We start from the raw sequence: 90026 nt of genomic DNA on the forward strand, positions 1-90026 counted from the left end.
GCGCCGCCGCGCGCTCGCCAACCGCAAAGCGCGGCACACCGCCCGTATCGCGAACCACGATCTGCGCGAGTTCCGGATGCTGCCGCCGCACCTCGGCCAGATAGGCCTCTACCCCCACCAGTTCGGGCATCGCAATGCCGTGGCCGATCGCCCGCGCCAGCAACTCGCTGACGGAACCGCCCACCACCACTGCCTTGCGCGCGAGTTCAGGCTGCAGATTGCGATCGAAGGCGTGCTGCGTGGCCCACGACACGCAGCCCAGGCCAAGCATCACCGCCAGCAGCATCGCCGCGATCAGGCGGCCCTGCGAAGACGCGACGGCGCCCGCGGTGCGCGCGCCCAGTCCACTGCCATGCGGCGGCTTGTGCCCCGTATTCAGCGCGCGCCACACCACCAGCATCGCAAGCAGCGCGCTGCCAAGACTTCCCCAGATCGCAATCGGCAGCAGCGCGCCGCGCATGCGCGCCAGCGCCTGGTGCTGATCGGCGAGCCCGTAGCCAACTGCGACATGACCCAGCGTCAAGTCGAAGCTGTTGCGCAGGGCCAGGCCTTGTACTGCCTCATCGGACGCGGTCAGATGCCATGCGTCGTTGCCAGCGGCGGCGGCCGTCGCCTGCCATGCAGCGGGCACTACCGTGCCGACGGCACGCGGATCGGAGCTGAAACGCACCCGGCCACTGGTGTCGAAGATCGAAATCGTGCGAATCGCGCCGTCGGCCTGGCGCTCGCGCGCTAGCAGATCCGGCACCGCGGCCGCGCTCGCCAGCGGCAGACCGAGTGCGAGCGAAGCCTGTACCCCCTCGCGCACCGCCATCACTGGCACCGCCATGCGCGAACGCGCGGCCGACTCGAGTGCGGATTTGAACTTGAAGTAGTTGAGGAATGCGCTCATGCCAACGCCGAACAACGCCACCAGAATGGCAACGGCGAAGAGGCGGCGCAGCGGTGCGGTGGCGGGCTCGGCGATTTCGGCGGACTCGCGCTTCGCGCGCATGGAACGCACTCCCGGTGCAGGTTTGAACTATCGTAGCACCCGTGCCGCCACCCACCGGAAGCCGCGACGCGAGATGGACGACCAGAAAACGGTACTGCTCACGCCCGAAGCGCTTGCTGCCGAACGGCAGCGTGCGATCGCTTCATCCGCCACCGTAGCCGACGACTCGACGGTCGTGCTACCCGCCGGTGCAGCCGCCGACGCGGTGCATGCCGCGGGGAGCCCCGTGCCGATCGCGCTGCCGGCCGGCTACCGCTTGCATGAGTATCGGATTGACGCGGTGCTGGGCCAGGGTGGCTTCGGCATCACCTACCTCGCAACCGACGTAAACCTGCATGCATCGGTTGCAATCAAGGAATACCTGCCGGCGCAGTTCGCCCATCGCGCACGCGACAGTACGGTGCGCCCGCGCCGTATCGACAACGTGCGCACGCTGCTCGACGGGCTTGACCAGTTCCTCGTCGAAGCGCGCACGCTGGCTACCTTTCGCCATCCGAACATCGTACGGGTGGCGCGCTTCTTCGAAGCCAACCGCACCGCCTACATGGTGCTCGACTACGAGCGGGGCAAATCGCTCACCGACTGGTGGCAGGGGCGTGGCCGCGCCACGCCGGCGCTCAGCCGCCTGCTCGGCGCGCGCAAGGCGGGCCAAGGGTCGGAGGCCGGCGCACCGACGATCTCGGAACCCGATCTGCTGCTGTTGCTCGCGCCACTGCTCGACGGTCTCGCGCTGGTCCACCGAAGCGGAGTGCTGCACCGTGACATCAAGCCGGACAACATCAGCGTGCGCGACGAGGACGGCAGCCTGGTGCTGCTCGATTTCGGCGCCGCGCGGCCCGCAAGCGGCAGCGCGGTGGACGCGCCCGCAATCCTGACCCCCGGTTATGCGCCGATCGAGCAGTACCTCGGCGATCACCAGGGCCCGTGGACCGATCTTTACGCCTTTGCCGCAACCCTTTACTGGATGGTGAGCGGCCAGCGCCCGCGCGAGGCGCCGGATCGCCAGGCGGCCCCGCAGGCCGACCTGAGCGCCGAAACGGCCGGCGCAGGCCGCTTCAGCCCGGCCTTCCTGCGCGCCATCGACTGGGCACTGCAAGTTCGCCCGGAGGACCGCCCGCAAAACGTCGAGGCGTTCCGCCGTGCGCTGTTCGCCGCACATGCGTCGAGCCTCGGCCTGCAGGAAGCGCTCGCGGCCGGCAGCGATGCGACGCGGCCTGAGGAGCGCAAGCGCCTGCGCATCGATCGCTGGATCTGGCATCCGGGCGCCTGGCCGCTTGCGGTCAAGATGAGCCTCGCTCTGGTGTTCGCCGCGCTGGTGCCGATGAGCATTACCGGCTACCACAACTACAGGGGCAGCATGGAGGCGCTCGCGCAAGCCGAACGCCGCAGCCTCGAACATCTCGCATTGAGCACCGCGGGCCGCTTGTCTCAGTTGATCGAAGATAGCCGCCGCGTGACGGCCTTCGTGGCGAACGACCAGGACGTCGTCGCAACCCTGGAGAACCCCAACGCCGCAGCGTTGGAGCGTATCCGCACCCGGCTCGCCGCGCTGGTCGCCACAAACCCTGATGTACACCTGCTGACGCTGATGGACGGTGCCGGAACCGCCTTGATTTCCACCGCGCCGGAAGTGGTCGGTGGCAACTATGCCTTTCGCGAGTATTTCAAGACGGCAATGTCGGGCCGCCCCAACGTAACGAGCCTTATCGTCGGTGCCGTCGCCGGGCGATCGGGCGCCTACCTGGCGCACCCGGTGCGCGCCCCAGGCGGGCGAGTCATCGGCGTCATCGTTCTGCGTATCCGGGCAGAGACGATCGGCGCGATCGTGGACAGCGCGCACAACGCGAGCCGCAACGCCTTCCTGATCGACGGCGACGGCGTGCTGATCCATCACCGCGATCCTGGCCTGATCTTCCACAGTCTCGACACGCTCTCGCCCGCGACGCAGGCCACCATCGCTGCCGATCAGCGCTTTCGGCGCCGCCACATCGATAGCCTCGGCATGCCTGCACTCGCCCGCGCCATGGTCGGCGCGCAGCGTGAAGGCAACATCGACTACGCCTCCAGCATCTCGAAAACGGCCGAGGTGGCCGGTTTTGCGCCGGTGGCGGGCCACAACTGGGTTGTCGGCGTCAGCGAGACGCACGACAGCTTCGAGGCCCCGCTTCGCCGCATGTTCAGGCAAGTGCTCTACAGCCTCGCGCTTGTCGGCGTGGTTTTCGTGCTGCTCGCGCTGGTCTTCGCACGCAGCATCGTGCGACCGCTGCACCGGCTGATCGACGCCACGCACGCCCTCAAACGGGGTGACTACGACGCCGCCCATGTGCGCGTCACCTCAGGTGACGAGATCGGCTCGCTGGGCCGCACGTTCAACGTGATGATCGACGTGCTGCGCCAACGCGAGCGCGAGCGTGGCTTGCTCCGCCCCAAGGCCGACTCGCAGGATTGAACCCGGCGAATCGCGCCAGCCTGGCCGGTCGCGCCGGTCTATGCTGAGAGCAGCCAATCACCAACGGGAGCCATCATGCATACCCGCTCGATCTGCCTGCTCACCCTCCTCGCCGCCTCAGCGGGCGCCGCCGTGGCCGCCGACATGCCGCAACGCAAGGAGGGGCTCTGGGAAATCAAGGCCGAAAGTGACGCCCGCAACCGCGAAATGCCACCGATGAAGCAGTGCATCGACGCCAAGACGGACGCCGAACTGCAGAAGCACGCGATGCGCGGCGAAGGCGGCCCGGGGCGCCAGGAATGCGCGAAACAGTCATTCAAGAAAACCGCCACCGGCTGGGAGGCCGATTCCGTGTGCAAGCACGGCAACACCACAGCAACCACCCATGCCGTGATGAGCGGCGATTTCAGCAATGCCTACACGATCGACTCGCAGACCCACTTCGATCCGCCGATGAATGGCACGGCCGACGCGCGCCACAAGGTCAGCGTCCGCTGGCTGGGCGCCTGCCCAGCCGGCTGGAAGGGCGGTGACATCGAAGTAGGCGGGCGTCGCTTCAACACCCTCGAAATGCAGAAGATGCAGGCCGGCATGCCACCAGGCGGGAAAATGACGCCCGAACAGATGAAGCAGATGATGGAAGCGATGAAGAAGCAGCAAGGCGGCGCGAACTGACGCGCCAGCTCAAAGCCCCAAAAGGCGCCGGTGTAGCTTGACGACGGCCTTGCGCACTGGCGCCGCCTCACCTGCAGCGACGCAGGGGCGGTGCAGGTCGCCGGGGTAGAAGATCGCGAACTGTCCGGGCGCGAGGTCGACAAACCACTCATGGCGCGGCGTCGGGTAGAACGCGATGTCGCGCGCCTCGAACATCTCCTGCACTGGCTGCAGCGCCGGATCGGGCGGCGCGATGCCAAAGCGCTCCAGGCCGCTCAATACCAGCTGAATATCCGTGTGATCCCGGTGGGCCTCGGGCCGGGTGGCGGCTTCGGCTTGCGTGGTGACCTGCTGGATCAGCAGGAACATCCCCTCCTCGTCGAGCGGATAGCGGCCAGGCTCCAGCGCGTCGAGATCCCGCCTCTCCAAGGCCTCAAACGCACGCACAATCGCTGCAGGTAGCACGGCGGCGCGCTTGCGCCAGGATGAGAGATCGGAGAGGAACATCGCAGCAGCCATCATCAGGGGGAGCGCACATTGTGCCGCCGCGCGGGGCGCGAAGCGAGCGCCGCCATGCCATGAATCAGGGCTCAGGTCCACGTAGGCTGCGACATATTTACGCCGGCGTCGCGTGTTCGCCACGTCGCGTACGCGATGCGGGCGGTTTCGCGATAATGCTGGAAACATCCGGATTGCATTGAACCCTGAAACACGGTTGGAACAGTATGACAAACGCGGCGCAAGGCCCAGGTTCGCCCCGGCGCAAACGCCGGAGCCGCATCCTGAAGGGGATCGCAGGCGTAGTGGTTTTGGGCGGCGCCGCAGTCGGCGGCCTTGCCTGGTACGAGGCGAGTACCTCGTACTTTCAGTCTCGCTACCTCACCGAGTGGGGTCAGCGCATGTCGTTCAAGGTGGCACCGGGCAAGAGCGACGCGATCCGCTTTCCGGCCAACGGCCCCTTTGATCAGCGCCTCGGGTACAGCGCGCTCCCGCAGTTGATGCCACGCCTTGCTGCGCGTGGCTATGTGGTGACGGAACAAGCGCGGATCTCCGCCGATATGGCACGCGCGGTCGACGCCGGGCTGTTTGCGCCGTATCGCGAAAAGACGCAAGGCGGCCTGACGATCACCGATTGCAACAACCAGGCGCTATTCACCTCGCGCTTCCCGGAACGCGTGTACGACCGTTTCGAGTCAGTGCCGGACCTGCTCGTGCGCAGCCTGCTGTACATCGAAAACCGCGAGCTGCTGAGCCCCGAGCACGCCACGAAGAACCCCGCAATCGAGTGGGACCGCTTCCTGAAGGCCGCCGCGGATCAGCTGATCCGCAAGATCGACGCGGACCACGATGCGCACGGTGGCAGCACGCTGGCAACGCAGATCGAGAAATACCGTCATTCACCCGAGGGCCGTACCAGTTCGCCGCGCGAAAAGCTGCAGCAGATGGCCTCTGCCTCGCTGCGGGCCTACCTGCAGGGCGAGGACACAACGGCTGTACGGCGCCAGCTCGCACTCGACTACCTCAACACCGTACCGCTCGCCGCGAAGCCGGGCTACGGTGAGGTGATCGGCATTGGCGACGGCATGGCGGCGTGGTACGGGCGCGACTTCGGCGAGGTCAATGCGCTGCTGCGTGACCCGAACGCGAATCCCGCGCAGCGTGGGCTGGCCTACAAACAAGCCTTGTCGCTGATGATTTCGCAGCGCCGCCCAAGCGGCTTCCTGGCCGACCAGAAGGCGCTCGAATCGCTTACCAACGCGCACCTGCGGCTGCTGACGAGCGAAGGCATCATCCCGGACGCGTTGCGCGACGCGGCACTCTCGCAGCCCTTGCGCCTGCAGCGCAGCGCGCAAAGCGTGGCAACGCATTCCTTGGGCGGGCGCAAGGCCGCGGTAGTGACGCGCACGCAGCTGTCCAGCCTGCTTGGTGTGCCGCGGCTCTATGACCTCGACCGCATGGACATGAGCGCAACCAGCTCGCTCGACACCGCACTGCAGCGCAAGGTGACGGAAACCCTGCGCGCGATCTCGAACCCCGAGGCCGCCAAGGAAGCCGGGCTGGTTGGCGAACGCATGCTCGGCGGCGGCGATCCGTCGAAGGTGATCTACAGCTTCACGCTGTTCGAGCGGGCCAACGGCGCCAACCTCGTCCGGGTACAAACCGACAACTTCGATCAGCCTTTCGATATCAACGAGGGGACAAAGCTTGACCTCGGCTCGACCGCCAAGCTGCGCACGCTGGTCTCCTACCTCGAGATCATCGCCCGCCTGTACGACAAGCTTGAGCCGCTGGAGCGCGAAGCCCTGCTGAAGATGCCGGTCGCGCAGCAGGATCATCTGACGCAATGGGCGGTTACCTACCTCGCCGACGCCAAGGATCGCAGCCTTGAAGCCATGCTGCAGGCCGCGATGGATCGCAAGTATTCAGCCAGCCCTGCGGAGAGCTTCTTTACCGGCGGCGGCCTGCTGACCTTCGAGAACTTCGACAAGCGCGATAACGACCGCATCGTGACGGTGCGCGAATCGCTGCAGCGCTCGATCAACCTCGCGTTCATCCGGATCATGCGCGACATCGTGCGACACACGATGTTCAACATGCCCAGTTCCAGCGCAACGCTGCTCGACGATCACAAGGATCCTAAGCGCCAGGAATACCTCGCCCGCTTCGCCGACCGCGAAGGCAAGGAATTCATCCTGCGCTTCTACAAGAAGTACCAGGGCAAGAGCAGCAGCGAAGCGCTCGAAAGCCTGCTGCAGGGCATCCACCCGACGCCCAAGCGGCTGACGACGATTTTCCGGTCGCTCGATCCCGGCGCCGATGCCGCACAGCTGGGCGCTTTCCTCGAACAGAACCTGCCCAACGCGTCGGTTGAATCGTCCAGCATCGAACGGCTCTACGAGGCCTACTCGCCCGATCGCTACGACCTCGCTGACCGCGGCTACCTCGCCGGGGTGCACCCGCTCGAACTGTGGCTGGTCGGCTACCTGCGTACGCACCCGAAGGCAACGCTGTCGCAGGTGATTGCCGACAGCGCCGACGAACGCCAGAACGTCTATCGCTGGCTGTTCAAGACGCGTTTCAAGAGCGCCCAGGACGTGCGCATCAAGCAACTCGTGGAGGTCGAGGCCTTCCTCGAGATCCACAAGATGTGGAAGCGCCTGGGCTACCCCTTCGACACCCTGGTGCCGTCATACGCGACGGCGCTCGGAAGCTCGGCAGACCGCCCCGCAGCGCTGGCCGAACTCGTCGGCGTGCTGCTCAACGATGGCGTCCGGCTGCCCACCGTGCGGCTCGACCAGATGCAGTTCGCCAAAGGCACCCCTTACGAGACTCGGTTGGCCTACGTGCCGCCGAAGGGCGAAAGGGTGCTGCCGAGTGAAGTCGCTCGCATCGCGCGCGAGACGATGGCGCTTGTCGTCGAGAACGGCACGGCGAAGCGCCTCAGCGGCGTGTTCAAACGCCCGGACGGCTCGCCGATCACCGTGGGTGGCAAGACCGGCACCGGCGACCATCGTTTCGAGGTGTACGGCAAAGGCGGCGTGCTGATTTCGGAACGCGTCGTGAGCCGCTCGGGCACGTTGGTGTTCTATATCGGTGAGCGGCACTTCGGCACCGTCACCGCCTACGTCAAGGGGCCGGAAGCAGCGAACTACAGCTTTACCAGCTCGCTGCCGGCGCAGCTCCTGAAAGTGCTGGCGCCGCAACTGATCGGCGAGATCAACCGCAGCGAGAACATTGGCACCGGCAGTTGCAAACCCGCACCGGTGGCCGCCCCTGAGGCGGCGCCCGCAGAAACGAAAACGGCCGGTTGAACCGGCCGTTTTTCTTTGCTGCACGGGAGTCAGTTGATCGCGATCGATTGCAGGTTCAAACCCCCTGTCACCACTTCGAGCCTCACCACAACAAGCCCCGCAGGTATCGCGACGCTCAAGGGGGTGCTCTGCAGCAGCGTGCCACCGGTCGCCAGCACCACCTGGCCCTTCTTCACGCCGTTGATCCACACGTTGATCGTCGCGCCGGTGTAGGACACGCCAAAGACACTGAGCGCGCCGCTGAAAGCCTTTGCTGCGTGTGCCGGTGCAGCGACCCACTCGCCGGCATCGTTGCCGCCGAGGCAGGGCTTCGCATCGCAGGTCGTCACGTAGTCGTAGCCTGAGCGAATCCTGTAGTCGATCTGGTCGGTCGGCACGATCGTGCCGGGCAACGCCGCACCCAGGGTGACGGCCGCGCGCGGCTGGCTCTGCAGCTGGTCGAGCGCTTTGTACTTGGGGGTCGCCAGCGTCGTGATGTCGGGCGTGAACTCCCACTTCGGCGTTCCGCGCGCCACGTAGTACACGAGCAAGTCGCCGCCCTGCTGCGACCACGCGTCGTGCGTCTTCACGACCATGTCCTGCATCCGCGGGTCGGCATTCAGCGCGCGTGCGTCGGTGTCGCCATAGTTGTCGAGGCTGGGCCCGCCCTCGTAGGCGATGCGCTTGAGGCCGTAGTTGGCGGCCCAAACCGCGTCGACGCCGAATCCTTTGACGTTTGCTGCGGGCGGGTAGTTGCCGGCGGCGAAGTAGCCGTCGCGATCGGTCTTGTCCGCCGGCTCGTTGGTGGCACCGTAGTAGCCCGAGCCCCCCGCGCCGTAGAGGTAGTCGGACACCTGACGGGCCGGCGACTGGCCTCGTGCATAGCTATCCAGCCAGTTCAGCGCCTGCGACAGCGTCATCTGGCCATCGCCCTGCTGCGTCATCAACACCGGGCGAACGCGCGTCATCATCGAGGCGTCGCCATACACGCCACGGAAGATGTCGCTGACCAACGCCATGCGATAGGCCGGGTAGCGCCACATCTTGAACCAGATGCTGGATTCCGCCGGTGTCAGCAGCGGATGCCCCGCAGGCAGCGCACCGACGATGTCCTGGATCACGCCGAAGCAGCGGAAGCCGCCTGCCGAGTTCCAGATCTCGTTGGCGTATTCAAGGTAGACCCGCAAGCCCGGATCCAGCGGCGGGTAGACCGGGTTCGTCTGCGCGCTCGTGTAGGGGTTCGTGCCGTCGCTCCCGTAACGGAGCGTCAGCGCCACCTTGCGCACATAGTCATCATCCGCGGCCACCGGGATGTTGATCCAGCAGTCGGCGTGCACCGCGTTGCAGAGCTGAATCTGGTGCTCAAGCGCCACGCCCAGTGCAGAGCTGTCGTACACCAGCCCGCCGGGGCCGGTGTAGGGGCCACCCTGGCGCGAGAAGTGCAGCGGCGTCATGCGGTCCGCCCAGTGCTGCACCAAATTCGAGTTGGTCGCCGTCCAGTCCATCATGCGGACGGCGTGGGTCTTCGCAAGGGCCGCCACGTAAGGCGCGGTAAACACGACGCTGCCGTCGGCGGGGTAGCCGGGCCGATAGAGCCGCATGTTGGTAAAGCCGGAATTCAGCGCACTGCCCGCGGTGCGCCGCGTGTTCTTCAGGATGATGCCGACGCTACCCGTCGCAGTCGCAGCGTAGGTCACGTCGGCCGTCGTGGTGTTCGTGGCGGCGTCATACTTCTTGTTGCTCACCGTGCCGCCCACCCACATCAGCGAAACGTCCGCCTGGCCGTTGAAGATAAGCTTGTAGGTGCCATTGATCTGAGCCGGTGTCCCGGTCAGCACCACCGTCGAGGCATCCGCGGTTGGCCAGCCGAGCGCATCGATGCCACCCACGGGCTTGCTCCAGTCAATCGCGTCCTGCCACGGACGCGCCTGCTTCATCGCATCGGCGAACGCGAGGCCGCCGTCCCAATCGCTGAGGAACCAGGTATTCATGCCGAAGCGGTTGCGCGTCGAATCCTCGGCCGGCAGTACCGGCAAACCGGCGCTTGGCGTGGCCGAGACCTCGGCGCTGTCCGCGCTCTCGCCCTGCGCAGTCACGACAGACACAACGTAGTAGTACGGCGTGCCATTGCTGCGGCCGGTATCGGTGAAGTGGGCAACGGTGGGCGAGGCCACCAGGGTGTAAGGGCCGCCCGCGTTGGCGGCACGCTTGACGTGATAAGCCACCGCAGTTGCGACTGCGTTCCAGCTCAGCGTGACCTGGGTATCCGCACCCAGGGCACTAACCCCCGTGGGCGGCGCCAAGGCCGCCACCGGCGTCGCCGAAACCTCCGCGGAGCGCGCGCTTTCACCAGCCGCGTTGCTGGCGCTGAGCACGTAGTAGTAGGTAATGCCGTTCGACAGTCCGCTATCGGTGTAGGTCGCGGCGCTGGGCGACGCAACCGCGGTGTAGGGCCCGCCGGCGGTCGTCGAGCGCATCAGGCGATAGCTGGTCGCGCCACTGCTGGCAGTCCAGCTGATCACGACCTGCGCGTCACCTGCGCTTGCAACGACACCAGTCGGTGCGACCGGCGCAGTGCCGCCACCGCCTCCGCCACCATCGCCGCCGCCTCCACCGCCACAGGCGACAAGCAGGACTGACAGGCACATCAGAAGCAGAAAGCGCAGGGTTCGCATGGCGAGTCTCGGTGAGTGCAACGGGCAAGGAGTGGCAGATATTCGCCCATCATATCCGCGCAACACCACGCCGGTTTGACGGCATCGGGGTGAGGCCCCGATTTGCGCGCTGTGGGCACGCCCGCAACGCGGGTGTTCCGGCGGCAGCCGTTTGGTGGGTGCGCCGGCCTCTGGTATACACGCCCGGGGCCACAAGCCCATCCCAGACCCAGCCCGGAGAACCCCGTGTCAGCGCTCAGAGCCCGACTGTCGAACATCCCCGAGGGCGCAGGCGCGCTCTTCTTCATCCAGATCTTCGCGACGCTCGGCTTCGCGGTGCTCTATTCGACGCTGGTGCTGTACGCCACCCAGCATCTGAAGTTCACCAACGCGCAGGCGGCGGCGACGATGGGCGTGTTCGGCGCCTTCAACTACGGCCTGCACCTGTTCGGCGGCTACCTCGGCGGGCGCTTCCTCTCGAACCGCAACCTGTTCGTCGGCGGCATGGTGCTGCAGGTGATCGGCTGTGCGGCGATCGCCGGTGGTACGACAGCACTGTTCTATAGCGGACTTGCGCTGTTCCTGACCGGCAGCGGCCTCAACGTGACCTGCCTGAACATGATGCTGACGCAGCGCTTCCACCCGGACGACATCCGTCGTGAGGGCGCCTTCCTGTGGAACTACGCGGGCATGAACGTCGGCTTCTTCGTTGGCTTCACCGTGGCGGGCCATTACCAGCTCACCGGGGACTACCCCAGCCTGTTCATCTTCGCGACGATCGGCAATGTGCTGGCAATCGTGATCGCCGGCATCAACTGGCGCGTGCTGGCGGATCTCGATACGCCGCTGCTCAAGGCCACGCCGGCGCACTTCCGGCTGCGGGCATTGGCGGGTCTCGGGATTCTGGTCGGCCTGGTGCCAGTGGTGTGGATCATGCTGCAGCACACCGATTCCACCGGCTGGCTCGTCAAGGGGATCTGCACGCTGGTGGGCGTCTGGCTGCTGGTGCTCACCCTCAAGCACCGCGACGAGCGCGAGCGCAACAACATGAAGGCCTATCTGATCCTCGCGCTCGGGTCGCTGGTGTTCTGGACGCTCTACCAGATGGCGCCGAACGGCCTGCAGTTGTTCGCGCTCAACAACGTGGACCGCATGGTCCTCGGCATCGAGATCGCACCGCAGTGGATCCAGAACATCAACGCCGCGGTGATCGTGCTGGGCGGCCCGCTGATGTCGGCGCTCTTCGTGCGCCTGCGCTCACGTGGCTGGACGATCGACATCCCGAAGCAGTTCGCGCTCGCGCTGGTGCTGATGGGCTTGGGTTTCCTCGCCCTGCCCGCTGGCATCTCGCTTGCCGGTAGCGACGGCCGCTCCGCGTTTGTGTGGCTGTTCTCCAGCTATGTGCTGCAGAGCGTCGGCGAACTGCTGATCTCGCCGATCGGCTACGCGATGATCGGCCAGCTGGCGCCACGCGCCTACCAGGGGGTGATGATGGGCAGCTGGATGCTGGTCACCGGCTTGGCCTCGCTGTTTGCCGGCGACTTCTCCGGCATGATTCCCGAGCCGAGCGAAGGCGCCGCGCTATCGACGAACCCGGCGTATTCGGCGCTGTTCCTGGAGCTAGGCCTCGGCAGCCTCGCCGTTGGCATCGCGCTGTTCCTGCTGATGCCGACACTACGCCGCCTGATCCGCGCCGCGGCGTAAGGCGCCGCTCAGAGCGGCAGCACCTGTGCTGGGTCGGGCTTCTCGACCCAGCGCGCAAAGGCTTCGGCAATCCGCTCGCATTCGCCCATCGCACGTCGCCAGGCGGCCTCGCGCGCATCGTGATCCAGCGCGTAGCGATAAAAGTCGTTGCGATCCGGCAGCTTGCCGTTGGGCAGTTTGGCCAGCAAGGCCGGGCTGGGCGCGATCAACAACATGCTGGAAAGCCACTCTGGCCCCTTGCCGAAACCCTGCTTGCGCCACGGCAGAAACTTGTCGAGCCAGCCGGGCACTACGCCTTCCACAAAATGCGGGTAAAGGGTCAGCCCCGGCAGGCGGTGGTAAGGCAGATGAATGTGGTAGTCGATCAGGCCACCATCCCAGTAGTGGGCATCCGGTACACCGGGGATATGACCCACCGCATCGCAGATCAGCGGAATCGAACCGGACGCGGTGAGCGCCGCGACACAGTTGTCCGCACCCAGCGGATGATGCTGGGTTGCAAACGGGTCCTGCCACAGTGCATCGAGTGGGCTTACCGGGCCGCTCGCGAACACATGCCGATCAAGGTGCCTCGCCAGCCGCGCGCGCGACAGTGCATTCGATACCGCAATCCGCGCAAACGCCGTGCGCGAGGTACGCCCGGCAAGCGGCCCGACCGCGCGCGACACAATCACCCGCAAGGGCACATCAGGGCGCGCCGCCCAGGGTTGCGCAACCGACTCGGCCAACCCGACGATCTTCTGCGCCACTTCCGAGGGCGTTACGCCGACGCGATAGCGCTGGCTATGCACATAGGCCTGCGCGAGGCGATCGAGCGCCGCCAGCGGATCAGCCTGCGCGCCCGCACTCATGCGCCAGGCGCCGATCGAAGCGCCCACCAGCGTCGGCATCGACTTGCCACGCGGCAGCCATTCGCCGAACAGCCAGCGGTCCAGCGGTATCAGCGCGAGGCCCTTGGGCCCGCCCGCGGCCGCAGGGATGCAGGCAATATCGTCAGGCGACAAGCCGTTGCGGCGGATATGTTCAAGCGCGCGTGCGCCGGCTCGCAAACGGAAGACAGGATCAGTCATAGCGAAAGACCCCGCCGAGCGCACTGCCCGGCGGAGGAATCCTCAGATTGAAGAAACAGGCGCCGCCGGCCAAGGCGAGGCGCCAAACACAGCGCACGCACAGTGACGTGCGCCTGAACGCTTACTCGCGCACCCAGGTCTGGCTGCGGCCGAACAGCGACACTCCGATGAAGCCACGCACCTCGAGCGACTTGCCGTCGGGCGACAGCGTCATCCTGGCGCGATAAACCTTGCCGTTGTCCGGATCGAGGATCTCGCCCCCTTCGTAGCGCAGTCCATCACGCTTGAGCCCGTTCATGATCTTCAGGCCGATGATCTTCTGCCCTTTGCGTGCATCGCTGCATTTGTCGCAGACCGGATCGGTGTTCTCTCCCGGCTTGAAGAAGACCTTCTCGATCACCGCCTCGAAGTTGCCGGCGTGGTCCTCGATACGCACGATCGAACGCGGCTTGCCATCCTCATCGCTGATGGTCTTCCAGCGACCCTCGGCGCTGGGCTCATTCGCCCAGGCACCACCCGCCACCAGCACGGCCAGCCAGATTGCTGCTTTCATGCTCCCCCCTCAGGAAACAACGATCGAAATCGACCCCACCCCCTCGATGTGGCCTTCCATGTGATCGCCCGGCGCCACCGGCCCAACGCCTTCAGGCGTGCCGGTGAACACCAGGTCCCCCGCCTTGAGCGTCCACAGGCGCGAAAGATGAGCGATCACTTCCGGAATCGACCATGTCATTTCGGATAGATCGCCACGCTGCCGCGTCTCGCCGTTGACCTTCAGCACGATCTCGCCAGCGGTCAGCAGCGGCGCATGACCGCGATGCAGAATGTGCGAGATCGGCGCGGCGTAATCGAAGGCCTTGCCGGAATCCCAGGGTTGGCCTTTCTCCTTCGCACGCGCCTGCAGGTCGCGCCGGGTCATGTCGAAGCCGCACGCATAGCCCCACACGCAGTCTGCCGCCTGTTCGGGTGTCAGATCACGCCCGCCCTTTCCAAGCGCCACCACCAGTTCGAATTCGTGATGCAGGTTCTGTGTGGCGGGCGGGTACGGCAACGCCCCCAGCACGCCGGAAGCCACCGGCAACACCGCATCCGCCGGCTTGCAGAAGAAGAATGGCGGCTCACGCTCCGGGTCGTGGCCCATTTCGCGTGCATGCGCCGCATAGTTGCGCGCCACGCAGAAGATCCTGCGCACCGGGAACAGCGCCTCGCTGCCCGCCACTGGCACAGCCGGGCGCGCCGGCGGCTCGAAGACATAGGTCATTTTCTTGTGCTCTCGTCGGGTCGGAAGCGGCGCATTCTGAACGGCGAGGCGCCGAAGCGCCACCGCCTTACCTGGCAGGGCAGAGCCCCACCAGCAGCGCTCCCGCGCGGGGTGTTGTCAATTCGCCACAACATCGTGCCCGCAAGTCTCCCGGCGCAAGATGCGAACGACATGGCCTTCAGAAATCGCCTTGACGTCCGACAATGCTTCTGAGGCCGGGGGGATTTGCCTGCCACTTATGCGGACGGATTGGCGCCACCCTTGCAGTTTGAAACCGCCCGCTCGCCCTTGTGCGCCATACGGTTCCGTCTGCCCGCATCGAAACGGATGACGTCAGTAGAAAAAGGGTCTAAGTTCCATTGCGGGGGCATGCCAAGTTGTATCCATTTGTTTTAAACATTTCCGACAAAGGCCTTGCGCCTTCACGCAAACCCGCCTCGGAATTGGCTTGGAGCGCTTGCAGCCGCAGCTGGATCGCAGCGCCTTAATGATCTAAATCAGAAGAATTATTGTGTCGACACGTAGATTCGGGACACAAAGCGAGGGACCGGGTGGCGCATTGATCACCGGCATCCCCTCTGAAATTGATGCGTCTTGAGTTGCACCATTTGGGTGGACGTCGGGGAGAAGATTCATGGACAAGAAAAAAGGCCGCGTTTGGCTCGGCTACCTGCTCGCAGGCTTGCTAGCCACCACGCTGATTGGTTGTGGTGGTGGTGACAGCGGCCCCGCGGGCCCAACCGGCCCTCAAGGCCCCAGCGGCCCGTCCGGCCCGTCGGGTCCGTCAGGCCCATCCGGCCCCGGCGCAGGCGTTGTCCTTGTCCCCAGCAACAGCGCCACCCCGACCGACACCGCTTCCGCAGCGTGGGCTGCGCTGGCCCCGCAAGTCACCGTCACCGGCGTGACCATCTCCAGCCCGCCGGTGGTGACCTTCAAGGTGACTGACGCCTCCGGCTACCCGGTGGTAGGTCTTGGCAATACCTCGAAGAGCAGCACCGCAACGGTGGCCGGCCTCACCAACCTCGCCTTCTCGATCGCGAAGATGGTACCGGGCACCAACGGCGCGCCGGCAAAGTGGGTCAGCTACATCGTGACCACGGTTCCGACCACCACGGCTGCTGCAGCACCAACCCGCCCGACGACCGACAACACCGGCACCTTGGTGGACAACAAGGACGGCACCTACACCTACACGTTCTATCGCGACATCACCAAGATCAAGGCGGATGTCGACGCAATGACCGTTGCGGCGCCGAACAACAAGGCGGATCTCGGTGATCTGACCTACGAACCGAACCTCACCCACCGCCTGACGATCCAGGTTTCCGGCAACGCTCCGGGCACCGGCACCAACACGCCTACCGGCGCGACTTCCGTCTACCCGGCTGTGCCGATGACGAAGCCGACCGATTACATCTACGACTTCGTGCCGGCCACGGGTCAGAAGGTGACGGAATCGGGGCGCGACATCGTCGCAACCGCTAAGTGTAACGAGTGCCACCGCCAGCTTGGCGGCATTCCGGGCGACAGCACCGAGAGCTCCGGCGCTGGCTTCCATGGCGGCAACCGCAACAACGTGCAGTACTGCGTGGTCTGCCACACCGAACAGCGTAAATACGGCAAGGTTGAAGCAACGATCAATTCGGCAACGCTGACCTTCACATCGAAGTCGACCGACATCGTGGATGGCCGCGCCGTTGGCAACCTGCCCAACTACATCCACAAGATCCACAACGGCAAGCTGCTTGCCAAGAAGAACTACAACTACGCGGGCGTGCTGCCCAATGAGGTGGGCTACCCGCAAGACATCCGCAACTGCACTAAGTGTCACGACGGATCCGCCACCTCCACCGCGAAGACTTCGCAGGGTGACAACTGGAAGGCGATGCCGAACCGCTTGGCCTGCGGCTCCTGCCACGACGGTATCAACTTCGCGACCGGCACAGGCGTCACGCTTGCCGATGCGGCAAAGGGTCTGACCTCGACGACCAACGCCCACCCGGCCGGTCCGCAGTCTGACGACTCGATGTGCAGCACCTGCCACAAGCCCGACGGCATCGACATCGCGCATACGCCGGTGACACCGCCGAACCCGACCAACTCGCTGCTGGCGGGCGGCACCAACGCCAACACCAACGCAGCGTGGATTGCATCGAACACCAGCCGCCTGCCGGCCGGTGCAATCAAGGTGAGCTACGACATCAAGAGCGTCTCGGTCAATGCCAGCAAGCAACCGGTGATGGTGTTCCGCATGTTGCAAGACGGTGCTCGCGCTGACTTCAACACCTTCGATTCGACGAAGCCCGTCGCCACCCAGGAGATGTGGACCAACTTCTTCGGCTCGCCGAGCGCGTACTTCGTGTTCTCGGTGCCGCAAGATGGCATTGCCGCGCCGGCTGACTTCAACGCCTCGGTGTCCGGCTATCTGCGCAACATCTGGAACGGCAAGGCAACTGGCACCGGTGCCGGTACGCTGACCGGGCCGGACGCAGACGGGTACTACACCGTCACGCTGACTGGTGTGGTGATTCCGACCACAGCGAAGATGCTGACAGGCGGTATCGGCTACTCCTACAGCCTGTCCAGCGCACCGCCGCTGACGCAAGCCAACCTGGCCGCCTACCCGACGGCCCCCGCAACCGGCACCCCGGTCGCGAACATGCCCAACCTCACAGGTGGCCTGATCGTGATCACGCCGAACGTGCAGAAGGTTGCTGCCGGCTACACCGGCCGCCGCGCGATCGTCGAAGACAAGCGTTGCAATGCCTGCCACCAGGAGCTGGGCACCTTCACCGAGGATGCCTTCCACGCGGGTCAGCGCAACGACGGCACGACCTGCTCGTGGTGCCACACGCCGAACCGCACCAGCAGTGGCTGGTCGGCCGACTCGACAAGCTTCGTGCATTCGATCCACGCAGGCTCCATGCGTGACGTCAAATTCACCTGGCACGCGTCGAGCACGACCGAATCGTTCGCCGATGTCGGCTACCCCGGTGTGCTGAAACAATGCGAGACCTGCCACCTGCCCGGCACCTACGACTTCAGCGCAGCGGACTCCGCCGCGGCTGTGCCGAACCGCCTGTATCGCACGGTTGCAACCGGCAAGTTCAACGGAGCCTCGGCCGATCCGGTTGCGAATTTCTCGCTGTCGCCCTACGTGACCAAGGACAACGTATACAACTACGGATCGGGCTTCAGCTACAGCGCCGCCACCGGTACATCGACCGCAGCCGCGGCGACCACCGCAGTGATCTCGCCGATCACCACGGCCTGCTTCGCTTGCCACGACTCGTCGCTCGCACAGACCCACATCACCGCGAACGGTGGTTCGGTCTACGCAGCGCGCAGCACGGGGCTGGTGACGACCGAGACCTGCATGGTCTGCCACGCAACCGGTCGCGTTGGTGACATCAAGGCGATGCACGCGAAGTAACCGATCGTCGCGCAAGCACCACGGATGCGGCGGGCAGCCCGCCGCATCCGGTTCCACCCAGGCGGAGCTGTTTCGCGAAATGCGTGGCAGTCAAAGCCAAACAAGCAAAGATGAGCATGGCCAAAGAGACCCACAAATCGTGTCGTGCGGGCCGCAGCGTGGTGATTGCCACTAGCTTGTGGTTGATGGCTGGCACCGGGTTCGCAGCAACGGCCAGCACAAGCACCGAGGCCCTGCCCGCGGGCCACCCGCAGCAAGCTCAGAGCAGCAAGAAGGCAACACAGAAACCCGCGCCGCTGATCGACATCAACAGCGCAAGCAAGGCACAACTCAAAACGCTGTATGGCGTCGGGGATGCGGAGGCGGATCGGATCATCGCCGCGCGTCCGTTCAAGACAAAGACCGATCTGGTCACGACAGCCGGACTACCCACCGGCATCTACGTCGCCAACAAACACAAGATCATCGCGATACAAAAGACCAAGTCGAGCCCCAAAGGCTAGGCGACGCCGTATCGGAACAAGACAAACCAAGACGAACGGGCAGACATCGATGAACATCGCAAAATCAGTGTTCTCTACCGCGCTTGTGCTCGCTGGCCTGGCGTGGCAAAGCCTGGCCTTCGCCGAAGAGGCCGCGCCTACTGCATCAGCCGCGCCCGCCGCGATTGCCAGCCCCGGCACCGAGTACAGCAAGAAGGGGGCAGACACCTGCCTTGAGTGCCACGACGCCGACAGCGACACCGCAACCTTCACGACGGCCGGCATCTTCAAGTCCAAGCACGGTCAGCGCGGCGACGCGCACAGCCCGTTTGGGCCGAAGGGTCTGCAGTGCGAAGCCTGCCACGGCCCTGGCGACCGGCACTCCACGCAGAAGAGCAAGAAGATCCAGACGATCAACAGTCTCAAGGCGAACTCGTTCTACACGCCCGCCGAGCGCAACGCGGTGTGCCTGTCATGCCACCAGAACCGCTCGCGCAACGCTTGGCACGCGGAAGCGCATGACCGCAGCCAGCTGGCATGTACTGACTGCCACAAGCTGCACGTCGAAAAGGACCCGGTGCTGGCGAAGAAGACCGAACCGGATGTCTGCTTCCGCTGCCACAAGTCTGAGCGCGTCGACTTCCAGAAGGCATCCTCACACCCGGTTCGCTTCGGCCTGATGGCGTGCAGCGACTGCCACAACGCGCACGGTTCCGGCACGCAGGCGATGCTCAAGAAGCCCACGCTGAACCAGACCTGCTACAGCTGCCACGCAGAAAAACGTGGCCCGTTGCTGTGGGAACACGCACCCGTCACGGAAGACTGCGGCCTCTGCCATACCAGCCACGGATCAGTTCGCCCGGCCATGCTGACGAAGAGCACCACCAGCTTGTGCCAGACCTGTCACTCGGTGGCGGGCCACCCAGCGGTGCCGCGCACCGGCGCAGCCCTGCCCGGCAACGGCGGCGGCGGTTCAATCTTCGTCGTCGCGGGCGGCTGCACGAACTGCCACGCCCAAGTGCATGGTTCCAATCACCCGGCAGGCGCCAAGCTGCTGCGTTGAACGGCGATCAGACTTTCACCATGAGTACATGCGTAACCTCTCAGCGAGAACGGACGCGGCCATGAAACCATTTAGTCCCTTGTTCCTGCTCTGCGCCCTCGGCGCACTGACGATCACGACCAGCGGCACCGCCCTGGCGGTCGACACCTCGCAATGGACCTGCGAGTCGTGCCCATTCGAGAAGGCCAGCTCCAGCACCACGGTGGAGGCTGGGCTCGGCAGCGTCACCGAAGATTCAAAGACCTTCGGCAACTACACCGGCCTCGACCGGCAGGGCCCCTACGTGATGGCTGGCGGCGAAGGCCGTTATCGCAACGACACCGGGTTCAGCGGCAGCTTCCAGGCAACCGACCTTGGCATCGATACGCGGGCCATTGACGCCCGTGTGCGGCAGGAGGGGCGCTATTCGGCCCGCTTTGGCTATTCGGAGATTCCGCACTACACCTCCGATACTGGCGCGACGCCCTTCCTCGGTGCGGGTAGCGAAGTGCTGCGCCTGCCGGCGGGCTTCCCGATCTCGACCACGGCCGATCTTCCCGCCGGCAGCCTCAACACGGTAGACATTGGCTTCAAGCGCTCACGGCTCGACGCCGAGGCGAGCTGGTTGGGCGACGAACACTGGACCAGCAGTATCAAGGTGCGACACGACGTCCGCGACGGCACACAGCGCATCGCCGGATCGTTCTACAACACCTCCTCGCAACTCGTCGCGCCAGTCGACCAGACGACCGATCAGATTGAAGTCTCCGCCGGCTACGTCACGCAGAAATGGCAGTTGTCGCTCGCCTACCATGGGTCGCTGTTCCGCAATAACGAGAACGCGCTGACCTGGGCGAATCCATTCACGCCGGTTGTTGCCGGCGCGACCACTGGCCAGCTGGCACTCGCACCGGACAACCAGTTTCATCAGCTGCTCGCTTCCGGCACCTACGAAATCCTGCCGCAATTGCGCGCCAGTGCCGACGTCGCCTTCGGCCGCATGACGCAGGATTCCTCTTACCTGCCGATCACACAGAACGCAGCACTGGCGCCGACGATACCCGCCCTGCCGGCTTCGTCACTCAACGGCAAGGTCGGCACGTTCAACGGCAGCTTCCGGCTGGCCTACAACCCGATCGCGCAGCTACGGGTCAACGCGGTGTATGCGCGCGACGAGCACGACAACCAGACCGACAGCTTGGCCTACCCAGCGGTGGCGACCGACATGTTTGTTGGCACCACGACGCGCAGCAACCAGCCCTTCTCGTACAAGCAAGATCGCTACAAGATCAATGCGGACTACCTCGGCCCGAGCTGGCTGAAGACGTCGATTGGCTTCGATGAAGACGATCGCATGCGCACCTTGCAGGACACCGTGAAGACGCGCGAAGGCACGGTCTCGGGGCGCGTCGCTGCGCAAGTCCAGGAATACCTCTCGGTTTCGCTGCGGCTGGCACATGGCGAGCGCACGAACTCCGGCTACGGTTCGGCCACCTGGGTGTCGCCAGCCGAGAATCCGTACATGCGCAAGTACAACCTTGCGGATCGCTGGCGCGACACGGCCGGCGTACGTGCCGACATCACGGCGATGGAAGGCCTCACGATTGGCCTGCACTACGACTACTCGGAAGACGACTACCGCAACTCGCTGGTCGGCCTGACGGATGCACGCAGTGAGAGCTATGGCGCCGATCTGTCGGCCGCGCTCGGCGAACGCACGCAAGTGCAGCTGTATGCGGCATCTGAGCGGCTACGTTCCAACCAGGCCGGCAGTTCGACCGCTACGCTGCCTAACTGGTGGGCACGTAACAGCGACGAGATCGACGTTATCGGGCTCGGCATCAAACATATGGCAATGGATGGGAAGCTCGAACTGGGCGCCGATCTGACCCATACCAGCTCGCGCAGCGACGTGGTCGTGAATGCTGGACCAAGCGATCCCCCGTTCCCGACAGCAACGACGGATCTCGATAGCGTGAAGGTGTATGCCACCTACCGCCTGCAGAGCAACATCTCGATCACCGGCGGTGTATGGCATGAAGAATACCGCTCGCGCGACTGGCGCTACGACGGTGTAACGCCGACCACGGTGCCGAACCTGCTGGCGCTCGGAGAAGAAGCCCCGCACTACAACGTTAACGTCGTTCGTATGGCGGTGCGCTACAGCTTCTAAGGCGATATCGGCGCAATACCGACACGCCCGCACAGTCCGCTGTGCGGGCGTTTGTGTTTCGACGACCAGAGTGGTTTGCCCGTTCGTACGCTCACCGAACGTCGCGGTCACTGCGCGCAGACAAAAAAAGAGCCCGTCGGGTGATTCCACCCGACGGGCTTCTCGTTTGACGCTTCGGATTACTTGAGCGACAGGATCCAGGCGATCAGGTTCTTCTGTTCCGCCACGTCCTTAGTCTTGATGATCTTGTGGTCTTCCTCGGTGCCGTCTTCCATCTTCACCTTCTCGCCGGAGGTGATGTGGTGCAGCAGCTTGGCCTCGGAGTCGGCCTTACCGGCGTACTTCTTGCCGATGTCGGTGAAGGACTTGGCTTCCTTCTTCTTATCGATGGCATGGCACTTCAGGCAGCCTTCCTTCTTCGCCAGCGCCTGAGCGGCATCGGCATCCGCAGCCTGCACCACCGGTGCGAGCGCAAACGCGCCAACCAGGCCGACAGCCACCGCGATCAATTTCGTCTTCATCCTTGCTCTCCTATGGGTGTTTGCAAACATACCGGCTCAGTGTTCGTGCCAGCCGGTAATCATGGTCTTGAACGTGGTGCTGATTTTCTTGCCGAAGGTGCAGAGATACACATGCGCCACGATGAAGGTCGCGACGATCGTGGCGCACACGTAATGCACGACCGCGATCGGGAACAGCCCATCGACGCCGAACATCTCTTTCGGCGCGTATTGCGGGTACAGAAAGATCAGCCCGGTCAGAACCAGTAACGGCATCACGATGTAGATCATGAACCAGTAGGTGATCGCCTGGAGCGCGTTGAAGTTCTCCTCCGGCGTGACCGGATACGGCTCATGCTCACCTTTGAACACACCCCACATGTAGTAGCGGGTCTGCTTGATGCAGCGCTCCAGGATGCCCGGCGGCTTTGGTACGAACTGCCACCAGTTGCCCGTTACCGCATTGGCGATAACAAAGAAGCTCCAGAGCGCGACCAGCAGCACGCCAGCAGTGTTGTGGATGCGCACGGCGAGTGAGAACTCGACCACCGGAATCTTCGCGTCCGCGTAGTGCAGGCTGAAGCCGGTGACGATCATCGTGAGGATCAGGATCGCATTCGTCCAGTGCCAGGCACGCACCCAGCCCGGGAGAATGTAGATCCGCACCCCCTCGCTGCCGCTGCGGCGATCCCCAATACGGCGCTCTTGGTGCCGGCGGTCATCATGACGGCGTTCATCAGTCATTCTTGTTTCTCCGGCGCAGGAAGTGCATCACAACGCGCAGGGCAGCATGGCCCAATACGCCCAACAGGGTCAAAGCAGCCAAACCAAGCATCAGCTTGTCGACAAGCGGATTTCGCGTCGCGCCGATCACGTAGTTCTCGTTCAGCACCACGCTGTTGGCGAAGCCGAATTTGTTTTCTTCCTCGCTCGCCAGATGGCGGTAGAGGCGAACCTTCAGCTGCGTATCGCGGCTATGACAAGCCACGCACTTTTTCTCGGCGCGCTTCTTGTCGAGAATTTCATGCGAGATCGGCTCATTGGCCGCCACCACCGGCGTATGGCACTCCACGCAGCGCACTGCTTTCCAGTGAGCCCGCGTGTTCGGCAGCCACTTGTGGATGTCGTCGATCAGCGGGCGATCCTTCTTCTCCGGCGCAAACTGAGCGAATCGCTCGTCCGAATCGTGACAGCCCAGGCAAACGCGGTTGTCCTGCTCAACAATCTTCTTCGGATCACCCAGCTTGTCGGCACGCCGCATCACGTGCGGGTTGTGGCAAGTCGTGCAGGTGAACTTGTCGGAAAGATTCTTCGCATGCACCGACTTGTCGAACTGCGCTTGCGCGTGATCCGCCTTCTTCTGATGGCAGTCCGGGCAGCTGCTGGTCGAATCCTTCGCGTCCGGCTCGTGCGGGAAATCGTCGTAGCCTTCGTTGTGGCACTTGGTGCAAGCCAGGCGCTGGTGATCGGAGGCATGGAAGGCCTCCTTGTCGCGCAGCAAGCCGCGCAACTTCTTCAGATCCATGCCTTCCTGCGGCGGGTGCTTTAACCCTTCTTCGCTGTGGCAAGCGAAGCACTCGTCGTTCTTCTTACGAATCTTCTCCAGCATTTGTGGAGAAGGCCCCTTCGGTTCGTTCTCTTCCGCAATCGCGGTGAAACTGAGCATGGCGGCACACGCCAGCACCACAATTTTCCCGCAGGCATTCCATGACATGGCGAGGCCTTCAGCACAATGAATCGTGGGCGGATTACAACAAGGTTGAACCTCAATATCAACACACTTTTGAGGGTTAAATTCGATGGTCTGATTTAGGTCAGCCGTACTGGTCCGTACGCTCAAGAAGTTGCTCGCCACGGCCGCGTTCAGCCACTGCTCGCGCGGGGTTCAGACCCCCTCGCCGAGCCGCCGACCACTGGGGCTGAATGTGGGTCGCGATCGCACCGGGCCGACGGGAAACACGCCAGCGACGGCCCGACCCGCTGAGGGTCAACATTGCGACGGAGACGTCGCCTCGCCGCCGCTCAACGTCGACTAGCTCGCCTTAGGTACGATGCTGATTCGCCGGCTCGCGACGCGTTGTTCGCGCTCGGCGCGGCCCTTGGCGATTTCGCGGGCGCGGAGCTGGCCGCAGCCACCGTCGACATCCTGCCCGGCCGAGTTGCGCAGCTTGGTCAGCACGCCACGCTGGTGCAGCGTGCGAGCGATCGCGGTGGCGCGCTCCCAGGCCGGACGCTTGAATTCGAGTTCCGGCACGGTGTTGTACGGAATCATGTTCATAATTGCGTACTTGCCCGCCAGCAGCCGGACGATGCCGTCGAGTTCGTCGTCGCCGTCGTTGACGCCATCGATCAGCGTCCATTGGTACTGAATCGGGTACCCGGTGCTGCGGGCGTATCGCTCGCCCATCTCCACCAGGTCTGCCGGATCGATGCGCGGCGCGCGCGGCAGCAACTGCGCGCGAAGGTCCGCCTTCGTCGTGTGCAGCGACAGTGCCAGTGCGGGCTTCACGCGCCCCTGCGGCAGACGTTCAAAGACGCGCGGATCGCCGACGGTCGAGAACACCAAGTTCTTGTGGCCGATGCCGCCCGCCGTGCCAAGCAGATCGATCGCCTCGAGCACGTTATCGAGATTGTGGGCCGGCTCGCCCATACCCATGAAGACGACCTTCTTGACGAAGCGCTTGCTGCGGGCAAGGACGACCTGCGCGACGATCTCGGCACTACCAACCTGGCGCAGCAGGCCGTCGCGGCCGGTCATGCAAAACACGCAACCGACAGCGCAACCGACCTGCGTCGATACGCAGAGGCCGTCGCGCGGCAGCAGCACGCTCTCAACCGTCTGGCCGTCGGCAAGCTCGACCAGAAGGCGTGCCGAACCATCCTCGCCCGGGTGCTCCGAGCGCAGGCGCGCGAGGCCGGCGAGGTCTGCGCTGAGGGCCGGCAGATCGTTGCGCAGCGCGAGTGGCAGGAAGTCCTCGGCCTTGTGCGGGCCGCTGTCGATCGGCTGCGCGTTCGCCCACGCGCGCAGCAAGCGCTGCTCGTGGATCGGTTTGGCGCCGTGCGCCAGAAGGCGCGCGCGGATGTCTTCGATACGCATGGTCGGTAATGCTTGAGTGGCTGGCGCGCCGGGAGCGATCGCGCAAAGGGCCACTTTAGCGCGGGATCAGAAGGGTGGGTTGCCCTCGCCCTTGAGCGCGAGGAATTCGTCGATCAGGCGATCGAGCACCGCCTCCTCGTCGCCCGCATCAAGGCCGAGAATCTGCGCCACCATACGAACCTTGCCGGGATTCACGCGCCGCCCGCTGCTCGCCGGCACGGCCACAGTGCTGACCGGCGAAACGACGCTCGGTGCGGCAGCAACCGTTTGCGGCGCTGGCTCGATCGTGTCTGCATCGGCCTTCTTCTTGCCACGCTTCACGCCCTCTTGGACGAGCACTGCTTCGACCACCTTCTTGGGCAATTTCTCGCCCTGTTCCAGCTCGGCGACCAGCGCATCGAGCCGCGCCTCGTTCTTCTGCGCGAGTTTGTCGAGCTGGACTGCAGTCGTGCAGCTCGTGATCTGGCCGGATTCGAGCAGCGCCTCGACTTTGGGCGACAAGTTCGCCGGCGCGGTCTTCTGTTCCAGCCAGGTCGCCGGCTGGCCGAAGTGTTCGGCCGCTGCCTCGGGCGACTCAAAACCGCCGGCGATCGTTTTCAGTGCCTGCGCCATCTCGCGCGGCGCCAGCGGCAGGCGAACGCCCTGGCCCAGGTTTTCAAAGACCTGCACCTCCAGCGTTTCGTTCGGGGCGCAGGCTCGCACGAGCGCAGGGATCGACGCTTCGCCCGCCAACAATGCCGCGCGCAGACGGCGCTCGCCGACGATCAGACGATGCTTGCCGTCGGCGTCGGCCGGCTGCACCAGCACCGGCTGGATCAAGCCGACACCGGAAATTGAATCGGCCAGCCGCTTGATGCCCGCCTCATCGAACTGACGACGCGGGTGTGCCGGGTCCGGCACGATCTTCGCCACGTCGATCATCTTGAATTCGGGAACCGTCTCTTTGAAGCCCATCGCCTTGTCCGCCTGTTCGCTGCATGCTGGCCAACGCGTGCGTCGACCAAAAGGGCGGGGATGTTCCGGGTTTTTGCCCTGCGGGGCAACTGCGGCGATCGCGCCCTTCGGCAAGCCGCGCGCCGTCTGGATGTTGCATGCCTGACTCTGCATTCGCGAGCGACAACAGTGCGACCTCCGCGCTGTGCCCCGGTTCGTCAGCGCAAAAAAAGAAGCGCGTCCGGCCGTAGTCGGAACGCGCTCACTCTCCTTCCAAAACGGTCTAGTCGAACACGCTCGTGCTGTACTCCTTCTCGCGCAACTTCGCCTGTGCCGCGGCGAGGCGAGCGATCGGCACCCGCGGCGCGGAGCACGACACATAGTTCAGGCCGATTGCATGGCAGAAGCGCACGGAATCCGGCTGGCCGCCCTGCTCGCCGCAGATGCCCACCTTCAGATCTGGGCGAGCTTCACGCCCCCACTGCACGGCCATCTGCATCAGGCGACCAACCCCTTTGACGTCCAGCACCTCGAATGGGTTTTCGCGCAGGATCTTGGACTCCTGATAGAAGGGCAGGAACTTGTTCTCCGCGTCCTCGCGCGAGAACGAGAAGGTGGCCTGGGTCAGGTCGTTGGTGCCGAAGCTGAAGAACTCGGCCACGCGTGCAAGGCTGCCAGCCCGCACGCAGGCGCGCACCACCTCGATCATCGTGCCGAAGCGCACATGCGGGCGTTCACCCAGCAGCGCCGCGACGCGGTCGAGTTCGGTGTCGAAGATCGCCTTCACGCGAACCAGCTCTTCCTTGGTGCATACCTGCGGCACCATGATCTCGGCGTTGACCGTCACGCCTTCGCGCAAGCTGCCCGCCGCCGCTTCGAAGAGCGCACGGATCTGCATCGTGTAGATCTCGGGATTGGTCAGCCCGAGACGCACGCCGCGATGGCCGAGCATCGGGTTCACTTCGTGCAAGGCATGCACCTTGCGCAGCATCGCCTCACGCCGCGCGATCAGGGCATCGAAACGGTGCTGCTGCTCGTACTGCACCAGGTTCGCGTTGAGGTGATCGAGGCTGTCCACATACGCGTGATGCAGCTCGGGGTCGAGCATGCGCAGCGTTTCCGGCAGCTCGTTCATGCCGCGTACCGCACGTTTGAGGTTGCGCAGGTGATCGATCTCGAATTCAAGCTGCGATGCGGTTGGCAGGAATTCGTGGATCGGCGGATCGAGCAGCCGCACCGTCACCGGCAGGCCATCCATCGCGCGGAAGATGCCCTTGAAGTCTTCGCGCTGGAAGGGCAGCAGGCGATCGAGCGCGTCCTGCCGTTCTTCCGGTGTGTCGGCCAGAATCATCTCCTGCACCACTGGCAGACGGCCGGGGTCGTTGAACATGCGCTCGGTACGGCACAGGCCGATACCCACTGCGCCGAAGCGGCGCGCGCGCGCTGCATCGTTTGGCGTGTCGGCATTGGCGCGCACCTTCAGTGTCGCGGCTTCGTCGGCCCATTCAAGCAGGGTCTGCAGCTCGTCGAAAAACTCTGCTTCCACCGTCGGGATACGGCCGGCGTAGACCTTGCCGGTGCTGCCATCGATCGTGATCACATCGCCTTCGACAAACTCCGCGTCACCGACGCGCGCCTTGCGCGCATGCACATCGATCTGGATCGCGGCGCAACCGGATACGCAGGGCTTGCCCATGCCGCGCGCGACAACTGCCGCATGCGATGTCTTGCCGCCGCGCGCAGTCAGGATGCCCTGCGCAGCGAAGAAGCCATGGATGTCTTCCGGCTTGGTCTCCTCACGCACCAGGACGATCTTCTCGCCAAGCTTGCCGCGCGCTTCCGCGGTATCCGCATCGAACACGACGCGCCCGGATGCGGCACCTGGCGAGGCCGGCAGCCCGGTCGCGAGCGCCACTGCATTGGCGCCAGGTGCGAGCGTGGGCACCATCAGCTGTTCAAGCAGGGCCGGGTTCACACGCAGCAGCGCCTGCTCGCGAGTGATCACGCCCTCGCTGGCCATCTCGACCGAGGTCACCACCATCGCGCGGGCGTTCATCTTGCCGTTGCGCGTCTGCAGCGCGTAGAGGCGGCCCTTCTCGATCGTGAATTCGAAGTCCTGCACTTCCTTGTAGTGGGCTTCGAGCTTGTTGCGCAGCTCCATCAACTCGGCGTGCAGGCGGGGCATCTCCTGCTGCATTTCGGCGATCGGCTTGGGCGTGCGGATGCCGGCAACCACATCTTCGCCCTGCGCGTTCGTGAGGTATTCGCCGAAGATCACGTTCTCGCCGGTGGCCGGGTTGCGCGTGAAGCCCACACCGGTGGCCGAGTCGTTGCCCATGTTGCCGAACACCATCGTGCACACGTTGACCGCGGTGCCGTTGGCCATCTCGGGAGTGATCTTGAATTGCCGCCGATAATCGACCGCGCGTTTGCCCATCCAGGACCGGAACACGGCGGCGATCGCCATCTCCAGCTGCTGCATCGGATCGGTCGGGAACGGATGGCCGGTGTGCTGCTCGACAATGCCGATATAGGTCTGCGCCAGATCCTTCAATTGCGGCGCGGTGAGGTCCACGTCCTGCGCGGCACCCACCTTCGCCTTCAAGGCGTTCATCGCCTCGTCGAAGAGTTCGTCCGGCACACCCAGCGCGATCTTGCCGTAGAGCTGGACGAAGCGGCGCCAGGCGTCATAGCCGAAGCGCGGGTTGTCGGTCTGGTGGATCAGCCCTTCCAGCGTCGCGGGGTTGAGGCCCAGGTTGAGGATCGTGTCCATCATGCCGGGCATCGACATCGCAGAGCCCGATCGCACCGACACCAGCAGCGGATTCGTCGCGGAGCCAAAGCCCTTGCCGGTCTTCTGTTCGAGTTCGCGCATCGCCGCGCGCACTTCGTCCATCACGCCGTTGGGCAGCACGTCGTGCTCGAGATAGGCGAGGCAGGCTTCGGTGGTGATCGTGAACCCGGGCGGAACATTCAGCCCGATCTGCGTCATCTCGGCAAGGTTTGCGCCCTTGCCGCCGAGCAACATCTTGTTCTTGCCGTCGCCGCATTCGAACGAATAGACATAGGTGGTCATGGCTCCCTCTCCCTGAAGGGCACCTGACACCATCTGGCCGTCCTGGCGTTGGACGTGGGGGGCGAATTCGGAGACTGAGCCCCGGCGCGTGCGAGCGTCACTGACGGTCGATCCGTCAGGCGCCAGTTGGCGTGATGACGAAACACCGTTGCGCTGACGATAGTCCTCGGGTTGGCCGCCCCTTTTAAGCGAGGTCAACAGTCAGATGTAAGACCTGATTCAATCGCATGGCTCATTGCGCTACATCTTCGCGACCGGCGCCCCGGTCGGTGCCGTGGATGGCGCCGCCTCCATCCGCACGCCGGTCGCCAGTCGGCGGAACTGCGGCACGAAGCTGCGCACAGCGGCCAGATCAAAACGCTTGGCATGCGCGTCGAATGCCGCCTTCAGCGCGTCACGCAACTCGGTCGATTCGACGCGCGCAAGGACTTCGGCCGGGCTGCCGGCCGACTCCCAGCCCGCCACTGCTTTGTCGAGCGCACCGATTGCGACCAGTTCCGGCGACGGATCGCTGCTCGCCAGCGGCACGAGCGCCTCGTGGCGTCGCAGCAACCACATGCGCAGTTCGTCGCGCAGCGTGGGCGCGCGGCGGCTGTTGCGCGCCATCATTGCGAGGTAGCGCACGCGGTTCTGGTAGCGCTTCACCGCGCGCGGCGTGCGCAGCGCCGTCGCAACCACCGGATTCCAGATTGCCAGCGCGTCGCGGAAGGCAGGCGAATCGCGCACCACCGGGCTTGGGCGCCGCACCAGGCCGAGGCCCGCCATCACGGTCGTGATCAGCAACAGCAGCGCTGCGCTGCCCCACGCCTTCTGCGGCGTTGTGGCCGCGATGAAGAACACCGGCCCCTGTGGCTGCTCGGTCGGCAGCGCTACGCTCGCTGCCGGCGGCTTCGCAGATGCCGGCGTGCCCGCCACGACCTTGACCACCGGTGCCGATGCAAGATCAGGCGTGCGCTGCACCGCCGCAGGCAGTTGTGAGCCCAACCATGCGCCCGCCCAGATCGCACAAACACCGATCAGTACCGGCCACAAACGACACACGCGGCGCGCGGCCTGGGGCAGCGCGAAGCCGGTGGCGTCTGCGCGATCTTCATCCTGCAGATGGGCACTACGTGTCGGGTCAAGCCTCGGAACCGGCACCTCGATGTTGATGAGCTTTTCGAGGTACTGCTGCGCGTATTCACGCCGCACCCGGCGTGCGCGCGCATCCTTGTCCTCGCCCGGCAACTCGGCCGCGGCCTTGGCGCTTTCGGCTTCGACCAGTTCATGCGCGACCTTCTCGAACGCGAGCCCGACGCAGGCTTCGACGCGCGCACGGGCCATGCCGAGCACCACGTACACGCGCCCGGACGAAACGAGGAAGTTCACCGCCTCCATCACCTCAAGCACGGCTTCAGGTTTGCAGCGATCAAGGTCGTCGATCAGGACCAGCATCGTGCGCGGTTCCAGCGCGGCAGTCACCTCACCAAACTGCTCTGCGAACTTCTGCCGGAAGCTCGCCTGGGAACCGAGATCCTTCACCGAGGCGCGCGACGAGATCGACGCCGCGAGCGAGGCCGGGTCCACGCCGAATGCCCGCATCCGCAGCAGCGCGCCAACCAGCGGGGCGAACGCACCGGCCGCAAGGCCCATCGCACGCAGGCGAGACACGAAGGAATCCGGGTCAGGTTTGACCTTGTCGTCGCTCAGCGCGAACCACAGGTCGTTGGCGAGCGTGAGCCAGTTGTCGAGCACCGTGCCGGGGTGGGTCAAGGTCCACCCGAACAGCCCGACCGAGAACGCCACCGCGAGCGACATCGGCCAGTAGCGGCGGCCGCGGGTCCACAGCAGACGCACGCGATATTCGAAGCCCTCGAGACTCAACCAGCCGGGAATCGCCTGATCGCGAATGGACGTCAGCAGCGCCGCCAGCAGCGCCTCTTCCTTCTGATGGTGCCAGGCGTTGAACCACACGCAGCGCACACCGAAGCGCGACAGATCCTCCTTCAAGAGCCCCATCAAGGAACTCTTGCCGCTCCCCCAATCGCCGGTGATCGCGATCGTCAGCGGCGCATCGGTCTTCTCGTTGCGCAGGAAGGCCGACAACCCCCACGCCAGCGGCGCAAAGTCGAGGCGGTCCTCGCGTGCGGCGGCGAGGGGCTTGTCGGACACGAAAGCGTCCGCCGCCGTGTCGGTCACTGCGTTCGACTGTGGTGGCGGGCGTCGCAGCGCGGCGGCGGCGAGCCCCAGCAAGCCAACCACCCATGCCACCCACAGCCAAGGCGCCGGCCAACGCTGGTAGCGCGCCCCCTGCGGCTGCCAGTGCAGCCCGCCATCCAGCGTGGTGTAACGAATGCCGCCGGCACCGACGGCGCTGCCCGCACCCCCGGCCGTGACACGGATCTCGCGCAGCGCCCCCACCGCGCCGGCCGACAGCGCCTGCCACTGGGCTGCCCCCTGCAGCTGGCGGAAGATGCTGCCGGACTCGCCCACGGCGAACATGCGACCACCACCACTGCGTACCGCACGCAGTGCCACATCCGGCACTTGGGTGCCAACCGGGGCACCCAAGGCATAGGGCAGGGCCGCGCTACGCACCAACCAGACACCGCGTTGCCCACCCCAGGTTTCGCCATCGGCACGCAGTTGCAGGATGCGGCCGCGGCCACCGAGTGGGGCAGCCGCTTCGCGCCAACTCGCACCGCCGTCGACACTGTCGAAGATGCGAGCCCCCTGCGTGAGCATCAGCACCCGTCCGCTCGCTGCGTCGATCGCGGCGTCCGCCAGCGCGCCCAACTCGGCACGCACACGCCAGCTGTTGCTCGCGGCCTCGAATAGATACAACGCCCCGCTGCGACTCACCATCCATTGCTGCCCGTCGGGCCGCAGCGCTACGGCCAGGATGGCGCTGCCGATCTTTACCAGCGGTTCCCAGTTGGTGCCGCCGTCCCGGGTGCCGAACAAAGTCCCGTCGGCGGCGCCCAGCAAGCCGCGCCGCCCGCTCGCATCGAAGGCGATCGTGTTCAGATCGGGAGGCAATACCACCACAGGGCGTTCGGCCGCGCGCTGCGGTGCCGATTGCACCGCGGCGGGTGCGACTTGCTGCTGTACCGGCGGCGGTGTGACGGTGGTTGGGGCGTCTCCCGCCTTCGGGTTCTTGCGCGGCGCGGCGTTCGGCGATACCGGCTCGCCCAGCAAGCGGATCTCGCTCTCGTTCAACAGGGGCCCTACGACACCGCCCTGCGCCTTGTCGGGCGCCTTGCTCTGCAGCGCGCTGTCGATCGGTTGCTGCGCGGATTGTTGTTTCGGATCGTAGGCGTTTGCGGCGGCGTTCGCGCTGCCAATCACGCCGAGCCATGCCCCCTTGGCGGCCGATCTTTCGCTGCCGGGCTCCGGCGCGCTGGTGTCACCCGGCAAGCGCTGGCGCGACCAACTGGCACCGGCGTCGATGGAATGCAGGATCAGACCGGCGTCGCCGACCACCCAGAGTTGCTCACCATCGCTGGCGACATGCAGGCCACGCAAGGTGCCGCCGATCAGTGGCAAGCGCAGCGCGGCGTTGCGCTCGACTGGATAACGCCACCAATCCAGCGTCATGAACTCCGGTGCGGTGAGCGGATCGGGCCGCAGCGACTGGGTAAGCCCGAGCGCGGTGCTCGCCACCAGCCACACGAGGCTGAACACGAACAGCACGCCGCGTGCGGAAACGCGCGAACCGCTTGATGCCGTGCCCGATGCGGGCGCCGCGTCGCCTTTGAGCATGTGTGCGTCTGCCGGGGAGGGGATTCTCCAAGCTAGACCCGATGCTCACGGAATGCAAAGCGAAACAACGCCGCCACGCCGCGCGGCCGCGGGAAACGCGCTTACTGCGGACGTGTACCGACGTAGCGGGCGTACGGCTTCAGCGCGCCTTCGCGCGTGAAGCTGACGACCTCGTACGGCGGCTCGGCGCCGCCTTCCATGCCGGGTGAGCCAGCCGGCATACCCGGCGCAGCGATGCCGGTGACCTTTGGCTTCTCGGCAAGCAGGCGTTTGACGCTGGCAGCGGGAACATGCCCCTCGACAACATAGCCCCCGACAGTGGCGGTGTGGCAGGACGCGGCGGCGGCCGGCACGCCAAGGCGCCGCTTGATCGCGTCCATGTCCTCGACTGGTTTCTCGGTCACCTTGAAGCCGGCCTGCCGCATATGCGCGGCCCATCCGCCGCAGCAACCGCATGACGGATTCTTGTAGCTGATTACTTCGGGCAGCGGCGCAGCCACGGCCACGCCGACGAGTGCGGCAAGAGTGAGGGCGATCAGTGCGTGCTTCATCTTAGTGCTCCGTTCGTTTGCATGGCGGCAGATCGCAGTGTCAGTGCGCGGTGGCGTCGCGCAACTTGAGCCAGCGCTGCGTCAGACTGATCCCTAGCGCGAGCAGCGTCGGGCCGAGGAATAGTCCAACGAGACCAAACGCCAGCACGCCGCCGAACACCCCGAGCACCGCGACCAGCAGCGGCAGGCTCGAAGTGCGCGCGATCAGCAATGGCTTGACGATGTTGTCGACCGAGCTGATCGCCAGCACGCCGTACAACACCATGAAGATCGCCCAACCCAGCTCGCCACGGTCGTAAAGCCACAGCGCCGCACCCCCCCACACCAGGGGCGGACCGACCGGCACCATCGACAGCAGGAAGACCAGCGAGGCCAGCAACACCGGCGCAGGCACGCCAGCGATCGTGAAGCCGAGCGCCGCGACAAGCGCCTGGGCGAGCGCGGTGCCAACCATGCCCAGCATCACGCCGAATACCGTCTTCTGTGCAGTGGTGAGCAGCTCGCGGCCCGTCTCGCCGTAGAGTCGTTCGACCATGCGTTCGATTGCATCACGCAGCGCCAGACCGTCGCGGTACAGGAAGAACAGTACGAACACCGCGAGCGACACCTGTACGACACCCACACCGAGCGCAGCGATGACCTTCAAACCGAATGCACGCGCCGGCTCCATGAGCTTCTGCCCGAGGCCGACCATGGCTTCGCGGCTGCTCAGGAGTGCCTGCAGGTAGGTCGCCAACGAGTCCCCCAGCAGCGGCAGGCTACGCACCCATTGCGGTACTTGCAGCGGGCCGTTGTCCAGACGCAGCCGAATCAGGCCGAACAGCCACTGGAACCCATCGGCCGCCGAACTGGTGACCACCACCACCGGCACCACGATCGCCAGCACGCAGGCGATACACATCACGGCCGCCGCCACCGCGCGCCGACCGCGCAGCACGGACAGCACGCGCGCGTAGAGCGGCCAGGTCGACAGCGCCACCACCGTGGCAAACAGGATCGTGACGATGAAGGGGGCGAGCACGAGCCAGCAGCCGGCGACGAGGCCGATTGTCAGCGCAAGCTGCGCGAAGTTTTCAAAACGCTGGGCGGGATGTGTGGACATGGGCTCACCGGCCGGGGGTAAGCGTCGATCTTACCGGCCGCAGCGACGTACCGCGCGGGGCTCAGTCAAGTTCGCGCACGCCAGCGGTGCCGTCCGGGTTGCGACGCGCATGGTCGAGCGCCGCTTCGGCACTGAGCATCAAGGCGTCGGTCGTCGACTCGCTGCGCACGGAACAGGCAACCCCGGCACAGGCGGCGATCTCGATGTCGAAGTGGCCGAGTTCGAGCGGGCTGAGGCTGATCTCCAGCACGATGTCGCGCGCCAGCCCCGCACCGATCTCCGGCCCGGCATCGGGCATCACCACGATGTAGCCCTTGCCACCCCATCGTGCGAGCAGGCAGCTGCGCGGCATCACGTTGCGGATGCAGGTGGTGACATGGCGCAGCACCGCGTCGCCCACATCGTGGCCGTACCAGTCGTTGAACTGGCGGAAGTTATCCAGATCCACCCGCACTACGGTCGTCGGCCGACCGCGTGGTGCATTGCGCTCGAGCGCCGCTTCGATCGCCTCGTCGGCGGCAAGGCGGTTGGGCAGGCCGGTCAGCAAGTCTTCACGGCGAGCGTTCTCGCGCAGGCGTTGAAGCGCACGCTCGCCGAGCAGCATCATGCACATCAGGATGCCCAGCACCAGTGTGATCATCACCACCACCAGCAGCAAGGGCTGCAGCGGCGAGTCGGTATAGAAGCGGTCGAAGTCGTCGCGGAACACCCATACCGACGCGGCGCGCAAGGCAAGGGTCGCGGCCAGAACACCGAGGGTGACGATCAACCCCAGGGTCACGACCGAGCGGCGCAGGCGCAGGCTGCAATACAGTTCCCACAAGGTCAGCAAGACCGTGACCAAGAGGCCGACGCTGAGTACCGCGACACGCCCGATCAAACTGGGCATCGCGAAGGTGTACCAGACCGACGCGATGAAGCTGCACGCCAGCACCGCGCCGATATAGGGCAGACGCGCGTGACGATCGATCAGGCGACAGAGCCCGACGTGTATCAGCCCCTGACTGGCGAGCGTGCCAAAGTTGCCCAGCACGATCGCGAGCGACAACCACGCCGGCCCGAGCACGCGCAGCGCACTCGCCGCTGAACCACACGCCAGCATCAGGCAGGCCCACGCAATCGGGCGCGCACCGCGCATCAGCGGATCGAAACCACGAATGAAGACGCGCAGCATCAGCCCCATGCACAGCGCGACCAGCGTGGTGGCAAAGAGAATCGACGTGAGATCAAGCATCGCTGGCCACCGTTTCGCGCTGCGGCAACCAGCGCGAAAGCACTTCCAGCAGGGTCTTGAGCACCACCGGTTTGGCGAGGAAGTCATCCATGCCGGCGGCAAAGCACTGCGCACGGTTCTCGGCGAAGGCGTTGGCGGTCAGCGCGACGATCGGCACGCGTTCGCGACCGAGCGAGGACTCCCATTCCCGGATGCGCCGCGTCGCCGCGAAGCCGTCGAGCACCGGCATCTGGCAGTCCATCAGGATCAGATCCGGCGAGTGACCCTGTGCGAGCAGGTCTGCCGCCTGCAGTCCGTCGCCGGCAACCATCACGCGATAGTGCCGATGCAGCAGCATCGTCTCGATCACCTTGGCGTTGGTCGGACTGTCTTCCACCACCAGGATGAGTGGCGCCTCATCCTCGCCGTGTGAATGCGGCAGCGACTGCAATGCCGGGCGCAGCGCCGGGCTGGCGGCGGCGGCCGCGCCATGCAATCGCGCCTGGATGCGGAACCAGAAGCAGGCGCCCTCGCCGGGCTCGCTCCTCACGCCCACATCGCCATCCATCAGCAGAGCAAGACTGCGCACGATGGAAAGCCCCAGTCCGCTGCCACCCGCCGAACGGGTCGCCGCGGTGTCGACCTGACTGAACGGCTGAAACAGCATGCCAAGTTTGTCCGGTGCGATGCCGATGCCGCAGTCGGTCACCGCAAAGCGCAATTGCACGGTATCGGACTCACGCGACAGCACTTCGCCCTCGACGCGAATCACACCGCGGACACTGAACTTGATCGCGTTGCTGATCAGGTTCGAGAGCATCTGGCGCAGACGTACCGGATCGAGCCAGAAGGTATCCAGCGCATCGCCCGACCAATGCGTTTCGATGGAGAGGCCCTTGCGTTGCGCGGCATCAGCAAACAGCGCCGAGGTCTCGTCGAGCAGTACGGCCGGCATGCACGCAGTCGGGTTGAGGTCCATCCGCCCCGCCTCCACGCGCGACAGGTCGAGGATGTCGTTGAGCAAGGTGAGCAGCGTTTCGCCGGAGCTCAGCACGGTGCGGGCGTACTCCTCGCGTTCGGCGTCGCTCAGGTCCGGCATCTGCAGCAACTGCGCCATGCCGAGGATGCCGTTCATCGGCGTGCGGATCTCGTGCGACATGGTGGCGAGGAAGTGGCTCTTCGCGCGGTTGGCGGTTTCGGCCGCCTCTTTTGCAGAGCGCAGCGCGGCCTCGCTGCGATGGCGCTCGGTCACATCGTTGAACGTGCCGATGTAGTTGCACACGCGCCCCTGGGCATCCTTCACCGCCGAAATCGCGAGATGCTCCGGGTACAGCTCGCCGGACCGGCGACGATTGATCAGTTCGCCCTGCCAGCGGCCCTCGCGGTTGATCGTTTGCCACAGCTCGCGGTAGAAGTCCGCCTCGTGCAGGCCCGACGACAGCACATGCGGCGTACGGCCGACCACTTCGCCTTCGGTGTAGCCGGTGATCTGCGTGAAGGCGCGGTTGACACGCAGGATCCGGCACTGCGGATCGGTGATCATGATGCCGTCGAAAGCGGCGTCGAACACACTGGCCGCCAGCTCCAGCGCATCCCGCGCGGCCATCTGCTCACGCTCGCGGCGCACCTGCAGCCGGTGCACCAAGCCGCCGAACACCAGCACGAACACCAGGGCGCCGATGCTCATCGCGGCGAGGTTGCCCATCTCGCGGCGCCAGTCGTGCAGGATCGTGTCCTGCGTGAAGCGGACCTGCAGGACCAGCGGATAGAGCCGCGAAGCATGGTATGCGCGGGACACCGCAGGGTCGGCCCCCGTGGCGAGGCCGATCTCGCGGTCCAGCAGCAGCTTGCTGAAAAGTGGGTCCGCGGACTGGTCGGTGCCGGGCGCCGCTTGCTCAGGTGCGGTCGACAGAAGCATCAAGCCGTCGTAACGCGACACCGACACGAGAAAGTCCTCACGCGCAGCAGCGCTGGCCAGCTGATTGACGAAGTAATCGGGATTGATCGTTGCAACGACGTATCCCTCGTCATGAGCATCGACCAGCGGCCGCGCGACGGTAAAGAAATACGCCGATGCGCGCGCATCGACCGGGCCCGGCGACGGCTCGCCGTCGCCCAGGTCGCGCCCGATCCACACGCCGGAAACGCGCAACAGCGTCGCGTCGCTGGCGCCGCCGATCGCCCTCACCGCCGCCGCGTCGAGTCTGCGCCCGCGCACCCCAGGCGCAGAGCTGGCGAGGATGCGGCCATCCTTGGCAACGATCGCGAGCGAACGAATCGCCGGCAAGCCGTTGATCGCGCCCTGCAATTGGGCCTCGAAGGCATCCGCCTGATTGCCCGGCTGTTCGCGCCAGCCGACCAGGCTTGCGTCGAGCTGGCGGTCGATCATCTGCATCATCAACGTGACCTGATACTCGCCCACGCGGGCCACGTTGCTCGCGAGCGTACGATGCGTGAGCACCGCCTCGTTGCGCAGCCGGTTGGCGTGATACAGCACCGCGATCAGGCCGAACAGGCAGAAGGCGACCAGCACCGCACCGATGCCACGCGGCAGGCGTATCGCGCGCAAGCCCTGTCGCGGCTCAGTGCTCATCGCCAACTCCAGCACAGCTGCGGCGTGGGTCGGAACGCCATGCCGGCGAGCGCAGAAGGTTGATTTGCGACACCCGATCAGTCCTTGATCATCATCGGCTCAAGCCCGTACCGCTGCGCGGCGGCGAGGAGCCGGCCATCCGCGCGGATGGCGCTGACAAAGGCGTCCACACGCTGCAGCCAGGCGCTGTCGCCCTGCTTCACCGCGTAGGCGGCATTCACCATGAAGTAAGGCGTCGGCGGCGCAAACACGCGCACCCAGTCGTGGTTGTCGCGCATCTTGCGGGTGAAGGGAAAGTCCGACATGAACACGTCAACGCGCCCAGCCTCCAGCTCCGCCTCACGCGTCCGCGGCGGCACGATCACGACCAGCTCTGCCTGCTGCAGGCGCTCCCGCATCAGCGGCTCATGATAGGTCCCGGCAAGCACGGCGACGCGGGTGCCCGGGCGATCGATATCCTGCCAGCTCCGCACGCGCGTGTTGTGCCGCGTTGTCACCGCATAGACATCGCCGCGCAGGTAGGGCCGCGAGAGAGCGAGCTTCTCGACCCGCTGAGGCGTCACTGCCACCCCCATCATCGCGATGTCGCAGCGGTCGCCATCCAGGTCTTCGATAAAGCGGCCGAAGGTGGTGTCAACGAACTGCAAAGTCACCCCGAGGTCGCGCGCGAATTCGCGCGCCATGTCGGTATCGAGGCCGCTCAGTACGCCCGACTTCGGGTTACGGAAACTGAGTCCGTAATAGTCGGGCCAGATGCATACCCGCAGGGTCTTGCTCGCGCGAACCTTGTCCAACTGCGACGCGGCCGCCGCGCCCACCACGGGTGCTAGCAAGCCGCCGCACAGCGCCAGCATGCCGCAAACCCTCACCCCCCATCGCCACCCCAAGTGCATCACGCCTCCGCAAACACCCCAGCGTCGGCCACCGCGAAGCATGCTGCCACACCCGAATCAGTCGGACCGGAATGCGATCACATGATCCGCATCGAGGCGGATCCCGATCAGCTCACCGAGGGCATGGTTGTGGTGCGAGGGCACCAGCGAGAGCACTTCGCGTCCGCTCGCCAGACGCAGGGTGTAGAGAATATCGGCACCGCGGAACGCTTTCTGAACCACTTCCGCGCGCAAGTCGCTCGCATCGTCGTGCACCACGTCGTCCGGGCGCAACAGCAGATCCACCTGACTGTCGATTTCGCACAGCGCCCCGTCGCGCGAACACACGATCGGCTCGGCTGCACGCAGACGGCCAAGCTCGATGTCGACGCTGCGCGCATCCACCACACGGCCTGGCAGGAAGGCGCCCTGACCAACGAAATCCGCAACGAAGCGATCGCGCGGGCGGTGGTAGATGTTGTAGGGGGTGTCCCACTGGCGCAGCGTGCCCTCGGCCATCACGCCCACTTCGTCGGCCATCGCGAAGGCTTCATGCTGGTCGTGCGTCACCAGCAAGGCCGTCGCGCCTTCGCGCTTCAGGATGTCGCGCACCTCGGCGGCGATCCGTTCGCGCAAATCGACGTCAAGACTTGAAAACGGCTCGTCGAGCAACACAAGCTGCGGTCTCGGTGCGAGAGCCCGAGCCAGCGCCACGCGCTGCTGCTGACCACCCGAGAGCTCATGCGGGTAGGCCGCGCCGTACCCCTGCAGGCCGACCAGTTGCAGCAACTCGGCGACACGCGCCGCGCGTGCCTCGGCCGGCAAGGCGCGGATGCCGAAGGCAATATTGCGCGACACATCGAGGTGCGGGAACAGCGCGTAGTCCTGGAACACCATGCCGATCTGACGCGCCTCGGGCGCGACGCGGTAATCGGGGGCACTGACACGCTTGCCGTCGATGCAGATCTCGCCGCCAGCAATCGGCTCGAAGCCCGCGATGCAACGTAACAGGGTGGTCTTGCCACAGCCCGAGGGCCCCAGCAGGCACGCGATGCGGCCAGCGGCGAGGCTCAGATCGACGCCATTGACGACGGTGCGCGCGCCGTAGCGCTGAACGACGGCTTTGAGTTCGAGTCGGAACATGGGTATCGATTATAATTCGCATTTGCGCCCATGCTCGCTTCGCGTTTTCTCACCCCTCTCGTCGCGATTGCCCTCGTCATCGCCTTGCTGACCGGTCTGCCGGTTGCAAGCGTGGGCCTCAACCTGCTGGTAGGTGGCACCAGCGCGACCTGGGTGCATCTGAGCGAGACGGTGCTGGGCGACTACATCGGCAATTCGCTTCGGCTGTGCGTCGGGGTCGGTTGCGGTGTCGCGATTGTCGGCACCGCGACGGCATGGCTCACGGCGATGCATGACTTCCCGGGGCGGCGCGTGTTCGAGTGGGCATTGGTGCTGCCGCTGGCGGTGCCCGCCTATGTGATGGCCTACGTCTACACCGACCTGCTGCAGTTCGTTGGGCCGGTGCAAACGGCGCTACGCAACACCTTCGGCTGGTCACACGGCGACTACTGGTTTCCGGATGTGCGCTCGCTGCCCGGCGCGATCGCGATGTTCGTCTGCGTGCTCTACCCTTACGTCTACCTGCTCGCGCGTACCGCCTTCATCGAGCGCGCCGGCGGTGTGCTGGAGGCCGCGCGTACACTGGGCCTGGGGCCGTGGCGCGCGTTCTTCAGCGTCTCGCTGCCGCTCGCGCGGCCGGCGCTCGCCGCCGGCATTACGCTGGCCTTGATGGAAACGCTGGCCGACTACGGCACCGTGGCCTACTTCGCGGTGGATACCTTTACCACCGGCATCTACCGAGCCTGGTTCTCGCTTGGTGATCGTGTAGCCTCCGCCCAGCTCGCCGCGATCCTGCTTGGCTTCGTGCTGCTGCTGATTGCGCTGGAGCGCTTCACGCGCGGTCGCGCCCGTTATCACAACGCCGGCAACCGAAACCGCCCGCCGATGCGTACCCGCTTGCGGGGCCCGGCTGCGGCAGCTGCGGTACTGGCCTGCGTGCTACCGCTGGCGGCCGGCTTCCTGCTGCCTGCGGGCCTGCTGCTGAAGATGGCACTGACCGAAGGCGACGCCCAGTTTGGCGCTCGATTCCTGACACTGGCGCGCAACAGCTTCGTGCTTGCTTCGACCACCGCCGCCCTGGCGGTGCTGCTCGCGCTGCTGCTTGCGTACTCGGCACGGGTGTCGAAGACCTGGCTGTCGCAGGGCCTCAATCGCATCGTCGGCCTCGGCTATGCGGTGCCCGGCGCGGTGATCGCGGTCGGCGTGCTGATTCCGGTCACGCGGCTCGACACCTGGCTCGGCCTGCAATGGCAACAGTGGTTTGGTCACAACCCGGGCTTGCTGCTGACCGGCGGCATCGCCGTGCTGGTCTATGCCTGCCTGGTGCGTTTTCTCGCAGTGGCACTGCAAACTGTCGAGGCGAGTCTTGCGAAGATCACGCCCAGCATGGACGAAGCAGCACGCAGCCTCGGCGACGGCGCCTTCGCGATCCTGCGCCGGGTGCACGCGCCGATCCTGCGCGGCAGCCTGCTTACCGCAGGTCTGCTGGTCTTCGTCGATGTGATGAAGGAACTGCCGGCCACGCTGGTGATGCGGCCGTTCAACTTCGACACCCTTGCCACGCAGACCTACACGCTGGCCGCGGACGAGCGCCTGACGGAAGCCTCCACTGCAGCGCTGGCGATTGTCGCCGTCGGGCTGCTGCCGCTGATCGCGCTGTCGCGCCAGATTGCGCGCACCCGCAAGTAAGCACTCACCATGAAAAAGGCCGGGGCATGCCCGGCCTTTTCCGTTCACCTGCAACCGCTCACTTGTATCCGGCACGGTCGTAGATCATCTGCGCCTTGGCCTGGTACTGCGCGAGATCCTTCACCGGCAGTTTGTCGGCCTTGAAACTGCCGAGCGTGTCGAGAGCCGGGTTCGCGATCTTGAGCCCGTCGACCACCGGCCACTCATTGTTGCCATCGGCAAAGTAGCGCTGCGCCTCGTCCGAAGCGAGGTATTCAAGGAACTTCACCGCTGCTTCACGGTGCGGCGCCGTCTTCAGCATGCCGGCGCCCGACACGTTGATATGCGTGCCGGTCGTGCCTTGGTTCGGCCATACGACGCCGATCTGCTCGATCGCCTTGCGGTCTTCAGGCTTGTCCGACCGCATCATGCGCGCGATGTAGTAGGTATTGGCCGTCGCAACCTGGCACTCGCCGGCAGCAACCGCCTTGATCTGGTCGGTATCGCCGCCCTTGGGCTGGCGTGCGAAGTTCGCCACCACGCCACGTGCCCAGGCTTCGGCCCGAGCCTCGCCCTGGTTGGCGATGATCGATGCGAGCAGCGACAGGTTGTACGGATGCGAGCCCGAGCGGCTGCAGACCTTGCCCTTGAGCGCCGGTGCGGCGAGATCGTCGTAGGTCTGCACCTGATCGCGCTTGACGCCGAGCTTGTTGAAGATGATCACGCGCGCACGGGTCGAGAAGGCGAACCAGTCTTCGGTACGCAGATGCGCCGGAATGCGGGCATTGAGTACCGGCGAGTTGACCGGCGCGAAGAGGCCGAGGTCATGCGCCTTCGCGAGCCGCGCTGCATCCACGGTGATCAGCAGATCGGCCGGGCTGTTGGCGCCCTCATTGCGGATACGCTCCAGCAATTCGTCTTCCTTGCCCTCGATCCGGTTGATCTTGATGCCGGTGAGCTTGGTGAAGTTGCTGTAGAGCGCCTCGTCGGTCTGGTAGTGACGGGCCGAGTAGAGGTTGAGGACCTTCTCCTGGGCGCCGGCGGCGGTAGCCAGCGTGGCAAGGGCGAGTGTCAGAACGGTACGGGCAAACATGGCGGTACTCCGGGAAACATCACGCCAGCACTGTACCCGTCCACGCCGCGCACGTAAATACGAATTGTTCGCGTTTGCGCAGCCCGTGCATGCAGAGCGAAGCGGGCCGACCGTCGTCGGCCCGCTCAGAGATCGCACCTGCGCCGTTACTGCGCCTTGAACAGCTTGTGCACGCCTTGGGGCTGCGAACGCCAGTACTGCGGCGGTGCGCTCACTTGCGCGCCGAGTTTGGCGGCGGCGTGCCACGGCCAGTGAGGGTCGTACAGCATCACGCGTGCCACGCCCACCATGTCCGCGTCGCCTCGCGCGACGATCGCCTCGGCCTGCTCGGCTTCGGTCACCAGACCGACGGCAATGGTCGGAAGCCCCGACTCGGCACGGATGCGGGCGGCCAGCGGCACCTGGTAATCGGGCGCCGGTGTGATCGCCTGCTGCGTTGAAAGCCCTCCACTGGAAACATGGATGAAGGCGCAGTCGCGCTTCGCCAGCGCCTGCGCAAGCGCGACGCTCTGCTCAAGATCCCAGCCACCCTCGACCCAATCGGTGGCGGATATCCGGATGCCCACCGGCATGCTGGCCGGCACCGATTCACGCACCGCATCGAACACCTGCAGCGGGAAGCGCATGCGGTTCTCCAGTGAGCCGCCGTATTCGTCGGTGCGCTGGTTCGACAGCGGCGAAAGGAACTGATGCAACAGATAGCCATGCGCGGCGTGGAGTTCGATCGCATCGATGCCAATGCGATGGGCACGCTGCGCGGCCGTCACGAAGGCCTGTAGCACACGTTGCAGTCCGGCACGATCCAGCGCCGCGGGCGGTGCATCCGTATCGTTGAACGGCAGCGCCGAGGGCGCCGCGTTCTGCCAGTCGCCGCCGCTACCCGGCAGCCAGGGGGTTGCGCTGCCCGCCTTGCGACCAGCGTGGGCGAGCTGGATCGCGATCGGCATCGACGAATACTTGCGCACACTCTGCAGCACGGCACCCAGCGCGGCCTCGGTCGAGTCTGACCACAGCCCGAGGTCGGCCGGCGAGATGCGCCCGATCGGCTCGACCGCCGTCGCTTCGATGATCAGCAGCCCGGCGCCCGACAAGGCGAGCTGACCGAGGTGGATGCGGTGCCAATCGGTGGCATGGCCATCCTCGGCCGAGTACTGGCACATCGGCGCGATGACGATACGGTTTTCGAGTTTGAGGGGGCCGATCGAATACGGCGTAAAAAGTTGGCTCATGATGTTCTTCCTGGTCGGGACGCGGCGGCGTCTCAGAATCCTTCCAGCACGATCTTTCCGATCGCGGTGCCGGTCTCTTGCAGACGATGCGCTTCGCGCAGATTGGCTGCGTTGATCTTGCCCAGATGCACGCGTGCGGTACTGCGTACCGCGCCCTGATCCACCAGCTTGGCGAGTTCGCCAAGCAGATCGTGTTGCGCCTGCATGTCGTCGGTCTGGTAGAGCGAACGGGTGAACATCAGTTCCCAGTGCAAGCTCAGGCTCTTGCGCTTCAAAAGCCGCACATCGATCGGGCCCGGATCGTCGATCAACGCAAGCTTGCCTTGCGGCGCGAGCACCTCGACGAGCTGCTCGAAATGCTGGTCGGTTTGCGTCAGGCTGATCACATAGCCCAGCGGCGGCAGCGATAGCGCGGCAAGCTGCGGCGCCATCGGCTGACGATGGTCGATCACATGGTGGGCGCCGAGTGACGTCACCCACTCACGCGTTTCCGGCCGCGACGCAGTGGCGACCACGGTGAGCCCGGTGAGCTGGCGCGCCAGCTGGATCAATACCGACCCGACGCCGCCCGCGGCCCCAACAATCAGCAGCGCCGCCGGTTGGTCGTGGCCGGCCAGCGGCACCTGCAAACGGTCGAACAGCAGTTCCCACGCGGTGATGCCGGTCAGCGGCAACGCGGCGGCATCGGCGGCCGACAGCGTGCGTGGGCGCCGCGCAACGATGCGCTCATCGACGAGCTGAAACTCGGCATTGCTGCCGGGCCGGTCGATCGCGCCTGCGTACCAGACCTCGTCGCCCGGCTTGAAGAGCGTGACCTGCGGGCCAACTTCGCGCACCACGCCGACAGCGTCGAAGCCCAGAACGCGGGCCTCTCCGGCCACCGGTGCGCCGCTGCGCACCTTGGTGTCGACCGGATTCACGGACACCGCCTGGACCTGCACCAGCAGATCGCGGCCGGCCACTTCGGGGCGCGGCAGGTCAAGGTCGACGAGGCTGTCCGGTGCGTCGATCGGACCGGGCTTGCGATAGGCAATCGCCTTCATTTGCGGATCTCCGAAAGGTCAGATCGAGTTTGGGGGCGGAACGCGCAGGGCATGGTGTTCTCCTGAGTTGCAGCGAAGTGATGGCGCCACTTTACGAGTTCGCGCGGACGACGATAATCCGCGACGGCTTTGATTTACTATCAAACGCCATTTGAGAAAGGGTGTGATATGCCCCACCTGTCGGAGATCCAGCTTTTCATCCGTGTCAGCGAAACCGGCGGCATCAGCGGCGCGGCACGTCAGCTGGGGCTGACGCCCGCGACGGCCAGTGCGGCAATCAAGCGGCTGGAGCGGGAGTTGGGCAGCCAGCTCTTCGAGCGCTCGACCCGCTCGCTGCGGCTCACACCGGCCGGGGAAGACTTCCTCGGCTACTGCGTGCAATCCACACAGTTGCTGGAAGAGGGCATGGCTGCGCTACGCCACGGCCGCGAGGGCCTGTCCGGCGAGGTGCATCTCGGCGCGCCGTCGGACCTCGGGCGCGATCATCTCGACGAATTGCTCGACCCCTTCCGCCAGCAGCACCCGCAGATCCGCATCGTGATGCATCTGTCGGACGGCATGCACGACCTCTACCGCAACCCGATCGACCTCGTGCTGCGCTACGGCCTGCTGCGCGACTCGGCACTGATCGCGCGCAAGCTGTGCGACAACGACCGTGTGCTGTGCGCCGCCCCCGCTTACCTTGAACGCCACGGGCGCCCCGAGACGATCGAGGCACTCACCGAGCACAACTGCATCTGCTTCTACCGCAACGGCGAGCTCTATAACCACTGGCGGCTGTTCCTCGATGGCCGCGCGCGCGAAGTGCAGGTCAGTGGCGACCGTGCGGCCGACGATGGCGCGCTGGTACGCAAATGGGCCTTGAAGGGCTACGGCATCGCCTACAAATCGCGGCTCGACATGCAGGCCGATCTTGATGCCGGGCGGCTGATCAACCTGTTTCCGGATGCGCAGACCGAGCAGGTACCGCTGTATGCGGTCTATCCGAGCCGCCAGTACCAACCGGCGCGGCTGCAGGCGCTACTGCAGTACCTGCAAGCGGCCTTTGACCGAAAGCAGGCCAGCACACGCTGAGCAACACCGTTTGTGCGCTCAGCGCATCGCCAGCACCAGCACCCCGCAGGCGACGAGCCCGATGCCGAACCACTCACGCAGCGACGGGCGCTCGCCGAGGAAGGCAAACGCGAACAAGGCGACGAGTACGAGACTGAACTTGTCGACCGGAGCGACCTTCGAAGCCTCGCCGATCTGCAGCGCCCGGAAGTAGCACACCCAGGACGCGCCGGTGGCGAACGCAGAAAGCGTGAGGAACAGCAGCGTCTTCCACGACAGCGCGCGTGGGTCGCTCCACTTGCCCGCATATCCAACAAAAGCCGCCAGCACGAACACGATCACGATCGTGCGCAGCAGCGTGGCAAAGTCGGAGTCAACACCGCGGATGCCCAGTTTGGCGAAAATCGCGGTCAGCGCGGCGAAGCCAGCCGACAGCAGCGCCCAGAAGAACCAGCCGTTCGACGCCATCAACTCGCCCTCATCCGAAAGCGCTGCAGCCCATGGGGCGACGCAGCGTTGCTACGCCTCGCCGAGCGCCTGCGGCGGCCCCCAACCCTGCGCGCCGAGGACTTCGAGCATTTGCGCACCGGCCTGCGTGAAGTGCAGCTCGCTGCCCGGCGCCACGCCGAATGCGCTCAGCGCTTGCCGGAGCACGGCGCGCGCCCGGTCAACCTGGGCGGCCTCAATGTCGATGCGGTGAAAGGCAACCCGCGTGGGCCGACCATCGGGCACGCCCTCGAGTGAGGCACCCCAGCCGATCACGGCACCGGTCGACTCCGCCGCGAGCGCGGTTTCGAGCGCTTCGTGAAGCGTGTGCGCTTGGCTCGCCAGCGTCTCGCTGACGGGAATTTTGATGTAGATGAAATCCACGGGCCCGAGTGTGCGCCAGCTGCGTCGGCAGGTCGACACCGGCGCGAGCGCCGGCGGCCTCGATCCGATCAAACGTTGTATTGCGCCACCGCCTTGCGCATACGCTCGACGTTTCGGTGCAGCGCATGTGAGCAGCGCTGCGTCGCATCGGCGACGGTCAGGTTCTCCTCCGTCAGGCGGGCAACGTTTTCGACGCTCTGTGCCAGCGCATTCATCGCACTCGCCTGTTCCTGCGACGAGAGCGAGATCTCGCCGACGCGCGTGAGCGTTGCGGTCATCTCGGCGTTGATGCGCGCCAACGCGCGCTCGGCGTCGTCAACCAGCGCAACCGACGCGCTGACCTGATCCACGCTGTGCTGCATGCCGCTCACCGCGTCGTCGGCCTCGGCGTGGATGCGCGCGATCATCGCGTCGATCTCTTGCGTAGCCGCGGCGGTCCGCTCTGCAAGCTTGCGCACCTCGTCGGCCACGACCGCAAAGCCGCGCCCTTGCTCGCCCGCGCGCGCGGCCTCGATTGCCGCGTTGAGCGCGAGCAGGTTGGTCTGCTCGGCAATTTCCTTGATCACGCCCGCGACCCGGCCCACTTCGGTCATGCGGCGGCCAAGCTGCGCCACGGTTTCGGTTGAGCTGGAGATCGCCTCGGCGAGCCCCTGAATCGTCTCGCCTGCCTGCAGCGACACGGCCACACCCTGCTCGGCGGCGGAGCCGGCACTCAGCGCAACCCCGTGGGTGTCATTGGCATGCAGGGCGACCTCGGAGATCGAGACGGTCATCTCTTCCACGCCAGACGCAGCCGACGAGGTGATCGCGCTCTGCTCGGCCGCCGCACCATGGAGGCGCTCGACACTGCCGTGAAGCTGATGTGTCGACTCGCCGACTTCGCGTGTAGCGTCCTGCACGATCTGCAGCGTTGCCCGCGTTGCCGACACAAGCGTGTCGAGCTGCGCGGCGATACGGCCGATACGATCGTCGCTCGCAGGCGTGAGCGAGGCGGTGAGCTCCCCGGTCGATAGCGCCCCTTCGAGAAAGGCGTCGATGGCATCGAGCCGGCGGTTGGTTTGCGGCATGTGCACCGCCAGCAAGTAGAGACCCGCCAACGCGGTAACGCCGGCCGCAACAAGCGTCGCGATGATCAGCGCGGGGCTGGGCAGCAGCGCGCTCGCAACCGCCAGCAGTGCCATCAGTACCGCCAGCGTGACGAAGCCTGCAACGCGCGTTTCGTGTGCCAGCAGCCCGGCACGCACGCGGCCGTGGCTGCGCCGCACCCGGCCATCCTTCACGCAGATGCTGCGGTCACCCTCGCGCAAGCGGCGATACGCCGCTTCGGCGGCTGCAATCTGAGCCTTGCTGGGCCGCGTGCGCACCGATTGATAGCCAACCACCTGGCCGTGCTCTCGCACCGGGGAGACGTTGGCAACCACCCAGTAGTAGCCGCCGTCGCTGCGCCGATTCTTGACCACCCCTTTCCAGGGCCTGCCGGCCTTGAGGTTCTGCCACATGTCGGCAAAGGCCGCTGGCGGCATGTCCGGATGGCGGATCAGGTTGTGCGGCTCGCCCAGCATGGCCTCGGGTTCATAGCCGCTGATCTCTGCGAAAGCACGGTTCGCTTCGGTGATGCGGCCTTTGAGGTCGGTGCGGGAGTAGATGAAGACCCCGTCGGGCAGGATCGTCTCGACTTGGGTGACTGGCAGGTTGGTTCGCATGCTGGGGTTCCGGGGGGCTACCAAGCGAATTCGGGGCGCGTGGCCGCGACAAACGCAGCGACACGCATGACATGGCCCGGTGCCGCCGCCGTCATTTCATTGAAACCGCGGGCGTAGCGAATCGGGAGTCAATACCCTCTTTACGGCACCAAAACGCCAAAATTGATGGATCTGCAATTAAATCGCTTGATCGCACGATATCCCGCGGCGCAGGCGCCCGGCTGACGCAGATCAGCCTCTTGAGCATCCGCTCAAGCACCGGCGGAGGCGCTGATCGATGGGCTTGTGGGATCGCCGGCACAGGGCAAGCGCAGTGCGGCCGAGGTGTTTGCGCCGACCCAACCAGCCGCATTTTCTGCAGCCTGCCCCCGCATTGCTGCGGTTCATCGCATGGCGGTCGCGGTAGCCCGTTCCGGTCGCCATCCTTCACTCAACGCAGCACCGATCGAGACCGACGGAGGCTGTCCCCAAGTCAAAGAGTGAGAGGAAACATCATGAAAACCCAACTGATCCGCCAACACCACAAAGTCCTCGCCGCCCTGCTGGCCATCGTCGGTACGGCGCTGTGCCTCGGCAGCACCGTCGTTGGCTACGAGCAGGTCGCCGCACAAGCCGTGGTGCAACAACCGACCGCGGTGGCATCGGCCGAAGCGCATCGCAGCTGAGCCGCCGCGCACCTGGCACGGCCGCAGATCCGCAGCCGTCAGCGCGAGTGCGCCCCACCCTGAGGGCGTGACAGAACATAGGTATGTTCGACGCAGGGTTCGCCCTTGAAGACCGCGTCGGACGAAGCAATGCGGCGCATGCCGACCCGCTCCAGCAGCGCAATCGAGGGCGCGTTGCGGGCGTCGGTAATGCCCCGCACCTCGGCCACGGTGGTGGCCTGGAACAGCAGCTGCGTGGCAAGGCCGAGCGCCTCTTGCGCAAATCCGCGCCCCTGGGCCGGCCGGCTCAACGTGAAGCCGATTTCGGCGTGGGCGCCATCGGCTGATACGCAAATGCCGATATCGCCGATCAACTCATAGGTCGCGCGTTCGGCAATGCCGAGCTGCACCCATTCGGCACGCGGAAAGATCGGCGCCATCGCCATCGACGTGATGAATGCCAGCGCGTCGGCGTCGGACTGTGGCTGCCAACCCTGGTATCGCGCCAGCGCGGTGTCCTGCCGGTAACTCTGGAAAGCGGCGAGGTCCTCGGCACGCAGGCGTCGAAGGGTGATGTGCGTGCCGTGCAGTGGAAGGGGATCAAGCGGGTTCATGCGGTCCTCGTGGAAACGCAAACGGCCGCGCATGCGATGCGGGCGGCGGCCACCGCGGATGTGCGGTGACGGGACGTGACGATACTCCTCCGGCATGACAATTACGGTGCTCGGATGCCATTGGTTGCTATTGACAACCATATCCGGAAAGATCAGAGTTCAGCAAAACCTGATCGATACGCACGCCATGACCGAACTGCCACCCAATCCAGGGGAGTTGCTGCGCGAGGTAGCGCGCCTCTATACCCGCGCACAGCGCGCCGCGGCCGAATGCTGCGGCACCACCAACACGCAGTGCCACATCCTCACAGAACTGGGGCGCAGCGGCCCGATTCCGCTTTCGGAGCTGGGCGCGCGCCTGTTGCTTGAGAAGAGCTGGATCAGTCGCGCAGTGGAAAGCCTTGTGCGCGATGGTTTCGCCACCAAGGAGCCGAACCCGGCGGATGCGCGCAGCTGGCTGGTCACCCTGACCGCGGCCGGACAGCAACGTGTGACGGCGCTCAACGCCACGCTAAACGGCCATGCGGACGGTTTGCTGACGCCGCTCGGCAAACGCGAACGGGAAGACGTAGCGCGATCACTGCAACGGCTGCGCGACCTCCTGCTCAACGACAGCCGCCCCGCCTGTTCCCCATCGCGAACCGACACCAAGGGATCCTCATGTCAATGAACACCCTGTCCATCCGGCGCGCCAACGCCCAAGACTGGCCTGCGGTCGCTGCGCTGCTGGCGCGGAACAAGCTGCCGCGCGACGGCGCCGAGGCGCACATCGATGACTTCCTCGTCGCCACGCTCGACGGTGGAATCATTGGTGTTGCCGGCACTGAAATGCGTGGCAGCGTGGCCCTGCTGCGTTCGGTCTCGATCGACGCAGCACATCAAAACGGCGGACTTGGCAGCCGGCTCGTCCGCCACGTGCTGGCGGATGCGGCGGCGCGCGGCGTGCAGGACATCTACCTGCTGACGACGAGCGCCGCAGACTACTTTCCGCGCCTGGGTTTCGTCGTGGCGCGGCGGGAAGATGTACCCACCGCCCTGCTCGCATCCGCCGAGTTCCAGGGCGCCTGCCCGTGCAGCGCGAAGCTGATGCATCGACGCCTCGGTAACGCGCTGGCCAAACCCCGCATCGCTGACGCGGTCAACACATGAAGATCCGCGTCGCGACGCCTGACGACGCAGGCGAGATCCTCGCGATCTACCGGCCCTTCGTTGAGCACAGCCACACTTCGTTTGAGCTGGTAGCGCCCAGCCTGACCGAAATGCAAAGCCGGATTCGCGACACACTGCCGCGCTTGCCCTGGCTGGTCGGCGTCGATCCACAGGGCGCCGTGTGCGGCTATGTGTATGCCAGCCGACACCGGGAACGGGCGGCCTACCAGTGGGCGGTGGACACCACCGCCTACGTGCGTGAAGACATGCGCCGCACAGGCGTTGGTCGCAATCTGTACGCGGCACTCTTCGAGCAACTCATGGCGCTTGGTTACTACCAGGCCTTCGCCGGCATCGCCCTGCCGAATGCAGCCAGCGTTCGTCTGCACGAAGCCATCGGCTTTGAATCAATTGGGGTGTACCGCAAGGTCGGTTTCAAACTCGGCAACTGGCACGACGTCGGCTGGTGGCAAAAATCACTCTTGCAAGCACAAGGTGAGCCGCAAGCCCCGCGTGAATTCAACGCCACCTTGAGAAACACCGCAAAGCTTATCGCCCCTTAGTCAAAACCGGCCAACCCGATCAGCAATCCGGGTCATGGTCGAACACGGCTGCAAGCTCCTATCGTGTCTCATCGCCGCAATTCCTGTGCTGCGACGGCGCATCTGCGCACGACCAAACGATTAAGGAGACATACGTGTTCGCGTTCGACTTACGAAGAAGAAATCTGCTTGGCTTGGCTGCCCTCGCGGCCAGCCTGGTCCTTACGGCATGTGGCGGCGGATCATCCGACCCCGCTCCGACGCCGACCCCCACGCCGACGGCGCGCGAGCTGCGCCCGCTGAGCGCGGAATTCAGCTCGCGCAAGGCTGTGTCGTACTCCGGCTACCGCGGCGCTGACCGTTCGACGGTGCCTACCGCCGCCGAAGTTCTGCAGGATCTGCAACTGCTGGTGCAAGGCAACTTCCGCCTGATTCGCCTGTTCGACAGCTCGGACGCCCATGCGGCAAAGACGCTTCAGGTGATCAAGGACAACAACCTCGATATCAAGGTGCAACTGGGCATTTGGATCAGCGGCCCGAAGGCGACGTCGGACGCCGACAACCTTGCCGAGATCGAGCGCGGCGTCGCGCTCGCGAATACCTACAAGGATATCGTCCTCGGCGTGAGCATCGGTAACGAAACGATGGTCGATTGGTCCGGCCTGAAGGTACCGCCGGCCGATATGGCCGCGTACATCGCCGCAGTGCGGGCGCGCATCACGCAACCCGTGACCACCGACGACAACTGGGCGTTCTTTGCCAACGACCAGAAGAAGTACGACACCGACAAGGTGCTCGACGTGGTCGACTACGTTGCGATGCACACCTACCCGCTGGCCGATACGCCCTGGGGCCTGTGGGATTGGCAACAAGCCAGCGTGCCGGCTGACCAGCGTGCGGCGGCCATGATGGATGCCGCGCTCGCGAAGGCAAAGAAGGACTACAACGCCGTTGCCGCCTACGTTGCCAGCAAGCAACCGAACATGCCGATCGTGATTGGCGAGACGGGCTGGAAGAGCACCGTCACCGGCGGTGAATCGCAACGCGCTCACCCGGTCAACCAGAAGATGTACTTCGACCGCATGGCAGCGTGGACCAACGGCCCGAAGGCGATCTTTACCTTCGAGGCATTCGACGAGCCATGGAAAGGCGGCGACGACGGCTGGGGCCTGTTCGATGTGAACCGCCTGGCAAAGTACGTGGTCTACGACCTGTACCCGTCAAGCCAGCGCCAAGCTGCCACCTACACGCTGGCCGACGCGGTGTACTTCGTCCCCGCAGCGTCGAACCCGCGCATCACCGCGAACACCTACACGCTGTTCGCTGACACCGTTGCGACCGATTCGGCGGTGCCCGCCGGCCCGATCACCCCGCTGACCAGCTGGATGGCTTGGGACGGCAACACCGCAGTGGGCAGCATCGTCACGAGTGGCGCCAGCGAAGGCACCAACGCACTCGAGATCACGCCGGCGCCGAAGGACTGGGGCTGGGGCTTCTTCCTGCAACTGGCGAACCCCGATGACCTGACCAACTTCAACACCGCGACGGGCTACATCAACTTCAGCGTCAAGACCACTTACCCGGGCAAGCTCGAAGTGGGCTTCTTCACCGGCAGCACCAACGCCAACACCGGCACCGACGTGTATCTCGCGATTGCACCGGGGCAGTATGGCTACGTGAATGACGGTGCGTGGCACACGGTATCGGTACCGGTCAGCGCGATTGCTGCGAAGGCGGCGCCGGCTTACGGCCAGCCGACCACCGCTGTGCTCGATATGACCAAGGTGTCCAATGGTTTCGTGATCGCCGACCGCTATGCGGTAACCGGCACGACCGGCAAGCCGACCGCGAAGGTGCTGGTCGACAACATCTACTGGTCCAAGTGATCTTTGATCGCGATGCGCGGCATTGACGCGCTCAACGAAAAACCCCGCGCCGCCGAGCGGCGCGGGGTTTTTGTCTTACTCGCTCAAGGGCATGCAGAGCTCGACCGAGATCGGGTCGCCGGTCGGCGTGACTTGCGGCGCGTAGTGCTCGACGAAGGGCTCTTCACTCAAGCCGTGGCCGCTGTTGGGAAGCCATTCGCTGAGCATCGACAGCCACGCTGCTGCGATACCGGCGCGCGGGCCGGCATAGGCCAAACAGGCGTAGAGGCCACCTTCGATCTTCTTGCGCGAGATGCGCTCGCCACGCGGCTCCCAGCCGTCCGGCAGAAGTACGCAGGCATCGTAACGACAGCGAACCGGCGGTGTGATGAGCGGGTCGTCCAGCGCCATACCAAAGCGCGGCTGCCCCTCAAGATGGTTCGCGCGAATCCAGTCCATGCATGTCGACCATGCCTCGTCCGGCGTCTCCTGATAGCTGCCGCTCAAACGGAAATAGGCAACAGTGCGGTCCGGTTCCCAGCGCATGCGCACATCGAGCCCGGCGCAGGGGCGGTCATCGCAGGCGCGACCCTGTACCGGATCCCAGTGTCGGTAGCCACCCGAACGCCATGCGCTCGGACTCATGCCGAAGTGCTGCGAAAACGCGCGCGAGAACGCCTCTGCCGACGTGAAGCCGCAGTGCTGAGCGACGATCTGAACCGTGACGGCGGGGTTGTGTACCAACTGCCCACCCGCCTTTTCGAGGCGGCGGTGACGAATGAAGTCCTGCAAGGTCTCACCGGTCCATGCGCGAAAGATGCGGTGGAAGTGAAAGGGCGAGAAGGCCGCCACCGACGCCAATGCTTCAAGGCGCAGCGGTTCGGTCTCCGCCAGATGGGTATCGATGAAGTCCAGCACCCGGTTCATGCGCTGGGCGAATGCGGCCGCCTTGTCGTGGCGCTTGTCCTCGATTCTCGGCATGGCCAGTCACCCTCGCTGACTCGGGCACCCCGCCCCGATGTTCACGGCGTGCGAGGTCGTGCCCGGCTGACGCTGCGGGCGCTGTCGTGTTGCTGTCCTCATCCCATCCTCCTCTTATGTGGCGCCGTCATGCGGCGCCTTTCTATGAAAGCAATTGTGTGCCCCCCGGCACGGACAATGTCAACGCAGGCGTCGCGTGCTGCCGCGGACGACGAGTTCAAGTGGCGGCACCGCTGGCAGCGCGTCCCCCGCGCCGCTGACGAGATTCACGATCTGCACCGCAGCCGCACTGCCGAGCTCGCGCACGGGCTGCCGAATCGTGGTCAGCGGCGGGTCGGTACTGAGGGCTTCCACGGCGTCGTCAAAGCCGATCAACGAGATGTCGTCCGGCACGCGAATACCGTAGCGCAAGAGCGCCTGCCGCGCGCCGCAGGCGGACAGATCGTTGGCCGCGAATACTGCGGTGAAGGCCGTCGCGCGTTCGAGCAGCGCATGCATCGCTGCCAGCCCGCCGCCCTTGAGGAACCCGCCCTGCACAACCAGGTTCGGATCGAAGCGCAGCCCGGCCTCTTCAAGCGCCTGCCGATAACCGCTCAGCCGATCACGCGCATCCTCCTGGTCGGGCGGGCCGGCGATATGCGCGATTCGCCGGTGCCCCAGCGACAGCAGATGTCGCACCGCGGTGAGTGCACCAGCGCAGTTGTCGATGCTGAGCGAACGCAGCCGTTCGCCATGAGCCTTGCGCCCGGTGACAACAATCGGTACCTCCTCCGCAAGCCGTTGCAGCAGCACATCGTCGAGCACGCCACAAGGCAGGATGACGCCCGCGACGCGCCTCGCGACCAGTGCCCGCACTTGCTCGGCCTCCTCACGCGCTGACCAGTCGCCGCAGACACGCAGCATCGTGTACCCAAGCGATGTCAGCTGCGCGTCGATGCCCTGCAAGAGCGCGTCGAAGTAGCTGCTCTCGGAGGCTTGCACCAGCACGCCGATGGTGCGCGGCGCACAGGCCTGCGTTGCATCGGCCGGCGCACCTTCGGTGAGCAGCGTGACAGCCTCTTGCACCGCACGCCGGCGCTCGCCAGACACGCCGCCCGACGCATTGAGCACACGCGCGACGGTGCTGACGGACACGCCCGCGCGTGCTGCGATCTCTGCCATCGAGACGCCGGGTGGCGCCTTACCCGACGTGCTCATGATGCCGGTTGATAAACCCGCACGTAGTCCACTTCCATCTGCACCGGGAAAATCGTGTCATCCACGGAGCCACCCAGAATGCCGCCGATCGCAAGGTTCAGCAGCAGGTACTGGGGCTTGTCATAGGGCCAGCCGCCATAGCCGTTGCCGGGGTTGGCGAACATGAAGTAGTTCTTGTTATCTACCCCAATCACGATGTGATCTTTGGTCCAGTTGAGCTGATAGTTGTGGAACGCCGTGCAGGCGTCCGACACCTGAGTGCTGCCACCACGCTGCGTACCGTTCATGTGGTTGTACAACTTGGTGTGGATCGTACCGAGCACGGTCGAAGGCGCACTCCCGACCTGCTCCATGATGTCGATCTCACCGTCGTCGGGCCAGGCGCCGCCGGTGCCGAGCATCCAGATCGCCGGCCAGGTACCGCGCCCACACGGCAGCTTCGCGCGGATCTCGTAGAAACCATAGGTCCAGCTGGCCTTGCCACGGGTCACGAGCCGCGCAGAGGTGTAGTTCTGCCCACCCCAGTCCGAAGCCGTCTTCAGCTGCTCCTTGCGCGCCGTGATGACCAGCTTGCCGTTGCTGACGACTGCGTTCTCCGCGCGGTCGCGCGCGTAGTACTGCAGCTCGTTGTTGTACCAGCCGGCCTGGTTGCGATCGGTGTCGTACTCCCAGCGCGAGGCATCGGGTAGGCCGTCGACATCGAACTCATCGGACCACACCATCTTCCAGCCCTCCGGCACGCCGCCAGCGGGCATCGTTGAGCCGCCGCCACCGGTGCCTGAACCGGCACCAGCGCTTGCATCGCCGCCACCGCAGGCGGCAAGCCCAAGGCCCAGCGCAGCGGCACAGATGTAGGTACGAGCACGTGCAAAGTCGTTCATGGTTGCTTTCCTTGAGTGCGCGCTGCGGAACGCGGTGGTACGACGAGTCGTGTGCCATCGCTGAAAACCACCGTGCGAGCGCGCGGGCCAGTGTTGTAAGCGAGATAGGTGCGTACGCCATCTGCGCGGCGGAACACCGAGTACAGCGGCGCGTCTGCGCCGACACTCAGATCCGGGCGCCCGTAGGCGGCGATCGTGTTCATCCAGTGCCAGGTATGGCTGCGTGTTTCACCGTCCTCCACCGCGCCCTTCGGGTTCCAGCGTGCGATCGCGGTCTTCGCGTCACTCAGGGCGTGGTAGCCGAGCAGAATGTCCTGCCAGATGTCGCGCGGCGCCTTGCCATCGCGTGCGAGGAAGCGCTCGAACTCGGCGTCCATCGCGTCGAGGTTACGCAGGATGTAGTCCGGATCGGCCGCGAGGTAGAGCGATGCAGTGGTGAGCGGCAGCAGGTTGATGCCATGCACCTCGCGCGGATCTTCGGTCCACCAGGTGGTGTGGATGTACTTGTCACCCCACACCATCGCCGCATCGACGTTGCTGTACTCGGGCGCAAACACCTTGTGGTGCAGGTCGAACCAGTAGTGCTTGAGCGCCTCGATTTCGGTGGTGTAGAGGTAGATGCCCGCATCGCGAATCCGCTTGTTACCGGTGGCCTCGCCCCACAGGATCATGCCCGCCCAGGCATTGATCGCCTCGGATGACGACTCCTGATTGTTGCCGTCGAAGAACGGCGCGCCGCCGGATGCCCAGGAATGCCCCTCGTAGGCATCGAAGTGCCGCAGGCGCGGGAACATGCGGTTGGCCGGGTCGGTATTGGCGATGTCATCGATCATCAGCTCGACCATGCCGCCCCACTTGTCGCGCTTGGCCCAGTCGGGGTCGCGCAGCGCGATCTGCGCCGCGGCGAAGATCCAGTAGCCGTAGTGGAAGTGGTGGTCGTTGAGTTCGTTGGCAGAGCCGTACTCGTCCGGATAGCCGATCAGCGAACCCACCCGTTTGTTGTAGTGGAAGTAGCGCTCCACTTCGTCACCCGGGGCAAACCAGCGCTGCATGCGCGCCTTGGTCGCGGCGAGGATCGCATCGCGATCGCTGGTGCGGCCCATCGCTTCGACGATGCCCATCACCTGCACGGCGCGGTTGAAACCCTTGCCCTCCCAGTACGTGCCGCGGCTGCCGAGCAGCTGATCGGGCCCGAACTGAAGATCTTCGGCCAGGAAGGCGTCGAGCTGCGCACGCGCGGGGCCTTCCGCCAGTGCCGGCCAGGTCGGTACGAAACCGCGGTAACGGTAGCGTGTCTGGAAGCTGTTGCCGCTGATGAGCTTGAGCTCGCCACGGATCGATTTGTAGCTCAAGGGCAGCACCGCGGGCAGCAGCGGGTTGTCGTGCCACTGGTGCGGATACAGCGCGAAGACCGTGCCCTTCTCGGTTCCCTCACGCGGCTGCGTGGTCGCGAGATAGATCGTGGTGAGCTCGCTGCGCTTCTCGTCGTACTGCCAGCTCACCTTGGTGTCGGTGATGAAGGCAAAGGCGTTGCGCCGCAGCAGGTTCACCTGGGCGGCATCGGCCGCCGGCAGCACCGCAACGCTGAAGTAGCCCTTACCCTTCGGCAACACGAGTTCGAGCGACACCGCATCGGCCTCGCGCCACTGGCCACCCGCTGGCGCATACAGCGCATAGGCGCGATCGCCGACTGCGATGCCCAAGGTGCGGCCGTCGTCGGAGCGCGAGAACACCCGGTAGGGCTCGCTGGCCTTGAAGCGCACGTCACCGCGCGTAATTTCGTAGAAGCTGTAGGGCGAACCGTGCGCGAGGGTGGCCGTCAAACGGTCTGCGCCGTTGGCCATCACGACATCGACGGCCCAATCGGAATAGCGCCCAACCCGTGCATCCGCCGGGGTGAAGGCTGTCGGCGCGATGCTCAGCCGTGAGCGATGCGGCGCAACGATGTCGTTCTCCTCGCGCGTTGCGCTGAGGATCGCTGCCGGCTTCGGCACATCCACCTCAAAGCCTTCAGGCGTGGGGCGATACGAGGCGGGCTGCGCGTAGAGCGGTTGCGGCCAGGGCGAGAAGAGCAGCGACGAGAACCATTTGTTGGTCGGCGCCGGGCCACCTTCATAGCGCACCGGCGGCAACTCGCGCTCGCTGCCGAGTTGCTGCGCTGCGCTGTATTGGCCAAGGCCGAGCTTGACCGTGTCGGCGCGGCTCGTCGTCGCACAAAGAGCCAGTATTGCGACGGCGGCGAATTTGATCGGATTCATCAGGACAACCTAGAAATTCAAAAGGCTCGATGTCGCACGCGCGGCATCGAGCCTTTCATCTGTTACTCAAGCATGGGCGATCAGCTGCCGCACTTCATCGCCACATCAGCGTCCTTGGCCGCGCCGGGCACATAACGCACATTGGCGATCGACATCGACAAAGGCTTGGCCGTATAGATCACCCACGGGGTGTTCACGACCGGGAACTTGGTGCCGGCCTTCTCGAAGCACGCCAGCGGAATCTTCACGGTGGTGAGCTTCTCGAGCGGCAGGCTCTTCAGGTAGGCCGTCGTGTCGACCATGCCCATGCAGGGGTAACGGCAATCGACGCGCACCAGCACCTGATCTTCCGGCGCCTTGTGCAGGATCGTGTCGAACACCAGCGCGGAATCTGCATCGACGTAGTCGACCTGATCATGCGAGGTCTTCGACTGCGAGTAGATCTGGCCCACGCCGCCGGTCCAGGTGACCTTGACGCCATTCACACCACCCACCTTGGTCGGTTCGGCCTTGATGTTGCCGGCGTCCATCGCACCCAACCCCTTGTTCGGCACAACGAAGGCCCAGTTTGCCGGCGTGCCGAGGAAGAGGACGTTCGGGTCAATGCTGCCCTGATCACCGTAGACCTGCAGCGGCTGCAGCTTGCCGGCCTCGGCCGGGGCCGCGGCGGCAGGCGCTGCAGCGGGCGCTGCGCCGGGCGTCGATGCGCAGCCGGTCATCAGCGAAATTGAAAGCGCAGTCATCGCCAGCGCAGCACCGGCGGAAAGCTTGGAGATCTCCTTGATCACGACATCCTCCTTAATGGACTTGGGTTCGCAGCACATTGATCGGGGCCCGGCTTCTTTGTCTGGATTCAGGCCTGCGCAAAGCCTAATGAAAGCGCTTTCATATTACAAGACAGTCACCTCAAACAGCAGGATGAGTCAGGTACCCTGCAGGATCAGGCGGATTTCAGCACTGGGTCGCGCCCGCCCGCGCGCTTGTATGCGGGCGGGCGCGAGATCAATCAGAGGTTCTTCAAGGCCTCGGCACGCTTGGCTTCGTACTCGGCTTCGGTGATCAGCCCTTGGTCGCGCATGCGCTTGAGCAGCACGAGGCGGCTTTCCTGCTGGCTGAAGTGGCGCTGCACAGCGGGGTCCACCGCCGGAGAGGCGGCGGGCTGCGCCGCCGGCGCAGGCGCGGCGGCTGGTGCCACGACGGCTGGGGCTGCCGGTGCGGCCGATGCCGCCGCATCCAGCTGGAAAGCGATCCAGTCGTTGCGGACCACGCGCGCGCCGCTCTGGCCGGACTCAACGATCTTCACCCGATCCGAACTCTTTGCGCGCTTGCCCGGATCAAGCGCGCGGGTCGGGCTGGTGCCCGGCCGCAGGCCAAGCAGCGCATCGGACAACTGCACCCCGACGATCAGCTGCAAGGCCCCATCGGCATAGAACACCCTGCCGGTGTTCGTCAGCTTCGCACCATAGGCACCCAGCTCCTTGTGGCGGCTGGTACTGACAAACACCAGATCCTGATCCGGGCCGGCCTTCGTGAGACTACCGGCGATAGCGCGGGCCAAGCGGGACACTTCGGCCTGCTCGAACAGGGCTACGGTGTCCTTGCCGAGGATCACCTGCACGCTGCCCAGCGCACGTGTCACCGCGTCGGCGGAAAGCAGAACCGGGTGCTGATTCGGCGCGCCCTTTTCGGCGCCGCTGCGCTGCTGCAGTTCGATGTAGTCCCACGGACTCAGATTCAGCCGATCAGTCGGATTCGCGACCCACACCGTGATGCGGCTTTCGCTGTCGCTGAACAGATCGGTGAGGCCGTCAAGCGGACCGGCGTGCGCCGCCGGCGCACCGGCGAAGGCTGCAGCGGTCGCGAGCGCCAGGCAGAGCCGGCGGGTGGAAAGGATCGATCTGTTCATGCTTGCCTCCTGATTCGAACCGGTCGGCGCGCCCTCGCGCCGCACCGGCTTGCGTTGTTGTCTTGCCTAACCGGTGGCGTCGCCGGCCTCCCGGCCAAGCACCACCGTCAATCGTTCGATTGCGCCATCGCGCAAAGCCTGCGCATGCGGCGCTGGCAGCTGACGGCCGCTGATCGTATGCCGCACGCCATCGTTGTAATGGACCCGATAGCCCTGCACCTGCACACCGTCCAGGCCCCAGGTGTCGCGACGCAGCGGGTTCTCCAGCACCAGCAGGCAGTCGCCAAGGATGCTGAATGCCAGCGAACCGGCGGGCAGCGTCGCTTCGCGTGCGACCTCCTTGCCGCTCGGCCCGGGGGCGACGATACCGCTTGCGCTGGCGCGCCGCACATGCCGCGCGTCGGTCGTAAACAGCTCACCAGGCAGCGCCGGGCGTGCTTCGAACACCAGCGCACCATCGTCGCCCTGGCGGAACGGCCGTTCGCCCAGAATCGCCAGCAGCAGCATGTTGTAGAACTCACTGGTGCTGCCCGACAAGCGCGCGGAGAAGCCATTGCCGTGCAAGGACGCATCCGGATTGGCGCTGGTGACGATGAAGGAGACGTTCTCGAAGATCGAGCGGCCGTACTTAGCGGGGTCACGCCACGGCACCAGACCGCTGTGCGCTGCCTGCCAGAAGCTGTCGTAGAGCCCCGCACGCAGCAGCTCGAGCAGGTACTTGTAGGCCATGTGCAGGAAGATCGACTCGTTCTCCAGCCAGCCCGGCGTAAAGGCTTGCAGGCGGCCGATCTCGAGCGGCATCCGCTGTGTCGACCCGCTCACCTTGTACATGCCCAGCGGTGCGTCGTAGAGCTCCGATTCGCGCACCCCGGCGGCAATCCGCGCGGCGGCCGCAGTGTCTTGCGCAAGCCGCAGCGCGTGCACGCTGCCTTCGATGAAGGGGGCCACCGGCTTCGCTTCGAAGCGGATCGCGCGGCAGGTCTGCATCGGTTTGCCGTGCAACTCGCGCGTCATGTCAAGCGGCGCATATTCGACCAGGTCGAACATCCAGTAGGTGGTACAGATGCCTAGCTTGTCGTCGAACGCACGTGCAATGCCGGCAGCCAGCAGCTCGGAAGATTGGGCCAGCCAGTCGCGCAGATCGGCCAGTGGCCAACGGCGCTCACGGCCGGAGAGATCCTCCAGCAGCTGCGAACGATAGGCTTCGCGCGCATCGGCCGCCTGCGACCAGTATTCGAACGCGCTGATGCTGCCACCGAGGCGCACTGCAACGAGATGGCGGACCTCGTCGAGCAGCGTGGCGGCCTCTTCTGGCAGCGTCACGCTTGCGCCCTGCAGCGCGTAGTCGTCGCACCAGCGCAGGATCAGCCGCACCAGGCGCAACAGCTCCTGGCTCTCGTTGATCGACGAGCCGAACAGACCAGGCAGGCCGTTGATCGAATCGTTCCAGTTCGGCTTGTCGGCCTCCATCTCGATCCCCATGCCGGCAGGGTCGAGGGTTGCAAGCTTCACCGTGGCAAGCAGGACCAGCTTGGAAAGCAGGCTGGAACGGTAGATCGCGCCATCGCGGGTGCGCACCTTGTCCGCCTCGCAGCTACGCGTGGCTATCAGTGCCGCCTTGCCTTCGTCGAGCTCCACCGCCTCGTACTGGCGTGGGCCGTTCGCTGTCAGCACGTACTTCTGCGCGCGCGGCAGCACCCGCACCGCATTGTCGAAGTAGCTGAAACGGCGCTCGGCCGTCAGCAGCGCCGCCATGCGATCCGGGAAGAGGCCTTCGAAACTCTCGATCAGGTCGAGGTTGTAGAACCAGTGGTCGGTCCAGAAGCCTTCGCCGTGCTCGGCGTCTTCGAGCTTGCGACTCGCCAGCACCAGCGCGGAAACCAGCTCGAACAGCGGCCCGCGCAGCGTCGCCTGATGCTCCGCAGCCCAGCGGATCACCGTATCCGGAATCCACGGTTTCGCCAGCGCGCCGAGCAGGCTGTCGTGCAGCGCCGGCGGTACCAGGCGGTCGAGCGCCGGCTGTGCGGCCGCCACGTCGAGCTGGTAGCGCAGCCCTTTCACCACTTGCGGGTTGTAGCCGTCGAGCTGGATCAGGTTGACGAAGTACTCGATGTTCGCGGCGCCGACATCCGGGTTGAACCACACATCGTTGCGGCGGTTCTGGTTCACATCGCGGTAAGCGCCATTCCCCTGCGAGAAGTAGGTCGGCGCGAGGCGGAACTGGTTGTAGTCGCGCTCGATGTCACCATGGCGGCGCGAAAACAGGTACAGCACATCCCGCCGTTCGGCGTTGCCGATCGATAGCGGGTAGCCGCCGCGCAAGAGGTTGTCGAGGAAGTTCTGGCCGGCATAGGCGTTGAGCCGCGCATCCTCGGTAACGAGAAAGCAGCGATCCATCAGCGCGCGCACCAGTTGCTCGTTCTCGTCCGCCTTGGCGGCGAAGAAGGCGGGCGTGGCGTACTGCGGCAGGCGCGCGTTCCAGTCCGCAAGGCTATCCACCTTCGCGAACAGCGCATGCAAGGTCACCGATTCACCCGCCGCGAGGCTGACACCGCCATGCGCCAGCGCGCTCGGCGTGCGGTTGCCCGACTGCTGTTCGGCGCGCCAGCGGTACTGGCCGCCAACGAACTGCTCCGGAAAATCGAAATCGGTGACACGCCCGAACACTTCCTGCGGATCGATCACCGGGTCGAGCAGGCGGGTTTCGCCGCCCTGCGTGAGCGTCGCGAAGAAGGCATGCCCCTTGTCGATCGGCTTCACCTCGGCGGTGTCGGCGAAGGTCACCTTCAGCCGTGCGTAGGGCGCGCGCTGGTCGAGGTTGTCGACGGTGTACCACGCCTCGATCGTGCGCGACATGTGCTTCATGGCCCAGTCGTTGAGGCCATAGGGCATGAACTGCGGCAGGCCATCGACAAGCTGCAGCACGACCGGCTCGGTGGCCGTGTTCGTGATCACCAACTCACGCGCCAGGGCCGCGATCGGTTCGTTCGGAATCGTGAAATAGCGGACCTGGAAACGCAGACCCAGCGCGGCATCCTGCTCTTCGAGGCGCAGATCCCAGGGGCTGATGCTCAAGTGACGCGACGGCTCGTTCGCGCGCGCAGCGAGGCTGTCACGGAAGGGCTCGACATAGCCGCTGCGCTCACCGCGCGTCCAGTGAACGAAGGTTCGGAAGCCGGTGCTGCTCGTCAGGCGGTAGGCCTTGTTGGCCGGCTGGAACTCGACGATCGCGCCGTCCTTGTCCTGCACACCAAAGCTGCTGACGCCCTGCCCGCGGTTCACGTAGAACGCCCACAGCGGCACGCCCATCACACCGGCGATGCCAGGAAAGAAGCTCGCGAAGGGCTTGGCGCGGTGATAGCCCTCGATACGGAAACGCTGCGGATCAGCCGGATCGACGAGGTAGACGGGTTCGGAGCTTGGATTCATCGTGGCACCAGGAAGAGAGCGTTACCCCGAGCCGGCCGCGCTGCGCCGGACGCCGGGAAGTGATGGATGGTTCGGTTCTCTCTTCGCTCGAAGCCGCTTTTCGCGGGAAAAGCTTGCCTTGGATCGTTTGAAGGGAACAGAATATTGAAAGCGCTTTCAATGCGCAAGAAGCTCAGCTCGTGCGGCACGGATACCTGCAGTGCAGCAGTACGTCGCCCGCACTTTGCGGCACATCGTCGCGTGATGCCGAAGAATTGGCACACTTGAGATGTCCGACAGGCGCGATACGCGGCTGATCTGATATACAACCCTGAACACAGCTCGCCCCCCCGCACTTCATGACGACAGACCGCCCCATCCCGTCCGAACTGCCAGAGAACATCACGCTTGAGATGGTGGCGCGAACCGCCGGCGTATCTCCGGCCACGGTGTCGCGCATCCTCAACGGATCGGCGCGCGTCAGTGAGCGCAAGCGGGCCGCCGTCGAAGCGGTGATCAAGGAGCTCAACTACCGCCCGAACGCGCTCGCACGCGGGTTGGCTCAAGGGCGTACCAACAGCATTGGCGTGCTCACGCAGGACATTGCATCGCCCTTCTACGGCGAAGCGCTGCGCGGGATCGAGAACGCCCTGAAGGACACCGGGGCGATTCCGCTGATCGTCAGCGGGCACTGGCTGCTGCGTGACGAGGTGGAGCGCCTCGAACACCTGCTCTCGCGCCGTGTCGATGGCCTGATCGTGCTGACGGGCAGCCTGCCGGACGAGATGCTGCTCCGCTACGCCACGGAAGTGCCGCTGGTGGTGACCGGACGCGACCTCGAAGGCCCCAACCTGATGAGTCTGCGTTTCGACGACTACGTCGGTGCACGCATGGCTACGCAACACCTGATCGATCTCGGCCACAAGCGCATTGCGCACGTCGCCGGCCCGCTGGACCACTTCGACTCGATCGAACGCCTGCGCGGCTACCGCGAGGCGCTGGTCGACGCCGGCATCCAGCCGGACGACGACCTGGTGGTGCATGCCGACTTCCATGAGCCGGGTGGCTTGCTCGCGATCAACCAGTTGATCGCGGCGCGCACGCCCTTCACGGCGGTGTTTGCGGCGAACGACCAATCGGCCTTCGGCGCGCGGCTTGCCCTGCATAGCCATGGGATCCGCGTGCCGGAGGACATTTCGGTGGTGGGCTTCGACGACCTGCCGGTCTCCAACTACGTCGTGCCGCCGCTGACGAGTGTCAAACAGCCCGCCTACGAGATGGGCGAGATCGCTGCGCGCGCGCTGGTTGGCATGATCCACGGCGAACCGGCGAAGGGGCGTTTGCCTCAGCCCGAACTGATCGTCCGGGCCTCGTCCCGCCCGCTTCGCCGCTGAGGTCGTGCGTCGCAACACGATCAGGGGCGCTGCGGCGTACCCGCGGCGATCCGCTTGCCGAGAATGATCGCGCTGACTTCGTCGCGATGGGCGTAGGCGATGCGCTCGCCCTGGATCTCGCCGATGCCGACCATGTCGGCCGAGATCGCCTCGTGATCCTCACGCGAGAATGGTGCCTGGTAGGTCGTGATCACCCCGAAGACCGGCGCCTTGAGTGATTCGAGCGCGCCGCGCACCGCGTTGCGCTCTGCACTCTGAACTTGCCGGCTCGCCGCTGCGAGCAGCAACATCGCGTCATAGCCTTGCGCCGCCGCCGGCAGGGCGGCGATCGCCTCGGCGCCGCCCTGGCGCTTGAGCGCGAGCAGGAATTCCTGCCGACGCGAGTTGATCGGATCGGCTACGAGCGTGGTCGGCATACGTACCGCCTGGCCCGACTTGCCCGCGCCCTTCACAAAAGCTGCGCTCGCAAGGTCGCTGCCGCCAACGATGGGCACGTTCCAGCCCATCCGCGCACGGGTGCGCACAATCGCTGCGGTCTCAGCGGTCTGCCCCCACACAACCAAGGCATCAACCTGGGCCGCGCGGGCCTGGTTGAGCAGGCCGACCATGTCGGTCTGGCCACTCTGGAACTGGGCGACGAAGGGCGCCAGCATGCCGCCTTCGGCATCGCGAACCCAGGCGCGCAAATCGTCCGGCTTGCCGTTGAAGGGCGGCGCGTAGAGCCGCCGACGCAGGCGGTCGCGCAGCATGTCGCGCCCCGCGTTGCCATAGGGCGATGACTCGACGAGGATGCCCAGGCGCTTGTAATGCTGGCGATCGATCGTCTCGCGCACGATCAGGTCAGCTTGGGCAAGATCGCTCGCGGCCACGCGGAAGATGTAGTTGAGTTTGTGCATCGGCGGCTCGAACAAGCGCGTCAGCGACGAGTCAGAGGCGCCAGCGATCAGCACCGGCACGCCGGCTTCCTGCAGGGGTTGCAGCGCCCGCATGGCGACCGCGCTGCTGGTGAATCCGATTACATAGTCGACACCGCCGCGCGCGGCGATTCGTTTGGCTTCGTCCTCGCCGCGATCCGGATCGTTCTGGTCATCGACTTCGACGAGCACGATCTTGCGGTCCGCGAGGCCGCCCTTCCAGTTGAGTTCTTCGACGGCGAGGCGAACGCCTTGCCGCATGGACAACCCGGCTTCGGCAGTCGGGCCGCTAAATGTTCCGACGACACCGATACGCACCGGGGCCGCAGTCTGTGCAACCGCGTGCGACGCAAGGCATGCCAGCCCCATTGCCAGCACAAGCGTGATGAGCCTGCTCATGGCCATCTCCTCCAAACGTGGTCTTTAGTCTGCGCCCACCTTTTTTGACGGCGGGTCGTGGGGCACCCGGTGCGGACGGCATGTCGCCGCCCGCACGCGGGTCAGCACCCAGCAGCCACCCTGGGGGCGACTGTGGGGTACAGGGGCAAACCGATCAGAAGTGCATCAGCCAGCCAGCTTCGAACTTGGTGGCGCGGGTATCGGCCTCGAAGCTCGAGATATCAGGCGTGGTGTACTTCTTGCTGATCGTGTTGATGCGCAGGAAGGGCTGAGCGCCAACACCAAGGTTGTAGAGGGCCCAGAAGTCCAGGTTCACGCGCTCGGTCTTCAGACGGTTGAAGGTCTTGCCGGCGTCGTCACCCACGCGGATCGTGTAGGCAGCACCCCAGGCAGCCGGCGTGTTCCACTTCATCGTTTCGAAGCTGGCGTAGCCCTGCAGGCTCCACGACGAGATGTCGTAGGTCGCCTTGAAGGTCAGGTCGCCTTCTTCGATGAAGTTCTTGGTGCCGTAGTTCTGCTCAAAGTCCTTCGGACGGTTGTAGCCGTAGTGGTAGGTCGCCGCGAGGTTGACCGGGCCAAGGCGCGTCTTGCCGGTGAAGCCGTACGACATGTGGTTGACCTTGCCGCCGCTCGACGTGACGTACTTGTCGCCGAAGTCGCCGTCTGCATACAACAGGCCGGCACCCAGCAGGCTGCCATTGCCGAAGTCGTAGGTCATGACACCGGTGTAGGCGTAGCCGTTGCTCTGGTTGTCGCCCGAAGCGTTTGCATTGCTTTCGGTCTGGAACTGCAGCTCGACGCCGACCGGGCCGAAGCTGTTGCCGTAACGCAGCGCGTTGCCGCGGATGTCGGACATCGCGTAGTAACCGCGCTGGTCACCCCAGACCGGATCAACCGTCGTCAGGTCATACAGCAGGCGCATCGGGTTCATGATGTTACCGACCTGCAGACGGCCGTACGGCGTAACCAGGGTGCCGTAGACTTCGTCGTTACACATCGGGCCCTTGCTATCGCCGTTCACATCGCCGTACGACGAGAAGCCGCCGTGGCCGTTTTGCGCGTAGTTGTCCTGCGCAGCAAAGAACGGGTCCCAGTTGTGTTGCACCGGCAGCGCATTGCTCTGCCACGCGCCATTCGCACCGCTCACCGTCGTCGCCACGGTGTTGCAGTTGAAGCCGATGTTGTAGCCGTTCTTCAGATCCTTGGTGCCGGACAGGAACAGTGCGAACAGACCATCGACCGAGGTCTTGGTGTTGTCGTAGCCGGTGTTCCAGTCGCCGCTGCGGCTCATCGTGCCGACGCGCGCCTGCACATCGCCGCTGACCGAGATGTCGGCGCGTGCGCTGGTTGCAGCCAGGCCAGCCAGCGCCAGTGCAACGGCGCAGACGATCTGACGGCGGCCGGTCGTAAGAGTGGTCCTCATTATTGCTCTCCTCACTTTTTGTAAATGCCCCGCTGGGGGCGTTCAGGTGCCAAGCGCGCGTGGCTTGTGCGAACTACATTGCGAATGCGCTTTCACGACCGCATCCGCACCAAGAACCTGGAAATCGTTGAATTCAAAGCCGCTAACACGCCGCGGCGTCTCGCGGGTTTCGCTGCAAATGACAGCGCTTTCATTCTTCAACCAAAAAAAGGAACCGAAAACGCGCGCTGCATCGCCCACTCGCCCAGAGAAAGGCGGGCAGACCTCCGGTGACGGGAGGTCTGCCGCTAAATAGCCACAGGAGTGGCAGGAGGTGGGCTGTTCGGTGGGCCGCGCCGGCTGGCCGGGCAACGCCACATCAATGCGGTGCGTGATCGGGCTCATCGCTTTACTGGCGCGTCAGGCTGCGGCCATCGGCCGCAAACAGGTGGAAGCTGCCGATGCGCGGCATCAGCCCGATGCGGGCGCCTGCCTTCACCTCGGCCGGGTAGTCCGCGGCCTTCAGCGTGAGCGACTGACGCGACACGACATCCGTTGCATATACGATCGTCGCGTCACCCAGATGCTCGACCAGATCGACCGTGGCCGGGAGCCCAAGACCTTCGTTGACCACCAGCAGATCCTCGGGACGAACGCCGAGTTGCAGTGGGTCACCGTTGCTCGGCGCGGCCATGCCGGCAAGCGGCACGCTGCGAACGACATCACCGAAGTGCAGATCGAGCGCGTCACCGCGCAGCACGCCGGCGCGGCATTCGATGAAGTTCATCTGCGGGCTGCCGAGGAAGGCGCCGACGAACTGATTCACCGGCCGGCTGTACAGATCGAGCGGACGACCGACCTGCTCCACCTTGCCGCCATTGAAGACCGCGATCCGGTCACCGAGCGTCATCGCTTCGACCTGATCGTGGGTCACGTAGATCATCGTGGTCTTCAGTTCGGCGTGCAGCTTCGCAAGTTCGATCCGCATCTGCACGCGCAGCGCTGCGTCGAGGTTGGAAAGCGGCTCATCGAACAGGAATACTTTCGGCTTGCGCACGATCGATCGACCGATCGCGACACGCTGACGCTGGCCGCCCGACAAGGCCTTGGGCCTGCGGTCGAGCAAGTGCGAGATCTGCAGGATCTCGGCCGCGCGGCCGACGGCGGCTTTCACTTCTTCCTTCGGCTTGCCGGCGAGCTTGAGCGCGAAGCCCATGTTCTCGCCAACCGTCATGTGCGGGTACAGCGCATAGCTCTGGAACACCATCGCGACGCCGCGCTGGGAGGGCTGGATATCGTTGGCGCGCACGCCATCGATCATCAGGTCACCGTCGGTGATGTCCTCGAGGCCGGCAATCATGCGCAGCATCGTGGACTTGCCGCAGCCGGACGGCCCGACGAAAACCATGAACTCGCCGTCATGCACATCGAGGCTGAGTCGCTTGACGATCTCCGGCCCCTCGCTGTCATAACGCTTGCTGATCTTTCGAAGAGAAACACTCGACATTTTTCTATCCCTGCGTCGTCGCGCCGTTTCGTTGCGCGGTGATGTAAGCGGCGTACCAGCGCGCGCTGTCCTTGAGTACGCGACGCTGGGTCGCGTAATCCACATAAATCAGACCGAAGCGTTTGGCGTAGCCCGAGTCCCATTCAAAGTTGTCGAGCAGGCTCCAGTGGAAGTAGCCACGCACATCCGCGCCGAGCGCAATCGCCGCGCGCAGGGCTTCGAGATGGCGGGCGAGAAAATCGACCCGGCCGCTGTCGTGCACCGCATCGCCTTCGAGGACGTCGGCACATGCACAGCCGTTCTCGGTGATGTAGATCGGCGGCGGGCTGTAGTCGCGGGCGATCCGCACCAGATGCTCGGTGAAGCCTTGCGGGTAGATCTCCCAACCCATGTCGGTCACGCCCAGCTCGCACGGCGCGCGCTCGCCGGCGGCGGCGCCAGCCCAGATGCGGCTGTAGTAATTGATGCCGAGGAAATCCATTGGCGCGCCGATCAGGGCCATGTCGCCGGGCTGCACATCCGGCGCATCGGCGCCCAGGTGAGCGAGCAGATCGGCCGGGTAGGCGCCGCGGAACAGCGGGTCCATGAACAGGCGATTCACCATCGCATCGGCTAGGCGCGCAGCACCGCGAGCCTCGTCGGTCGCAGCTGCCGGATACGCCGGCGACTGGTTGAGCACGATGCCCAGCGCAGCACTCGCGCCGACGGCACGCATCGCGCGCATCGCCAGGCCATGTGACAGCAGCAGGTTGTGCGCGACCTGGTAGGCCGCCTTGCGGTCTTTCAGGCCCGGCGCAAAGCGCCCTTCTTCGTGACCGATCATCGCGGTGCACAGCGGTTCGTTGTGCGTCGCGATCGTCTTCACGCGGTTGCCGAAGCGACGGGCGAACTCCGCCGCGTAGTCCGCGAATCGGGCCGCCGTGTCGCGGTTGCGCCAGCCGCCCTTTTCTTCCAGTGCTTGCGGCAGATCCCAGTGATACAGCGTGGCATGCGCGGCGATGCCTGCTTCGTCGAGCGCGTCGAGCAAACGCGCGTAGAAGTCCCAGCCCTGCTCGTTCCAGGCACCAGCGCCGTCGGGCTGCACCCGCGGCCAGGCGATCGAGAAACGATACGCGTCGATGTTCAGCTGCTGCATCAACGCGACATCTTCGCTATAGCGGTGGTAGTGGTCGCACGCCACAGCACCGGTGTCGCCACCCGCCACCTTGCCCGACTCACCGGCGAACACATCCCAGATCGACAGGCCGCGCCCGCCTTCGTTGGCGGCGCCTTCGATCTGATAAGCGCTCGTTGCGACACCCCACACAAAGTCAGCCGGAAACGGCTGCTTCGTGAGGGCTTCGCACAGAGGAGAGGCTGTCGGGTTCATGGTTCGCGGTTGGTCTGGCACGAGGGCCTCAGCCCTTGATGGCACCCGAAGTGAGGCCCGCGATCAGGCGACGCGACGAGATCACGAAGATCACCAGCAACGGCAGCACAGCAATCGCAGAACCGGCGGAGATCGCACCCCACGGCACTTGGCCAGTACCTTGCAGCGCACGCAGCGCAAGCGGCACGGTGAACATTTCCATGTCGCGGATCACGATCAGCGGGCCGGCGAAATTGTTCCAGGTGCCGATGAAGGTGACGAGCCCCAGCGTGCCGAGTGCCGGTGTGATCAGCGGCAGCACGATGCGCCAGTAGATGCCGAACTCGCTGCAGCCATCGATGCGCGCCGCTTCGGTCAGCTCACGCGGAATCGCCGAGCTGATGTACTGGCGCATCATGAAGATGCCGAAGGCTCCGCAAGCGCCCGGAATGATCAGCGCCTTGGGCTGGTTCATCCAGCCCAGCCAGCTCATCACCAGAGCGGTCGGGATCATGCCGACGAAGGACGGCAGCATCACCGTGGCCATGATCACCGCGAACAAGCGCTCCTTGTACTTGAAGTGGTACATCGCAAACGCATAGCCAGCGAGCGAGCAGAAGAACAGGTTCAGCACGGTGACCGCAATCGCGATGTAGAAGCTCCAGCCGAGGTTCTTCCAGAAGAACGGAAGCTTATCGAGCAGCAGATTGAGGTTGCCGACGAACGCGTCGCCGAACCACACCGGGGGCGGCACCGAGAGGATTTCTGTATTCGTGTGCGTAGCAAACACGAACATGAACCAGAACGGCGCAAGCATGATGATCGAGCCCGCGGCGACGATGAAATACGCAAACCAACGGGTCGGGCTCACGCGCTTTGTGACGATAGCCATGGCCTCAATCCTTCTGCGCAAAGATCTTGTTGTTCACCACCGTCAGCAGCGCGATCAACATGAAGAGCACCCACGCAACGGCGCTGGCGGTGCCGAAATCGCTGTCGACGAAGGCGGTGTTGTACATGTGCATCGCGGCGGTCTTGCCGGCCTGATCCAGGCCGCCCGTGCCACCGGTGATGATGAAAGGCTCTTCGAACAACTGCAGGTTGCCGATGATGGTCATCGTCACCGCCAGGAACATCATTGGCTTGAGCAGCGGCAGCGTGATGTACCAGAACTGCTGGCGGCGCGAGGCGCCGTCGATCGTTGCAGCCTCGTACAGATCGTGCGGAATCGTCTGCAGCGCGGAGAGGTAGAGCACCGTGTTCCAACCGACATAACGCCAGAACACGACGAAGGCGATCATCGGCTTCGTGTATTGCGGTTGGCCCCAATCGATGTTGGACGTCGGGAACAGCCATGCAAGCGGATGGAGGCCGGCGACTTCAAAGTTGCCGACTGACGTCAGCACCAGGTTGACGATGCCGAAGTCACGCGAGAACAGCGAGTTGAAGACCAGCGCAATCGCAACGCTCGACGTGATGAACGGCAGAAAGTAGATGCCGACCACGGTGTTGCGGTATTTCGCCAGGTAGGTGTGGGCGAAGAAGGCCAGCGGAATCGCGACAAGATGCTGCGGCAGACCAGAAGCGATGGCGAGCCAGATGGTGTTGAAGAGCGACTTGTGGAACCACTCATCGCCCAGCACGAATTCGTAGTTTTCGATGCCGACCCAGACCATGCCACCGAGGCCGGTTGCCGCATCCCAGGAGTGGAACGAAAGCCAGACGGAGAACAGCAGCGGGAAGAGCCCGAAGCACAGGAACAGGATGAAGAACGGGCTGATGAACACATAGGGTGCCCATTCCCACGGCTGCAGCCTGCGGCGGCTTTTCGCGGGCGCAGCAGCACCCGACCGAGTGATAGACATCGGCGCTTCCATTGCAATACTCTCCGAAAGAAAAGGTGGCCGGGGTGATTCTCGGGAGAGGGGGGGGTTGAGAAGGACAAGCCCACCCCGGCCGGGGGAACTTAGCGTCGGCGGGCGCGTCGCTCGATCAAGGCCTTGGCGTCAGCCAGCGCCTTCGGAATGTCCTTGTTCTGCTCGATCACTTTCTCGAGCTCGGCATTCACGATTTCCTGCGCGATCGAGTCGTACTTGTCGACATCGATGGCCGGGATCTTCTCCGCCGCAACCTTCCACAACTGGCGAGCCTTCTGGCCGCCGAGGAAGTCGATCGGCTGATCGATGAACGGATCGTTCTGCGCTTCGATCAGGGCAGGGAAGGCGTCCAGCTTGCGGAACGACTCGATCTGCATGTTCTTGTCGAGCGTGAGGAACTTGATGAACTCCCAAGCCTCCGGCTTATGCGCCGCCTTGGTCGGGATCGCATAGAACGAACCGCCCCACGACGCGAAGGCACCCGCCGGCAGCTGCGCGGCACGCCAGGCACCCTTGGTGTTCGGTGCAAGCCAGGTCTGCAGGTGGCCGGCGAGCCAGGCACCCATCATCTGCGTACCGATCTGGCCGCGCTTGAAGCCCTCGGACCACTCGTTGCTCCACGCGCTGATCTTGCCGTCGACACCGGCGGTGTGCGCCGCCTTGGCCAACTCGAAAGCCTTCACGAAGCGCGGCGTATCGACCACGCTCTTGCCGGCCTTGTCGAAGTACACGCCTTCGCCATCCTTCAGGCCCGAGCGGATGTAGATGTCCTTGATGTCCGCGGCGCTGGCGACCAGGTAGGCCCCGGTGGCGGCCTTGAGCTTCTTGCCGGACTCGATGTACGACTCCCAGCTCTTGGTCAGGTCGGCTTCGGTTACGCCGGCCTTGTCCATCAGATCCTTGCGATACAGCAGCGTGCCGGGGCCGATGTCGGCCGGAATTGCAGCAAGGCTGCCGTTGGGGCCGGTGGCTTGCGGCACGGTGAAGCGCGCGAACTTGTCCTTGAACTGCGCCGCGTTGTACGGCGGCTTGCCCAGGTCTTCCAGGCCGCCCGATTCGGCAAACTTGCCGATGAAGCCCACTTCAACCGCCATCACGTCCGGCAGGTTGGCACCGGTCGCGAGCGAGGTGGTCATCGCCACATGGTGGTCGGCGTAGGCCAGGCTCACCAGCTTGATCTCGACATCCGGATGCAGCTTCTTGTAGAGGGGAATCGCCGCCTTCACCGCCGCATCGAGGGCGGGGAATGCCGCAACCGTGATGGTCGTCGCGGCGTCTGCCGCCGATCCGCACAGTCCGGCCACAACGGCCGCCGCAATGACGCGGCGCTTGATCAATACACGCATGCTCATCTCCTCTGGATTTGGACGACCTGAAAGGCTGTTTTATGTTTTGAAAGCGCTTTCAGTACGGCGCCAGTGTAGCGCTCCGGGGGTAAGGCGCGTCAACCCTCCCCGACGCAATGGCACAAGCCGCGTCACCTGCCCCCCTCGATCTTGCTTTTCCTGCGCAGCGGACCATGGCGGATATCAGGCAACGGGCGGGCACGGCATCAGCGCGCAGCGATGCGCCGCGCCAAGGCCACCAGCCCTGGCTCACCGACGCCCACACGCAACGCGGCCGGCAGCGGCTCGAGATACCAGCACACCGGGTAGCTGAGCGCTTCGCCCGGCGCGAGCTGCACGTAGGGGCCGTGATTCTCCAGCTCGACATAGAGCGCGTCGTCGTGCCCCCAGATCTCGATTGCGCCCTGGCCCGGCGCAAAGGACTCAAGTGGTGTGACCGGGAAGGTTTTGACGAATAGCAATCGCTGCCCGCTGCCTACATGCGCCAACCAACCCTCACGCCCCAGCTCGAAAAGCTTGCGCCCTTTCTCAAGTACCGCCGGCGCGAACGGGTACCAGCAGATGCCGTCCTGCTTGATGACGGGATGCAGGTCAGTCTCCGGCAGCCCTTCGGCAGCCTCGAACGGAAAGAAGCTCAGGCCGCCCGTGGTGCGGGTCACTTCCCACGGCGCCACGTGCACCGGCGTATCGCCTCGGTTCGTGATGCGGTATTCCAGCTCGATCCGCTCGGCACTGGGCTCAGCGCGAATGCGCTTGGTGAATTGAAGGCCACTCGGGTCGATCCCGCTTTCAAGCACCAGCGTGTCGCCCTCGCGGCTGGCGAGGTAGGGCTGCGTATCGAGCACCGGGCGCGGCGGCCAGTCCCAGGTGCGCTGCGGGGAATCCCAGAGCGTGGAGCCATAGTTGTCGGGATGGACCGAAGCGGGGGTCAGGATCTCTTCGCCGTTGCGCGAGAAAGAAACGATCCGCCCGCCCTTGGCGACATCGACACCCAGGGCAAGGTCGCCGGCCACAAGCCATTGCAACCGCTGCAGCTGGGCGCCGTGTAGCGGAGTAAAGGGGGAGGTAACAGACATCTCTGTATGACCGAAAGTTAGTGGAGCTCCGGACGGCGAAGCCCGGCAAACCAGACGGCGAACACGCGCAAGCCGGCCCTTCCATCCAGGGTCAAAGCCCGGCCAGCCTTTGGCTTGCATAGGCTTGAACACGCCCAGGCGCCGCGCCGCAAAATGAAACCGCTTTCACATTTAAGCACCGATCTCCTGACGCGTCACCCAAGCCCCCGCAGGAAATCCATGGAAACTCCGCGGCCTTTTGGCTGCAAGCCGTGCAGCCACTTAGTCAGCACACAAAACGGGTTCGCGCACTTTCAGCAAGACGGATCATTTCCTGTGCAGTTAGACTGGCGGCAGATGTAAGCGCTTTCATTTTGGTTTTGCTTACCGCGCCGGCGGCAGGTCTTGCAGAGGCAGGCACGTCGGCGCTCCCCATACACATTCGAAAATTCCGAGCACACATGAGTACCTCAAGCGGCAGTTTTGTCACCCTGGACGGTCGGCGTTACTACGAGATTCGCGGCTACGACGAACTGCCGCCCTTCTTCATGACGATGGTGTCGGCCAGCGATCTGTGGCTGTTCATCTCGTCGCACGGCGGTCTTACGGCCGGCCGCGGCGCGCCCGAGCAGGCGCTGTTCCCGTACAACACATCGGACGTGCTGCATCGCAGTGGCCTGCATACCGGCAGCCGGACCTGGCTGCGCGTTGGCGCCGGCGACGCCGCGCGCGAGTGGGAGCCGTTCAACCTGGAACAACGTGGGCGTTACCGCCTCGAGCGCAGCCTGCTCAAGGACGAGCTGGGTATGCGCATCGTCTTCAGCGAGACCAACCACGATCTGGGCCTGTGCTTTTCCTACACCTGGACCAGCGCAGGGCGCTTCGGCATCGTGCGTGAAGCGAGCCTGCGCTCGCTCGGGCAAGCGGTCGATCTGGAGCTCGTCGATGGCGTGCTCAACCTGTTGCCGGCGGATACCCCGCGGGCGCTGCAGAGCCGCGCAAGCAACCTGATCGACGCCTACAAGTGGAACGAGCTCGAAGCCAATGGCCTCGCCACTTACTCGCTGTATGCGCGGATCAGCGATCGCGCCGAGCCGGCCGAGTCGCTGCTCGCAACGGTGGCGTATGCGGTGGGCCTCGAAGGCGCCGCGATTCATCTGGCCGCGAGCGATTTCGACGCGCTGCGCCGCGGTGACTCAACCGACGCGGCCACGCTGCGCCGTGGCGTGGCGGGCGCCTTCCTGCTGCATTCCCGGCTGAACCTGGCCGCCGGCGCGACCAGGCAGTGGCGCATCGTGCTCGACACGCCGCTCAAGCAAAGCGACGTGCTCGCACGTTGCAACGACCTGCGCGACACCGCTGCGCTGGCCCGCGAGCTCGATGCGGCGCAGGCGGCCGACGAAGCGGCGCTGCGCGAGCTGCTGGCCTCCGCTGACGCCTTCCAGGCCGTGGCGGACGAGCACACCGCCTGCCACCACATCGCCAACACGTTGTTCAACGTGATGCGCGGCGGCGTATTCGATGACCAGTACCGTATCGACCGCGACGACTACCGCGCCAACCTCGCGCTGCGCAACCGCAAGCTGGTCGAGCGCCACGCCGCGTGGATCGAGAGCCTGCCGGCCTCGCTGACGCTGACGCAACTGCACATCGCACTCGCCCAGCAAGGGGATGCGCAGCTGCGGCGCCTCAGCATGGAATACCTGCCGCTGGTGTTCGGCCGCCGCCATGGCGACCCGAGCCGCCCGTGGAACCATTTCAGCATCCGCGGCCGCGACGCCGACGGCCGCCTGCTGCGCGCCTATCAGGGCAACTGGCGCGACATCTTCCAGAACTGGGAAGCACTGCTGCTCGCCTTCCCGGGCTTTGCGCCGAGCGTCGTCGCGAAGTTCGTCAATGCCTCCACCGTCGATGGCTACAACCCCTACCGGATCACCCACGAAGGCATCGACTGGGAAGTCGAGGATCCGGAAGACCCGTGGTCGAACATCGGCTACTGGGGCGACCACCAGCTGATCTACCTGCTGCGCCTGCTGGAGCTGTGCGAGCGCCACGACCCGGTGGCGCTGCGGCAGTTGCTGGGTGATGCGCTCTTCAGCTACGCCAACGTGCCGTACCGCATCGCCGACTTCGATGCCCTGCTGGCCGACCCGAAACACACGGTGAGCTTCTCCAAGGCCGACGAGAAACTGGTCGCCGAACGCTGCGAGACGCTCGGCAGCGACGGCCGGCTGGTGCTGGATGCCAACGGCGAGGTCTACCTCGTCACGCTGGCCGAAAAGCTACTGGTGCCGCTGCTCGCCAAGCTCGGCAATCTCGTGCCGGGCGGCGGCGTATGGCTCAACACGCAGCGCCCGGAATGGAACGACGCCAACAACGCACTGGTGGGCGCCGGCCTGTCCATGGTCACGCTGTACCACGCGCGGCGCTACGTGGACTTCCTGATCCGCCTGTTCGAAGCACGCCCCGGTGATTTCGCGCTCGGCGCTGGTGTCGAACAATGGTTGCGTGATACCTGCGATGCGCTGGTGGCCTTTGGGCCCGGTAGCGCGCAGGACGACGCCGCGCGTACGCGCCTCTTCCATGCGCTGGGCCGCGCCGCAGAGCGTTACCGCACGCAGGTCTACGCCCAGCCCTGCCCCGCCGCGCGCCGTGTCATCAGCAGCCAATACCTGTTGCAATGCCTGCAGGCTGCGCAGACGGTGCTCGACGAATCGATCGCGCACAACCGGCGTGCAGACGGCCTGTATCACGCCTACAACCTGCTCGTACCGCACGAAGACACGGTTGGCGTGGACCACCTCTACCCGATGCTGGAAGGGCAGGTCGCAGTGCTCGCGTCCGGCGTGCTGGGTGCGAACGAAACCGCCGATCTGCTCGACGCGCTGTTCGCTTCGCCGATGTATCGGGCGGATCAGCAGAGCTTCATGCTCTACCCGGATGCCAAGCTGCCCGGCTTCCTCGAGAAGAACCGCGTGCCGGCCGCCCGTATCGCGGAGAACGCCTTGCTTGGCGCAATGCTCGCAGGGCGCGACACCCGCATCGTCGAACAGGACCCGAATGGCACCGTGCGTTTCGCCCCGGCCTTTTCGAATGCCGGCGACCTCGCCCCGGCGCTGGAGCGTGCCGGCAAGGACTACGCCGAATACACGCCGGCGACGCATGCGCAGACGCTGGCGCTCTACGAAGAGGTGTTCCAGCACCGGCGCTTCACCGGCCGCTCCGGCACGATGTTCGGCTTCGAAGGGCTCGGCTGCATCTACTGGCACATGGTGTCGAAGCTGCTGCTTGGCGTGCAAGAAAGCTTCTTCGCCGCCATTGAACAGGGCGAGGACGAGGCCGCAATCCGACGCCTCGGCGAACACTACTACCGCGTGCGCAAGGGCTTGGGCTTCAACAAGACGCCAGCCGAATACGGCGCCTTCCCGTGCGATCCGTATTCGCATACGCCGGGCCACAGCGGCGCACAACAGCCGGGCATGACCGGCCAGGTCAAGGAAGAAGTGATCGCACGCTTCGGCGAGCTGGGTGTGCTGGTTCGCGCAGGCTGCATCAGGATCCTGCCGGCCTTGCTGACCGCAGCCGAATTCGGCGTAGCCGCGCGTACTTTCAGCTATCGCGATGTGCACGACCGCGCGCAAACCCTGCCGCTCGCGGCCGGGGCGCTAGGCTTCACGCTGTGCCAAGTGCCCTTCGTGTTCCGCCTGGATCAGACCGCAGACGCGAGCCTTGAAGTCGCCGTAACGCATGCCGATGGCCGCAGCGAGGCTATGGCCGGACCGGCGCTGACGCGCGAGCTGTCGCGTCAGGTGTTCATGCGCAGCGGTGAGGTCCTGCGAGTGGACTGCCGCATTCCCGCCGCAGCGCTGTTTGGCGGAAAGGTCGCCTGAACCAGCAATCCGCGCATGCGCCTGGCGATTCCTCGCTGACGGCGGCCTTCGGGCCGCTGCGACATCTCAACGACAAAAAGGCCGGCCACGTCGCCGGCCTTTCTTTTGCCCGGCCCCCGGGCGCGCCCCCGCAGCGCCCCCCTCTGCATCCACGTCGCCCGTCCGGCGCCCGACCAGCAGGCGCGCAAAACCAAACGCCGCCGGCGTGCGCCCCACTTACTAGCGTGCCTGCGATGCACCGATGCAGCACGCCCTCCGACTGTGCAAACAACCCGCCGCAGTGGCCACGCCTGAATTAGTTCGCTGCGCAAACCATTGATTCGATGGAAAAACGCAAGCGTTGACGTTTCCCCCGGCTGAATTGCGGAACGCATGCGAACCGCTTATCTGCCCATAAATCCGCGCGTATAACGCCATCAGCCGTATCGATGAAAGCGCTTCCTTTTCTGGCGGCCAACAACGAAAGCGACACGGCGTTCGAGCCCAGGGCGTCAGCTCGGCAAGCCCCTCGCGGGGTCTCCGGGTGATGCCCACACACCGAGGAGACCTTGAAATGACCTTGCAGTTACACCGGGCGTACCGGTCGTTACTGGCAGTGCTTGCGCTGCTGATGACGATCGCGCCATTCGCGGCGCGTGCCGCGGGCTACACCGTGGGGGCCGACCTCGTCGGCAGTACCGCGACCCTCTGGTTCCAGTCCAGCGTCGGTTCGACCTGGGTTGACGCGCACTACAGCGTCAATGGTGGCGCGCAGCAAAACGTGCGCATGACCTACAACAGCAGCAAGGGCCGCTTCGAAACGACGTTCGCAGCGAGCGCCGGCCAGATCGTCAGCCATTCCTTCACCTACGACAAGGCGGGCCTGGCCTACGATTCGCCGACCACGACCACCACGCTGGGTGGCGGCGGCGGCGGTGGTGGCACGGTTGCCACGCCGACGTTCTCGGTGCCCTCCGGCACCTACAACAGCGCCCAGACGGTGGCGATCACCACGGCCACGGGTGGCGCCACGATCCGCTACACCACCGACGGCTCCACGCCGACCGCGAGCTCGCCGGTGTACAGCGGCGCAATCATCGTTTCGGCCACCGCGACGCTGAAGGCCTACGCCAGCGCCAGCGGCATGACCGATTCCGCCGTTGCAACGGCCAGCTACACGATCAACACCGGTGGCGGCTTCTCGTTCACCAACGGCGTTGATGTGTCGGGCACCACCGCGGTGATCTGGTTCCAGCCGAGCACGACGATCAGCTATGTCGACGTCCACTTCACCGTAGCCAACGGCCCCCAGCAGAACTTGCGCATGGTGAAGAACAGCAGCACCGGGCGTTACGAGAGCAGCACCGCCGTCAACTCGGGCAACGTGATCAGCTACTCGTTCACGTACAACATCACCGGTGCCGCGCAGTACGACACTGGGGCCTACAGCTACACGGTTAACCCGCCGAAGAAGACCGCCACGCCGATCTTCACCCCGGCAGCCGGCACCTATGCGACCGCGCAGAACGTTGCCATCAGCAGCGCCACCTCTGGTGCGGCGATCCGCTACACGCTGGACGGCAGCACGCCGACCGCCTCGTCGCTGCTCTACAGCAGCCCGATTGCCGTCAGCAGCGACCGCACGATCAAGGCGATCGCCATCGCCAGCGGCTATGACAACTCCGATGTCGGCAGCGCAAGCTATGTGATCACGCAGACCAAGGCCGCCGCACCGGTGTTCAGCCCGGCGGGTGGCAACTACACCAGCACCCAGACCGTCACGCTGAGCAGCATGACGGCTGGCGCGCAGATCCGCTACACCACCGACGGCAGCACGCCGACGGCCAGTTCGCCGCTTTACACCGGCGCGCTGTCGGTCAGCACATCGCAAACGATCAAGGCAATCGCGATCGCAAGCGGCTATTCCGATTCCGCTGTCTCCTCCGCGGCCTACACCATCGACAACGGTGGCACCGGCTTCGTGCAAGGCGTCTACGAGCTGGGCACCACCGCGACGGTGTGGATCAAGCCGACGGGCAGCAGCGCCTACGCGATCCTGCACTACTCGATCAACAACGGCAGCGAGATCAGCCCGAAGATGACCTACAACAGCACGCTCGGCCGCTTCGAGTTCGTGCTGACGCCGGTCAAGAAGGGTGACCTCGTCAACTACTTCATCACCTACGCCGTGGGTTCGGGCCAGCTCGATACGCCGCGCTACGGCTACACGATTGGTGGCCCGTCGCCGGTAGCCAAGCCGACGATCTCGCCCGTCGGTGGCAAGTACGCGAGCGCACAGAGCGTGCAGCTCTTCACCACCGAGCCCAGCTCGACGATCCGCTACACCACCGATGGCTCGGCGCCGAATACCACGTCGCCGCTGTACGTTGGCCCGATCACCGTGAGCAGCGCGAAGACGATCAATGCCATCACCGTGAAGAGCGATGGCAACCAGTCCGGCATCGCGAGCGAAACCTATGTGATCGGTGAAGACGACAAGACCGTTGCCACGCCCACGATTTCGCACGCCAGCGGCGACTATGGCCAACCGATCGCGGTGAACTTCCTCAGCACCACCAACGGCGCGACCCTGTACTACACGCTGGATGGCTCGACGCCGACGAGCAGCTCGACGATCTACGGCGGCCCGGTGTGGGTGCGCAGCAATGCCACCGTGAAAGTGGTTGCAATCAAGAACGGCATCAGCTCCGGCGTGGCCGCCGCAACCTACACGATCGGCAACGGCACCGGCGAAACCTGGAACGGCAAGACCACCTTCAACGTGGTCAACGGCACCAAGGGCAAGTGGTCGGATGACAAGGTCTTCTGGTCGATCATCGGCAAGGACTGGAACACCGGCAACTTCGTCCATGTCGACATGAACGGCAACCTGATCCCGATGAGCGTCGGCGACAACGGTGCGCTGGTTAAGAACGGCCAGCCTTACGCCAACTACTTCTACTCACTGGCCCAGACCAAGTCGATCACGATTCCGGCGATCAACTCGGCCCGCCTGCTGATGAGCGTTGGCGAACCGATGTACATTCAGGTGAATACCGACATCAACGGCAAGATCGCCTACGCTGGCGCCAACATCGAGAACCCGACCGACCCGAACATCGATGTGATCTTCGACTTCGGCGAGTTCGCAATCCTACCCCCGGGTGCCAACCCGCAAGGCATCTTCGTCAACACCACCCGCGTCGACCAGTTCGGATTCCCGGTCAAGCTCAATGTCACCGGCCTCGATGGCTTCGACATGACGGTGGGCGAGAATCTCACCGAATCGCGTGATGAGATCTTCGCCAAGTTCATCAACGAAGTGCCGGAAGCCTTCCGTAGCCTCGCACAGGCCCCGTACGCGCCGTATCGCATCATGGCCCCGGCGCACGCGACCTTTACGAAGGACGGCGTCAACGAGCACTACCTCGACGCGTACATCTCGGAGATCTGGGACAAGTACCGCAACGAAGATCTGGTGATGGATCTGAAGAACGGCTGGCCGGTGTTCACGGGCCGCGTGGTGGGCGACACCTTCCGCTTCACCGACAGCGCTGGCACGTACTACATCAACGGCAAGCCGACCACCTCGATGGTGATGCTGGGCGCTGGCCTGCTCGACGATCCGAAGGGCACCACGGATGTCGGCAAGCAGCTGCAGCTGCAGGCCCAGATGTGCGCGGCGCTCAACCGGCACGTCGCGGGTCAGACCTTCGACAAGTGGTGGCACTCGTCGGCCTTCTACCCGGCCGGTTCGGTAGCCAACTACTTCACCAAGTTCTGGCACGACCACAGCCTGAATGCGCTGGCCTACGGCTTCGCGTATGACGACGTGGGTGGCTACAGCCCCTCGATCCACACCGCCAAGCCGAAGAGCGTGACTTACACGATAGGCTGGTAATACCCTCCACCCTCGCAGCCAGCCGCCCGAGTGGCGGCTGAACGCGACAACATCGCCACGGCCGGGTCTCCCGGCCGTGTGCGCAAGAGGCCTTCGATATGAGCATTTCGACAAACGGCAACCTGCGCAGCGCGCACCGGCCCGCTTCCGCTCCCAGCGCACGCAGGCGTGGTCTTGGTACACGGATCGCGCTCGGTATCGCTGGCGGGCTGCTTGTTGGCATCGCCATCCATTTGATCGGGCGGCAGCTCGACACGCCCAGCACCGTAGCCGAGCCCCCCGCCAGCGCTGTCCAGCTACCCCAACCCAACGCCGCAGCAATCCCGCCGATGGTGCTGACAGGCGTGGTGCGCGATGCGGTGTCGCGCCGCACTTACGCTGTCATCTCGGTCGCGGGTGCGCCCGCGCGCGAATTCCAGGTCGGCGAACAACTCGCCGATGGCGTGCAACTCGCCGACATCGCAGACGACGCCGTCACCGTGGTCGGCAATGGCCGCTCAGTGCGCATCGCACTCACCTACATCACGCCGCCCGTGCAGGCCGACCCCCGCATCACGACGCGTAGCGCGGCGGACTGGCGTAATGCCTCGTCGGCCCGCACGCAAAACGAACCGGCCTCGCCACCCGCAACCATTGTTGCCCCGCCGCGAGGCTTCTCGCCGCCGAGCAGCACCAGCACCGATCGCGCCGTTTGGCGCGCTAGGCAGACTGAAGAGGGCCCTGCCGACCCATAGCGTCAGCGGCTGGTACTCTGCGCCGCGGCCACCAGCATCGGTCCCCCACGACGCGGCACGGCGGATTGCGTACGCGCATGACGCGGATCGCCAGCGGGGTGCGACAACGGGCGCCTGCAACGCAGATCGAGAACGCCGCGAGAGGCGTGGCCCCTACGTCGCGCTTGCGCCGAGCGGGCCGCATACCGACACTGAAAGCAGGTGAGCTCGCCGCCACTGTGCGGCACGCCACCGAACGATCGGTGATCAGACTGCGCAAACGGGGCAGATCCAATGTGTGGCCGCTATGTCGACGAATTGACCGGGGAAGAAATCGACTCTCGCACACGCGTCTCGCGATTCGCCGCGCTGACCGAACTGGCCCGAGTCCCGCGCTACAACATCAGCCCGATGTCCCCGGTACTGGTGATCACGTCTGACGAGAACGGGCGCCACCCGCGCATCATGCAATGGTGGCTGGTACCGCCGATCGCCGACGACCCGACGGCCTTTGTGCGCCGCTACACCACCTTCAACGCCCGCGCCGAAAAGCTCGCCCAGTCCGCCTTCTACCGGCACGCGCTCACGCACCAGCGCTGCGTGCTGCCGGTAAGCGGATTCTACGAATGGCAGGCGGCGACACCGCGCAAAACCGGCTCCAGCAAAACCCCGTTCTACATCCACCCGCCCGCCGGTGAGGCGCCGTGCTGGACGCTCGCCGGTATCTGGTCGACCTGGGAGCGCCCGGGCCAAGCGCCACTGCACAGTTGCGCCATCGTCACCTGTGTCGCAAATCCGATGATGGCCTGGATCCATAACGCCAAACCCGACGACCCTCGAATGCCGGTCATCCTTGATGACAACGCGATGGCAACATGGCTGGACCCAGCCATATCGGACGCAAGCGCCCTGACCGAGGTCCTCCAGCCCTATCCCGAGACGAGAATGGCGGCCCATGCCGTGGCCAAGATCGTCGGCGACGGCGCACACCTGATCGACCCATTGCCGAACGGCCGTTGCATCGGGGAAGACCGCGGCCGCTGACCTCCCAATTCAATCCACCGCGACGCGACCGGTGTTTCGGATCAAAGAACGGCGTCAGCCGACCTCGTCGCGCCTCACTGGATCAAGTGTTATTGACTATTGAAGTCGAATACGGAGCCCAATGCGGCTTCCACGGTCGCCGCCTCGACCGGTTGAATCCGCCGCCAACAGCGTTCGTTGGCGGGCAAGCCCACTTCATTTCCGCTCAACAGAAGTCCGCGTTCACGTCTCGCGGCGCTGTCTGAAAGAACCGGCGCTGCCCGGCTTGATCGCGCAGCGCCTTCCCGTTGCCTCACGCAAACGTCACCTGCAACGCAGTCCCAACGATTGCGAAAGTGGGCGTCATGCCATCGACGCTGTTGCCATTGAACTGGTCCGCCGAGAAATCGGTGAGGTTCGGCGCGGTCAGTACGGTGTAGGGCGTGCCGGCGCTGACGCCGCTGCTCTGGAACGAGAAGGTTGTTGGGTACGGCAGTGCCAGCGCGCCGGTGAGTGTCAGGCTGGTCGGGGTGCTGCCGAGCGTCACTCGGATGATGCCGCCGCGGAGTTCGAGGTTGGCCAGCGTGACGCCGCCGGCGTGGTAGCTGAGATCGAGTTCGCCATTGTCGACGAGCGAGATGCTGGACGTACCGCCGGAGGAATTGTCGTAAAACGCGATCTTGCCTCCATAGCCGCCGTTCGTGCCACCGTACGCAAACAGCACCGCGTTGCCCGCGGTCGAGGTGCCGGAAAACGTCGTGTAGCCACCCGAGGCACCCGAAATATAGGCGCCGAGGTTGTAGAACGTTCCCTCGCCGGCGGTGGGAACGTTGCAGCTATCGCCGGCGCTGCCGTTCGAGTCGCTATTGGTATAGATCGAGAACGCCGTAAAACCTGCTGCGCCACCCGGTGCGGTGGCGGGGTGGTTGTAGAAGGTGGCACTGCCCGCCGTCGGAAAATAGCTGCTCGGCTGGTTGATCGAAAAAATCGTATGTCCGGCGGTGGCGTTGCCGGAGATCGTGCTGCCGTAGTTGTTGAAGATGCCGTTGGCCGCAGTCGGCGAACCGTGTCGGGCACTGAACTCAACATGGCCACCGCCGCCCTGTTCGCTATTGCGCGCACCGAAGTTGAAGTAGGCGCCGTTTCCCGCTGATGCGCCCCCCGCGGCTACTTCCGGCGGATTGTTGTTGAAACTCGTGACGCCGCCGTAGGCCCCGGCCGCCGGTGCGGCGTAATTGTAGAAGTGCCCGTAGCTGCCGCTGGCGGTGCCGTCGAAAGCCACGTCGCCGCCATTCGCTTTGCTGCAAGTCCCGCCCTTGTTGTAGAAGTGCGCGTCGCCTGCTGTCGAATTGTCGTAGAACTGCGTGTTGCCGCCATCGCCACCGGAAACCGTACCGCCGATGTTGGTGAAAGTGGCGTTGGCAGCTGTCGAACTATCGTGGAACACGGCGTTACCGAAGGTGTCGCCATCGCTGCCGAGCGAGCCGTAGATGGTGAAGCTGGCCGACGCTGCGGTCGAAGAATCGCCGAAGCTGATCTCGCCGCCCACCGTGCTGCCATACCGCGGCGGCGTGCCGGCGCCAGTCCACGCCATAAAGTTGGCCGCACCGGCGGATGAGGTGTCGGAAAAGCGGATCACGCCGCCGCCGGAATCTTGTGCCGTTGCCGGGCCGGCGCAGTAGTAATTGTTGGCGCCGCCCGCCGAAGCGGAATGGGTGAACTTGAGCTGTGGATTCTGATACCCGCTGCTGGCAGCGGCGACGATGAAATTCTGCTGACTCATCGAGCTATTGGTCACGCCTTTGCCGGCAATTACCAGCGTTGGCGTGGTGGGCGACGGCGCGCTGAAGGTGAAGGTATAGGCCGACGCCCCTGCCGCGAATTCGATGCTGTTCACCACACTTCCCGATGCCTGCGAAAAGCTGATGCCCGTCTGCGTCGAACTGGCGAATGCCGCGGCATCGCTGGGCACCCCGGCCGGATTCCAGTTGCCCGCCGTATTCCAGTCGCCGCTGCCTGCTTCAAGATTCCAGGTGGGTGTGGACATGTTTGTCTCAGTTGTTATGGCGTGGGAACGATTCAAGATGAGGGCTAGCCTTGCACCAGACCGGCACCGAAAGGCAGCCCGGGGAACCAAACCGCCCAGCAGTTTGGCGTCCCGCTGTCGGACTGCTTAGCCTGGAGCTTAGTTGCAATAGACATCCGGCCGCGAAGTTCGTCTGGCCGCTTTCAGTCTCATACCGCCGGTCGCGGCGTCGCGTCGGCGGCTTCAGCTTGCCCGCGAGGAGACGCGCGCACCCTCTGGCCGCGTCAGATCCAGGTTTCCTTGTCCGGATCGCAGGCACAGCCCAGATTTCGACTCCATTCCCCCGGCAACCTTGAAGGCATTCGTCGTCCATAGCCCGCCAAAGCCTACTGATACATGCTTTGGCGGGTTTGCCATACGGACGGAATACCGGTTTTCGACTTTAATTGCCGGGAACAACAAGCTATTCCCGACAATTAAAGTCGAAAACTGAAGCCACGCAGTGATGCGGGTTTCCACGCCATCGAAACAGATCCTTCCACCGACAAAGTCGAAAACCAAGCCCCACGCGGTCGTGAGGACACCGTTTTGTCCGAAATCGGCCAAAAAAAGCGATCGGGCACCAGCAGGACTTCAAGCGCGCAGCCCCTTCCAAGCGGACGATCAAGCGCTCCAGAACGCCGTCATCGGCCGATTACCCACGGCCCTCGCCAATTTCTCTGAACGCGTCGATGTCGGCGTCGAGCTTCTCTTTTAGCGGCGCGCTCATTGCATCGTCTGCGATCAACCCGAAGGCGACAGCTCGGGCCACCGCTAGAGCGGGACTCAGGCTCGTGTATCGCCCGTAGAGTTCGCGAGAAGCTCCGTTGTGAAACTCATGGATGCGCTCGACCAGGTCAAACGAACTCATCCCCTGATTCGCCCACGAGCCGAACTGCGCATGAAGCTCCAACAAGCAAACTCGAAGTTCAGCATCCCACGCCTCGTCCGCAAGTCGGCGGAGCAGTTTGGTCTCGGATCTCGTGAACTCGTTGGGCATCAGGGCCCCTCAACGTTGGACGTAACGGGCACCGAGGCATAGCCGAGGGAACCCAAATGCGCAGCATTTGGGTGTCCCGTTGACGGACTTGTCAGCCGCCGGCCAGCGAGCGCCGAAGTGCAATATGTGCAAGTAGTGCAAGCGAGATTCTCGTGGCGAGCGACCAGTAGAACGCCGAAATGGTGTGGTTGAAAACGGATAACCCGTGCTTGGCAGTGCCGGGAACCAAGATTGATAACGCATATGTCGCAACGGACAGCCAGAGTAAGGCAAGTGCAGTGCGTTTTGCTCGGAACAGTTGCACGGCGCCACCGATCATGAGCGCACCACTTGCAGCAGAGCAAAGACGTAGATACAGCGGTGCATCGGCTACAAGCAATGCACCGCAGAAGAGCGAAAGGCCGACTATCGAGACCACAGACGCAAGCACAGTTATTGAGCGGATTGGCTGCATCTGGCGGCTAACGTTGGATGTAACGGGCGCCGGAGCGCAGTGGAGGGAACCAAAATGCGTAGCATTTTGGCGTCCCGTTGACAGACTTGTTAGCCAGGAGCCTAGATGCAATAGACATGAGGCCCTTCGGTTCCGCACGACCACCAAGTTTCGATCTCAGGAAAGAATGTGATCAGTTGCTCCACTACCTCGTCCGGCGTGTACCTGATACGCCAGGTTTGAAGCGCCTCAAGCCATGGCTTCCGAAGGTTGAACCAGCAACTCATCGGACCACCTCTCTTTCGTTGCAACCGTCCCCGTTTTGTTCGAGTTTGAACGCCGGATCCCTCGGGCCGACCGAAGTTAAGCACGAAATATGGGCGGTGGTATTTGTCCCACTGAAGTTCAAACTCGTATGTGACCCCGCCATCGCTCTTGCGGAAAACCGTGAACAACGCGTTGTTTGACTTCACACGCGAAAATCCCCGCGCCTCGGCAAACGGATAGAACTTCTGTTTGACGGTCTCGCGTAGCGGATTGGGCATGGAGTAGTGGCTAACGTTGGACGTAACGGGCGCCGGAGCGCAGCGGAGGGAACCAAACTGCGCAGCAGTTTGGCGTCCCGTTGACGGACTTGTTAGGCCGATTCTCTTTCACGCTGACTTTCCAGCAAGGATGACAGAAATAGACCCGCCAGAAAGACACAGATAGCAAGCAGTATCAGCACGTGAAAGATGTGCCAACTGGGGGCGTGGAGCATCGTTACCGCCGAAAATACGAGATAGATGACGAAAACCAGCAACGCAACAAGGGCCCGCCGCCACGAGTTGGAATAGTTCCAGGGTCTGAGACAAGCAATAAGGAGCGCTAGGTCAATTAGAACGTACGGAACACTGGCAGCCAGAGCATGCCAAAACGTAACTTGGCGCGACAGCGTTTCGTAGTCAAACACCTCGCGCCGAAATGTCATTGCTGCGATGGCTGCTACCGAATATGCCGCCGACACGCCGATGATCTGATTGCGACGCATGGTCTTTGGGGCCTAACGAATGAAAGGGCATTCCCCATCCCGCGGTGCCGTGTGAGCGGCGTCGCGTTTTGAGTGCCACGATGGGATTGCACAACTCATCGTCATCTCGATGGAGGGGAAGCCCATGAAAATTGTGGTC

General features: G+C 64.8%; 66 protein-coding genes (1 of these 66 only partly in view). 20 read left to right on the forward strand and 46 right to left on the reverse strand.

Annotation, left to right across the window (positions count from 1 at the left end; genetic code table 11):
- Window positions 1-994, reverse strand: the 5' end (the start) of a protein-coding gene (locus HH302_RS16855; RefSeq protein ID WP_172203414.1) for an MFS transporter. It extends 1415 nt beyond the left edge of the window; only the first 994 of its 2409 coding nucleotides appear in the window; it begins with the start codon at window positions 992-994; its stop codon lies off the left edge, out of view.
- Between the two features lie 22 nt (window positions 995-1016).
- Here HH302_RS16855 and HH302_RS16860 point away from each other — a divergent pair, with 22 nt between their 5' ends.
- Together HH302_RS16860 and HH302_RS16865 are read left to right on the forward strand one after the other, a co-directional pair.
- Window positions 1017-3443: a cache domain-containing protein gene (locus HH302_RS16860; protein ID WP_172203415.1), complete on the forward strand. Its 2427-nt coding sequence runs from the start codon at window positions 1017-1019 to the stop codon at window positions 3441-3443.
- 75 nt (window positions 3444-3518) lie between these two features.
- Window positions 3519-4118: a DUF3617 family protein gene (locus HH302_RS16865; protein ID WP_172203416.1), complete on the forward strand. Its 600-nt coding sequence runs from the start codon at window positions 3519-3521 to the stop codon at window positions 4116-4118.
- Window positions 4119-4127: 9 nt separating this feature from the next.
- Here the strand turns inward: HH302_RS16865 and HH302_RS16870 are convergent, their stop codons facing one another.
- The gene (locus tag HH302_RS16870; RefSeq protein WP_172203417.1) at window positions 4128-4604 is read right to left on the reverse strand and encodes a YhcH/YjgK/YiaL family protein; all 477 of its coding nucleotides are present in this window, start codon (window positions 4602-4604) and stop codon (window positions 4128-4130) included.
- A gap of 296 nt (window positions 4605-4900) precedes the next feature.
- Here HH302_RS16870 and HH302_RS16875 point away from each other — a divergent pair, with 296 nt between their 5' ends.
- A complete protein-coding gene (locus HH302_RS16875) occupies window positions 4901-7909 on the forward strand; it encodes a transglycosylase domain-containing protein (protein ID WP_371814728.1) in 3009 nt (1002 codons plus the stop codon).
- Between the two features lie 29 nt (window positions 7910-7938).
- On the opposite strand, the gene HH302_RS16880 is transcribed toward HH302_RS16875, so the two are convergent.
- Window positions 7939-10563 (reverse strand): fibronectin type III domain-containing protein, encoded by a 2625-nt coding sequence (locus tag HH302_RS16880; protein ID WP_253946183.1) that lies wholly within the window; start codon window positions 10561-10563, stop codon window positions 7939-7941.
- A gap of 225 nt (window positions 10564-10788) precedes the next feature.
- Between HH302_RS16880 and HH302_RS16885 the strand changes: the two genes are divergently transcribed.
- Window positions 10789-12246: an oligopeptide:H+ symporter gene (locus tag HH302_RS16885; RefSeq protein WP_172203419.1), complete on the forward strand. Its 1458-nt coding sequence runs from the start codon at window positions 10789-10791 to the stop codon at window positions 12244-12246.
- A gap of 8 nt (window positions 12247-12254) precedes the next feature.
- Here the strand turns inward: HH302_RS16885 and HH302_RS16890 are convergent, their stop codons facing one another.
- From HH302_RS16890 to HH302_RS16900, 3 genes are all read right to left on the reverse strand, one after another.
- The gene (locus HH302_RS16890; RefSeq protein ID WP_172203420.1) at window positions 12255-13316 is read right to left on the reverse strand and encodes a patatin-like phospholipase family protein; all 1062 of its coding nucleotides are present in this window, start codon (window positions 13314-13316) and stop codon (window positions 12255-12257) included.
- Between the two features lie 121 nt (window positions 13317-13437).
- Window positions 13438-13869, reverse strand: a complete 432-nt coding sequence (locus tag HH302_RS16895; RefSeq protein WP_172203421.1) for a DUF2147 domain-containing protein — start codon at window positions 13867-13869, stop codon at window positions 13438-13440.
- 9 nt (window positions 13870-13878) lie between these two features.
- Window positions 13879-14577, reverse strand: a complete 699-nt coding sequence (locus HH302_RS16900) for a fumarylacetoacetate hydrolase family protein (protein WP_172203422.1) — start codon at window positions 14575-14577, stop codon at window positions 13879-13881.
- A 634-nt stretch (window positions 14578-15211) separates the two neighbouring features.
- Here HH302_RS16900 and HH302_RS16905 point away from each other — a divergent pair.
- The 4 genes from HH302_RS16905 to HH302_RS16920 all read left to right on the forward strand — a co-directional run bounded on the left by HH302_RS16905 (window position 15212) and on the right by HH302_RS16920 (window position 21707).
- A complete protein-coding gene (locus HH302_RS16905) occupies window positions 15212-18010 on the forward strand; it encodes an OmcA/MtrC family decaheme c-type cytochrome (protein WP_172203423.1) in 2799 nt (932 codons plus the stop codon).
- Window positions 18011-18126: 116 nt separating this feature from the next.
- Entirely contained in the window at window positions 18127-18513 is a 387-nt protein-coding gene (locus HH302_RS16910) for a helix-hairpin-helix domain-containing protein (RefSeq protein ID WP_206254203.1), read from the forward strand.
- Window positions 18514-18562: 49 nt separating this feature from the next.
- Complete coding sequence (locus HH302_RS16915; protein ID WP_172203424.1) at window positions 18563-19555, forward strand: DmsE family decaheme c-type cytochrome; 993 nt, start codon at window positions 18563-18565, stop codon at window positions 19553-19555.
- A gap of 61 nt (window positions 19556-19616) precedes the next feature.
- Window positions 19617-21707, forward strand: coding sequence for an MtrB/PioB family decaheme-associated outer membrane protein (locus HH302_RS16920; protein WP_172203425.1), 2091 nt, complete (start codon window positions 19617-19619; stop codon window positions 21705-21707).
- A gap of 179 nt (window positions 21708-21886) precedes the next feature.
- Here HH302_RS16920 and HH302_RS16925 read toward each other — a convergent pair whose 3' ends face one another.
- From HH302_RS16925 to HH302_RS16985, 13 genes are all read right to left on the reverse strand, one after another.
- A complete protein-coding gene (locus HH302_RS16925; protein ID WP_172203426.1) occupies window positions 21887-22228 on the reverse strand; it encodes a c-type cytochrome in 342 nt (113 codons plus the stop codon).
- Window positions 22229-22264: 36 nt separating this feature from the next.
- Entirely contained in the window at window positions 22265-22951 is a 687-nt protein-coding gene (locus HH302_RS16930) for a cytochrome b/b6 domain-containing protein (protein ID WP_172203427.1), read from the reverse strand.
- A complete protein-coding gene (locus HH302_RS16935; RefSeq protein ID WP_172203428.1) occupies window positions 22944-24062 on the reverse strand; it encodes a cytochrome c3 family protein in 1119 nt (372 codons plus the stop codon). The genes HH302_RS16930 and HH302_RS16935 overlap by 8 nt, the downstream gene beginning before the upstream one ends.
- Window positions 24063-24239: 177 nt before the next feature.
- Entirely contained in the window at window positions 24240-25304 is a 1065-nt protein-coding gene (locus HH302_RS16940; protein ID WP_172203429.1) for an RNA methyltransferase, read from the reverse strand.
- A gap of 66 nt (window positions 25305-25370) precedes the next feature.
- Window positions 25371-26258: a ParB/RepB/Spo0J family partition protein gene (locus HH302_RS16945; protein WP_172203430.1), complete on the reverse strand. Its 888-nt coding sequence runs from the start codon at window positions 26256-26258 to the stop codon at window positions 25371-25373.
- A gap of 262 nt (window positions 26259-26520) precedes the next feature.
- Entirely contained in the window at window positions 26521-29313 is a 2793-nt protein-coding gene (gene ppdK / locus HH302_RS16950; RefSeq protein ID WP_172203431.1) for a pyruvate, phosphate dikinase, read from the reverse strand.
- 240 nt (window positions 29314-29553) lie between these two features.
- Entirely contained in the window at window positions 29554-33054 is a 3501-nt protein-coding gene (locus HH302_RS16955; RefSeq protein ID WP_172203432.1) for a P-loop NTPase fold protein, read from the reverse strand.
- A 101-nt stretch (window positions 33055-33155) separates the two neighbouring features.
- Complete coding sequence (locus HH302_RS16960; RefSeq protein ID WP_172203433.1) at window positions 33156-33605, reverse strand: DUF411 domain-containing protein; 450 nt, start codon at window positions 33603-33605, stop codon at window positions 33156-33158.
- A gap of 40 nt (window positions 33606-33645) precedes the next feature.
- Window positions 33646-34707 (reverse strand): AI-2E family transporter, encoded by a 1062-nt coding sequence (locus HH302_RS16965; protein WP_172203434.1) that lies wholly within the window; start codon window positions 34705-34707, stop codon window positions 33646-33648.
- 61 nt (window positions 34708-34768) lie between these two features.
- Entirely contained in the window at window positions 34769-35941 is a 1173-nt protein-coding gene (locus HH302_RS16970) for a GGDEF domain-containing protein (RefSeq protein ID WP_172203435.1), read from the reverse strand.
- Entirely contained in the window at window positions 35934-38513 is a 2580-nt protein-coding gene (locus HH302_RS16975) for an ATP-binding protein (protein ID WP_172203436.1), read from the reverse strand. Before HH302_RS16975 ends, HH302_RS16970 begins: the two co-directional genes overlap by 8 nt.
- Before the next feature lie 77 nt (window positions 38514-38590).
- The gene (locus HH302_RS16980) at window positions 38591-39367 is read right to left on the reverse strand and encodes an ABC transporter substrate-binding protein (RefSeq protein ID WP_172203437.1); all 777 of its coding nucleotides are present in this window, start codon (window positions 39365-39367) and stop codon (window positions 38591-38593) included.
- Window positions 39368-39463: 96 nt separating this feature from the next.
- Window positions 39464-40528: an ABC transporter ATP-binding protein gene (locus HH302_RS16985; RefSeq protein ID WP_172203438.1), complete on the reverse strand. Its 1065-nt coding sequence runs from the start codon at window positions 40526-40528 to the stop codon at window positions 39464-39466.
- Window positions 40529-40558: 30 nt separating this feature from the next.
- Here HH302_RS16985 and HH302_RS16990 point away from each other — a divergent pair, with 30 nt between their 5' ends.
- Window positions 40559-42196, forward strand: coding sequence for an iron ABC transporter permease (locus tag HH302_RS16990; protein ID WP_172203439.1), 1638 nt, complete (start codon window positions 40559-40561; stop codon window positions 42194-42196).
- Window positions 42197-42254: 58 nt separating this feature from the next.
- Here HH302_RS16990 and HH302_RS16995 read toward each other — a convergent pair whose 3' ends face one another.
- The 3 genes from HH302_RS16995 to HH302_RS17005 form a co-directional block, all read right to left on the reverse strand.
- A complete protein-coding gene (locus HH302_RS16995; RefSeq protein ID WP_172203440.1) occupies window positions 42255-43268 on the reverse strand; it encodes a Fe(3+) ABC transporter substrate-binding protein in 1014 nt (337 codons plus the stop codon).
- A gap of 146 nt (window positions 43269-43414) precedes the next feature.
- Window positions 43415-44497 (reverse strand): NADH:flavin oxidoreductase/NADH oxidase, encoded by a 1083-nt coding sequence (locus tag HH302_RS17000; protein ID WP_172203441.1) that lies wholly within the window; start codon window positions 44495-44497, stop codon window positions 43415-43417.
- Between the two features lie 32 nt (window positions 44498-44529).
- A complete protein-coding gene (locus HH302_RS17005) occupies window positions 44530-45540 on the reverse strand; it encodes a zinc-binding alcohol dehydrogenase family protein (protein ID WP_172203442.1) in 1011 nt (336 codons plus the stop codon).
- A gap of 168 nt (window positions 45541-45708) precedes the next feature.
- Here HH302_RS17005 and HH302_RS17010 point away from each other — a divergent pair, with 168 nt between their 5' ends.
- The gene (locus HH302_RS17010) at window positions 45709-46614 is read left to right on the forward strand and encodes a LysR family transcriptional regulator (RefSeq protein WP_172203443.1); all 906 of its coding nucleotides are present in this window, start codon (window positions 45709-45711) and stop codon (window positions 46612-46614) included.
- Window positions 46615-46632: 18 nt separating this feature from the next.
- Here HH302_RS17010 and HH302_RS17015 read toward each other — a convergent pair whose 3' ends face one another.
- The 3 genes from HH302_RS17015 to HH302_RS17025 all read right to left on the reverse strand — a co-directional run bounded on the left by HH302_RS17015 (window position 46633) and on the right by HH302_RS17025 (window position 49166).
- Window positions 46633-47061, reverse strand: coding sequence for an EamA family transporter (locus HH302_RS17015; RefSeq protein ID WP_246479695.1), 429 nt, complete (start codon window positions 47059-47061; stop codon window positions 46633-46635).
- 51 nt (window positions 47062-47112) lie between these two features.
- Entirely contained in the window at window positions 47113-47463 is a 351-nt protein-coding gene (locus tag HH302_RS17020) for a hypothetical protein (RefSeq protein ID WP_172203445.1), read from the reverse strand.
- 68 nt (window positions 47464-47531) lie between these two features.
- Entirely contained in the window at window positions 47532-49166 is a 1635-nt protein-coding gene (locus HH302_RS17025) for a PAS domain-containing methyl-accepting chemotaxis protein (protein ID WP_172203446.1), read from the reverse strand.
- A 494-nt stretch (window positions 49167-49660) separates the two neighbouring features.
- Between HH302_RS17025 and HH302_RS17030 the strand changes: the two genes are divergently transcribed.
- Entirely contained in the window at window positions 49661-49831 is a 171-nt protein-coding gene (locus HH302_RS17030; protein ID WP_172203447.1) for a hypothetical protein, read from the forward strand.
- 38 nt (window positions 49832-49869) lie between these two features.
- Here the strand turns inward: HH302_RS17030 and HH302_RS17035 are convergent, their stop codons facing one another.
- On the reverse strand, window positions 49870-50424 hold the full coding sequence (locus HH302_RS17035; protein WP_172203448.1) for a GNAT family N-acetyltransferase: 555 nt from the start codon (window positions 50422-50424) through the stop codon (window positions 49870-49872).
- A 187-nt stretch (window positions 50425-50611) separates the two neighbouring features.
- On the opposite strand from HH302_RS17035, the gene HH302_RS17040 reads away from it, so the two are divergent.
- The 4 genes from HH302_RS17040 to HH302_RS17055 all read left to right on the forward strand — a co-directional run bounded on the left by HH302_RS17040 (window position 50612) and on the right by HH302_RS17055 (window position 54001).
- The gene (locus tag HH302_RS17040) at window positions 50612-51094 is read left to right on the forward strand and encodes a MarR family winged helix-turn-helix transcriptional regulator (protein ID WP_172203449.1); all 483 of its coding nucleotides are present in this window, start codon (window positions 50612-50614) and stop codon (window positions 51092-51094) included.
- Window positions 51091-51573 (forward strand): arsenic resistance N-acetyltransferase ArsN2, encoded by a 483-nt coding sequence (gene arsN2 / locus HH302_RS17045; protein WP_172203450.1) that lies wholly within the window; start codon window positions 51091-51093, stop codon window positions 51571-51573. The genes HH302_RS17040 and arsN2 overlap by 4 nt, the downstream gene beginning before the upstream one ends.
- Window positions 51570-52136: an arsinothricin resistance N-acetyltransferase ArsN1 family B gene (locus tag HH302_RS17050; protein ID WP_172203451.1), complete on the forward strand. Its 567-nt coding sequence runs from the start codon at window positions 51570-51572 to the stop codon at window positions 52134-52136. The genes arsN2 and HH302_RS17050 overlap by 4 nt, the downstream gene beginning before the upstream one ends.
- 134 nt (window positions 52137-52270) lie before the next feature.
- On the forward strand, window positions 52271-54001 hold the full coding sequence (locus HH302_RS17055) for a hypothetical protein (protein WP_172203452.1): 1731 nt from the start codon (window positions 52271-52273) through the stop codon (window positions 53999-54001).
- A 75-nt stretch (window positions 54002-54076) separates the two neighbouring features.
- Here the strand turns inward: HH302_RS17055 and HH302_RS17060 are convergent, their stop codons facing one another.
- The 7 genes from HH302_RS17060 to HH302_RS17090 form a co-directional block, all read right to left on the reverse strand.
- Window positions 54077-54961, reverse strand: a complete 885-nt coding sequence (locus tag HH302_RS17060) for a GyrI-like domain-containing protein (protein WP_172203453.1) — start codon at window positions 54959-54961, stop codon at window positions 54077-54079.
- A 180-nt stretch (window positions 54962-55141) separates the two neighbouring features.
- Window positions 55142-56158 carry a substrate-binding domain-containing protein gene (locus HH302_RS17065; protein WP_172203454.1) on the reverse strand — a complete coding sequence of 339 codons (1017 nt, stop codon included), beginning with the start codon at window positions 56156-56158 and terminating at the stop codon, window positions 55142-55144.
- Complete coding sequence (locus HH302_RS17070) at window positions 56155-57039, reverse strand: family 16 glycosylhydrolase (protein WP_216661953.1); 885 nt, start codon at window positions 57037-57039, stop codon at window positions 56155-56157. Before HH302_RS17070 ends, HH302_RS17065 begins: the two co-directional genes overlap by 4 nt.
- A complete protein-coding gene (locus tag HH302_RS17075) occupies window positions 57036-59297 on the reverse strand; it encodes a glycosyl hydrolase (RefSeq protein WP_172203455.1) in 2262 nt (753 codons plus the stop codon). Before HH302_RS17075 ends, HH302_RS17070 begins: the two co-directional genes overlap by 4 nt.
- Window positions 59298-59377: 80 nt before the next feature.
- Window positions 59378-60085, reverse strand: coding sequence for a putative glycoside hydrolase (locus tag HH302_RS22795; RefSeq protein WP_172203456.1), 708 nt, complete (start codon window positions 60083-60085; stop codon window positions 59378-59380).
- 218 nt (window positions 60086-60303) lie between these two features.
- Window positions 60304-61203: an SHOCT domain-containing protein gene (locus HH302_RS17085; RefSeq protein WP_172203457.1), complete on the reverse strand. Its 900-nt coding sequence runs from the start codon at window positions 61201-61203 to the stop codon at window positions 60304-60306.
- 66 nt (window positions 61204-61269) lie between these two features.
- Entirely contained in the window at window positions 61270-64632 is a 3363-nt protein-coding gene (locus HH302_RS17090; RefSeq protein WP_172203458.1) for a hypothetical protein, read from the reverse strand.
- A gap of 338 nt (window positions 64633-64970) precedes the next feature.
- On the opposite strand from HH302_RS17090, the gene HH302_RS17095 reads away from it, so the two are divergent.
- Entirely contained in the window at window positions 64971-66005 is a 1035-nt protein-coding gene (locus HH302_RS17095) for a LacI family DNA-binding transcriptional regulator (RefSeq protein ID WP_172203459.1), read from the forward strand.
- Between the two features lie 20 nt (window positions 66006-66025).
- On the opposite strand, the gene HH302_RS17100 is transcribed toward HH302_RS17095, so the two are convergent.
- The 9 genes from HH302_RS17100 to HH302_RS17140 form a co-directional block, all read right to left on the reverse strand.
- Complete coding sequence (locus HH302_RS17100; RefSeq protein ID WP_172203460.1) at window positions 66026-67318, reverse strand: ABC transporter substrate-binding protein; 1293 nt, start codon at window positions 67316-67318, stop codon at window positions 66026-66028.
- 154 nt (window positions 67319-67472) lie between these two features.
- Entirely contained in the window at window positions 67473-68741 is a 1269-nt protein-coding gene (locus HH302_RS17105) for a porin (protein ID WP_172203461.1), read from the reverse strand.
- Between the two features lie 42 nt (window positions 68742-68783).
- Window positions 68784-69125 (reverse strand): hypothetical protein, encoded by a 342-nt coding sequence (locus HH302_RS17110; protein WP_172203462.1) that lies wholly within the window; start codon window positions 69123-69125, stop codon window positions 68784-68786.
- A gap of 4 nt (window positions 69126-69129) precedes the next feature.
- Complete coding sequence (locus HH302_RS17115) at window positions 69130-70227, reverse strand: ABC transporter ATP-binding protein (RefSeq protein ID WP_172203463.1); 1098 nt, start codon at window positions 70225-70227, stop codon at window positions 69130-69132.
- Between the two features lie 4 nt (window positions 70228-70231).
- Window positions 70232-71596 (reverse strand): GH1 family beta-glucosidase, encoded by a 1365-nt coding sequence (locus HH302_RS17120; RefSeq protein ID WP_172203464.1) that lies wholly within the window; start codon window positions 71594-71596, stop codon window positions 70232-70234.
- Window positions 71597-71624: 28 nt separating this feature from the next.
- Entirely contained in the window at window positions 71625-72467 is an 843-nt protein-coding gene (locus tag HH302_RS17125; protein WP_172203465.1) for a carbohydrate ABC transporter permease, read from the reverse strand.
- 4 nt (window positions 72468-72471) lie between these two features.
- Window positions 72472-73440 (reverse strand): carbohydrate ABC transporter permease, encoded by a 969-nt coding sequence (locus HH302_RS17130; protein WP_172203466.1) that lies wholly within the window; start codon window positions 73438-73440, stop codon window positions 72472-72474.
- Window positions 73441-73541: 101 nt separating this feature from the next.
- Window positions 73542-74798 carry an ABC transporter substrate-binding protein gene (locus HH302_RS17135; protein ID WP_172203467.1) on the reverse strand — a complete coding sequence of 419 codons (1257 nt, stop codon included), beginning with the start codon at window positions 74796-74798 and terminating at the stop codon, window positions 73542-73544.
- Between the two features lie 206 nt (window positions 74799-75004).
- Window positions 75005-75874 (reverse strand): DUF4380 domain-containing protein, encoded by an 870-nt coding sequence (locus HH302_RS17140; RefSeq protein WP_172203468.1) that lies wholly within the window; start codon window positions 75872-75874, stop codon window positions 75005-75007.
- A gap of 440 nt (window positions 75875-76314) precedes the next feature.
- Between HH302_RS17140 and HH302_RS17145 the strand changes: the two genes are divergently transcribed.
- The 4 genes from HH302_RS17145 to HH302_RS17160 all read left to right on the forward strand — a co-directional run bounded on the left by HH302_RS17145 (window position 76315) and on the right by HH302_RS17160 (window position 85380).
- Window positions 76315-79743: a hypothetical protein gene (locus HH302_RS17145; RefSeq protein WP_172203469.1), complete on the forward strand. Its 3429-nt coding sequence runs from the start codon at window positions 76315-76317 to the stop codon at window positions 79741-79743.
- A gap of 553 nt (window positions 79744-80296) precedes the next feature.
- On the forward strand, window positions 80297-83623 hold the full coding sequence (locus HH302_RS17150; protein ID WP_172203470.1) for a chitobiase/beta-hexosaminidase C-terminal domain-containing protein: 3327 nt from the start codon (window positions 80297-80299) through the stop codon (window positions 83621-83623).
- Between the two features lie 98 nt (window positions 83624-83721).
- The gene (locus HH302_RS17155; RefSeq protein ID WP_172203471.1) at window positions 83722-84357 is read left to right on the forward strand and encodes a type II secretion system protein N; all 636 of its coding nucleotides are present in this window, start codon (window positions 83722-83724) and stop codon (window positions 84355-84357) included.
- A gap of 273 nt (window positions 84358-84630) precedes the next feature.
- Entirely contained in the window at window positions 84631-85380 is a 750-nt protein-coding gene (locus tag HH302_RS17160; protein WP_172203472.1) for an SOS response-associated peptidase, read from the forward strand.
- 292 nt (window positions 85381-85672) lie between these two features.
- Here the strand turns inward: HH302_RS17160 and HH302_RS17165 are convergent, their stop codons facing one another.
- The 4 genes from HH302_RS17165 to HH302_RS17180 all read right to left on the reverse strand — a co-directional run bounded on the left by HH302_RS17165 (window position 85673) and on the right by HH302_RS17180 (window position 89887).
- A complete protein-coding gene (locus tag HH302_RS17165; RefSeq protein WP_172203473.1) occupies window positions 85673-87406 on the reverse strand; it encodes a hypothetical protein in 1734 nt (577 codons plus the stop codon).
- A gap of 673 nt (window positions 87407-88079) precedes the next feature.
- Window positions 88080-88424 (reverse strand): hypothetical protein, encoded by a 345-nt coding sequence (locus tag HH302_RS17170; protein WP_172203474.1) that lies wholly within the window; start codon window positions 88422-88424, stop codon window positions 88080-88082.
- Window positions 88425-88515: 91 nt separating this feature from the next.
- Complete coding sequence (locus HH302_RS17175; protein WP_172203475.1) at window positions 88516-88878, reverse strand: hypothetical protein; 363 nt, start codon at window positions 88876-88878, stop codon at window positions 88516-88518.
- Between the two features lie 616 nt (window positions 88879-89494).
- Window positions 89495-89887 carry a hypothetical protein gene (locus HH302_RS17180; protein WP_172203476.1) on the reverse strand — a complete coding sequence of 131 codons (393 nt, stop codon included), beginning with the start codon at window positions 89885-89887 and terminating at the stop codon, window positions 89495-89497.
- Window positions 89888-90026: the final 139 nt, after the last annotated feature.

Origin of the sequence: Niveibacterium sp. COAC-50 (assembly GCF_013184235.1) — a bacterium.
GTDB lineage: Bacteria > Pseudomonadota > Gammaproteobacteria > Burkholderiales > Rhodocyclaceae > Niveibacterium > Niveibacterium microcysteis.

Excerpts from the sequence above, each read along its gene's own strand:
- HH302_RS16880 (WP_253946183.1), bottom strand. The coding sequence starts at position 10,563 with ATGCGAACCCTGCGCTTTCTGCTTCTGATGTGCCTGTCAGTCCTGCTT.
- HH302_RS16890 (WP_172203420.1), bottom strand. The coding sequence starts at position 13,316 with ATGACTGATCCTGTCTTCCGTTTGCGAGCCGGCGCACGCGCGCTTGAA.
- HH302_RS16900 (WP_172203422.1), bottom strand. The coding sequence starts at position 14,577 with ATGACCTATGTCTTCGAGCCGCCGGCGCGCCCGGCTGTGCCAGTGGCG.
- HH302_RS16980 (WP_172203437.1), bottom strand. The coding sequence starts at position 39,367 with ATGCTGGCGCTGTGCGGCGGCTTGCTAGCACCCGTGGTGGGCGCGGCG.
- HH302_RS17135 (WP_172203467.1), bottom strand. The coding sequence starts at position 74,798 with ATGCGTGTATTGATCAAGCGCCGCGTCATTGCGGCGGCCGTTGTGGCC.
- HH302_RS17060 (WP_172203453.1), bottom strand. The coding sequence starts at position 54,961 with ATGCCGAGAATCGAGGACAAGCGCCACGACAAGGCGGCCGCATTCGCC.
- HH302_RS16975 (WP_172203436.1), bottom strand. The coding sequence starts at position 38,513 with ATGAGCACTGAGCCGCGACAGGGCTTGCGCGCGATACGCCTGCCGCGT.
- HH302_RS17110 (WP_172203462.1), bottom strand. The coding sequence starts at position 69,125 with ATGAGCCCGATCACGCACCGCATTGATGTGGCGTTGCCCGGCCAGCCG.
- HH302_RS17090 (WP_172203458.1), bottom strand. The coding sequence starts at position 64,632 with ATGAATCCAAGCTCCGAACCCGTCTACCTCGTCGATCCGGCTGATCCG.
- HH302_RS17050 (WP_172203451.1), top strand. The coding sequence starts at position 51,570 with ATGAAGATCCGCGTCGCGACGCCTGACGACGCAGGCGAGATCCTCGCG.
- HH302_RS17005 (WP_172203442.1), bottom strand. The coding sequence starts at position 45,540 with ATGAAGGCGATTGCCTATCGCAAGCCCGGTCCGATCGACGCACCGGAC.
- HH302_RS17040 (WP_172203449.1), top strand. The coding sequence starts at position 50,612 with ATGACCGAACTGCCACCCAATCCAGGGGAGTTGCTGCGCGAGGTAGCG.
- HH302_RS17115 (WP_172203463.1), bottom strand. The coding sequence starts at position 70,227 with ATGTCGAGTGTTTCTCTTCGAAAGATCAGCAAGCGTTATGACAGCGAG.
- HH302_RS17170 (WP_172203474.1), bottom strand. The coding sequence starts at position 88,424 with ATGCCCAACGAGTTCACGAGATCCGAGACCAAACTGCTCCGCCGACTT.
- HH302_RS17105 (WP_172203461.1), bottom strand. The coding sequence starts at position 68,741 with ATGAGGACCACTCTTACGACCGGCCGCCGTCAGATCGTCTGCGCCGTT.
- HH302_RS17150 (WP_172203470.1), top strand. The coding sequence starts at position 80,297 with ATGACCTTGCAGTTACACCGGGCGTACCGGTCGTTACTGGCAGTGCTT.
- HH302_RS17160 (WP_172203472.1), top strand. The coding sequence starts at position 84,631 with ATGTGTGGCCGCTATGTCGACGAATTGACCGGGGAAGAAATCGACTCT.
- HH302_RS17125 (WP_172203465.1), bottom strand. The coding sequence starts at position 72,467 with ATGGCTATCGTCACAAAGCGCGTGAGCCCGACCCGTTGGTTTGCGTAT.
- HH302_RS17165 (WP_172203473.1), bottom strand. The coding sequence starts at position 87,406 with ATGTCCACACCCACCTGGAATCTTGAAGCAGGCAGCGGCGACTGGAAT.
- HH302_RS16960 (WP_172203433.1), bottom strand. The coding sequence starts at position 33,605 with ATGAAGCACGCACTGATCGCCCTCACTCTTGCCGCACTCGTCGGCGTG.
- HH302_RS17175 (WP_172203475.1), bottom strand. The coding sequence starts at position 88,878 with ATGCAGCCAATCCGCTCAATAACTGTGCTTGCGTCTGTGGTCTCGATA.
- HH302_RS17140 (WP_172203468.1), bottom strand. The coding sequence starts at position 75,874 with ATGTCTGTTACCTCCCCCTTTACTCCGCTACACGGCGCCCAGCTGCAG.
- HH302_RS16915 (WP_172203424.1), top strand. The coding sequence starts at position 18,563 with ATGAACATCGCAAAATCAGTGTTCTCTACCGCGCTTGTGCTCGCTGGC.
- HH302_RS17075 (WP_172203455.1), bottom strand. The coding sequence starts at position 59,297 with ATGAATCCGATCAAATTCGCCGCCGTCGCAATACTGGCTCTTTGTGCG.
- HH302_RS16995 (WP_172203440.1), bottom strand. The coding sequence starts at position 43,268 with ATGTTTGCCCGTACCGTTCTGACACTCGCCCTTGCCACGCTGGCTACC.
- HH302_RS16955 (WP_172203432.1), bottom strand. The coding sequence starts at position 33,054 with ATGCTCAAAGGCGACGCGGCGCCCGCATCGGGCACGGCATCAAGCGGT.
- HH302_RS16905 (WP_172203423.1), top strand. The coding sequence starts at position 15,212 with ATGGACAAGAAAAAAGGCCGCGTTTGGCTCGGCTACCTGCTCGCAGGC.
- HH302_RS17100 (WP_172203460.1), bottom strand. The coding sequence starts at position 67,318 with ATGAGCAGGCTCATCACGCTTGTGCTGGCAATGGGGCTGGCATGCCTT.
- HH302_RS17145 (WP_172203469.1), top strand. The coding sequence starts at position 76,315 with ATGAGTACCTCAAGCGGCAGTTTTGTCACCCTGGACGGTCGGCGTTAC.
- HH302_RS17065 (WP_172203454.1), bottom strand. The coding sequence starts at position 56,158 with ATGAGCACGTCGGGTAAGGCGCCACCCGGCGTCTCGATGGCAGAGATC.
- HH302_RS17180 (WP_172203476.1), bottom strand. The coding sequence starts at position 89,887 with ATGCGTCGCAATCAGATCATCGGCGTGTCGGCGGCATATTCGGTAGCA.
- HH302_RS17025 (WP_172203446.1), bottom strand. The coding sequence starts at position 49,166 with ATGCGAACCAACCTGCCAGTCACCCAAGTCGAGACGATCCTGCCCGAC.
- HH302_RS16930 (WP_172203427.1), bottom strand. The coding sequence starts at position 22,951 with ATGACTGATGAACGCCGTCATGATGACCGCCGGCACCAAGAGCGCCGT.
- HH302_RS17070 (WP_216661953.1), bottom strand. The coding sequence starts at position 57,039 with ATGAACGACTTTGCACGTGCTCGTACCTACATCTGTGCCGCTGCGCTG.
- HH302_RS16910 (WP_206254203.1), top strand. The coding sequence starts at position 18,127 with ATGGCCAAAGAGACCCACAAATCGTGTCGTGCGGGCCGCAGCGTGGTG.
- HH302_RS16870 (WP_172203417.1), bottom strand. The coding sequence starts at position 4,604 with ATGTTCCTCTCCGATCTCTCATCCTGGCGCAAGCGCGCCGCCGTGCTA.
- HH302_RS16920 (WP_172203425.1), top strand. The coding sequence starts at position 19,617 with ATGAAACCATTTAGTCCCTTGTTCCTGCTCTGCGCCCTCGGCGCACTG.
- HH302_RS17120 (WP_172203464.1), bottom strand. The coding sequence starts at position 71,596 with ATGAACCCGACAGCCTCTCCTCTGTGCGAAGCCCTCACGAAGCAGCCG.
- HH302_RS17155 (WP_172203471.1), top strand. The coding sequence starts at position 83,722 with ATGAGCATTTCGACAAACGGCAACCTGCGCAGCGCGCACCGGCCCGCT.
- HH302_RS16940 (WP_172203429.1), bottom strand. The coding sequence starts at position 25,304 with ATGCGTATCGAAGACATCCGCGCGCGCCTTCTGGCGCACGGCGCCAAA.
- HH302_RS16895 (WP_172203421.1), bottom strand. The coding sequence starts at position 13,869 with ATGAAAGCAGCAATCTGGCTGGCCGTGCTGGTGGCGGGTGGTGCCTGG.
- HH302_RS17010 (WP_172203443.1), top strand. The coding sequence starts at position 45,709 with ATGCCCCACCTGTCGGAGATCCAGCTTTTCATCCGTGTCAGCGAAACC.
- HH302_RS16990 (WP_172203439.1), top strand. The coding sequence starts at position 40,559 with ATGCTCGCTTCGCGTTTTCTCACCCCTCTCGTCGCGATTGCCCTCGTC.
- HH302_RS16985 (WP_172203438.1), bottom strand. The coding sequence starts at position 40,528 with ATGTTCCGACTCGAACTCAAAGCCGTCGTTCAGCGCTACGGCGCGCGC.
- HH302_RS17095 (WP_172203459.1), top strand. The coding sequence starts at position 64,971 with ATGACGACAGACCGCCCCATCCCGTCCGAACTGCCAGAGAACATCACG.
- HH302_RS16970 (WP_172203435.1), bottom strand. The coding sequence starts at position 35,941 with ATGCTTGATCTCACGTCGATTCTCTTTGCCACCACGCTGGTCGCGCTG.
- HH302_RS17085 (WP_172203457.1), bottom strand. The coding sequence starts at position 61,203 with ATGAACAGATCGATCCTTTCCACCCGCCGGCTCTGCCTGGCGCTCGCG.
- HH302_RS16925 (WP_172203426.1), bottom strand. The coding sequence starts at position 22,228 with ATGAAGACGAAATTGATCGCGGTGGCTGTCGGCCTGGTTGGCGCGTTT.
- arsN2 (WP_172203450.1), top strand. The coding sequence starts at position 51,091 with ATGAACACCCTGTCCATCCGGCGCGCCAACGCCCAAGACTGGCCTGCG.
- HH302_RS16965 (WP_172203434.1), bottom strand. The coding sequence starts at position 34,707 with ATGTCCACACATCCCGCCCAGCGTTTTGAAAACTTCGCGCAGCTTGCG.
- HH302_RS17000 (WP_172203441.1), bottom strand. The coding sequence starts at position 44,497 with ATGAGCCAACTTTTTACGCCGTATTCGATCGGCCCCCTCAAACTCGAA.
- HH302_RS17015 (WP_246479695.1), bottom strand. The coding sequence starts at position 47,061 with ATGGCGTCGAACGGCTGGTTCTTCTGGGCGCTGCTGTCGGCTGGCTTC.
- HH302_RS17035 (WP_172203448.1), bottom strand. The coding sequence starts at position 50,424 with ATGAACCCGCTTGATCCCCTTCCACTGCACGGCACGCACATCACCCTT.
- HH302_RS17030 (WP_172203447.1), top strand. The coding sequence starts at position 49,661 with ATGAAAACCCAACTGATCCGCCAACACCACAAAGTCCTCGCCGCCCTG.
- HH302_RS16865 (WP_172203416.1), top strand. The coding sequence starts at position 3,519 with ATGCATACCCGCTCGATCTGCCTGCTCACCCTCCTCGCCGCCTCAGCG.
- HH302_RS16945 (WP_172203430.1), bottom strand. The coding sequence starts at position 26,258 with ATGGGCTTCAAAGAGACGGTTCCCGAATTCAAGATGATCGACGTGGCG.
- HH302_RS17130 (WP_172203466.1), bottom strand. The coding sequence starts at position 73,440 with ATGTCTATCACTCGGTCGGGTGCTGCTGCGCCCGCGAAAAGCCGCCGC.
- ppdK (WP_172203431.1), bottom strand. The coding sequence starts at position 29,313 with ATGACCACCTATGTCTATTCGTTCGAATGCGGCGACGGCAAGAACAAG.